Origin of the sequence: Photobacterium frigidiphilum (genome assembly GCF_003025615.1) — a bacterium.
In the GTDB taxonomy this organism is placed as follows: Bacteria; Pseudomonadota; Gammaproteobacteria; order Enterobacterales; family Vibrionaceae; genus Photobacterium; species Photobacterium frigidiphilum.
In genome coordinates this window covers 1-106,026 of the sequence record NZ_PYMJ01000020.1, presented here as the reverse complement: position 1 = coordinate 106,026, position 106,026 = coordinate 1, and the positions used below count along the sequence as shown (strand labels likewise).

Below are 106,026 nucleotides of genomic sequence, written 5' to 3'. Positions count from 1 at the left end.
TTGATAAGGCTTTGACTTTAAAACCAGACGCAAAGTTGATCATGTAAGTGAGAATATCTTTATCTTCATCATCGAAGACCTCTTCAATCACATCATCACACGCACAATTATAGGCTTTGGCCCACATCGCACAGGCATCGATGAACTCACGTGCCATGTCTTTGGTCGAGCCGACATAGAACACGTCTTCACCACCTTCAGAGGTAGACTTTGACGCGGTTAATGAAGAGTCAGCAGCTTCCGCCCAGGTTAGACCCGTTCGACGGGACTTCTCGCCAATCTTGAGCTGTGAGTCATCCGCTATCCATCGACGCTGATAAGGTAACAACACTTCTGATGGATCAAATTCACTGCTCAAGATGGCAGTGGCACTTTGATTATTCAGTAACTGATGTTCTTGAGTGGCTAACATTATTTAACCCCCAATTGCGATCTTACCGCGCAATCTTTTGCTTCCAGCAATTTACGTAAGCAAACCGAACGCTCTTCATTGTCTGGTAATGTGTCCACTACGTGATTCGCGGTATCACAGAAAGGCTTACTGACCACCTGTAAGTGTTTAGGTAAATGATCATATGCAAAAAAAGTGAGCATCTTCATTATGCAATCCCCAAAATCTGACGTTTGATATCGGCAGCAGTGGCTGCGGTGATACCTGCTTGTTTAACAATCTTCTCGGTTTGAGTGGCGGCTTCTTCTGCAAAGGCTTTGCGGATTTCCTTTTCAACCTTCTGGCTCACCATGGCGGCTTGCTCGATACGTTGAATGACCAGCGCCAACTGCCCAAGAGCTTTGGGTGGGATTGGTTTTTCTGTTTTTTCAGCTTCATCCATCAAGTGCATGGATGTTTCAAACGCCATGGTGCGCACAAACTCTTGAAGCAACTTGCCGACATCAGACACCGGAGCATCACCGAGCTTGGTTGTCCAAACCTCAGCAACTTCCCGTGCCTGGCGAACGCGGGAGCCGATATTTTCCATGCGTCGGTGGTAGCGATTCATACTGGTATAGCTGACCGTTGCATCATCCGGCAGGCCCGCTTCTTTTATCTTGGCATTTAATGCATCAAGTAATTCTGTTTGCTGCATTTCACCCGAGCGAATAACGGCATTAATCCACTGCTTGATTTCAGGGGGGAGAAGCTCGATTTTAGACTTGCGAGACTTCGCTTTATTGTTTGCCATGGCGATATTCCTATTGTGCGCGAGGGCGCTTAACACCAGGCACAACTGCCTGACCCGTAGAAACATCTTCGCCGCGACCTGTTAGGGTAGCGATTTTGCAGCCGCTCAGTTCACGCAAAGAAATGAGCGCCATTTCTTCTAACCAACTTAAATGCACACGTACCGCATCACGGCTTATCTTGTGGCCATACGCATCTAGACAGCAGTCAATAATGGATTCATTGGCTTCATAACCTGGCATCTCCTGCAGAGAACGCAGAATCACTAAGCGCTGGTCTTCTTTTACAAGCTCTTTAAAGCCCATATACCTCCCGTTTACTTTTCAACACTCAACTGCTGCTCTAGCAGCAACTGCGCTAAATGATCGACTGGCTTTAATGCCGCCCGTAATTCTTTCATCTCGCCCCGCATTTCTGTTATTTCTACTTTCAATGCATGGAGCTCTTTATCTGTCGGGAGGGATTTAACGTCCTCCCTCAACTTACTGACGTCTTGCTTTACTTCATCCAACTCTTCACGACGGACATACGTCTTAGAGAGCAAGGTCAGTAATATTTGTGCGACAGTAATAACGCCAGCCCACACCATGGGCCACCATGTTTTAACCAGCTCTTCCATGTTATGTGTGTTCCTTACCTGCTTGACACGGCACGCAGCGAACGGCATTGGGCGCAGCTTCAAGACGGTCTAGTGGGATAGTTAACCCGCACGATAGGCAATAACGACCATGCTCATCTTCATCGGGCTGTTCTATGCAGCGTGTACGTTGATGAGCAATGGCTTTTTCCCTGAATGTTTGCTCAAACTCTTGAGCCTTATCGAGCTGGTCGGTCATTAGTACCCCCTCGGTCTTGGTGGAATAGGGTTACCACTTCGGTCTAGAGGACTTAGGCTTTTAAGTGTCGTCATTGCATCACCCACCATCGAGCCTGTACCTTTCGTCATGCCGCGCTTATCAGCAGTGCGCCAACCTAGGTAGGTAAGGAACGGCATCATCAAACCAGCCGCTATTTCCCAATTCGCACCTGTACCTTTATCCCAAGCATCAAGACCATCAAACAGGAAGATATAAGCAATGGCAGAATACAAACTCAAACGACACCCCCAAGGGCGGGTGTGGCGAACGTATTCATCTTCAGCCTTATCACCTTCACGAATCGTAACTTGGGTTTCATGGTGTTCGGCTTGCTTATCACTAAGCGTTAACTCATGACGACGAGTTGTTTCTTTTTCCAGTTCGACCTTAATCTTTTCAAGTTCAATCAAAGATTCTGGTGGAAGGTTTTGCAGCTCACGAGTAACAGCCAGCTCTTTTTGTTGCTTACTAGCACCGAACATTGAATCGGCTTTCTCTACTGCATCGGCAACTTTATCTGCTGTATCGCTGCCGCCAAACAAACTTGATATTCCGCGAATTGCAGTTGGCCCGTATTCCATGGCAAGTGCAGCCACACCCGCAATTACTGAAAGTGACATTGGCGTAAACTCCTGAGTGTGGATAGACGGTTACTGGATAAGGCGATGGACTTTTTAGGGTGGCAATGCTGTTGAATGTCGATTGCAGAAACGCCATTCCACGATTGATTATAAAAATGCTGCATGGTGCCGTCGTGGCTATGAAGTGGTGGGCTACTGGGCACAGACTCGCCACCTTGAAAGGCGGTGAGTTCTGCATTTAGCCGATCGTCTCGACCTTTGGTTTTTGAGAAATCCCAATTTCTACCCATTACGCAGCCAACTCCCAAGCAGCATCGGTTAAATCAGCAAGGCGGTTATGCCACCCTTCGATATAACGCGTTTGTGAGTAGTTGTTCTTTAGAATGCGGGCGTAGTAGCGAGCACGGCGCAAACCGTAACGTGAGACCAACCATTCAGCATCTGAGCCATGAACGGCGGTGCGGGTGTTAGGGCCCATTTTGCCATCGGCTTTTGTACCTGCAATTTCTTGCAGCAATTTAATGGCTGTGATTGCCCCGTGCTGAACGGCAGAATCCATTTGATACAGCGCAACGTTGCCTGCAAACTCGTGGCAATATGCCGCTTTCCAATAGTTGGTGTAATAAATCCGTACCGCACGGTCGATATCTAATGTGGCAATATCGACACCAAGGAAGGCGCGTTTGCTGATGCCGTATTTGGTTTCGCCGCCAGGGTCTTTGGGGTCGTTAACGTAACCACCATCAGCACGCAACCCACCTTCTTTTTCAAGAATGAAGTGTACGGCATGGCAGAATTGGGGCGTGTAGCCCTTAGTGGAGAATGGATATTTGAAAGGCATTTGGCACAACCGAATGATTTAGTGGGTTTATTCGATTGTGCTATTTATTTAGATAGGGTGAGATTAACGCGGATTATCTATTATTTTTCCATAAATCTTCATTTTTTTGTTTTTCATCAATACTAGCTTGCGTATCGTTATCATCGCTTCTTTTTTTGTACAAAAAAACACAGAGTACGCATAACAACAATCCCCCTACAATCACTCCGATATCTTTAAGGTAAATGCCTTTACTATCAAGATATCCGATCCCAAGCGCAAGTATAATCACTGGAGCAAAAAAACCAACAAGTCTAAATAATATCAATGCAACTAAAATTGCTAAAACCAACACAATAAATTCCATTCCGCCTACTCCTATTAAGCTCACCATTCGTTAAAAATATTTTAAAACAATTCTGGTTGATGTTTTTTAATTTCACGTTTGCGCATTTTAGCAACCACTCGGTAAATATGCTGCATGCTTACGTCATATTTTCTAGACAACTGCACAACATTATCACCTGTAAAATCATTCCATATATTTAAATGGATGAGCATAACTTCAAGATGATGCCCACGAGGCAAGTAAAATTGCATTCCACCAAACGTTTTACAGATTTCACTGAGTAACTTTATGGCGATGGCTGGGTCTGCGCCTTCACTCTCTAATTGACGCTTTAGTAGATCGTGCATGTCTCGCATCGCTTCCGGCCATCGGTTACTGTCTTGCTCTTCTGTTAACTGCTCAATATCAGATAAAGAGACGCCTTCAAAACCAAACATATCAACGGTGGCGTCATTATTATTAATTTGCTTGTCCATGGTTAATCCTCTCGCATTCAATCAATTACGAAAACTGTAACCGATTAAAGCGGTGATGTATCAAGATTACCTTTGGATTATTTTTTATTTGTTACCTCTTCATAGCATATTAAGACTGATGCATAACTTTTTGCAGCGCGAATTTGCAGTAACTTTTCGTGACCATTTTCCACCATCCATTCTCGCAACGCGCGGGTATGCCACTTTTTTAATGACTCTAAAACAGCATAGGCTTGATGGCTATCCATCCAACCAACATGATCAATGTCTTTATTTGTCATGCGTCTTACATAGGCATCTAATGCCGCTTCACTTCTATCTTGCACGATACCGTGTTGATACATGGTGATCCAAATCGCACGTATTTTATCAATCTCGGCATGCTTGGCTTTACCAGAACGCGGACTTAAACGGCGTTTAAAGCCTGTTTTACCGACCTTTGCTTGGCGTTTAAATCCTTTCGCTTCCATGTGGGCCACTACCAATTCAAGCTCTTTGATGCTCATCTTGGAGCATGACACTTTACTCGCCACTTCTTGTAGCATGGCGCGATACGTTTCATCATCTAAACCAAGCTCTCGCTTGCCGACGTGGATCAATTGAATTAGGCGATTGCGATTATTCATAACGACCTCTAAAAAAAATGGCGGCGCTTTCGCGACCGCCGGACGTATTAATACGAAGGCGACTTAGCAACCTTCAATCTCTCTATATCGCTTATTAATTAACGCAGAAGGCAACAATTCAAGCCCGCACACCCACCTCAGTACATATTGACGACCATCATCTTCTTCACTGCACGATACAAAAGCCGTCGGGTTTTCTAAAATGGATTCTATTTCTTCTAACTCTTCTACCAAGCTGGGGTGAGGATGCCTTGACGTTACTAACTCATTCAGCTGACTTTTAACGCCGACTTCAAATGAAGAAAGGGGAGCCGTGTTTTCTTGGGTGAATCCAATAAGATCATCCTTTCCCACCACGGCGCAAGCGACCTCTAATACCTCTTTCTTAATCAGCAAACCATCAGCTGCTTTTGTTGAAAGAAAGACAAGAACGCTGCTTGCCAACTCTAGCTTTTCCTCGGGAGTAATATCTCTAACCAACATATTGTGAATCCTTATTTATCGGCTGCTCATCAGTGCCTAGCCGCCATGCTAGGCAGACAAACAAGGGCTGGCCTTGTTTGTTTCGCTTAATTTACCGCGTCAAAAATGCGGCTTTGACTAACTCTAATCCCTCTAGTTTTTTAAACTGACGACACAGCACAGAGGCTTTTGAGAAGTACGGTAAATGATATTCATGGCGGTCATGCAAATGCGGGAACGCCTTTTTTGCGCGACGTTTACCAATTGTTCTTTCTAACTCTTTAACTTGTTTGAGTGAATACATTGCTTTGGTTTTTAGCTTCCATACGTCATGAAGAATTGTTGGCGCTGCATCTTCTTGGGTAGCATTTTCTTGAAGAGTTCTGCTAGTCCATACTCCTTTTATTGAACCGTCGATATAGACACCTAACTCTGTTTTGCCTTCACTAGAGCGGACACGGTTAATACTGACCAAATACCCGTTAAATTTAAATTCAACATTTACAAAATAACCTGCCATTTCTTCTTCAAGGCTTTTCCACTGCTCTTTCGTGATTACTGATTTTTCCGTTGTCATATCATTCGCCTTTTCTGATTGCTACCGATAACTTTCCATCTAATATCGAGCGGTATTCTTCTTCAACCGAAGAGGGCTCTTTCCCCATCATCCAGCGAAGGGCGGCGGCATAGCCATCTTCAAAAGAATCATATGGATAGGCTGTGCCGACTTCTTCCAATAAACCTTCTGCACAAAATATTTCATTCTCAATCGCGCTAATACTGTGTACGGCAATGAATGACTTATTACACATACGCTCACCTTTGTTGTTAATTAACTTACTCATGCGCCTTGCACACGCATGGTGAAAGCTAACTACACCAAAGGCTTAATTTCGTAATCACACACATAAGCGCCGTGCGCCAATTCATTACCGTCTTCATCGGTATGCCGTATATTCGTTTTGGTTGATACGCCATGAATGCGCCCAATCATTACGTTCTCTACACCTTCATCCCACACATCACCCAAGTAACATTGAATATCGTCATTCGAATGCAATCTTGCTTCTTCTTTCGTTTTGAAATAAAGAAATGAGTCACCCCCTGGGTCATGGGCAAACCACGGGTATTCTTGCGATGGTGAATGCTGATAATTCTTTTCAGAACCGTTTATATACCTAATGGTGTTATTGCTGATGACTGGCTGTGCAGGGGCAGTAAATGGCAATTCAATAACGCCATCCTCGACATTAAAACCAATGACATTGCCATCCATGTCCGTTATTACCAAGCCTTCAGATATCACCGCTAAGTGCGTAGCTAAAATGCTGGTTACATCGCTAACGTCTAGGCCGCAGTCTTCAATCGCTTTGATTAAGTTTTTGTTCATGTAGCTAACTCCTGCTGTTATTTAAAACACCACAATACAAACTCAACAACTGACCACTGAAAAACAAATGCAGCCATTACGAGCAAAGTAAAAATCAAACCCCATCCATAATCTTGTATTTTTTCCATATCGATAATTCCTTATAGAGCGGCAAGATCTAATGGGATATTGATTAGCTTTCCTTCGCCATTACGCTCACGAAAGTTCATGTAGGCTTTTGAACTCGTAACCATAATGGCATCGGCGATAGCATCCATTGCGCGAACCCAACGCTCGTCAGGGAATTTACCCTTGAATTTACGCAAGGTAAGAACACGGCCAGTATTGAGGTTGCCTTCTTTGTCTACTTCAAAGGCATCGTTAACCAATACCTTTAGGTAATCGTTCGCGCCAGAACTCCACTCATGCACGCATTCATCAATCAGGTCTTTTGCTATTTGCAGCTCAGGGCCAAGTACGATTCTGTCTTGCACTGTAATTTTAATTTGAAGTGCTCCGTCATAAGACGTGAACGAGAATCCGCCTTTTGAGCCACCTTTCTTTTTCTTACTTTCATAACGCTCAGCCAATAGCTCTTGAAATGCATAGCAATCATCAAAAACTTCTCGTTTAAAGGCACGAAGCAAGGTTTGGATTTCACGCGCTCTTTGGGTGTGCTTGATAACAAAATCATTAATTTCCATGTCGTAATCATCAACCATAGAAATAGGCACAAGGCGTTGTTTGCTATCACGCATATATCCCGAAGGCACTGTTGTGTCTTTATCTTTACTTTGCTCTGGTGTTTGCTTAGTGGATTGAGGCATTGTTTAAATCCTTTTTTGGTTCGAGGAAATCTTTAGCGGCAACCGCTACCGCTCTTGGGAGTTGCGTCGCAACATGGTTAGCTAGGCCATTCAATAGCTCTGACTTTCCCTTGGTTGATGTGCACGCAAATTCAAACTGACCATTCGCGTGTTCTTTAATGGTTATAATTACTTTTGCCTTGATTACTGGCTTCGCCATGACTCATTCCTTTTCCGTTATATTTAAGGTATCGGCATTGCGTTCGACACCCATTGAAATCAACATACTTTCTACGTCTTGAGTAACTTGTGAGGTGACAGCATCCACACCCGCATCACCCGTAAATTCTGCTAACCCTTTAAACCCAATACGCCCATCAGGTGTGCGACCAAACTCCAGCGTAATCTTTGCCATATCAAGCCCCTCCAATGGATGCGCAGCGCAGTAACTTGTGAAAGGCCCTTGATACTGCATCATCATAGTTATATTGCTGTGCGCGAGTATTCGCTGCGCGTTGTTTTTTGGGGATGGGCTCCTTCGCACCCTCAACCTTGCTAATCCATGCGCCTTTTAAGTTGCGGCAGTAATTGCACACGCCGCCAGTTAATACCCAACATGGCCGCACCCGACGGCACGCAGGACAGGGAATAAATAAACCAACCTCTGTCACTAAGGTGTACACGTAAGGTTTTCTGTTTGAGCGGGTGATAAACCCTCTAGCAATAAGCATTTGTAATCGACCGTGAACACCTCTTTTTGATGCACCACCAACACTAACGGTTAATTCAGTTCTAGTGGCTGGGTGGTCGCGCAACTGCTCAATAATCTTTTCAACAAGCACGTGATAATCCTTATCAAAAGTTTTTAGGCCATACCGAATTGGTGGTAGTACTGTACTCATTAAGATGGCTAACAAGCGCCTTACATTGCTCGGTCTGCGCTTCTGGTAATCCATCAGTCCAGCGGATAACGCAGCTATTAAAGCGTGCAACATAAATAGTGCGACTTTCTGCACCACCAACACGCTCTACAATGGCGACGGCTTTCTGTGAGAGGCGAACAGTTGGAAAGTTAATTTCAATGACTGGGCGTGAGTGCGAAAGATTAAAAGCAACAATTTCACTGCCTGCTTTACCTAACAGTGCTACGGCATTTCTCACTACGCGACGTTTTTCATTTAGATGCATCATTGCTTTCTCCTTACCCAACCATGGTTGGGTAAATTCCAGTTGGTTGCGGGCTTTCTTCATCCCACTTTGTTTTCGCTGCTTTTGCATGACAAGGACAGTAGTGATCGCAAGCCAATGTATTAACAAACCAATTGTCTAAATTAAAAACCGCATCTTCTGCATTGGCTGGGTCAAAACATTCGAGCTCTGCTTCTTTATTGCATCCATCGGCATCACAACGAACCATTGCTTTAAAAGTCATACCTCACCTCAATCGTTGGTTTCTAATTCAGCAAACGCTTTGCGCAGCACTTGCTCATTAATGGTCTGGCCTTTAGCAAACATCGCTGCCAGTTTGAGTGTTTTACTTAGCAATCTAAGCCCACCTGGACGCTCACTGATTTGCAGCATTAACCCGCGTTCAGACTCACCATTTACATTCCAGGCATCTGCAATAGCACGAACATCAGATTGCTTGGTTTTGTGGATGCCGCGCTTTTTCGCAATGCGAGAAAACAAGCGTGCAAAATCTTCATTACGACGACCACCAGTAAGCTGTGTGTAAACCTTGTTGTTACCCACCAACACCATGCCGATAGCCGTCTCTTCTTGAAGTATTCGTAGCTCTTCTAGCGTCGGGTAATCAAGGTGATCGGCTTCATCAATCACTACTAAACCTTCACTGCCAATCAGGCGGTTTCGGATAACGCGAGAAAGCGGTCCTTTTCGGCGTGGCGCATCATCTAAACCCAACTCCATTGCCAGTTCATATAAGCATTCAGTTAGGCTTGAACGGCTTGGGCTTGAAGTGATCATCCACACGTTATTATTGCTTCGTTTGTATTCGCGTAACGCCTCCGATTTACCCACACCAGACGCCCCAAAAATAACCACAATTGATTCGGTCACTTGGGCATACATCATGTCGTCAGTCAGCTGTTTAGCTGTTGGTGTCATAACAAAGCCAGGGTCTTTACTTGGGGTGGCATTGCGTTGTTCACGCATGCGTAACCACTGGTTAAGTTTTTCAATCATTTTGGTTGGATCAGCTTTATATGAACCATTCAATATTTGGCTTAGTGTGGCAGGTGATACGCTGATTTCTTTTGCGATCTGAGACGCTGAAACAACCTTCGATTCTGTTAATGCACGGATGCGCATTAATGCTTCGGTTTGCTTCGCTTCTGCGCTGCCTAGTTCAACCACGTTTGTGTTCATATCAATCTCCATTTATGGAAGGTTTAAATAGGGCCTAAAGTTTGTTTTTGTATTTCTGATCAAATAGGTTTGAAATGCTCTGGCTAAAGTTCTGGTCGTACTCGTCTTCAGCTTCTTCTAAGGGCATCGCCTTTACTGCGGCATTACCAATAGAAGTAGGACGGAAAGGCTCTACCACTTTATTTTCAGGAATGATTTCCTCTTCAAGCGGTTTCATCATTGCGGCCACCTCTAAAGCGGTCATGCGCTCAAGTGACTTGGTTGCCTCTTTCGTGGCTTTCGTATGGCGTTTTCTCTCTTTCTTAATTTCACGAGCCGCTTGAGTATCACCAAAAGCAGCATCCTCACGACATTCCGCCACACAGATATGCACACCATTTAATGTGTAAATTTCGATCGATTCATGAAGCTTTTGAGGGTCAAATCGAGCAACAAGCTTTTGCCCGATGTAATCCAACATCCGCTCATTGAAATAAAGATTACGACGCCCTTCTAAAATGCCGCCAGCGTGAAGCGCTATCTGACCATGCTTAGTTACCTGAACCGCTTCGGCTTGCAGCATCATCATATGCAGCTGGCTTGCGGTGGCTTTACGAATAGGGGCTGACTGGTAACTCGCATTAAAAGCCTGATCAAAACTCATATAGCCGCGACAGATTTCTGTTTTTCGGTTTTCTTTGGCGTTGTACATTTCCACGCCTTTGGCTATCACGTTTAAGAACGCTTCCACGTCAATATTATTACTGCCATAGTTATCGGGTTTAGCCATAGGGTTGTCACCCGTAAAGGCACCAACACAAGCTGGGTGTCGGTCTATGTACTCACCAAGCCCACCATTACCAAAGGCACGTTCGATTGGTTTTGCTTGACCATGACCTTTACCGTAAATCACGCTTGACCAGTGAAGCTTAATGCCAAGCATTGGGATGATGCCTTTAGGATCATCTTCTTTAACTTTGAATCGATAACGGCTCCGCACACCACCAGTCATCGGTTTGTTTGCAGCAGCACGGGTATTATCCAATGTCATTTCTTTTGGAATGCCGAACTTCTCGCACACGTCCATCAGTGAAAGGCGGATGCTGTCGGTGTTCTCACTTAAATCACAACGCCAACCAATAATTTTTCGGCTGTAGATATCCTGCCAGAACCATGTTTTAGGGCGAATAACATCACCGTTGAACCACTTAACAAACACGTTATGTTGATAGCCATCGCCATTAATCCACTCCATTGCATGTAAGTCTTCAACTGTGCGTCGTTGTGGTGGGTACATTTGATGTAATGCATGCTCACCTTCACGAAGTAGTACGCGTTGCTGATTCGATACCTCATGTTCTAAGCGGCGCGATAAGCTACTTAAACTAGGGATCACCCAACCATGCTCCTTTGCCGCATCCAGTAAGCGCTCATAACAAACCGTCATTGAAGGTTGTTCAAGTCGCAGGTAATCGCCCATGAAAAACGCCCATGCTTCTTGTGATACAGGAGCAAATTGGTTTTCTTTTTTAACCTGAGCCGCTGCAAAATGCTTCGGCAGCAAAGCAGGGGCCCAATCACACTCTTCAATACCTTTCACTCTTGAACATGCGCGGCGCAGCGTAGATAGGGTGCAGCCATACTCATCACAAACAGACTGGTAGGCGTCCATTTTTTTCACGCCATTCCCAACCAAGGCAAAGGTGGCTCGAACAAGAAGCAAAGCTTGTTGTGCTTTCTCTTTAGCGGTGTTGTTGGTTTTATCCCAACTAGACCAAAGAGCATCACGGCAGTAGCCAACAGAATCTTTGTTTTTCTTTGGCAGGTTAAGAACTTGACCGCCTACTTTTATTTTGTCTTGCTTACGATACAAAGCCGCTTGAGTGGTAGGAACAAATGATGAGATGTGGTATTCCTTTCCTCCACCACATCCTGACCTTGGTCTAGATAACCAATCTTCACTTTTAGCTTTATAATTAATACCTTGAACGGTTTTAGGGAGAACTGGTAACCCCACTAGTTCTGATGCTGAGTACCATTCCATAATCAACCTCGCTTAGCTTCTCGACGGGGGAACCGACTTGGCCAGATGGCATCAGCGGGCATACCTATGGCTGCCGCAATAATGTCTTCACCCTTAGGCCAGTTAGATCTAATTGCGTTCCTTAAAGTTGTTTTACCCAACCCATGAGCCTCCCCCAAAGTTGAGTATGTCCAACCACTTGACTTTAAAGCGGCCAAGATGAACTCATCTTTCAAGTCGCCATTATCTTTCCTGATTTGAAAGTGTGTTTGCTGATCCATAAAAAGCCTCTATACTCACTTGTTACTCAGTCAACTAACTCAATAGAGTTAATTCATGAGCTTAATATGAACGCTAAAGGGTTGAGTGTCAACTTTAAAAAGCGCATCACTTCACTCTTTAGAGTCCCGACTATCGACTCTAAAGGGTTTATTTAATAATAATCAGAGACTTAACTCGAGATGAAAGACAGTAAAAAAACTTTAAATCAACTTTCAAGTTATAAAGCAAAACTTGAAAGCGCAGATTCAATCCAAGATAGAATTCAGTTTTTAGTTGATTGTGTCGGAAACCCTAACTCATTTTCTAAGCTTGTCGGGATTTCTGTATCAGGATTAAAGCGATACCTTTCTGGTGGGGAGCCAACAGCAGCCAAAATATTACAAATAGCTGAAAAGTCTGGAGTTAGTGCAGGATGGATACTTACGGGGCGTGGTTCTATTCTTGAAGTTGAAGGGCATGGGTATATTGGTAATGAGCGCGCAATCGCCTTGTTAACAGGTGATGATGACATATTAGACGTTCTAAATAATAAAGGAGCAGAAGATACCAAAGACATTTCAGTTAGATATGCGTTAATAGAAAATGCATTTAACTCATACTCAGATTGTACAAAGAACTTTTTAACATCCAGTCTCCTGGTGAACTCTAAAGAGTTCGATATGGAGGTCTTTGAAACGATATTACATGAACTAAAAGGTTCATTCTCTGAAGAATTTTCTTTAATACCAGGGTATCGAGTGCAAGTTTCCGCTGGGCATGGTTCATTAAATCCAGATCAACTAGAACCAACACGCCATCTAGCATTTAGGCGAAAGTGGTTGAAGTACAGAGGGTTTAACGAGAAAGATTTAGCGATAGTGTGGGCGAAAGGCGACAGCATGGAACCAACGATCCATAACAACGATACGTTGGTTGTTCACCTTGGTAGAAACAAGCCGGCTGATGGGCACATATACATCTTCAGGAACGGCGATGAACTCTTTGTGAAGCGTTACCAGAGCATGCTAGGCTCATGGCGATTAATCAGTGATAACAGCTTCTACAGCGATTTAGATATACCAAAAGATGATCAGCACCAGTTTGATGTCGTAGGTCAGGTGATTCTCATCGCAAAAGACTTAGGTGATTAAGTTTAAATCTTTAAATATAATTTAAAGCCAGTTCCTACAAACCAACCCAGTGTTCATTTTAATAGCGTAAAAAGGCACGATTCAGATTTATTGTTCATTTCTAAATTTTCCAATCAAATCAAAAAGGGTTCAGCCAAATCAACCGAACCCTTGTATTCATTGGGCTAACCGCCTATATCCTAGAAATACCGCCTATAACACATATTGTTCATGTCTCTAGAGTGCATACAGCCGTCCATCTCAGGCATCATCCAATCACTGAGTACAAACTGTATATGGGCATTGACTTTCAACACTTCCAAAGCTTGCAAACCATCACTTGCTGTAATGACATTGAAACCACGCTTTGTCAGCATTTTTTCCATAAACATAAGCATTGTTCGATTGTCATCAACCAACAAAATGTCTCTCATAAATGTCGTACCTTCTTTTCATTCTTACTCTGCATGAAAAACGACTGCATTAGCTAAGATTAAATTCAATTTATCAGAAACATATGGCATATATAACAGAGTCTAGTAATCTTTATGACGTTAGCCAAAAAATTAGACAAAAAAATTACTTGATGATTAAGTTAGGTGTAACTTATTAATTATTAGTAAGTTCATATCACTCTATTGTATGTAAATTTAGCCACCATAAGCAGTGTATGCATAAAAGATTATATCTCTATTTATTTTGTTTACTATGCTCATCTATTGTGATGTCGAGTGAATATATGGCTGAAACGGCTAAACAAGCTCCCAAACCGATATCACCCAACCTCACAAAAGCCATTAGCTTAGATGAAGAGTCTGAGCCCGCTGAATCTAACTTAATTTGGAAAGGCGTATCCAGTTCTTTTGATTTGCCATTTGAAGAATGGGACAACGATGATGAAGAACGGACATGGTTAAACGGTTTAAGTGGTAATTTTGCGCTTGGTTATCCTTTGCTTCAAACATCTGCAGCTAACCTACCCGCCAATGCCACAACGGGGCCAACAAACAATAATGCGACCGCGACGTTATCGCTAAAGTACACAATTTTAGGCAATTGGTTTATCTCTAGCACGCTGTATTACTATATCGACGGTGATCAACAACAAGCTTGGAATCCCGATTTTACTTATGTTTTTGGCTACAGTGATTGGCGTCCTTATACCTTCAGCTTGATGTATGCCAACTACGGTGGTAATCGCTTTAAAGCAACAGAAGAGCAACCCGTCACGAACTTTGATCAAGGAACATGGTCTTTGGGTTGGAAGTTCCCTATCACTAAACCCTTTATTGATTGGCTTTCATTTACAGATGAAGGGGCGATAGGCTGTCAAACAGATTTTAACTTCACGCCTGAATACTTCGACCTTGCATCAACAACCTACAAAAAAGGTCATAAGACGCTGAGCTTAGGGTGTAAATATGCAATATTTGGAAATTGGTATGTAAATGCGACTGCATTTTATTATTTTGATAGCAGCCAAAAGCAGCCTTGGAATCCCGATTTTACCTATGGCTTTGGTTACTTCGATTGGCACCCCGGAACAATTACCATTCAATATAACAACTACTCAGGTAACCGCTGGCATCCATCAGACCGAGGTGAAGATACAGGGCGGTTTATAGATGGTGCTTTCACTATCGCCTACTCTTTTACCTTCTGATTTTTGCATTTTAAGAATGCGTTTAGACAGCCGTACTCATTACCTTACTTCGGCATTCTGGGCAGAAATAAGAGTTTTTATGAATATGGGCATGACACGAAGGGCATTCAATATGTTTACGATCTTTACTCATACACATCAAAATAAACCCTATGGGTCCTAAAACATAACCCAATAAAACACCTGCGATCAGGTTACCTTTACAATAGCCAATATACACAGAAGCAATAAAAAAGAACGCATAGAAACTTAACCAAAAGATCATTAGAAACACTCCTACCTTGCTCCATACTCTAACTTTATAATATGGAGTATAGGCACAAATGCCGAAATTTGAGACACCAAAGTAGGCTAAATTAGCTGAAATTGCTCACTAATTTCATGGCCAGCAGCTTGTTCTCTGTGGCTCTCTTTTATCACCCAATTTAGAGGGTGACGTACCCATGGTTGAGGGTCATCTTTGGGAAATAAATTAGAGCATCGTAAGCCTATAACGTCCCAACCTAACGATTTACACGTATCGATACAGCGCTGAGCATGCCACGCCTGTGCAACTATCATCACTTTTCGTTTTGGTGTAAGGGATAAAGCTGCTGCTGCAACATCTGTGGTTGTTTGATACGCTTCAGCCTTGATACTGTATATGTCACGACTAGTTAATATCACATCATCGGCGATTTCTTGCTGCAGGAATAATGGTAGTGAGGGCCTATACTTTCGACAGTCTAATGCAATTTGTTGTAAATGTTGGTTTACCGTTGGCGCATCGCCAAACGAAAATGCAAGCAATACATCTGCTTCTTCTAACGTTCCGAAAGGCTGTAGAAATAGTGTATTTTCATTTAAGTATGCTTTTAGTCGTAACGCCGATGAACGAGGTAGCAAATAAGAACGCGAAGTGAATACTTGATTAGAACGAGGTAAGTCAGCACGTTTAAAGCGCAAAGAATCGGCACCTATCTGTAATTTTAATGGGCGCGATTGGGTAAAAACAATCTTATTTGGTCTGGTCACTTTAAAAAATCTCACTCATTACCAATCGTTAGTCGAACCATCCCTAGCACAATAAATTGGACACTAATTTAATCATAACGAATCAAACTCAGTTCAAACAATCCCAAAGGTAACATTCCAACACTTTCTTTGTACCGTCTCAATTACGATACATTTTTATGATGATAACGAACGTGCGGAGAATATAAACTCACATATTTACTCACAACCTTACTAACATCACGCTATTAATCTTGAATAATCATATATTTACCATATATTGATTGTATCAAAGGATTGAGACTTCATTATGCTAAGCCATAAAACACAACTAACAATATGCCGAACTTATGCTACAAGCTTATTGTTTGTTATGAGTTTTTTCGCCTATAGCAATGAAGAGAGCAAAGAACCAGAGCAACCCAGTTTCTATGGCGGGCGAAGTGTATCTCAACAAAATAACCAACAACCACCAGAAAAAATCACGTTCCAAAGACGTGCTATTGCTCCAGCTATTCCTATCGATGACAACACTCAATTAAACATTCGCAGTAATCTTCTTCAACATAACTTAAACGCATCAACAGTAAATACTAAAATAGTATTGTCTCTCGACAACATATCACGGCAAGAATGGCTACTTGCTAAAAAAGCGAGTTACTATTTCGAACGAAATGAAAATAAACAAACGGGGTTAACTGATTCAGTCCAAGGCTACCATCATACCACCATGTGGGATATTGCCAGCGACATAGGTGCAACCCTTGCATTAGAAGCACTCGAACTGATCACCACCGTACAGGCAGATGCTAAACTGAACCGTATTTTAACCACCTTAACAACGATGCCGCTTTATAATGATCAATTACCTAACCGTGAATACAGCACAGAAACAGGGCTTCCATCGGGTAAACAGAATAATAGAAATGGCAACGGATGGTCTGCACTTGATATTGGTCGGCTACTTATCTGGCTTGAAATTACCATTCAACAAAAACCACATTTTCAAAAACAGGTAAATATAATAACCAAACGTTGGCTACTTTCTCGCGCTGTGCACGAAAAAACGCTTTATGGTACGCGGTATCAAAAGAATGCTGAGTTTTACCGTCAGGAAGGGCGATTAGGCTATTTACAATACGCAGCACAAGGTTATCAGTTAGCAGGGTTAGATATGACCAACAGCTTTATCCGCGATCACACTGCTATCGTAAACGTCGATAATATCCCACTATATATAGACACTCGTAATGTCCCTTTTTTCACCACTGATCCCTATGTATTACAAGCCATTGAACTCGGTGAAAATACAGCATGGTGGAATCAACTTGAATCTATTTATCAATTACATAAGCAACAATATAACCAATCAGACAAATTATGGATCTTCGCTGAAGATGCGATAAATAAAAGCCCATGGTTTTCTTATAACAATATCTATTTCTATGGAAAAAGCTGGTTAAGCACCTCATCGGGGGGGAAAACCATCGAAAACCCACAAGTATTTAGCAACAAAATCGCATTTGGTCTAAGTGTTATTTTTGAAGATGCATTTAGTGATGCTTTAAGACAAGCCGTTATTGAGAACAGTCGAAGTTCTCGTGTTATTCCTACTGGTATTTATAAAAATAACGCACCGAATACATCGTACAACATCAATACAAATTCTCTGATTTTAGTGTCACTTTGGTACAAATCGCGTGGCAATAAGGCTATTTTAACCCCCACTACCACTAACTAGTCTTCATTCTCAGATAAATACCATTAATGCTTTTTTGTCTTATGTTTGGCACACAGTGCAACCTTCATCTTTTAATCTTACTGCTACACTTTTGTACTTCACTCATTAAAAAGTATGACTCTATGACCACCTCTTCTTCATTTCGCACAATGCCTTTATTTATCGCTCTTTTAGTTGCTACACCGTCATTTTCAGCAACTAACTTTGATGATCCGCTAACGAATATGAATGATCAGTTATGGTGGCTAGCTGATGGCTGGAGTAATGGTTTTCCTTTTATTAATCGCTGGGAATCTGAAGCAGTTTCTTTTTCAACAAACGGAATGGCAATTACACTTTCTAATACGCCAGACTCAACAGATCCGCAAAATCTTACTTTTCAATCAGGGGAATTACGTAGCAATGATTTTTATAGCTACGGATGCTTTGAAGCAGAAATAAAGCCCGTTGCTGCAGATGGCGTGATTACGTCCTTTTTCTTATTTGCAGGGCCGTACGATAGAACGGAGACAAGCAATGGTAAACATAACGAAATCGATATTGAATTTTTAGGTGATAATACCGATCTGCTACAAATTAATTATTGGACAAACGATGATAATTACACCAGTGATCATGCACGGATCATCTTCTTAGATTTTGATGCTTCTGAAGATTTTCACCGTTATGGTATTAAATGGACTAAACGTGCTATTCAATGGTTTATTGATGGAAAACTTGTATTCAAAGTTAAAAATACATCATCAGATCCCATTCCAAAGAGTACAGATAGCCCACTGCGCATAATGGCGAATATATGGGCAACAGACAGTGAGATATCGGGATGGGCTGGCGAGTTTGATCAGAACAGAGTGCCTATCACCGCTGAATATCGCAATATTCGCTACATAAAAGGCGGCAGATGTAGCCTTAAAGGCTAAACAGATAGCCTTTATAGTTGGACAGTTCTTTTATAGCCACGGATTGTCTTACTTCGTACGGTGTATTGCCGCTAATAAAAAATCAACAAAAGCGCGTGTTTTTAACGGCAATGCTTTGCGCTTATATAACAGATGTACAGGCATTGGCTTGGGTGTATCGCTACTTAGAATTTCAACTAATTGCCCACTACTGAGTTCATCATTTAGCAGTAAACGGGGCTGGAGTAAGATACCCGCACCTTTTAACGCTGCCACCTTCAATGCTTGCCCACTGTTTGATGTAAGCCGTGTATGCTGCTTATCAAACGCTAACGTGTCTAGTCGCAAGGCAAGGTTAGCGTGAACGTCCCCATAGCTAAACCCTAAACACTGGTGCCTTAACAACTCATCGAGTGATGTTGGGGTTCCACATTCCGATAAATAGTCTGCTGATGCGCAAAACACCATTTCATACCGTGCTATTTCACGGGCAATTAATGATGAGCTCGCCAGTTCACCAATGCGAATCACAAGATCAAAAGGATCATGTAATGGGTCAATCAAACTATTGTCTAATGTAAAATCGATATTAATCTCAGGGTAGTCTTGTAGAAAATCAGCAACGATTGGTGCCAAAACAATATTGCCAAACGTAACTGGCGAATTAATACGTACCGTGCCTTTTGGCTTGTTTTCCAGTGTTTGTAAACTGTTCTCGGCCTCTGCGATATCATCTAATATTCGCTTACATTCCAAGTAGTAAATCTGCCCTGCTTCCGTTAAAGATTGCTTGCGAGTCGTTCGGTTTAATAGCTTAGTACCAAGGTGTACTTCCAGAAACTTGATGTGTTTACCTATCATGGTTGGGGTAACAGAGCAGTCAGCAGCAGCCCCTGAAAAACTGCCGTGTTGAACAACAGAAACAAATGCTTGCATACTTTTCAACCGATCCACATTAACAACCTATAGTTTATAAATAACAAACTAAATGATGGTTTATCAACTGTAGAGAGTCAATTAAATTAGCCTTATTACTTTTTGCATATTGCTACTTTTGATAGATTTGGAAAACGTTATGTTTAAGCAAGGCTTGTTCATTACTGCAGAACTACGCATTAAACCCGAGAGCGACCTCAATGTTGCTATCACGGCTATTCAAGATTTTTGTGACGGTATGAACAGCGAAGAAGGATGCTCAATGGCAATTCCCCTTCAAGATAAGAAAGACCCCCGTCGATTTATCTTTTGGGAGCGCTATGACAACCAAGAAGCTTTTGAGACACACTTTCATGCAGAGCACACCCAGCGTTTTATTCAGGCAGGGCTAACCGATCTCGTCCAAGCATTTGAAACCCAACTACTCACCGCGGACATAAAATAATGGAAAAGACACTTAATTGGGGCATTCTAGGCACAAGCTTTATTTCTGGTGTAATGGCAGACGCCATTGTAGAAGAAGGCAATACAACGCTGTATTCTGTAGCTGGACGTTCGCAAGCACCTTTAGCTGCCTTTGCAGAAAAGTACGGCATTACGCATATATACAATGATTACGATGCCCTGATTAACGACGATAATGTTGATATTATTTATATCGCCCTGCCCAACCACCTGCATCATGACTTTATTATTAAAGCGGCCAATGCGGGTAAAGCGATTCTTTGTGAGAAATCACTCTCTGTTGATATGGCTAAAACCGACGAAGCATTAGCCGCAGTCGCTAAAAATAATGTTTTCTTTGCTGAAGGTTTAATGTACCTCACGCACCCACTTGCAAAAAGAATCAGTGACGTGATTAATAGTGATGTCATTGGCGACATTCGCTCAATCAACGGTCAATATTGTGCCTCTATCGCCCAATTCGTTAATCCTGAAAGCAAAGGTGCACTGTATAATTTAGGTTGCTACCCTGCATCGCTTGCACATTTGATCATGCAGCAAGCGTTTGGCGATACTATTTTCGATAACTATACGGTTACTGCATCAGGGCGACGTGGTGAAGACGGTAACATTTGTGAATCGGCGGCAACTATTCAATTTGCAAACGGAACACTTTGTCAGCTTCATACCGCTGAAGATTATGGCTTGCATGCTGAGTTTACAGTACTGGGCAGTAAAGGCAGTTTACAGCTAATCTCTAACCCTTGGTTGCCAGAAGCAGAGGGCAATCAACTGGTGATCACCACTTACGAGCAACAAGGTGAAACAATTACCGTACCCGCACAAGGTAACGGGTTCTTGTATCAAGTAAGGTTGATTCGTGAAGCCTTAGAAAAGAAACAATCATCGCTTCAACGACCAGCAGCAACACCGAAAGATTCACGCCAGATAATGAAACTGCTTACAGATTGGGAAAACGCAACCAAGACACAATAAATATCTAATCGAAACCTAATCAAAAACAAGACTACTGCATTAACACACGTTGGTGCAGTGTTGCTTACCTAGTGCAATTTGATTCTAACCACTCGCATAGTTTCAATCTCGAAACCTGCAACGATATCGCAATCAACGTAATAGGTCATATTAACAAGCTTCCCTTTCAGGTTTTTGTATCTCTTTTTTCGCTTAAATTTAAACGGCGCATCGCACCCTTCAATCATCAACGTATGCAAAAACCAATTTTCATTATCTTCTCGATGAGTATGAGACGTTACTTTCATTGCATCGGTATGAATCAAATCTTGATGTTTGCCTAATAATTTATCGACAGGTGATTTCATAATACGTGTCTACTGTTTAATGGATCGGCTTAAATGATAACAACTTAAAATATATTTTTTGTTCATAAACATGAGAAAAAGCATCAACAAGGCACTATTCAGTCATGTTGTACACACTATAATATCATATTTGAGACACGGAGAAGAACCACTGTGACTAGTATTAGGTTGTCCTTAGGTCTTGCATAAAGAAAGTATTAAGCCCGCATTCAGTGCGGGCTTTCTTATGGCCAGAATAAAACATATACCCAGCCTCTTCCATTGTATTCATCAGATACACAAACAGAGAGCCTAAGCCCTCTGTTCATTCTATCGTATAGCGTTCTTGCAACATCTATTTAGACACGTACTGGATCATCTAAACATGTATTAAAACGATAAGAAGATACCCGCAACGGTTGCACTCATTAAGTTTGATAATGTAGCAGCAAAAATCGCTTTAATGCCTAAACGAGCAATATCAGGACGACGGCTTGGTACAACGCCACCTAGCCCACCCATTAGCATTGCAATCGAGGTTAAATTAGCAAAGCCACACAGTGCAAAAGTAACAATCGCTTGTGAATGAGTACTTAGCTGATCTTTAACTTCCATTAAGTCTGCAAAGGCTACAAATTCATTCACCGCAATTTTCTTACCAATCAAACTTGCAGCAACCATCGCTTCAGACCAAGGTACACCAATCAACCAAGCAACAGGGGCGAATAAGTAACCAAAAATAAGCTCAAGGCTGAAGTTATCAATGCCAACCCAGTTGCCAATGTGGCCTAAACCACCGTTGATTAATGCGATTAAACTAATAATTGCCAGTAAACTTGCACCTACCGCCGCAGCAATTTGCAAACCACTCAGGGCACCACGTGAAGCGGCATCGATGATATTAACAGGCTCATCATCGTCTTCATCTGCCATTTGTGATTCTTCAGTAATCACTTCAGTTTGTGGCACTAAAATCTTTGCCATCATCAAACCAGCAGGGGCAGACATGAAGCTTGCAGCAATCAAATAGCTAATATCAACACCTAAGCCAGCGTAGCCAACCATTGTGCCACCAGCAACAGAGGCTAAACCACCTACCATCACTGCAAATAATTCAGAGCGGCTCATTTTCAATAAATAGGGACGAACAACAAGAGGGGCTTCAACTGAACCTACAAAAATATTAGCAGTAGCAGACATTGACTCAGTGCGGCTTGTGCCAAGGAAACGCTGAAGTAACCCGCCTAAACCACTTATAACCCACCCCATTACACCTAAGTAATAAAGCACAGAGATAAGCGCAGAAAAGAACACAATAGTTGGCAGTACGTTAAAAGCGAAGATAAAGCCCAATTTAAACTGTGCTAGTTCACCAAATAGAAATTCAGTACCCACTCGACCGTAGCCGATAATACCCGATACCGCATCAGACACGCTGTTTAATACTTCACGGCCAACCGGTACATATAAGATGAAGCCTGCAAAAATGAGCTGGATGGAAAAAGCGCCACCGACAGTTCGTAAATTAATTGCTCGGCGATTTTCTGAAAATAATACGGCAACCGCAAATAGCGTAATGATACCTAATACACTGACCAAGTAATTCACGGGCATTCTCCACTGTTATTGTTTTAGTAAACGATTGCGGACGCATTCTATTGAAGTAACGAAGTGTGACAAGGGTCAAATTGTTATGCAAAATTACATGTAATTAACATTGACGGGGAAATTTGATGGCTATTTAAGCAAAGCAAACGAAATCGGCATGATTAGTTCTGTAGCGGGATACTATTATCTTCACTAGTGACAATCGAGGGCATTTTGAGAGGTTGATCACACAACCGTTCCTTTTAAAACGGTTATTTAAACAGCAATTAAAAGATGCTTCGATCCCAGTAAGCTGGCTTTCCAATGTGGCTTCGTATGAAATCGATGAATACTTGCACCTTTTGTGGCAGGTATTTATACCGAGGATAAACGGCATATAACGGCATATATTGGGTCAAATCCCAATCAGGCATAAGGCGTATTAATTGTCCTTTCTGCAATTCATCTTTTAGTAAATACGTGGCAAGGTAGCCAATGCCGTTACCCGTTAATGTTGCATCACGAATCGAATCTGCCGAGTCGACACGATAATTCCCTTTTACTTTGATCTGGAGGCTCTCTTCTTCTTTACGAAAGCTCCATACATTGTCTTTACGCTCTCGGCTAAAGTACGTAATGCAATTATGATCCTTCAGATCATTCGGATGATAAGGCACACCATGTTTAGCAAGGTAGGCAGGGCTCGCCGCTAATACAAAATTACAATCGATAAGATGACGCGCAACAAAACCTTCGGGCGGTGAATCCATAAAACCAATCCATAGGTCGAGCTGTTCTGCGATTAAATCGACACGGTAATCAAACAGACTCATTTCTAAATCGAGCTGTGGGTATAAATCATGAAATTCAGAAATAAAAGGGGCAATATGGTTAGAAGCAAAAGATTGAGCAATACCGACCCGTAATGCACCTTGCAAAGAATCCGTTTCAGACAGAAGCTCGCTTTCCGCTTCATTGATTTCACCCACCACATTGGCGCAATGAACAGCAAAAGACCGCCCTGCTTCTGTTAACGCAAATGAACGCGTAGTACGCTGAACAAGTTGCACCCCTAGCCTTTCTTCTAGTTGCTGGATCTGTTTACTCACCTGAGTACGTGAAATATCAAGTAATTGCGCAGCTCGCGTAAAACTTTGTTGTTTTGTTAATGCATTAAACACGACCATTTGTTGCGCTTTTTTTAGCATAAGGGCCCCATACGCTATTTATTTATGAAGATACGTTTTCATGTAAATGTTTATTCATGAAGATACGTTTTCATGAACAGATGTTTCATTAATAAAAAAGACCTGCATAAGCAGGCCTCTTTGTAGTAACTATATAGTTACTATTGTAAGTCAGATTATACCTATCTGGATAAGTTAATGATCATCAATTTATTCAGAAAAATGACCAAATACTCATTTACGATGGTATTACAGCTTGAAGAAAGAAAGCTGCTGTTTCTGTTTTTCAGCTAATTCAGATAACTCATGGCTTGCAGCTGCACTTTGACTAATGCCAGCTACGTTTTGATTCACGATTTCAGACATATTAGTAACGTTACGGTTAATGTCTTGCGTTACCTGTGACTGTTGCTCTGCCGCTGTCGCCACTTGCGTATTCATATCGCTAATCTGAATAACAGATTCAGTGATACCAACAAGTGCATCATTCGCTTGATGCGCAAAACGCTGGTTTCGTTCTAACATTTCCAAGCTTGATTGCATGCTTTCATTCGCATTGCTTGATTGTGATTGTAACTCTTCGATAATCACTTGAATTTCTTGTGTCGACGTTTGTGTACGTGCAGCAAGCATACGTACTTCATCAGCAACAACCGCAAAACCTCGACCAGATTCACCCGCACGCGCAGCTTCAATGGCTGCATTCAGTGCTAATAGGTTAGTTTGCTCTGAAATACTGCGAATCACTTCTACTACATTACTGATTTGCTCAGATTGCTCTTTTAAGCGCGTTACAACACCGGCAGCTTCCGACAAAGTTTGCGTCATTTGCTCACTCGCCGCATTGCTTTGCTCAAAGATGTTCATGCCTTCTTTGGCTAGTTCATCGGTTTTCTTTGCCGTTGCATCAGCTGCTGTCGCATTATCACTTACGTTATCTGCAGTACTTGATAGTTCATTAACTGCAGAAGCAACCTGATCGATCTCGTTCAACTCAAGCTGCGCATTGGCTTCAGACTGAGTCATTACAGCTGCAAGCTCTGTCGATGCAGAGGCAACATCTTCACTAATACGAATTAATGAATCGACTGTTGTATGAAGCTGAATAACCGTTTTATTGATATCGCCACTGAGTTCGGCAAGCTCATTAGTACCATCTTGTTCAGCACGAACCTGAAGGTTACCTTGAGCCACATTACGCATAATATCTTGCAGCTTTACAATCGGGTTAACAATTAAGCCTGATAACCACCATGCAACTATGGTCGCAAATACAAACGCCAACATAATCGCGATAGTTGCCGTATTCATCAGGCTTTTATTATTCTGAGCACTTTGTTCCATGCTCGCCGTTGCGTACACATTGACACGCTGAGACAAGGTATTGATCGTCGACACCATTTTGTTGCCAACAACGCGGTACTGTGCAACAAAATTCGATTTTTCTTGTTCAGTTACATTGCCTTTATCAAATTCATTGAAAAGCGTAATTGCACGGTTCGAGTAATTAATATAATCATTGATTGCCGATCTAACTGCATCAGAATCCGATTTAAACTCAGGTTGCTTATTAAGTGCTTGAAGACCATTAGTAATTTCTGTAGTAGCGGCACGTAATTCATTTTTGAAAACACTACGGCGCGACGCATCATAGATCGCATAAACAGCATCAATTCGTAGCGGATATACTTTGTCATCTACGTTTGCGAGTGCATCTTTGTACTCAACCAGTAAATTAGTATTAGCCATTATAGCTTTCTGTTCACCTTCAAGATTACTTTTCGTCACCCAAAGCGAGGTAAATAGAACAACAATGATTAAGAATACAGGCAATAAAACCTGATAACGGATAGATACATTTTTTAAGGAAAAAGACATTGGAACCTCAAAAGAACTTTTGCGTACCTATTCTTATAATCGGTACTTATAATAATGTGACGTGCATTATCGTTACATCATCGTCAAAAAGATAGACATTGATCACAAAAAAATACCATTATTTTATTGTATTTCAAAGATTAAACGTGAACTCATCGTCATTTTTTTGATTTTACCGCCATTTAATTGACACGGAGAGTGATTCCCCTTTTTATATCAAGTGCTTCCTTTCATTTAGCGACGTTGTCACCCCTTCTTCAACGGTATTTATGACAATGTCATATATGATTCAAACTTCTGAAACATAACTGTCATAAAGATCTCCTAATCTAGGCCTCGTTCATTCAAAACCTATTGGCAATTAAGCCAGCATGTAAAGGATTAGGAAAATGAAAACAAAGGTTATCGGTGCACTAGCTCTTGCAGGTTCAATGGCATTCAGTGTTGCTGCTGTTGCAAACGAAACTATCTCTGTTGTAGGTTCAAGTTCAGTTACACCATTAATGGAAGTGTTTGGTGAAACTTACAGCCAAACAAACTCTAATGTTTTTGTTGAAGTTCAAGGCCCAGGTTCATCAGCCGGTGTTCGTGCCGCAACCGATGGTTCTGCTGATTTAGGTATGAGTTCTCGTAATCTTAAAGATTCAGAGAAATCAGATGATTTAAAAGAAATTGTCGTTGCACGTGATGGTATCGCTGTTGTAGTTAACAACAAGAACCCAATCACTGATTTATCAAAAGAAGACGTAACGAAGATTTACAAAGGTGAAATCACTAACTGGAACCAAGTTGGCGGTGAAGATAAGCCAATCGTAGTGGTTACACGTGACACAGCATCTGGTACTCGCGGTGCTTTCGAAGACATCATGTCTTTGAAGAAAAAAATCAACGACATCAAAGTATCAGCTATCTCTCAGCGTGCTCAGGTTACAAGTGGTAACGGCCAGCTTAAAACAACTGTCGCTAACAACCCGTTTGCAATTGGTTATATCTCTCTTGGTACTGTCGATGATTCACTAAAAGCACTATCAATCGACGGTCACGTACCTTCAGTTGCTGCTATCAAGTCTGGTGAATACCAAGTTCAACGTCCTTTCCTTGTTCTTTACAAGGCAAGCAAAATTAACCCAACAACGCAGTCTTTCTTGGATTGGTCGCTAACCACTGAAGCACAGAAAATTGTTTCAGCTAAAGGCTACATTGCAGTTAACTAAACCACTTTAATAACGCTTGGTTATTGCCAAGCGTTATTTTCTACCACAACGATATAGGTTTTTCCCTTCAACTATTTTGCTTGCTGTTACTTATTAATGAGTTTTAGAAATAGTGACGTTGTTGGTATTTGGAGTTATGAAATTATGACCATCGCAAACAGTATTGAGAAGACAGTTAAAGCTTCATCACTAAAATCAAAAAAAGTGATTGATTGGCGCGAACTGTTCTTCAAAAACCTTTTTATGCTAAGTGCCGCTATCGGTATTTTGTCTTTAATCACTATTGGTTATTTTATTTTTAGAGAAGGTTATGCAGCATTTGCACATGCTGGTGTAACAAACATTGTTCTAGGTACAGATTGGTTACCACCAGCACTGTTCGGTATTGCCCCAATGATCGTTGCATCATTAGTCTCTACCGCTGGTGCTGTTATTTTGGGTGTGCCTGTTGGTGTATTAACAGCAATTTTCATTGCTGAAGTGGCACCTAAACGCCTTGCAAACATTGTTCGCCCTTTAATTGAATTACTTGCCGGTATTCCATCGGTTGTTTACGGCTTCTTTGGTTTGGTTATTATTGTTCCGCTTATCCAAAGTGTCTTTAATGTACCGGCGGGTAACACTGTTCTAGCGGGTATAATCGTACTAGCGGTAATGATTTTACCAACAGTGATCACCGTATCTGAAACCTCTATTCGAGCTGTACCCCGCGTATATAAAGAAGGTTCTTTAGCGCTTGGGGCATCTCATATGTTCACTATCTTCAAGCTTTTATTACCAGCAGCGCGTTCAGGTATTATGACTGGCGTGATTTTGGGTATAGCCCGTGCTTTAGGTGAAACGATGGCCATTATCATGGTTATGGGTAACTCACCAGCCATGCCTGAAGGTCTTCTCGATTCAGCGCGTACTCTTACAGCAAACATTGCGATTGAAATGTCTTACGCAACAGGCATTCACGCAAGTGCTTTATACGCGACAGGTATTGTTCTTCTTGTTTTCATCATGACGTTGAACGCCGCTTTACTGTACTTAAACCGTGAGCGTGCGAGGTAATTATTATGTCAGATACAATTAAACGCACTGTGTCTCTGAACACGAAAAACAAAGCGTCACAATTATTAAAAGATAAACTTTCACTCGGTGTTATTTGGTTATCTGCTGGTATTACCGTGGGTTTCCTTATGTGGGTTGTTTGGTACATTTTAAGCAATGGCTTAGCATTTGTAGACTGGTCATTTGTTTCAAGTAACTACACCACAATTGGTGACGAATCTGGCATTTGGCCAATGATTGTTGCCACGCTATACATGGTTGCAGCGTCGATTGCTGTTGCCGCACCACTGGGTATCATGACGGCGATTTACCTGACTGAATACGCAGCCGTGGGCAGCAAATGGGTTAAGGTTATTCGCTTTTGTACTGAATCATTAGCGGGTATTCCATCAATTATCTATGGCCTGTTCGGTATGACATTCTTTGTTGTCGTGCTTGGCTTTGGTTATTCGATTCTATCAGGGGCACTCACCCTTAGTATTTTGATTCTTCCTGTTATTATTCGTACAACAGAAGAAGCTTTAATGGCAGTACCGCAAACTTACCGTGAAGGTTCGTATGCACTAGGTTCATCTAAAATTTACACCATCTGGAGACTTATTCTACCTAGCGCTATGCCTGGTATCGTAACCTCTATCATCCTCAGCGTGGGTCGTGTTATCGGTGAATCAGCACCCGTATTCATGACCGCAGGTATGGTTGCACGTGTTCCCGAGAGTGTTTTTGACTCGGGCCGTACGTTAACAGTTCACTTGTATAAATTAACGCAAGAGCTATACACCATTCATGAATGGCAACAAGCCTATGCAACGGCAACCGTTCTTATTGTGATAGTTCTAATGATTAACATGCTAACGAAACTGATTGCTAGCCGCTTCAATACTGCGACTTACTAATTTTTGAGGAAGATGAAGATGAATAAATTTAATATTGATAACCTAAACCTATTCTACGGCGAAAATCAGGCGCTTAAGCAAATCTGTCTACCTATTCCAAACCGTCAGGTTACGGCATTAATTGGTCCATCAGGTTGTGGTAAATCTACCCTACTTCGTTGCCTTAACCGTATGAACGACCTTATTGAAGGCGTTAAAATCGACGGTTTATTGTCAATGGATGACGAAGATGTTTATGGCAACATCGACGTAGCGCAGCTTCGCATTAAAGTCGGAATGGTTTTCCAGAAGCCAAATCCATTCCCAATGAGCATCTACGAGAACGTGGCTTATGGTTTGCGTGCTCAAGGCATTAAAGATAAAAAAGTATTAGATGGCGTAGTGGAACAATCACTACGTGGTGCAGCACTGTGGGATGAAGTTAAAGATCGTCTTAAGTCGCATGCATTCGGTCTTTCTGGTGGTCAGCAGCAGCGTTTATGTATTGCCCGTACCATCGCAATGGAGCCAGAAGTTATCCTTATGGATGAACCAACATCAGCACTAGACCCTATTGCAACCAAGAAGATTGAAGATTTGATGGAATCTCTTAAGAAAGATTTCACCATTGTTATCGTTACGCACTCTATGCAGCAAGCACGTCGTATTTCAGACCGTACTGCATTCTTCCTAATGGGTGAATTGGTTGAACATGACGATACACACGCACTGTTTAGCAACCCACGCGACGATCGTACCCGTGGTTACGTAAACGGTGATTTCGGGTAAAGAATAATAAAAAGCGATGGTACTTATTGCCCCCTTCTTGCAAGGGGGCTTTTTTTCGTTTGTTGCCAATTAATTAAGATGAGTTCGAGAAGATAAAGAACGTATCTGCCCAAGGGGTGTTAGTGCCCTACTACGAGCTGAAGAACGGTGATTTTATCGATAAAGGTAAAATGTTCTTTGACCCACAGTTTTTGGAAGGAATGCCAGAAGCTGAGCACTTAATGCTGGTTCAGCATGATGGGCAAAAGCTATTTGTGGATACAAACAATACGAAGGTGATTAGTGGGAAGTATTTAGTTTCTTTTGATGGACTAAATACTGTGAATAATCTGCAGCGAATCCCAGGCGGAAAGGTCTTTATGGATCTCAGTGGCGAAAAAATTGAAATTCAAGAAAATAAGCTAATCGTTATTGGAATGGTAGTTGGATGAATATGAAATACCAGAGTTAGCCGTTGACTAACTCTGGTATCAATATAAAAAGAGGTGGTATATTACCCCCACACCTAGAACTAGAATTAGGAATAGAGTGTAAATTCCATTTCGAATTACACTAATTTAATAAATCAATCTTTATTAAATTATCTATTTCTCCATAACAGGTTCTTTAGCGTAATAATGGGATTGTATATTTAATGGTTTTTGTGTAAGCCCTGCTCTTTTGAATTTGTAACGGATATAGTTGCTAATTTTACTATCATGTGTCGATAATAATATTTGACGTTCAGAGAACTCACTACGCAACAAGTCACTTAAAGACGCTATATTAATATCATCCATACATTGAACCGGATCATCAATGAGTATATATGGCATTTTTGTATATACCATATTGAGTGATAAAAAGAATGATAAACTCAATGCTGATATTTGGCCACTGCTCATAGACAAAAGAGCATCATGTCCACTTGGTTCTGCAGTATAAAATCTTATTTTATTTCCATCTCCAGAATCAATAAAAAGCCCTAAACCTCTCTGATAGTTCTGAATTATTCTACCGCTATATATATGAAAAAGAACTTCTATATCACCAATCGTTTTTTCTGTGTGCTCTTTTTCAACAGTATTTAACTGACTTTTAATATCAGATAGTTTTTTCTTCAAAATTAATGCAGCATTAACAACCTTGCTTTCATCATCAAATAATTTTTCTTTACCTTTTAGGACCGAAGAACAATAAACTTGATAACTGTACCTTATATATTCTATTTTTTAGAAAAACTTTCCGCTTCAATAATTAAAAAATTATCAACACTATCCGATACAAAACGTATAGATTCTTCCCAATCTAATGGTAATGAATCAATTTCAGATTGTTGTTTATTTAAAATTTGATTTTTAATATCTTCAACTTTTAAATTCAAGTCATTATTGTCACTAACAAATCTCTTAGGTAGTAATATCCCTTTCGATTCTAAACCTCTACCAACATCATTTATGGTAGGTAATATCGATTTATTATCAATAAGTTCTTTATATAACTTTTCGTTGAACTTTTCTACAAGAATGTTAAGGCGAATTTTAGCTTCATCATGAAGAGGGGTGAAAATATCATTTATGTACTTTGAACACTCTTCGATTTGTACTTGGCTATTAGTTTTAAATTTATCATATAAGCCACTTGCTTGTTTGAAAGCTTTTGATAGCTTTTCATTTTCAACCCAATCATGCCCACATAATGGACAGTTTTTATCATTAATATTTTGCTTTCCAAAATTTGATATCAACGTATTTCTTGAGTCTTTGATGTTTAATAAAATTTTCGATAACGATGACAAACTATTTTCTGTATCTTTTATTGATGTTAAACGTTTTCTTATCTCGACTAAATCACTCTCAACAACGATTGCTTTAATAGTCAATAATGAATTTTCAGATAATTTATTTATATCAGAATTAAGAACATTAATATATCTTCGTTCTAAAATGATTTTTTTATTTATTTCATCTTGAATTTCAAAAGTGTCAAGTGAGTGGTAGAGATTAACGACACTCTTCAAATCTTTCCTATTAGCGTATTTAATTATTTTTTTGTTACTTTCCCTTTTTTTATTTCATCTTTATTCTCAGACATCACGATTAATTTTTTAATTAAAATGATCATCTCATTGAAGTCTTTCGTGTTATCTGAAACAACAGGCAATTTACTATCCCAAAGAGGTATGCTCTTTAAATCAGATATCCTGTTATAAACTAAATTATCATTACCATCTTCACTGGTTACATTTTTACTTTTAAGTGCTTTTATTTCTTCACTAAGTGACGCTATAAAATCTCTTTTTTCTTTTTTTAAATAACTACTATTGATTAAAGATATCATCCCCGTTATATTTGAAATATTGGTCTTAGTATAATCAACATTAAATAAGTGTGAGAGTTTTTCTTTTCTTGTTTTTGTATTATTTTCATATAAAAAATGGTTACTACCTTGCTCTAAATAATTTAAAACTCCATAGTTTTCCATATGATTTACATCTAAAAACGTCTCGAGATCTTTATCCTGAAAAATATCAGTAAACTCATCATCATCTAAACTCCTTAACCAACAAAGTTTAAATATTTTAAAGCTTTCTAAATTTGGTTTACAGTTATCTTTATTTTTCAGATCGGAAGATTTAGCGAACCGGCAAAAATAAATTTTTTCATTACTTTCGATATTCTCTAATTCGACTTTAATAGATAAATCACCTGCATGATGTTTATTCCATAACAAATGATCTTTAGGCTTAGATGTTTTTGAACCCTCGACTTTATCGTATGTATCTAAAACCCTCCTTATTCTTCCAGTAAAAAGTAGTTCTAAGGCATCAAAAATTGATGTTTTCCCAAACCCGTTAGGTCCGTCTAATGTTACAATATTAGAACCTTCGATTGATAAAGTTAGCGCTTTAAATACCTTGAAATTATTTATACTAAGCTTAGATATTTTCCATTTCATGCTTTACTAGCCCTTTAACAATGTCTTCAATATTGATGCTATCAAGCTTAGAGCTTGATTCCACTTTACCAAACAATTCAATCAATCCTTTATTTTCAATACGATCTAAAGCTCTCTTCTCTAACGGTATATACTCATGAGGATTATATGGTATTTTTAAAAAAGGAAGCTTAATATAAATCCTTGCGATAATTGAATATATTGAAGTAATTGACGCGTCTTTTTTATATTGATTAAACTCAACTTTATTTATCAAAGTCTCCTCCAACGATTTATTTACCAATAATGAAACATCATCATCAGTGTAATATAAAACATGTTTTTTGAAATATAGAGGGTCCTCTTCAATTTCAAATATCTGCCCTTCATGCTCGTTTATTAAATGCAAGCTACCTATATTGAACAATACAAGAACATCTGTATTTTTAGAACTTGCTGGGTCTAATCTTATTTCTTCAGGTCTATTCGATAACACTACATTGTTAATTTCTTTAGCATTTGGAAGAACATCAAATCTTACAACAGAGAAATATCTAATTTTATCTTTTTTGATACATTTAAAGAATAAAATATTTTCATTCGATGTCATTAATTCAAAATCATTAGTAACAAATAGGGAGCAAATTATATCAAGCATCATTTATTAAACTCTTTGCATTACTATAAGGGATAAGTTTCGTGTCCATGAAATTAACAATATGCCCAGATGTTTCATCACAATCGATATCATCGTGACTTACATTCAAAATGTCATTTTGTTGATTAACGATCATACTTTCGTTAAACCTTCCATCTAAACAATGAAACTCATGAAACACCTCAACCAAACTACTACTATTTTTTATACAGTAAGTAACATCTTGTATAAATGTATAAAGATCATCCTCATCTATACCATCGATTCCAGTTGGTAAATGGAACTCATCATTAGAGTCGATGAAACAAGGGAGGTTGAGATTGTTATTTAGAGGTTCTTTTTTTATATCTTTTAAAAAGAGTAGATAACGAGACAAAGCTTTAGGATCTAAACACCTGATATCTCCTACATTTAAAATTTCAGATATATTTGTAGGATTTAATGACAAACAAAATCTTTCAAGTTCTTGATCATTAAATTCACAGATTTTCATCAAACCTAATTTTATTGATTGTAAACTTGAATCGTCAATGTTTTTTCTATCAATGAAACGCTCTATGATATTTTCATACATACATATCAGTTCACACTTCATTTTATATATTATGATTTTTTTATCATCAGAATAAAATGCATCCGATTTTAAAGTTTTAACAATATCATCAAACTCGATCGTATTACAAAATGAAGCTTGATTTAAAATAATATTACCTTCTTGATTTTTAGCATGAATTTCTATTACTTTATTGCAAACTGATTCATTTAACGCATAAAACTTTATCTCAACACTCCTAGTTGAGTACTCTACACATAATTTATCCAGATACTTTACATATAGTCTCTTTGATTTTTCCATCTATTTCACTTAATTTACAATATTTATTATCGCCATATTCATATACACATACTTTATTTTTACCATCTTCATAGTCATCATCGTCATCTATATCAGCAGTGACATGTAAAAAACGTTCAGTATCCTGATTTACTATATTCAATAATGACTTATCAGATACTTTCTTAAATGCATCTAGATATGAGGTGCGATATTTAGACAATTTAGCCTTTACTTGATGAATAGAAATAGCAAAATCATTATTAATAATAGAAAAATCTTCAAGGCTGTCTAACTGTAATGAATATTTTAATGAATTATCTTGTTCTAACAATTTCAACGAGTGATATAGACCAACTTTCCCTTGATATACAAAACCACTCCATGTAGATGTAGCAGAACCTGCACTTTTTTTTAATTCCTCCTTATTCGGTATCTTTGAAATGTTTATTGTGTCAGTGGTGGTATCTTGCGTTTCATTTGTTACGGAATGGTTAATCATATTACCACTGTTAGTTTAAAGTAATGAGTATAATAAAAACCAATCAATCTTAATGCCTTCACCTTTGATCCTCATATACCTGTAGGGCTCATATCTTAAACACCTGTATATAATCATTCGGTTAATATCAACAAGACTTCATGACCTTCCCACACGAGAAAAAGTATAATATCGCGCAATGTATAGCAATAGATACATAAGCACCCAATATATCGGCACAGATACATGCATATATGAAATAAGTCACACTATTTGTGTGTATTTGAATAAACTTAGGGCGATATCAATTCTTTAAATTTAAGAGGGTATCTTGTAATCCAACAACAATATGCAACCAAGTGAGCAGTTGTGGCATAAGCCTCTTAGTCATACATTTCATTAATACAGTAAATACTCAGGAATGAGTTTATAACTAACTTTCCTGCAGGGTCAATCAGCCTATCTAGACTCGTCATCTTCTCAAGCACTTCCCGAGCTATCTGCTGATTTGTAACATTCTTATTTTGCCTACATGGAAATTGATACGATATTCTCCTCTGCCCTTCTAAACCATCTACAACCCCAAGAATATAGAGCATTGCGTACTGGAATCCTCTATCTCCTTGTTCACTTAGTGCGAGTAATTTCTCGGTTTTCATACCAGTCCAAGCAACTAATTGGGCGTTAGCTTGAAGAGGAAAAAAAAAGCATAAATAACAAAATCCATTTGTTCATTACTTTCCCTTTTATTATGCAAATAAAATAGCTTTACCGTCGATGCTAATCCATAAGAAACCATCTTCTTGAACTAACCACTCTGCACGCCGTGGAATGAACTTTGATAGTATTTTTTTCATTCTCCCTCCTAACACTTCTATCTATACAAGCATTTACCTGAATAAATTCCATGTAGAAATGATAAGATTGCGTGACATAGCACAATACTGCTGTTGATTTAAACACTTACCACAGATGACACTAGTGGCATATCAAGTTATTTGAGGGTGTTATGTTAGAGGTAAAATTCACTGCCGATGGAAGCCGTTGTACTACAGACCTATTCATAGCCAACCCCGATAAATACCAAGGTTTGCTTATATGTCTTGAGTGTGGAAAAAGAGCTTGGTTTACCAAATCCTACAAAACAAAAAATGGCGATCGAACAGCGTGTTTTAGTGCTCGTCATGAGGACGGCAGCTTAAAAGCAACGACGATTCTTGAAGCTGAAGATATGGAAGGTATCGATCAAGATGAAAATGGCGATGCTACCTCAGCAGACATTGTAATTAACCTTGATAAAACGAAACACGGTTCTATAGAAAAAAGTACCGATAGCGATAAAACAACAGCCCCACCCCACAACTGGGAGCCATCACCTAAGCCGCATGTTATTGGTGGTAAGTCAGGCTTTCCAATGGATAGATCGTTACGCCAAATACTAAGTTATCTAACTCGAAACCCTCTTTATGGCACAGGTAAATCCCTACATATCCAAGCCGAATCTGGTCGAACTGTTTTAGAAGGTATGCTCCGAGACTTACTCGTTGAGGTTCCTAACATCAAAGAAGATGACTATACGAAAATGAAAATTTTCTGGGGGGAAATAAATAACTACACTGAAAAACCAGATGGTTCGTTGTGGTTAAATTATGGCTCTTGGTCAGAGCCAAGTATTATTCTCAACAAAGACTTGAAACTTGATGTCATGGAAAAATACCGAATGAAAGATTTATCTCGCTTTCACGGCTCTCACTTCATCGTGGTTGGTGTTGTGGATAAATCAAAAAAAGGGAAACCGTTCATTACGTCTGGCTTCCCTAAATATATGAATTTCATTAACTACCGAGAACGAGAGAGATGATTATCTCTACTGCTTTTCTTTAAATTTCCCACGATGGAAGTCCATATATTCATGCTGTTTGGTTGTTATACTAAACAAGCTCAATTAAGAGTCTTAAAACCGACAATAAGGTGCGCCACGATATACTCACTAGCACACCAAACCACCATTATTGATCCTTGTATGCAATTACTAGCGTTCGTAAATCCAAACTTTACCTTCACCTATTTGATTAAGAGGTGTATTCCATGATTCAGATAACATGGCTCTACACTGTTGAGCAAATAGTAACGCTTTTGCATTAAAAATACTGTCATCACAAGAGATGTCTTCGTAATAAGAGCAAGTAGATGCTTCTTGCATAATATATTGCAAAGTTTCTAATGGCTTATCAGTCAGTAATAACCTCGCTTCACCAAATGTAACTTGATATAAATGGTCAATATACTTTCTTTCTACTTTCCCATTGTTTGAAATATCTAAGACAAACTTAGTAGCGTACTTAGTACCATCCTGACAAATTCTTAGTTGTTCATTCCAGTATTTTACTTTGAATTCTTTCTCTTTTGTTGCCTTGTATTGGTACACCGAGAAAAGAAAAGCAACTACAGCTCCTAATGAAATAATTCCTCTTAGTAAAATGTCGATTCTTCTATACTTATTTTCGTCCATTTTTCACCCAATAGTTGAAAATTAATAAACTATATAGCTCATGTAATAAGGTGTGCCACGAAAGCACACCAAACCGTCGAGTAAACGTGTCATCTTTATTGTTGTTAGGTGGCATTACCCTGCTCAAACCGAGAAGTATCAAAAACAATTCGCTGATAATATTGTTTTTGGCTGGACGCTAAATGTTCCGCTCGGTTAAGTTTTCCAAAGACTTCTAAAGCCATCCACGCATAAAAACCAAAGCACGGTACTGTAAAAAATAGTGGCAAAAAGATATCTACAAACTCTAAACCCAATGCTTTTGGTAAAATCACTGGTGAAATTGCAGTAAAGGCGAGTGCAAAGTATAAGGAGAAATATAACTTCTTTCTCCACCACCTAGAAAAAGATGACTGATATTTTTTCTTAAATACTAGATTAAAATCGCCTTCTGTTTCAAGTCGTTCAAATAGTTGTTTGGATAATATAAAGTCTTTTAAACACTGTATTGGGTTTTCCAAAGACAATATATATTCAATTTCTTTAGCATTAACTGCATCCGTGCCAGCAATAGCCTGATAACCTTTTCCAAGCGTAAATGGATGCAACTTACTTTTATCAGTATCATCTAGAAACTCTTTTGCAAATTTATACTCTTCCCTTAAATTTGACTTCTTCCCAATTCTAATATCGTATAAAACTTTTGCTGCTGTAAAAATCCCTACAATCGCCAACAGAATTCTTGCCACTAATCCCCAATCCATATTAATCCTCCATTATCTCGTCACCTTACATTGTATTCAATAATTGGTATTTCTATATATCACTAAAATATAAGGAATATTCTACGCCGCACTCATTGATCTACAAATGAAATATGGTGGATATCAGATTTCCATCAACTTCGTAGGAGGATTAGGTAAGATTATGTTCAATGTTTGTTTCTATTCCCTTTAATAAACATTGATTTACTGCATATCACCTATAAAATAACTGTATATACATACAGCTACCTTTTGATTATGGCAGTTAAAAAACAAACAGATAGATGCTGGCTTTGCGAATGCTACCCTCAGGGTCGCAATGGTAAGCGTGTGCGCAAGAAGTTTGCGACCAAAGGGGAAGCCCTCGCCTTTGAACTGCATATAATGAAAGAAGTGAATGACAAGCCTTGGCTTGGCGAAAAGCCTGATAATCGTCGGCTATCAGTATTGATTGATTTGTGGTTTGAATATCACGCTAAAATTACGTATATCAACACTGCTAAAAAATGTCCGAGTTAATAGCGCTTGTCATGTATTTTTTTCTGACAATTTCTGATACTTATCCATACCATGATCACCGACTCCATCAGGCGTTAAATTAAAAACATCATCATATCTACCTTCGAGGCGATCCCAAAATCTAGCCCACCAAGACAAACTTCCGTCACTATGAATTTTCCCGTCAACATCAAAATACATTAACTTCCCAACATGGCTATAACCAAATATTTGTGGGGGAACTCTAGTCACGACATCGTTGTTATTAACACACCTAAACGTACGCGTTTTAAGTATTTCGTTATAGTTTCTTGAAAATTTGTGATTCGCAATCCTAGGTTGGCCAAATGTATATACGCCATTTATACCAACGTGAGGTTGTTGAAGCTCAAATGTGGCAGCAGCCACCTAAGCTGTGCCCTGTTAACCATATTGTTTGGTTGTTTGTTCTAAGCGTATTTATCTCGTCAAACACATCATTCCAAATCGAACTTAAAGCACTATTGAAACCATTATGAACATCCCCTAGCGGATTTGCTTCAGTCCACGTTTCTTTAAATACTTTTATATCAGTAACCCAGTCTGCTATTTTCCCTTCTGTACCTCGAAACGAAATAATAATTTTTTTCGTATCACCAGCCACAAAAGCTTGTGTATGAGTATCACTATCAGAGAAAAAGAAGTTATCTCTTGAAGTATCAAAATTTAGATTCTTCAACTCTTTCGATATCTTTCCCTTATTCTCGTAGACTAGATTTGAACAATGCGACAAGTACGACAAATTTACCTTACTAAATGCTTTCGAGTTATGATTAAACTTCTTCATCCCCTTCCCCCTAAGAATGACATAATAAATTTACGGTTAAACTTTTAGCCCATATACAGAGATATACGATTGATGAGCCGTATATTTCAGGTCAAATTTATTAAATATTTTAGGCTGCAATTCTTGAATAGGATATGAGAGATGATGAATATGCGACTTACATCAAGTTCATAGGATTATTTTTAATTATGGCCGTTAGAAAACAAACAGATAGAAGCTGGATTACTGGTTGGCGCAAATGACTTTTCTACAAGTGATTATTAATAATAGCAGGTCATCATGATCTGCTTTTTTATGGCTGTCGATTCAATCAAGCTGATATTGTAAAACGACCGATTAAAGATTAAAAATCTTACAGTTAGCTCGAAAAATAACCCTACGCATCATGATATAGATCAATGAATGTGTAGGCCTTACCGAACATTAATGTACTACATTTAATACATTGAAGTTCACCATCAAACAATATATCCACTTCATAGCAAAAAGCGCTTAATTTATGTCTATTCGAGGGTATAGATCATGTCTAAAGTAATAATATGCATACACGGAAGAGCTAACAAACCGGAACCAACCACATTAAATCAATGGTGGAAACAATCTATAAAAGAAGGACTTAAAAAAAATACTATTACAGAATTAGAGCACATCGATATCCATATGGCCTACTACGCAAATATTTACTATGCGGACGTTGGTCCTGTTACTTACACAGAAAATAAAGAGGTTTATGTTGAAGCAAAACAAGGTGCCATAAAGCCATACAAAAAAGGAATGTTTGATCGATTAAGAAGTATATCTGAAAACTGGCTTGATACACCTATCGACGAACTTGAAAAACACAGTGATTTATTATCGAAACTTGCTCGCTCAGTATCTAAGAAAATTTTAGGTGATCTAGGTGAGTATTATTCAAATAGCAACAGACGTAACCAAACTAATGATAGGTTAAAAGACCTTCTTATCGAGCACCAACATGATGAGATTATATTAATATCTCACTCTATGGGTACGATAGTGGCATACGAAGTATTAAGAGAACTAGGTCGAGATAAAGAGCATCAAGGTTTTGTCTTAGATCATTTCATAACGATGGGCTCACCTCTTGGTTTAACCGCCGTAAAAGGAAATGCCATAGGGAACCATAAAAACTTAAGGACACCATCTTGCGTAAAAGGTAGCTGGACAAACTTTTCAGACCCGCAAGATTTTGTTTGCCTAGATTCCCATCTGGCTGATGATTACTCTGCTAATAGCTTCTCGATAAAAGTTAAAGATGTAATGGTATGCAATGATTACCCTAATAATGAGCACAAATCATATGGGTATCTGCGCACACCAGAATTTTCTAATCACCTAGCTTCATTGCTTTAATTGATAGAGAACTAGGGAATGTTGACGTTTCAAAATTCGGCCTGCTGAGAGCGCTTTTTTCAGATAACAAGGCAGAAATTGCAGTGACTAGTGGTTCTAATCATAAGATTTCTAACGTAGTTAGGTGGAAAAATAGCCTCAGCCCAAAGGGTGAAACCTGAAAAAGCTTTATACTGCGTTATTCAAGGTGCATTTAGTGGCCCTTTCCTATCTTTCAGAACCAGTTACTCAACTGGTAAACGCATTCGTAAAACGTTTTCGACCAAAGGGGAAGCCCTCGCCTTTGAACTGCATATAATGAAAGAAATGGACGATAAGCCTTTTGCTTCATAACTTACGGTAATAAGCAGGCCAATAGTACAATGTATTAATGACTATTCGTTAAGATTTTTTATTATTTACACGACAGATTAGATGATTTCCTCTCTCTTTTTACGCATTCCTGACATTCAGTATTTCTTATTTATCTAGACTGTTTACAATAGTAAAAAACACTGTTGTTATACATCGACAGTTATATCTAAATATATAGCCAAGTTTGTGAGGGAGACATCAGATATGCCGAAATCTAAAGAAATCACCCAAGTACAGGCTTGGATAAAGTTGTTGAATACACTTGAAACAACCCCACGGTTAATCGGTGTGCTCACGTCACCACGATCATTAACGAAATGTTTTATGGCGAAATTACAAAAAAATGATTTAATGTCGTTTACTCATACTTCTCACTTAGATATACAATTGTTAGCAGAAACGATCGCAGCTTCCGCCTGTGATACGCTTATATGCGATCGTAAAAATTACCCATTATTACAACCGATTTTGTTACTTCAACGCCAACCTATGACTATCATTCTAAACCAAGAGTGCTGGTCTCCGGATTGGTGCTGGCAATATCCGCAACATCACTTCTTATGCCAACAAGATTTGATGTAAGTTATATACCCAAGCCACTGCCTTCTACGACAGACCCTGCTCACATTTTAAAAATGCATCTTTTTACCCGTTAAAAATTATTACTAAAGTCGCTAATTTGGCGGCTATAGTTGTTTATAAGATAAAATAGGTTGTGGTTTGCAGGAGTATCATTGAAATGCGTGTATTGGCTTTCTTATGCGTTTTTATATCATCGTTCTGTTTCGCACAAGCCGAAACCCCGCAGTCTCAGATAGAAGTAGTATCGCCTCAAATAGAAAAACTCAATACATTAGATAACGAAATTTCTAAGCTGGCTACAGAAGCATCAACCATGACGGGCTCAGCCAGAGATGTCGTTAGCTTGCAGCTTTTAAATAAAAATAACGATCTTCGAGACGTTATAGAAAGCTTAATCTCAAATAGAACAGAAGAAACTCAACCACTTCTACTAAAACATGTTCATCAGCAGGTTACATTCATTGCTGACGCGTCGGCTTTCTTTTTAAAGAAAATCGAAGAAGGTGAAATAACCCTAGATAAAACCAGTAGTGAAGAAAAACTCATTGCACAAAAAAAACTTGATGAAGCTCGACGATTTTCAACCCGCTTATTAGGTGAGCAATGGGTTAACTATCAATGGTTAAAGCTACTGGGCGAAGAATCACCTGAAAAAGTGCAAGCATTAATCGATGATATCGATCATCGCCTAGAGTTTATGTCTGCATCTTTAACGTTCGATAGCCAACAAGAAGAAGTTTTAGCCAAGCAGTTAAAATCGGCATCTGAAGGTGAAAAATCTTCGGTACAATTATTACATTTACTCGCCCAACGAAAAGTAGCGAGTGATACCGATAGCTTGCAGTTTTTAGTTCAGCTAGCGGATAAAATGAAGCTTGATACTGCAAAATATAAGCAACAACTATTTGAATCTACAGGTAATCTAACCAATGATTTGTTGAATGCAAAAGTCATCATGTCGATTATAGCAACATGGACTAGCGGCATTACATTGTGGATTTATCAAAATGCACCACAGATATTATTTAAGATCCTTATTTTTGTCGCCATTATTTTTGTGTTCCGTTTACTAAAAAAACTCACCCGTAAAATGGTTAAACGTGCAGTATCGTCTCCCAATTTAAAATTATCTCAACTCATGCAAGAATTCTTTATCTCGATGTCTGGTAAAGGCGTGTTCTTCATTGGTTTACTTATTGCGTTATCTCAAGTTGGCTTGAACCTTGCCCCTATTCTGACTGGTTTCGGTGTTGCAGGTGTGATTATTGGTTTTGCATTGCAAGATACCCTATCAAATTTCGCGTCAGGCATGATGCTACTTATCTATCGTCCATTTGATGTCGGTGATTTTGTAGAAGCTGGTAGTGTATCGGGAAAGGTTAGCCATATGAGCCTGGTTAATACCACAATCAAAACCTTTGATAACCAAATTATTATTGTACCTAACAGCAAAATCTGGGGCGATATTATCAAGAACGTCACCCATGAGCGTGTTCGTCGGGTTGATATGGTTTTCGGTATTGGTTATAGCGACGATGTTGAGCTCGCAGAAAAGGTATTAAATGACATTATCGATGATCACCCGATGGTGCTACGTCAACCAGAGAAAACAATTAAGCTACATACGTTAAATACATCGTCTGTTGATTTTATTGTTCGCCCTTGGGTAAAAACAGAAGATTACTGGGACGTGTATTGGGATGTAACCCGCGAGGTGAAGATGCGTTTCGACCGTGAAGGCTTGTCGATTCCATTTCCACAACAAGATGTACATTTGCACATGGTCGACAAAAAAACGTAAAAAACAACAGTTCAAACAGAGGCGGATGTCACTATTCGCCCTTGTTGCATTTGACGTATGAATTAGTTAGATAGAACTATAACTATTTATTTGTTAATTATTATATTGTTCAAAACACACATATAGAAATAACACCATTTGTTTCTAATTCTGCACTTTTTATTAGGTTCTTATAAAAAAGCATTTAAGATATGACACCGTTCTAACACTGCTTATTATTTTCTTTGTGATAATAGTTTTAAGCATTAGGATTATACCCAACTTACCTTATTTTTGTTCTCGTTAGTGTATGTTCAGCATTTAGCCAATATAATGACGATAATTATTTCTAGGATACATACAATGAAAAAACGTTTACTAGCTGTTTTAGCACTACCTATCATTCTTGCAGCATGTGCAAACAATGACTCTGAGGCAACGAAAGTGGCATCTGAAGGTGATCTTGTTAATAACAACTGGGTGCTAACTCAAGTAGATAGTAAAGCACTTGATCTTCCTGAACCGTTCAAGGCACCAAACCTTGAATTAACTGATGGTTTAGGCGCTAACGGTCACTCTGGTTGTAATCGTTACTTCGGTCAAGCTGAGCTTAAAGATGGCAAACTACGCATCGAAAAGATGGGTATGACGATGATGGCATGTCCTGAACCAGCAATGGCGATGGAACAAACAATGACTAAAGCATTAAGTGACTGGAGCGACGTAAGCGTTTCTGGCAAGCTAATGACGTTAACGAATGCTAGCCACACGCTAACATTTGAACGTAACAGCATTAAGTAATTCTTTCGGATTCAATCGAAAGTACTAAGTACAGAATTGAAAAAAAAGACGAGTACTGCTTATTTATATTAAGCAGCCTCGTCTTTTTTATATCTGACATTTTCTATTTAAAAGCTAGAAATGTCTTTTCTGTCCCTTTCAATGTTTGGCTTTAAACCACTTTTTCCTGCCACTGTTCACGTAATTTCTTCGTCGCTTCTACCATGCTACGCAGTGCGGCTTCTGTTTCTTCCCAGTTACGTGTTTTTAGTCCGCAATCAGGGTTTATCCATAGGCGTTCAATTGGGATAAGTGTTTCAGCTTTTTCTACTAAGTGAACAATTTGCTCAATCGATGGAATGTTTGGCGAGTGAATATCGTAAACGCCGGGTCCAATTTCGTTCGGGTAATCAAATTCTTCAAAGGCTTTTAGCAATTCCATATCAGAACGTGATGTTTCGATAGTAATCACATCGGCATCCAATGCGGCGACTGATTTGATGATGTGATTAAATTCGCTGTAACACATGTGAGTATGAATTTGTGTTTGTGGTTCTGCACTTGCTGCCGAAATCTTGAATGCATTCACAGCCCAATCAAGGTACGCCTGCCACTGGCTTTCTTTTAGTGGTAAACCTTCACGAATTGCTGGCTCATCAATCTGAATAATCTTTATGCCTGCCGCTTGCAGATCCGACACTTCATCACGCAATGCCAAAGCAATTTGATTCGCGATACCTTCACGAGACAGATCTTCACGTGGGAATGTCCAACCCAGAATGGTGACAGGGCCTGTAAGCATACCTTTTACTAACTTGTCAGTTAACGATTGTGCGTATGTCGTCCACTCTATTGTCATTGGTTTTGCACGGTAAATATCAGAAACAATAACCGCAGGTTTAACACAACGAGAACCGTAGCTCTGTACCCAACCAAATCGAGTTACAGCAAAGCCTTCCAGCAATTCTGCAAAGTATTCCACCATGTCGTTACGTTCTGCTTCACCGTGTACAAACACATCGAGATCTAAATCTTCTTGGCGCTGAATGGCATCAGCGATGTGCCCTTTTAACGCAGTGTTGTAGTCAGCTTCAGTAAGATAACCCGCTTTGAAATCACGACGTTGGGTACGAATTTCATTGGTTTGAGGGAAAGAACCAATGGTCGTTGTCGGTAATAGCGGTAAATTAAGCGCTGCACGTTGCTGGCGAGTACGTTCTGCATACGGTGCTTTACGCTTGGCTAACGCGGCTGTTATTGCATTGGTGCGCTGGCGAACATCTGGATTATTAACTAATGCGCTGGTTGCACGTGCTTTGATCGGCGCACTGTATTTTGCACATTCTTGTATCGCGATATCATTACCGTCTAGCGCTTGTGCCACTAAAGAAATTTCACGGCATTTTTGCTTCGCAAAAGACAACCACTGACGCACTTCTGGTGATAAATCTGTTTCGAGGTCTAGATCGATTGGGCTATGAAGCAATGAACATGAACTACCAACCCATAATCGCTGCCCTAACTTCGCTTTCACTGGCTGCAATACGTCAAGAACATGCGATAAATCAGCACGCCACACGTTGCGTCCATTCACGACACCCGCCGATAACACCCAGTTTTCTGGCAGTGCATCTACCACTGCATTTAGCTGCTCTGGTGCTGCAGATAAATCAACATGCAAACCGTCGATGTTCAACTCTACAATCTTATCAAGGTGATGCGTTATATTATCGAAGTACGTGGTTAGCAATAGCTTGGTGTTACCATTCAGTACTTGGTAAGCCAACTTAAATGATTCAGCCCATGGCTTAGGCAATTCTAAAGCTAGTACGGGTTCATCAATCTGAACCCACTCCACCCCTAACGCTTCTAATTTACTTAAAATTTGCTGATAGGCTGCTAATAAACGCGGAAGAAGAGATAAACGGTCAAAGCCTTCTTCTTTTTCTTTACCTAGCCATAAGTAAGATACAGGGCCTAGAAGAACAGGCTTAACCTTGTGCCCTGCTTTTTTGGCTTCAGCAACTTCTTCAAACAGTTGCTGCCAACTGACATTGAACTGATCGTCTTCAGTGAACTCAGGAACAATGTAATGATAGTTAGTATTGAACCATTTAGTCATATCAGATGCTGCACACGAGCAACCTGTTGGCGCTTTACCACGAGCAATGCGAAATAATGTATCTAAATCAGGAAAGCCATTATCATGACGCTTAGGAATGTGACCTAACAGCATGCTGGTGTTGAGTACGTGATCGTACCAAGCAAAATCACCAACAGACACATAATCTAACCCTGCACCCACTTGATCGCCCCAGTGACGATGACGCAGTAAGCTACCCACTTCTTTTAATTCATTTTGCTCAATCTCACCGCGCCAATACTTTTCTTGTGCAAATTTTAATTCTCGTTGTGAGCCTACTCGTGGATAACCGAGGATGTGCGTTACTGTTTTGTTCTCTGTTGTTATTGTCATAGTCTTTCCCTGCTGAGTCTTTAGCGGTATGGATGGCTAAACAATGACGCAAGTAATCATTATGAACAACATCGAATTATTCAGAATGATTATGAAGAAAACTAATAATCAATACGTTAGCGGAATATTAGGTGTTTTTAAGCGTTGTTACAAATGAACCCAACACCTGAATAGACGTCTAGATGTTTACACATCCATATTTAACAGGTACATTAAATATATTCATGTAATACACAGGGACGTTAGTAAACTTCATGATAGAAATTAAGCATCTAAGAACCCTATCCGTTCTTCGCGATACCGGTTCGCTAACAGCGACTGCAAATACCTTGTGCCTTACACAATCTGCATTGTCACACCAATTAAAAGATTTAGAACAGCGGATCGGTGGTCAGCTTTTTCTTCGTAAAACGCGCCCTGTTAAATTCACATCTGAAGGTGAAATATTACTTCGGCTCGCCAATGATATATTACCGCGCTTGGCAAAAGCAGAGCATGAATTAGCCAGCCTTAAAGAAGATATAAATGGGCGTTTGCACATGGCGATTGAATGCCATTCTTGCTTTCAGTGGTTAATGCCGGCATTGAAGGAATATCAAATACATTGGCCTTCTGTGACGTTGGATTTTTCTTCTGGTTTTGGCTTTGAACCTATACCTGCGCTCGCTGCTGGTGAGTTAGATTTAGTTATCACATCTGATATTCAGCAACGCAACGAAATACATTACGAGCCTTTATTTGATTTTGAGATGCGTTTAGTCGTATCGCCCCAATCGCCACTGGCAGATAAAGCAGTGATTGAACCTGAAGACTTACTCGAACATACAATGTTGAGTTATCCGGTACAAAAGAATCGATTAGATGTGGTGAAGCACTTTCTACAGCCCGCGGGCATTGAACCCAAAGCTTGGAAGCAAGCCGATAACACATTAATGCTGGTGCAAATGGTCTCTGCCGGTTTAGGGGTGGCGGCGTTGCCTAATTGGGCTATTCATGACTTTGCTCGCCAAGGGTTAATTGTCAGTAAACCATTAGGAAAAGGGCTATGGCGGCGTTTATTTGCAGCGGTTCGCGCTTCCGAGCATGATCGCCATTATCTAAAAGCTTTTTTTGCCACAGCTAGGCAGCAATGCCAAACACACTTAGATGGCATTAAAGCCGCTTAAAGATACCCCAATAACTGGCTTCCTCATATAAAAAAACGACCTAATAATGGTCGTTTTTTGTGGTACTACCATTCTGGATAAGTAAATAGCATACCTTGCTAAGCAGCCTGATTATCGAAATTGATTAGAAAGCGGATCATACTGAAAACCATATTCATCCATTTTTTCGATAAGTTCGGCTTCATCTAATTCATAACGACTTACCAGCTCAGAAACACTGTCACACTCTAATCTAAGCCGTTCATTAATAATACTAAAAACAATATTTCCATCCATTCTTAGTAGGTTATTGATTTCCATACCGCCTCCAAACTCAGATACTTTTATTGTTCTCCTTTTACAATAATAGACCCCGCACTGCAGACTGATATAAAAAAAGCGCCTTTATAAAAAGAGGCGCTTTTAGCTCTATACCAATCTGGATAAGTAAATAATCATAAGTTTGCGTAGGGAAAATCGATAAGAACAAGACAGAAATTGAAATAACTAGTGGTTCTACTTATAAAATTTCTAACGCAGTTATTATCGATTTAACCAGCAAGTATCTGCTCATCAAAAGATAGTCAATTGCATCGAGCCAGATAACACCAATAATGCCGATGCACCCAGCAACTGCCAACGATTAACAGTGCGACTCAATAAAAGATGACCAGCCCACACTAACAACGCAACCAACATAAGTACTAAAGCGCCCACTATGCTTGTTGTTAATGTACTTACTGTCGCTTCATCAATACGTCCGACTTGCCAAAGCATGAACAGAATCGAGGCAATTGCACTGCCAAAACCCACAAAGGGTAAAATACGGTGGAACGCTTGAAGGCGAGTTCTCGCTTGAGTCAGTAATAAGTGCGCTAATAGGCTGCCAAACAACGCTATTGCCATAAAGCTCATGCCCACTTGAGGCAATGTCATCGTGGGTATCAACATTAACCAGCTAATTGCAGCCAACATATTCGAGGCCATCAGAATCTTAATAGGACCCGCATCACGCGTTTTACCTGTTTTCACTTTAAACGTGAAAAAAGCCAAAGTGAGCAACGGCAATACTGCTAACGGTTGAGTCACTACACATAAAAGCCAGCCAGCAAGAATGATCGGAAGTGTTTTATGCACTCGCCCACGCTGACCAGAGCAAATCTCACCTTTAGTCAACACCAGTGTCAGAATACATTGTGCCCCTAGTAAAGCAGGGATAAGAAACATTAAGTAGCCAGTGAACATGATCATTCTGTCTCAGAAAAATGGAGGTTGATTATACCAACTTGTATCCGTATGTGAATGCATCAATATTTTTATCCTTTAATCAAATTTCCTGAACTAAGATCACTGTTTCATATGCGTATTAATTGAATAATGACAACTCTATTGATACCTCAGTTAGTCCGCCTCTCTTCTTCAATGCTTTGAATTCAGTGACTAATAACTAATGAGTATGGTTAATGCGAGAAAATGCAGTCAAAAACATTATATTTAAGATGCCACATTTCTATGATCTATGGAGTTCTCGATTACACTCTTTAAGCTTTAAAAACACACGAAGTGATTACCTTCGCAGTCGTATAATTATACTTTCAACCGTGCTGGGCATACTGCTTATTCTATGGATTCCCTTTGATATTCTCTTTTTAACATCAGATCAAAGTATAAAAATCACGTTTGCTCGATTACTTCTGGGTAGCTTCTTTTTCTTTCTTGCCCTAAAAAAGCATCAATATAATTCGTTAAGGCAAATACAACTCTGTATTGCATTACTCACTCTTTCCTTGAATATTTTTTATCTCTATTGTTTAGCGGTATTGGATTTTCCCGATAGCAACCTGAAGTACGGGTATGTCTATACTCTACTGCCTATTATTCACGTTGCTGTACTCACCATTTTTCCTGTCACGTTTAAAGAAAGCCTATCTTTGCTTTCTATTACGGCCATTATTCAAATCTTAGTAAATTATTATACAGGTCATTTATTTAAACCTGAGTATTTAGCGATCTATTGGCTACAAAGTGTTTTAGCGTTAATGGTAGTTTGGTCGCAAGTATCAAAGTTACATATGCTGATGAGGTTGTACCGCCAAGCTATTTTGGACCCATTAACCGGTATTTATAATCGACGGATGCTCTTACGGCTCGGAAAAAAATCAATGATAGAGTGCAGTCAAAATAATAAGCCTTTTTCTGTATTACTTTTTGATATTGATAAATTCAAGCGTATTAACGATACTTGGGGGCATAGCGTTGGTGACAAAGTGCTAACGGGCTTTACCGCTTTCGTGCAAGGTAAAATTCGTAAAACGGATTTGTTTGGCCGTTACGGTGGTGAAGAATTTATTTTATTCTTACCCGATTGCCCCTCTGATACAGCAATAAAAATTTCAAATCGAATGCTAACGGCTATTCGTGAGCTAAAACTACCTATCGACATTGAAAATCAATCACTTAGCATTACTACGTGTATTGGCATTTCAACTTATTCTGAAAACGATACTTTAGCTTCAATGCTCGAACGGGCAGATCTTGCGCTTTATAAATGTAAAAACTTCGGACGAGATTGCAGCCACTTCTATCCTATTGATCTTCAATATGAAAATGATGAGCGTCTGAAAATAGCAGAAAAGATATCGATAAATTAATATGTTAAGCCTCATCATGTATTAAAAACTAAGGACCTAATGGTCCTTTTTTTGTTTTTATCGCTCAAAAATACGCATAACCACACATAAATGCGCGAACGAAAGCTCGATCACTCATTAGTGTGGTTCAGATCAATTAATAACCTTACATAAAGTGGCATATTTATGCCTATATGATAGGGAATCAAACAGATTCTGTATGAGCTGGTTAAAAACTATAAGCGAAAACGAACATGACTAGTTGGTTAGAAACAGACGTTGTTATTATTGGTGGTGGTGCAACCGGTACAGGCATAATGCGTGACTGTGCACTGCGAGGCATCAAATGTATCTTGGTCGAAAGAGATGATCTAGCATCGGGCACGACGGGTCGTAATCATGGATTACTGCACTCAGGTGCGCGTTATGCAGTAACAGATGAAGAATCTGCACGTGAGTGCATTCAAGAAAACCGTATACTTAAAAATATCGCTCGTCATTGTGTTGAAGATACTCAAGGTTTATTCATCTCCCTACCCGATGATGACCTTGATTTTCAAAAGTCGTTCCTTACAGCATGTGGCCGTGCAGACATTGATGTCGAGCAATTAAGCCCTGAAGAAGCCCTTCGCTTAGAGCCAAACTGTAACCCAAATTTAATTGGTGCGGTAAAAGTACCCGACGGTACTATCGACCCATTTCGTCTCGCATCTTCTAATGTATTAGATGCTGTTGAGCATGGTGCACGCTTATTTAATCACACACATGTCACCGGGCTTATTCGTGAAGGGCATGCTGTACGTGGTGTGCGCTGCTTGAACATGAAAACTGGTGAACATTTCGATATTCGCTCAAAGCAAGTAATCAATGCAGCAGGAATATGGGGACAACAAATCTGCGAATACGGTGATTTGAATATCAAAATGTTCCCTGCAAAAGGATCGCTACTGATCCTTGATTACCGTATCAATAATTTAGTGATTAACCGTTGCCGTAAACCCTCTGATGCCGACATTTTAGTACCGGGCGATACCATTTCACTGATAGGAACAACATCTGAACGCATTGATTACGACAAGATCGATGACTTACATGTTACCAGCCGCGAAATCGATGTTCTGCTAGAAGAAGGGGCAAAGCTCGCACCTATTATGGCAAATACTCGCGTATTACGTGCGTATGCTGGCGTTCGCCCTCTTGTTGCTGTTGATGGCGATACCAGTGGCCGAAACATTAGCCGTGGCATTGTGCTGTTAGATCATGCTGAACGCGATGGCATGGACGGCTTTATAACGATTACAGGCGGTAAGTTAATGACTTATCGCATGATGGCTGAATGGGCAACAGACTTAGTCGCCAAAAAGCTGGGTAACACACAACCTTGTATCACACACACCAAGCCTTTACCTGGTTCAGAACAAGCGCAGAAAAAAGTCAAACATACCGCAAGCCTTGCTAAGCCTATTTATCAATCTGCTTATTATCGCCATGGCGAACGTGCAGAAAAATTCTTAAAGAATGATAAGAAAAGCCAAGCCGTTATTTGCGAATGCGAAATGGTAACCAGTGGCGAAGTTGAATACGCCATTAAAGAATTAGATGTACATAACCTTGTCGATTTACGCCGCCGTACCCGCGTAGGTATGGGCCCTTGCCAAGGTGAGCTTTGTTCTTACCGCGCAGCAGGGTTGTTTTCAGAATACGGTCAGAGCTCAGGTACAGAAGCTAGCCATTTACTGAGTGATTTCTTAGAAGAACGCTGGAAAGGCATTAAGCCCGTTTTTTGGGGAGATGCATTACGAGAGGCGGAATTCACCTATTGGATTTATGAAGGTTTATTTGGTGTCAGTGATATACCAGATTCTGATCTGCCATTGTTACCAACATCGAATCTAGATACTGACAATTCAACCGCTACACAAACAAATGAGAACAAGAGTGAGGTCGCATCATGAAATTCGATAGCTTAATTATAGGTGGTGGTGTAGCAGGATTAAGTTGTGCGATTCGTTGTGCAGAAGCAGGCATGAAAACAGCAGTGATCGCTGCTGGCCAAAGTGCTCTTCACTTCTCATCAGGCTCTATTGATTTCTTAAGCCGACTTCCAAATGGACAGCCCGTTTATCACCCAATGGCTGCTTTCGATGAGTTACAGCAGCAGAGTCCAGAGCATCCCTACTGCAAGCTGGGCAAAAGAAAAGTACAAGAAGCATTAGACTGGTATCAAGAAATGATCAAAGCGCGTGGTATCTATCTTTCTTCACAAGAAGATGAAGCGAACCATCTACGCTTAACACCAATGGGAACCTTTCGTTCAACGTGGTTATCGCAGCAAACTGTGCATCAATTTCCACTGACCAACACGGCTGGTGAATTAAATCATATCGCATTGGTGACAATCGATGGCTTCCGTGATTTCCAGCCTAAATTAGCGGCTGATAATCTTTCAAAATTAGCGCAATTTAAAGATGTAAAAATTACCACGGCAGCAGTTGAATTACCTGACTTTGAAGAGATGCAGCGTAATCCTTGTGAATTCCGCTCTATTGATATTTCACGTGTATTACGTGATGAACGCAAATTACACGCTTTTGCTAAATCAATGATTCAAGCTGTTGGTAAAGCAGACCTTGTGGTATTGCCTGCGGTATTTGGCAACGGTGATGGTGCTGCAGTAATCAAATTGCTTGAAGGCTTAACAGGTTTTACAATTTGTGAACTGCCTACCATGCCACCCTCGTTGCTGGGTATTCGTTTAGAAGAAGCCATGAAGTCTCATTTCAAAATGCTGGGTGGAATCATTCTTGTTGGGGATGAAGTTCAACGTGGTGATATTGAAGATGGTGAGCTAAAACGTATATTTACTCGTAATCATCGTGATATGCCATTAGTCGCGGATAACTATTTAATCGCAACAGGCAGTTTCTTTAGCCGTGGTATGGCCGCACAACGTTTAAGTATTAGTGAGCCCATTTTTAACCTTGATACTGTTGCTATTCCAGATCGAGACCAGTGGTACCAACCTGAATTTTTCACATCAAAAGCGCATCCATTTTTGAAGATGGGCGTGATATGCAATGATCAACTACAGGCTTCTGCTAATAATCAAACCATTGATAATCTATTCTGCGCAGGCGCACTATTGGCACACTACGATCCCGTGTTCGAAGGGTGTGGAAGTGGCGTTGCAATCAGCACCGGGTTCAACGTTGCAGAACAAATGATCAGTAAACATACCGCACGCCAAAATCAGAATAAGAAAGAAAGGACTGTCGCATGAGCCTTCTACAGAAAGACACCAGCTTTGACCAATGTATTAAGTGTACTGTTTGTACCGTTTATTGCCCTGTTGCCAAAGCAAACCCTGAATACCCAGGCCCTAAACAATGCGGCCCTGATGGCGAACGTTTACGCATCAAAAGCCCTGAATTTTATGACGAAACTTTAAAACTGTGTACTAACTGTAAGCGCTGCGAAACGGCGTGTCCTTCAGGCGTGAAGATTGGCGACATGATTGCGGTTGCACGTGACGAACATGCAAAAATGCCGTTAAACATTAAAACCATTCGTGATTTTGTACTGAGTCATACTGATTTAATGGGATCGATTGCGACACCGTTCGCACCGATAGTAAACACGATCACCAGCATTAAACCAGTTAAAAAAATCATGCATAAAACCATTGGTGTGCATGACCATAAATCATTACCGAAATATTCACACGGCACATTCCGTCGCTGGTATAAGCAGAACTGTACCAGTCAGGCATTGTACCCTCAACAAGTGCACTACTTTCACGGGTGCTTTGTGAATTACAATCACCCACAACTGGGTAAAGATTTCGTAAAAGTAATGAACGCAATGAGTATTGGTGTCCAGTTATTGGATAAAGAAAAATGCTGTGGTGTGCCATTAATTGCGAACGGTTTTTTCGACAAAGCCAAGAAAAATGCCAAGCTAAATGTGCGTAATTTTGAAGCTGCAATTGAGAAGTATGATTCTTCTATTGTCTCAACGTCTTCAACCTGTTCTTTTACATTGCGTGAAGAATATCCGCATGTATTGAAAGTCGATAATGCCAATGTGGCCGATAAAATTGAATATGTGACCCGTTTTTTACTCAAACAATTCATGAACGGTAATACACCGAAGATGAAGCCGATTAACAAGAAAATTGTCTATCACACACCGTGTCACCTTGAACGTACTGGCGGTAATTTATACACCATTGAACTGTTAAAGATGATCCCAGGTTTAGAGGTTGTCGTGTTAGATAGCCAATGTTGTGGGCTGGCGGGTACCTATGGTTTCAAAACTGAAAACTACGATACCTCGATAGCAATAGGTGAAAGTCTATTTAAGCAAATTCGTCAATCAAATGCAGATTTTGCAATCACAGACTGTGAGACCTGTAAGTGGCAAATTGAAGAAAATACGCAGTTAGAAACCATTCACCCCATCACTTTGCTTGCGATGGCAATTCAATAGTAGCCCCCTCCCTTTGTACAACTAGGGCGCTTTCGTGCCCTAGTTCTTCTACTTCAGCGTTATATACTCAAGTTACCTCAAAATTCAGTGTTACCTCAACGAACATCTTGAGATAACTTGGGGATAATCATTTAATTAGCCAATTTTCGCACTCATATAAGCATTTCTCATAAATACGCCTATAGTTGAATATTACAGTTCATGAATAAACGTATCAAATCGATATCAAATATTCATGAACAACACAATAAGCATGGGAAATTCGAAATAATTGATTAGTTGAAATGAGTAGTAGCTAATGCGTTTATCTCTATAGCGTGTCATGAACAATATAGATATAAACGCCAGATCCCATCGCGTTCACACATCTCTGAGAGTATAAGTATGCATGATTCTGTTGCTATTGATAAAACAAAACACACAAAAACTCGCCGCTTATTCTCGTTTTTGTCAGTCAAAACAATTAAAGCAAAGCTCTACTTCATAACAAGCATATTAATCTTAGGCATGCTGCTATACGGCACACTTGAAACGATATCATTTCGAAAATTAGATAATCTACAGTTTGCCATGCAAGAAATCACTCGCAGCAGTACAAATTTATTGACACTTCGCCGCTATGAAAAAGATTTTCTTACGCGATTAGATACACAGTACATTGATCGTTTCAACAACGAAATAACCAATTTAAATCAAAGAATTAAAGGTATTCAATCCATTGTTGAACAATACCAGCCTGAACATGGTGATGATCTACGCATATTACTTACAGAACTTGAGCGATATGAAATACAATTTAATGTCATCGCCGACCAGAGCCAAATCATTGGGTTAACCGCCGATGAAGGATTAAGAGGCAATATCACGACATTTGCTAATTCTGCGGAAGAACAACTCTTAATATCGGGAAACGATCACCTCTACCGTATGCTGCTCACTTTACGGTTGAATGAAAAAGATTTTATGCTTTCAATGAATACCGACCATTTCACGACGTTTCAAAATAATATCGACTCTCTTATTGCCGCCATAAAAATTACCGACCTTAGTACGAAACAACAGAATAAATTAATTCGCAGTCTGAATCGTTATCACTTAGTGTTTGATGAACTTGTTGAAGGTTATAACGTCATTGGTCTTACACCGAATACTGGACTCTACGGTGATTTGCGAAACATTGTCCATAGTGTTGAAAGCCAGCTATTCGTGATTGAAACAGATTTATTAGCCGATATTAATACCATTCAAAAACAAGAAAAGTTAACACTCGCGATTATTGGTATAGCGACAACACTTATCATGGCAGCCTTGCTCATCACGATTAGCTTTCACATATCAAAACGGCTTGCCAGCGTTAATCAAGTAATGCGTGATATTGCCGAAGGAAATGGTGATTTGACCGTTCGTATGAATGATCATGGTCATGATGAATTAGCGCAACTTAGCGGCTCATTCGATCTCTTTATATCAAGGTTGCAGGCTATCATTTCTAATGTCAGCGATATTTCAACAAAGCTCTCTTCCATTTCAGCGCAATCAGAATCGGCAGTCAGCCACAGTTTAGAGAATGCTCAGCAGCAACAAGCAGAATCATCTTCTGTCGCCACAGCAGTCAACGAATTACTCGCAACCAGTAACGAAATAGCTACCAACATTAGTGATGCAGCACTCACCGCAGAAAAAGTTAAAGCCGATGCTCAAGAGAGCCTAAAAATCAATCAACAAGCGGAAAGTTCTATTAAAGGGCTCGTATCAGATATTTCACAGTCTCAAGTATTGATCGAAAAATTAGCGCAAGAAAGCGTTAGCATAAACAGCGTAGTATCAGTCATTCGCGATATTACCGGACAAACGAATCTATTGGCGTTGAATGCAGCCATAGAAGCAGCACGAGCAGGTGAGCATGGTAGAGGGTTCGCTGTTGTAGCAAATGAAGTACGTGAGTTAGCAGAAAAAACCCACAGCTCAACCAAAGAGATTGAACAAACGATTGAAGTATTGCATTCCGGTATCGAGCAAAGTGTTGCCATTATGCAAAAAAGCCAATCACAAACAGACAGTACCGTTCATCAAACCGAAGAAGCTATTGATGCAATGAACCGTATTGTGTCTTCAATTTCAGATATCTTTGATAAGAACCTACAGATTGCCACAGCCTCAGAACAGCAAGCGATGGTATCAGCCGAGATAGACCGAAATATTACCCGTATATCCGATCTTGCTATCGACACTGTCACCGCAGTTAATCAATCATCTCAGTCAAATCGTGAAGTGTCTTTAATGTCTGAACAACTCAACAAGGTTGTAGGACAATTTAAATATTAATTACCCACTCAGCTAAACCCAACTACACCGCAGTGTGCGTACCTTTTAGCACTGCGGCTGTATCTTCTTTTGATTGAGCACGACAATGTAAGCGCCAACATAACAGATAAATCAAACCATACAGCACCATGCCACCAGCAAGCACACCATGCCAGGCACCATATTGCCAACACGCAATTAAATAGAAGCCACCGACGCTGCCACCAACATAATAATGAACAAGGTATAATGCAGTTGCTGTCGCTTTTGCTGTTTTCGCTTTTTGACTGACCCATGCATACGCCAGTGAGTGTGTGAAAAATGCCCCAGAACTAATAAACAATAAACCAATAAGCATTGCGTACAGTGAATTATAAGCCGCAATCCACATACCGACGGCACTCACCGTTGTACCTAATACAATACCGCTTATCGGGCTATTGACTTGGCTCCAGCGGCCACTAAGCTTTGCCGTAATAGTACCGCTGAGATAACAGAGAAAAATCATCGACGCTAAACTGATGGGCAATGAGTACGGGGGGGCAACAAGGCGAAAACCCATTACTGTATAAAGGTTAACAAACAACGCAAAGTTCAATCCGCCAATGAGCATAGTCAACCATAATTCTCGCTGTCTTAAATGACCAATTACACTGCGATTATGCGCATGGAGCTGCCCTTTCTGTGGGGTAAAATATTGCTGTTCCGGTAATAGCCGATTAACCGCTAATGCGCCCAAGAGACTAAAAATAGCCATACCAATCACTGCCACTTCCCATCCCCAATATTCAGTGACGAAACCGCCGTATAAACGCCCAGTGATCCCCCCTAATGAATTCGCACTAATATAGCCACCGACTGCTAGCATTAATGCTTTTGGGGTAAATTCTTCAGCCATATAAGCCACAGCGACAGCAGCAAAACCCGCCAAGGATATACCCATAGCACCGCGTGCTAACGTTAGCATTAATAGGGAATCAGCTAACAGCATTGCCATACCAACAAACGGTAATAAGAAAAGACTCAGCATCATCACTTTACGACGCCCAATGATCTCTGAACCCACCGCCCATGGCACAAGAGTAAGCGCTAACGTCAGTGTGCCTGCCGCCAATAACCAATTAACCTGAATAGCACTCGCGTTAAACTTGTCAGCCATTAATGGCAACATAGGTTGAAAAAGGTACAAGTTACAAAATACGATAAAAGAGCCTAATGCTAACGCAAAACTCGCACGCCGGTAGGCAGATGTTTTTATTTCAATCATGGCAATAGCACTCAGAATATGACGATAGATAACATATCTACCTATCAATAATGGTATTAACCAAACAGTAGCAATATACTCATAATAATGAAAATATATAAAAACTATCAGCTCGATAATCAAAGGTTATAGCTATGAACACTCGCCTGCTCACTTACTTTGTCACACTTGCAGAAACAGAGAACTTCACCCGTGCTGCGAAACGGTTACACATCGCACAGCCAGCATTAAGTGTTGCCATCAAAAAATTAGAGCAGCAATTAGAATTTCCTTTGTTTCATCGAAATGAACGTAAAATATCACTCACGCATGAAGGCGAGGTTTTACTCAAACATGCTCGACTTATTTTGCAACAAATTAACGATGCAAATATTGCAATGGCTGAATTGAAAGGGCTCGAAAAAGGCGAAGTAAAGTTAGGGGTGCCTAGTATGTTGGGCTCATACTTTTTCCCTGAAATATTAATGGGCTTTAAAAGTCAGTATCCCAACCTAAAACTCACCATCATTGAAGCTGGCACCCAATCAATTCGTCAAATGCTGTTAGACGGGGAATTAGACCTTGGGGTTATTCATAACGAAGATGTACCAGAACGCCTTGAAACTGAACATTTAATCACATCTCAAATGGTTGCAGTGGTCAGTGAAGGCCATCATCTTGCATCCCAACAAGATATCGGCTTTGAAGACTTCTTTAAGGAAGAGTTGGTCATGTTTAAGCCGGGATATTTTCATCGTGAATTTATTGATGAAGTGTGCCAAAGCCATCATTTCATTCCAAAAATCTCTTTTGAAACAAACTTGCTTCCTATGATTCTGAATATAGTTCGACATAACTTTGCAATATCAGCTTTGCTTGAGCTTGTTACAGAACATGAAAAAGGCGTTATTCCTATCCCATTTAAACAACCTGTCTACCTTAACATTGCAATGGCTTGGCGAAAAAATGGGTATCTATCACTGGCTGATAGAGCGTTTATCGACTTTGTTAAAAAACAGTGTAAATAAATCATATAATTTACATATCGTCACAGTTGTTCATAATAGATCAATAACAGTTCCCTTAGTTTATAACGGCTTAATGAGCATTCGCACACTTAACAACCACTCTCCACAATTAATCATTTCATTACAGTAAGATAGGCATATCTTTTCATATCTATAGCACAAAATTAACACTCTTATTTAAACCCTGCTGTAGATCATAACTTATGATGTTAACTGTCGTCTCTCTCCCCCTTTTTAGGTAAATTACTCACAAACAATATGTAAGAGAATGTTTTTATAAATATACATTTTTTGTTTTTATTTGTGATTGAAATGAACGTTTCCATGTTGTTATTTCATTGTGGCTTGTCTGTCTGGTCTACACATCATTATACAGGCGCTACAACGATTAAATATTCAACACGATCTCGGTTCTAAAAGCGCAAGCACATCGACAAATTCCCTTTTAGCTTAATCACTAAAAGTCTGTGTGCTTATTGCTAACACAGCATTGATTTAAAGGATTGAATCAACAACTCACAAGACAGCTAACTTACATACCAAAATTTGATTCATCCATTTTTAAAATTTCATTTTAGTTAGAGAGAAAAGCTATGTTAGAACTATTGATTGGCCTGGTGGTTACCATCGCAGTAGGCTATTTCATTGTAAAAAACTATAAACCTGCTGGCGTATTATTAACCGCGGGTTTAGTGCTTCTTATTACTGCAGGTGCTATAGGCCATACTGTACTACCATCATCTATTGCATCAACAGGTAACATACTGACAGATTCACTTGAATTCGTGAAATACATGCTTAAGTACCGTGGCGGCGGCTTAGGTATGCAAATCATGCTTTTATGTGGCTTCGCTTCTTACATGACACACATTGGCGCAAACAATGTTGTGGTTAAACAGTTTTCTAAGCCCCTTTCGTTCATCAAATCGCCTTATATTCTTTTAGTCGCAGCTTATATCGTAGCTTGTCTAATGTCTTTAGCTGTTAGCTCAGCGACTGGCCTTGGTGTACTACTAATGGCAACACTATTCCCAATGATGACGGCAATGGGTATTTCCCGCCCTGCCGCAGTGGCAGTGTGTGCGTCACCAGCAGCAATCATTCTTTCACCAACATCTGGTGACGTTGTTGTTGCGGCTGAAAAAGCGGGTATGCCATTACACGTATTTGCTGTTGAAACAGTTCTTCCTGTATCAATTTGTGCAATCATCGTAATGGCTGCCGCGGCTTACTTCTGGAATAAATACCTAGATAAAAAAGAAAATACGCCAATGGAAAAGGTCAACATTTCTGAAATGGAAGTGAATGCACCTGCGTATTACGCAATCTTGCCTTTCTTACCTATCGTGGGTGTTTTCTTATTTAATGGCGAAACAATCAAAGGCCTATCATTAGACATTTACACCATTGTTGTTGCTTCTATCTTCTTAGGTGCAATGGTTGATTTCGTTGCCAAGCGTTTCAAAGGTAAAGAAACACTGGAAGATCTAGAATCTTGTTATGCAGGTATGGCTGATGCATTCAAAGGCGTGGTAATGCTATTGGTTGCCGCTGGGGTATTCGCTCAAGGTCTTATGTCTATCGGTGCTATCGATAATCTAATTGGCCTTGCAGAAGCTGCTGGTGCGGGTGGTTTCGCATTGATGGTTCTTCTAACAGGTCTAACTGTTGCTGCCGCTATTGCGACAGGTTCTGGTAATGCACCTTTTTACGCATTCGTAGAACTAGCGCCAACACTAGCTGGTAAAATGGGTTTAAACCCTGCATTCTTGATTATCCCGATGCTACAGGCTTCTAACCTTGGTCGTACTATTTCACCGGTTTCTGGTGTTATCGTTGCAACATCTGGTATGGGTAAAATCAGCCCATTCGAAGTTGTTAAACGTACGTCGGTTCCTGTTATTTGTGGCTTAATTACCGTTATTATTGGCACCATGGTTCTTGTACCAATGTACGCATAAGCAATAACCAAAGTAACAATCTAAGCCCACATTCTTGTGGGCTTTTTTATTCCTCTCGATTCACTTTAATAAACGTACCGCGATTACAAAAAAGGTTACTGTGAATCATCTTTATTTGGGGCTTCTAGACCAATATCATCTTCAGAGTACGCCTTATGGCTTCCATCACAATATGGTTGATTACCGCTTTGCTTACACTGGCATAGCCAACGTTGTTCTGTTTTTTCTGCCGTAAAATATATCGGTTCAAATTCAGTACCTAAATGTGAATCGTCACAAAATGGCTGTGTGTGCGAATAACCACAAACACAAAATTGGTATGTTTTACCTTTCTCTAATTGGACAAGCACTGGCTGATTATCCGCAATAATATTATTCGACATACTCCTCCCCTTTACGATAAAGATAGAATATCAATGCTACCAATTACTCCGATAACCATTTAATTTTATTATACAAAACCAGGCACTTGAAAATCCTTAATGCAGCATCTCCTCACTAAATCGTGCATGCTTCGCATTTGCCATAATGCTTTTAAAAGCCTCGTGATCTACCTGCAATAGCGTCTGATGATCCCCAGCTTCAATATAGACACCGTCTAAGGTATCAAGAAGGTCATCACACACAACCGTTATATTAAATGCACCGCCAACGGGGGGAATTGCACCTTCGTCACAATCAGCAAACAAATTATATATATCCTTCTCTTTAATCAGTTGATAAGACGCATTAAATTTTTCATTCAATGTGGATATACATATCTTTTTATCTGCGGGTAATACAGCCATGACTTTGTGCCCATCATGATCGACAAGCAAGACGGCTTTTGCGATATTCTTAGGGTGAATGCTTGATGCCACAGCAGTGCTTATTGAACCTGTGCTATGAAAGTGAGGAACAGTTTTATACGCAATATTATTTTTGTCTAAGTACTCATTCAATCTAGTAGAAATAGTCATAATGACCTCCAACATTACTCATACACAATAACGTCAATTTAATGTGTAGTAGTAAGGTAAGAATCATGGTTATCTTTTATATCACTACGACACAAAATATATCTGCCAGTCCGTCCTAGTAGAGTATAGTTCTGCGTCTATTGTTTAACGGACTAAGTGCCTTCCTTTACGCATTTACCATGTATGCAGAGATTGAGCTAAAACAGAAGCCCTAAAACATCATTCAAGATGCACATTTTTGTACACTCAACTATTGCGCAATAAAACACCATCCATTATGCTTATTCATTATTATTATCAATGAATAACACAAAAGCGCACAATAAAACGCATATATGGAATGTAAACATGAAGAAGAACACGCTAATTGTATTGCTTGTCGGCCTATTTCCAATGCTCAGCATGGCGGAATGCGTCCCAAGTGGAGTGATGGAAAACACCGTATGCGTCGATTCTAACGGGACGGTTCGTACAACATACCAACATGATGATGAATTCCGTTCGCGTAACAATCTTGACCAACCACGAAAAAATGACCCTCGTGGTAACCCATTAGGCCAGTCAGGTGATAGTGTCGGTTTTACATTTTGGACGGATGAGCCAGAGAACGAATTTGAACTGAATCTTACACCTAAGCATCAAGAAATAACCACTAAAGCGAATGACCCAACACGATCAGTGATGTTATCTGCTGAAACGTGTGATGAATATGCATGCTCTTACCCGTGATGCCACGCACTATTTATTGATAATGAAGCATTTCAAAGAATGATTTTTCCAAAGCCTAACTCACACAGTTAGGCTTTTTTCTTATTAAGAAATAGCCTTGATATACGTATACTTCTTAATATTCGCGCAATATACGAACAACTGAACCTTCAACCCAGTAAGATACAATCATTGATACTTCTAGAATAATGAGTAAACGACCTCGAATACCTTTTCTTTGTACACCCATCAAAGGGGGCTTGAGTAAGTTTTCGGCTTTGTCTTTATGCCATTAACTGAGCCAACCGCTTAGCCTATCCATCATCACGAAACTGTTTTCAAGGATCCATAAAATTAACTGTTCACCTACACCGTAAAGCTGCAGGTGAAGCCTTCAAATTTTAATTATTTAGGAAGATCGTCCCATTTAGATATATTGTGCTTACTTCTTAAATAGGAGAAGTAAACAGCATTCCCAAGAGAAGACACTATCAATGCAATACCCCCAGAAACAAATGATAAACTAATAATATTTAACCAGAAGTCAAATATTAACTTTAATATAAGATAAGCACATAATGCAGAAAATGTAAGGTGAATGAAATTTTCAATGAAGTTATTATAATAATAAGGTTTAAATCTCAGCCCAATACGATCTAATTTTTTAGTCACATAAGAATTATAAGTCACCTCTTTAAATCCTTTTCTATTTAATTCTTCATAGGCTGCACTTATTCTTTTTTTTGATATCATCAATAACCTTTACTTTATCGGCGTTAAATTTGGCTCGAGGTCAAAATGTGAAGATCCTAGAAGAAAGAGCCTTTGCAGTCTTAAAGGCAATCAAATCTTCATCACTAATTTTAAAGAAACTTCCGTTATTTCCAATCACGTCAGAATTAGCATGTGAAAAGTACGTAAAGAAAAACAAAAACGCCTACATAGCATCAATCTCAATCAGGAAAACATAACCTTAACCTATGTGATAATGATTGTCATTACGATTTGTATGTTTAAGTGTAATTTTTGATCACTGAGACCGCTCGCTTTCCCTCTCCGCAAGCACTTGTAAAGTCAGACTTTGACCAAAGAACGGACTTTCATGCAGAAGTACAAGGTAAGCTGTCCGATTACCGCCATGGCGATTGTGCCGAACAATGGCTTGGGATTCATAATTGATGGCCGTAATGCGTCTTTGGGTATAACTATCAGTCATTTCATGGTTATTCTTGGAATCTAAGCTTCGTATCGGTATCTTACTGCTTCTAAGCCATCACACTGGATTAACACGGTTTATTTAAAGTAAAAAATGTTTTATTCCCTCCATTTATTTACGACTATGCTTAACCACATAAAAATCATGCGTAATAATGCCAAAAAGTCAGTAAATATAAGGGCTAGCCAGCCATTTACTGAACGGCTATAATTCCCGCCTCCAAAGATTGAGGTCAACACATGCACACGAAAGCAACACCAATAAATAGCTATCCAAAGTACTGGGCAGAGTGCTACGGAATTGCACCCTTCTTACCTACCACGCGTAAAGAAATGGATGCACTCGGCTGGGATAGCTGCGACATTATTATCGTGACTGGTGATGCGTACGTAGACCACCCAAGTTTCGGCATGGCGGTTATCGGTCGCTTGCTCGAATCTCAGGGCTTTCGTGTCGGTATTATCTCTCAGCCTAAATGGGATAATAAAGATGCCTTCATGGAACTTGGTCAACCGAATCTATTCTTTGGTCTGACTGCTGGTAACATGGATTCCATGATCAACCGTTACACGGCAGATCGTAAATTACGTCATGATGACGCCTACACACCGAACAACGAAGGCGGTAAACGCCCTGATCGTGCGGTTCTTGTGTATTCTCAGCGTTGTCGTGAAGCATATAAAGAAACACCTATTGTTCTTGGTGGTATTGAAGCGAGCCTACGTCGCTTAACGCACTACGACTATTGGTCTGATAAAGTGCGCCGCTCTGTTATTGTCGATGCAAAAGCTGACATTCTTCTTTTTGGTAATGCTGAACGCGCCTTGGTAGAAGTCGCTCACCGTATTGCTAAAGGCGAACAACTAGAAGATATGAAAAATATCGCTGGTACCGCCGTTATCATTAAAGAAATTCCTGAACGCTTCAGAGAAATTGATTCTTCTCGTATAGAGAAACCAGGCAAAGCAATGCCTATGATCAACCCTTACGCGACAGAAGAAGAATGTAAAACCAAGCAAGAAGATGAAGTAAAAGTAGAACCCGTTGCTAAGCCTGTTGTAGTAACGGCTTCTCGCCATGATCCAAAAAATACTTATATCCGCTTACCTTCGTATGAAAAGTTATGTAACGACCGTATTCTGTATGCACACGCAAGTCGTGTAATGCACTTAGAAGCCAACCCGTATTCATCACGCGCATTGGCTCAAAAGCACGGTGATCGCGAGTTATGGGTTAATACACCCCCTATTCCACTAACCACTGAAGAAATGGACTTTGTGTTTGGCTTGCCTTTCGCACGAGTACCTCACCCTTCATACGGTAAAGCGAAAATTCCAGCTTACGACATGATCAAGACGTCAGTGAATATCATGCGTGGTTGTTTTGGTGGTTGTAGCTTCTGTTCAATTACCGAACACGAAGGGCGCATTATTCAAAACCGCTCTCAAGAATCGATTATTGATGAACTAAAAGACATACGCGATAAAGTGCCAGGTTTTACCGGTACTATTTCAGATCTTGGTGGTCCAACTGCAAACATGTACCGCTTAGGCTGCTCTGATCCTAAAGCTGAAATTAACTGTCGTCGTCCATCTTGTATCTTCCCTAAGATCTGTGAAAAGCTAAATACTGATCATAAACATACCATCGATCTTTATCGTGAAGCTCGCAAAGTTGATGGCATTAAAAAGGTATTGATTGCATCGGGTGTGCGTTACGACTTAGCGGTTGAATCGCCTGAGTACGTGCGTGAACTTGTGACTCACCACGTAGGTGGTTACTTAAAGATTGCGCCTGAGCACACAGAAAAAGGCACCCTCGACCTGATGATGAAACCAGGTATGGGCACATACGATCGTTTTAAGAATATGTTCGAGAAATACAGTAAAGATGCAGGTAAGAAACAATACCTAATCCCTTACTTTATTTCAGCGCACCCAGGTTCAACTAACGAAGATATGTTGAACTTAGCATTGTGGCTAAAGAAATATGAATATGAGTGCGATCAGGTTCAGAACTTCTATCCGTCACCGATGTGTAATGCAACCTCTATGTATCACTCTGAAACTAACCCGCTAAAACGTGTTAAGTATAAGAAACGTGAAGAATTATTTGTTGCAAAAGGTGAACGTGAACGTCGTGTGCATAAAGCCCTATTACGTTACCACGATCCACTTAACTGGCCGCTTATTCGTGAAACGCTGATTTCAATGGGTAAGAAGTACCTTATTGGTGATCGCGCCAATTGTTTAGTACCTGAAGAAGGTTCTGATCAAGAATCACAGCTAACGCCAGCACAACGTCGTCAATCAGGTCGTCATGGTGCAAAACGCTTTGCAACCAAGCACCCGAATCAACCAGATATTCGTAAAGATGGTAAACGCCCATCAGGCAACCGCCCTACCACGGGTAACCGTCCAAATGGTAATACCTCGTCGAACGGTAAACCTGCAGGCAAAGCTGGCACTAAACCAGGAAGTAAGCCAGGTTCAAGAAGCCAAGGAAGTGATGTAGGTAATTACTCTGCATCTGCGAATGGTAAACCTTCGGGCAACCGCCCAAGCAGACCAGGTAAGCCAACCTCGACTCGTCAAGGTCAAGGTCAAGGTGGAAATCCTAATCGAAGCAGAGCCAAAGCAAAATAATTGATTAAATAGGCGCTGAATATTCAGCGCCTTTTTTTGTGTTTTTTTGTAAGCTTTCGTTTTTACTAATTAATTTGACATTATTCGAACAGCACTTAGCTCATAGATATATTAAGGTGCTATAAACACAGGCTAACAGCACTCTATTTTGGTTGTTAGTTCAATAACATAGAAAGGACTCTCGGTGACTCACAACTACACATTATGCTTGCTAAGCCTTCTTATTACCGTCTCTTTCAAGGCATTTGCAGAGCAGCCTATCAGTTACAATGACTGCCTACTCAATGCTGTAAAATATCACGATTATGAGTTAACACTGGGTGAAGTAAGAGCAAAATGTAAAACCGATGCAGAGCTCGCTAAAAACGAACAAGATTTACTGTCTGAACGGATGGCAAATGAGCGTAGAAACGCATTCAACCCTTATGTGATTACACCGCATAGAATGAATTACATCTTACCCGTAACATATACCAACGATGTAAACAAAGACGCTTATGCAGCAACAGGTTGGGAAGACAGTCTTAAAGATGTCGAAGCTAAATTTCAGATCAGCTTTAAAGTACCATTGAATTACGACAGCATGTTTATCGAAGGCGACGGGGTGTTTTTTGGCATTACATTAAAATCTTGGTGGCAGGTATACGCCGATGACATTTCTAGCCCATTCAGAGAAACAAACTATCGACCTGAAATGTTCTATTTTGCACCAACGCCATGGACACCATTAGAAGGTAATACATGGGTAGCATTCGGTATTGAACATGAATCTAATGGACGTAGCCAAGAGTTATCGCGTAGTTGGAACCGTATTTACACCGATTTTATTTTTGAAAAGAATAATTTTGCTTTATCTTTGCGCCCTTGGTGGCGTTTACCTGAAGATGAAAAAGAAACGCCAGAAAGTGCAGATGGTGATGATAACCCTGATCTTGAAGATTATATGGGACACTTTGAACTATCCTCAGCCTACCGCTGGGATGATTACGAATTCACCTTCTTAGGCCGTCAGAATTTCAGTGAACACAAGGGCTATGCTGAGCTCGGTTTAACATTTCCATTATGGGGACGTTTACGTGGGTATGCACAATACACAACGGGGTATGGTGAAAGTCTAATAGACTATAACCACAACCAACAACGCATTGGTGTGGGCATTGCGTTAACCGATATGTTATAAGCACAAACGCAATAACACAGCGTTATTGACAGTGTCTCGTCCTAAAATACGTTGACGATTTTAATGAAAGGCTAAGCAATCTCGAGATACCATTTTACGAAAGTGACGAGGTGCTTAGCTTTATAATTCGAATCAAATCACCGGGCTGGAAACCGTGTACCCTGCTTTGTAAGTAATATACAAATATTATCGGAACAGCTCTGCACCCATGAATAAAACAATCGCACCAGCTGCAATAGCAGCTAACCCAATAAAGATTTTTTTCTGAATCTTTTCATCAAGATACTTAGTCGCTAACAGAGCTAGAGCAAGTAACCCAATGATCACTCCGACTTTCAACATACTATCAGCCTCTTAAAACGAATAAGTCATCTTAGCACAGTGCTAACTTATTCATTTAAAAGTCTATTTATTATGAGCGACAAAGCAGATAAATTAAATCTCAAACATCTGATAATCTTTCAGTTCAGGAATAGCTTTATGCAGTTCTTGCTCTTCTTGAGCCAGCCCTTTAATCGAATTACACAGGTCATCAGCTTTCACTGCCACTTCACCTGATCTTGCTTTTACACGCTCTTCAATACGTTGTTTTAGATCTGAGAATTTCGTTTGAAGCTCAGTAAAGTTGATCTCGCCATCTTTCATCTCTTCAGATAACGCGGCAAATAAGCTCGACATTGATTCAACACTCACGTGCTTCATCGCTTCATCAAACTCTGTTTTCCAACTTTCATCTACATCTGCAAACATATCTGCTGGCATCACAAATTCATCGTTTTTGTAGAATTTATCTTGTGCTTTTTGCCCATATTCATCAATCAATGCTTCAACATTGGCAAATGATTCTTTTGAATCAAAACTCGATGAAACTTCATCAAGAACATCAGTGGCGATACTTGCACCATCACTGGCAATATCAGCCATTTTCGGAAGGTATTCTTTAACGCCATTACTGTAGGCTTCCAAAGCCTGACGTTGCATCGCATTTAAATCCAGTTGCTTGCCATTGATAAATACATTGTTATCTTCATCTATCATGACTTTCGGTTGGCCGCTCTGATAAACAGATACTTCACCATTGTTGATGTGAATTTCATTGGTTACATCGACAGGACAGCTTTGCGCAAATACGGCCGTTGAGCTCAATAACAACCCACCAATCAAAATATTTTTCATGATTCTTCTCTCTTATTATCTCTGCCGCTTAAGACAATCAAATACAAACTTATACCCACTCTATTTTATCTTGAGCATGAATATATAAAAATAAACATTCTCTGGCGAGTTTTCAGCACTATTCAGCAACGGTTTACATAAACAAGGCTACTATACATACAATCATATTATTCACCATGGTAATACAAACGTGCTCAAAAAATTATTACTCATTGCTTTTACTCTACTACCTATATCATACGCTCAAGCTGATGTTTCAATCTCAGGAGATGGTTTTGAATTGAGTAAAGATTGCCTAAAACTGGAATCGGACAATATTAAAATTAACTCTGAAGATTGTTCTGATGGGAAAGGAAAAAGCAAGGGTGACAAGAAAAATAGCAGTGTCCACGGTGATAACAACCCAGGGAAAGGCAATAAAGACAAAAAAGAAAAGAAGTAATCATAGTCGCAAGCTAACTCTTGAAACCTTATGTAGCAGAGCAGCTAAGAGTTAACTTGAATTTTTATGTAATTCAAGTCACCATGGTAAAGCATATTCTTAATTAACCTAAGATAAGGATTATTGTGGAAAAAGTTGCCATTTTCGTTGATGTTCAAAACATCTATTACACCGTAAAAGACAAGTATAAGTGTAATTTTGATTACAATGCCTTTTGGGCTGAAGCGACACAAGGTCGTGAAGTGGTTGCAGCTTATGCTTATGCTATTCATCGTGGTGATGAAAAGCAGGGTCAATTCCAAAATATTCTTCGTGGTATCGGTTTTGAAGTAAAACTTAAACCCTTTATTCAGCGCAGCGATGGCTCAGCTAAAGGCGATTGGGATGTTGGTATCACACTTGATGTGATTGAGCATGCTGGCGATGTTGACCGCGTTATTTTACTTTCTGGCGACGGCGATTTTGATCTACTCGTTGATAAAGTACAAACCAAGTATGGTGTTGATGTTGAAGTTTACGGCGTACCTGGGCTTACCGCGACGTCACTGATTAACACTGCACATTATTACCGTGAAATCGAAAAGACGCTACTACTAGGTCGCTAATTTTCGTTCAATGTGCATTGGCATTCAAAACAAGTGTTAAACTGATGATTCAACCGTATTTTTTGGTTGAATCATCACTATTTAATAACCAGCTAACCTCATAACCCACTCATTTACTTATCATGTTCTGGCTGATCCAACTGAAGCATCGTGATTATTGCCATCTGACACTAGTTGTTATCTGAGGCTAGCTGTTGATCTGAGACTAACTGTTGAATAGCTTCATAAGTCATTTTCAATGGCACAATAATAAAATATATAGAAACAATAATAACCATTACTGGATCGGCATACACTGCATACGATTGATATTCCGTTAGCGATAAAATCTTAGCCAAAACAAAACCAATCATGACTGCGATACTTATCACGGTGTCCATTAACCACTGCTTTGCTTCTGCATCCACTAAACCTGAATTCGCACGCTTACCCTTTTTGACCATTAGCCAATAAGCACCAATACAACCTAGAACATTAATAACACCAAAAATAAGTGCCACACCAGTATTCACATCGCGACCACCATTCAATATTGCTTCAATGGCTGATGCAAAAGAAATACAGCACATTAGCGTGATCACTAACCCTTTGAAAGCGATAACCATTGGCTCTACTTTGGTAATATTGATAGCTGAAGGATGCTTTCTCGGCTTATGTATATAAGATGCCGCAGCAACCGATACTAAGGTAAGAAAAAGACTAACCAACGAGTAAGCCCCATCGAATACGATGACTAAAGAGCCAATCCATGCCCCTAAACTGATTCCCATAACCGCAAATAACAGCGCAAAAAGAGTCGAAAAGTGAAGAAGATTACGTTCAAGCTGAATGTTACGGGTCATAAATCCTCCTTTATCGACAATTTTTTCGTCGATAAAGTGTTTTTTTAGAATGTATTCATAGTATCTGGTTGAAGTAGAATGTAATAATCCCTCAGCGACAGCTTTTTCGTCGCTACAGGTAATACCATTCTGGATAAGTAATCGGTTAAATGACATTTGTTTGTCAGCAGGAGCATTAAATTGAAAATAGCTCAGATTGAAATATTTCTTCATGCCAGTAAAACAGGATCGATAACAGAAGCGGCGCGTAAATTAAATAAGAGCCGAACAACAGTGAGTGCTTCTCTCAGCGCACTTGAAGATGATCTCGGCGTCAAATTACTCGCACGAACAGGGAATCGCATTCAGTTAACTGATATTGGTGAAAGCATTGCCAATGATTGTACTCGCCTCTTACAAATTGCTAACGATATTAAACGAAAATGCACTCTGCATATTGATGGTGTTGAATCTGTTGTTCGTATCGCCCGTGATGATGCTTTACCTGAAACATTTTGGCGTGACACACTCAACCGCTTGAAGGAAAAATTCCCAAATACCAGCATCTCTATCTATGCTGCTACACCACCAGAATTAGAAAATTTAGTAGAACAAGATGCCGTAGATGTAGCTTATGGCTTATTGCCAACTGAACATCGTATTCCACGTTTGCTTCATTTCGACTTAGGGCAAATTCGCATGATGTCTGTTGCTCATAAAGACCACCCTCTTAGTCAATTACGAAAAGTAACCAGTGAAGATTTCGCTCGCTATACAGAAATCATTCTGGCTTACATTGAAGGTGACAATTTAAAGACGGATATACCCAATTCGACCAACTACATCGCCCTAGCTTTTTATGAATACCTAAGCCATGCGGTTTTAGATGGTACGGGGTGGTCTAATGTTCCTGCGCTACTAATTAACGAACATTTACGTCAAGGCACAATCAAGGTCATTAAACACAATAAAGCGATGAGCTGGCAGCCTTACGGTGAAATAGTAGAAAGTGAATCACGACGCGGATTAGTTATTCAGTGGTTATCTGATCAATTAGAAGACTATTTACTTGATGTGACAGATTAGGTCGTGTCGACGTTTCAAATGTCTAGCCTGTGAAGCCTTAAAACGTCAACACGCCCTAATAAAAGCTTAAAAACAATCTGAATAAAAAACATTGTGTAGGTATGCCTTTTAAAATTACGTAGCTACACTTTTTACATCGTAACTTATCAAGTGGTTAAGAATGTTGAATAGTTTTGAATCTTAGATTAATCATTATCCAACTAATAAATAGAGATCAAATACTATAAATTGACATAAAAGATACTGTGCCCCTCTAGTTAATTTATGTCAGTTATCACACCATATCTTATTAAATTTTCGTTATACAAAATTGTGGACAGGAAGACTAATGATGATAAAAAAACTTGTTGCTGAATTCATTGGCACATTTTGGTTAGTATTAGGTGGTTGTGGTAGCGCTGTGTTAGCAGCAGCTTTTCCTGACGTAGGAATTGGCCTACTTGGTGTTGCACTTGCCTTTGGTTTAACCGTGGTAACGATGGCTTACGCTATTGGTCATATTTCAGGTTGCCACCTAAACCCTGCTGTAACTGTTGGTTTATGGTCTGGCGGTCGCTTTCCAGCAAATGAAATTATCCCTTATATTGTCTTCCAAGTTTTAGGTGCGATTGCTGGCGCATTTGTACTGTACATTATCGCAAGTGGTCAAGCAGGGTTTGATCTTGCTGGCGGACTAGCATCCAACGGATATGGCGAGCATTCTCCTGGCGGTTACACCATGTTATCGGGCTTTGTAACCGAGTTTGTAATGACCTTTATGTTCTTGTTCATCATTCTTGGTGTTACACACAAATTAGCCAACCCAGGTATGGCAGGGTTAGCCATTGGTTTAGCGTTAACGTTAATCCACTTAATCAGTATTCCTGTTACTAATACATCTGTTAACCCTGCACGTAGTACAGGCCCAGCTATTTTCGTGGGTGATTGGGCGATGTCTCAATTATGGCTATTCTGGGTTGCACCTATACTCGGTGCTATCGTCGCGGGTATTATCTATCGCTGGTTATGCCCAAACGAAGATTAATCTGATTCGAAGACATTACCAACGTAAATTTATCGATAAAAAAAGCGAGCATAAATTGCTCGCTTTTTCATTACTAAATTATTCCGCCCTGAGACAAATTGAATATCACTTAGGCACTAACTACGACAGTAATTGCAACAACGCCTGAACGGGGTGTTTCATTTTGATGTGTTCAAACCGTTTCACCTGACTACGGCATGAGTAACCTGTCACCAAACAACGCTCGGGATCCAACAGATCAATGTTTGGCTTCCAACTCAGATTGTAAACACCCTTCGAAATTTCAAGTTTGTCTTTCTCATGCCCAAACGTACCAGCCATGCCACAACAACCGACAGCAACAGGCTTTAGCCCTGCTCCGAATTGATTGAAGATTGCCATCCATTCTTTTTCTACATTAGGCATTTTGGTTTTTTCAGTACAGTGTGCAAACAAGTACCAATCGTCGTTGATATTTGCTGTATCACGTAATGCATCCTTCGGCTGCTCAGCCAGAAGTGGTGTTAACCATTCATGGGCCATTAGTACATGAAAATCACCACGCGTTTCTTTCAGCACCTCTTCGTACTCATCGCGATAACACAGTACAAGTGCGGGATCGACACCGACTAACGGAATACCCAAAGACGCCAGTTGATTCAAGAAATCAGCCGTATTACGTGCTGTTTTTGCAAATTGACGTAAAAAGCCTTTCACATGCTGTGCTTTACCGTTGGGTTTAAACGGAACCAACATGGGTTTTTTACCTAATTTTTCAATTAAGTATACAAAATCACGGATCACTTCCGCATCGTAATAGCTGGTAAACGGGTCTTGAACAATAAGTACGTACTGACTACGCTCCGTTTTCGACAGCGCTTGTAACCACGATAGATCAAAATGGGTAGCATGATGACCGTCTAAGTCTTCCATTAATGTTGGCACCGACAAGGCTGGCATATCAACATAACCGATCGCTTTTTCTGTCAGTTTCTTCGACCATGCTGGTCGCATTATCGCATTAAACGTAACAGGCGCTTTGGCCATAATCGGCAGATAATTTTCAACATACGCCACCAAATAATCTTTGGCCGGACGTTGATAGCGACTGTAGTAGATATTCATGAAACGAGAACGAAAACTCGGTACATCCACTTTAATCGGACATTGGCTTGCACACGCTTTACATGCAAGGCAACCGTTCATTGCTTCCATCACTTCGTGAGAATAATCGTACTCATTCTTACGTGGGCCATAGGTGTTTTTCAGGCGATCTATAATCTGCTTTACCGTGGGTGTCGTGGTGAGCAGCTTCTGCTCCAACTCATCGGCGTTAATACCTTGTTCGGCTAACTGGCGTAACCATTCACGTACTAGCCCCGCACGACCTTTTGGCGAATGACGGCGATCTGCAGTGATTTTCATCGACGGACACATAGGAGAGCTTGTGTCGTAATTAAAACACAAACCGTTACCGTTGCATTCCATCGCTTGTTTAAAGCTATCACGCGTTGTTACTGGAATCTGACGATCGTAGAAACCCCGTTTAACACCATCAACTTTGACTAACTCATCGCTGCTACCTAACGGCGTACAAATTTTACCTGGATTCATGCGATTATCAGGGTCAAATGCCGCTTTAATCCTACGTAATTCAGTAAATAGCTCGTCGCCAAAAAATGCAGGGCCATACTCAGAGCGGAAACCTTTACCGTGTTCCCCCCACATTAAGCCGCCATATTTCGCGACTAAAGCAACAACTTGGTCTGAAATTTCTTTCATGGTGCGTTCTTGCTCAGGATCGCACATATCTAATGCTGGTCGAACGTGTAACACACCAGCATCAACGTGACCAAACATGCCATAATCAAGTTTTTTATCGTCTAGAAGTTGACGAAATTCAACAATAAAATCGGCTAAATTTTCAGGTGGCACGCAAGTATCTTCTGCGAAAGCAATCGGCTTTTTATTGCCTTGTACTGCACCTAATAAACCCACCGCTTTTTTACGCATGGTGTAAATTTTTTGAATGCTTGCCAGTTCATCACATACTTGATAGCCAATTAAGCCATCTTTCTGCTGATCGATAAGAATATCTAGCTTTGCGCATAAATCGGTAACTTGGCGTTGGTTTTCTTCAGGGTCATTATTGGCAAATTCCACCATATTAATACCCAACATTTCTTTGCCCGGTACATCGGTGAGTAAATCGCTGACGGTATTCCAAACAATATCTTGTTTAGCAAAATTCAAAACACGTGAATCGACAGTCTCTACCGATAGCGCTTGAGCTTCAACCATCATCGGGGCGCTACGCAATGCAGAATCGAAGCTATCGTACTTAATGTTGACTAAGGTACGAGACTTAGGAATAGGGGTAATATTGAGTTTTGCTTCAGCAACAAAGGCTAACGACCCTTCAGCACCGCATAAAAGACGGGCAATATCGAATGTTTCAACGTTTTCATCAAATACGTTTTTAAGATCATAACCCGTTAAAAAACGATTTAGCGAGGGGAATTTATCGACAATCTGCTGGCGCTTTTCGCGACATACCGTAGATGAAGTACTAATCGCATTACCGACAAAGCTGGCTTCATTCGCATAACGAGCCACTGCTTTACTGTCTAGCGGCTCGGTATCTAATATTGAACCATCGACCAATACGGCTTTCAGTGCTAATACATGATCCGATGTTTTACCGTACTTTAACGACCCCTGCCCTGATGCATCGGTACTGATCATACCGCCAATGGTGGCACGATTACTGGTTGATAAATCAGGAGAGAAAAAGAAGCCGTAAGGACGTAGAGCATCATTCAATTGGTCTTTAATTGTACCGGTTTGAACTCTTACCCATCCTTCTTCAGCATTCACTTCAAGGATTTGGTTCATATGCCGAGATAAATCAACAATGATACCTGGTGTTAATGATTGGCCATTGGTACCTGTACCCCCACCGCGCGGTGAAAACGTTACTTTTTTATACGCCTCTTTTTGACCAATCTGACCTATTAGGGATAAGTCATTCACTGAACGAGGAAGCACAACGGCTTGTGGTAATAGTTGATAAACACTATTGTCGGTAGCGACGGCAAGACGGCTCGCGTAACTTTTTTCAATATCGCCGGTGAAACCAGCAGATTCTAACTCAGTCAGATAAGACAGTACGACGTCGTCGATACTATTCTGATATGTTAATACAGGTAACATTGCTCTCCCTCTCCAGTGTCTTTATCGTATCCTACGAAGACTGGCTTGTTATATTTTCAAAATAGAAATAAACCACTTTACCTCACTCTTTATCTTAAAAAAAGTGTGACCAAGCTCAATGTGAAATCACTAAGACCATCGTTAATCGAATTTGGCTTTTAAAGAACACGCTTTATTTGCCAACTTTTTATACAATAGAGAGGGAACGATCACCGTCCAGCCCACTGCCACAAAAGACCCGATAGAATTTATCGCCACAACAATCAAGCTAACCGTAGAGCTATGTGCAAGAGAGGAAACAAAGTAACCAATCACAACAATACCAATCAACGTTATTAACGCAGTTACACAACGGTTAAACACAGATAATGTAAGCGAGTATTTAGGCACAAATTCAATGCTTAAGAAAATGGCTAATAGTGCAGAGAATAAATAAACATGATCTGGTAGTTGAGTAACGCTAGCAATCACACCAACAAAGATCGTTGCACCCAACCAAAACCATTTACTGGCAATACTATGTTTTAATGGTATTTCCTTTGAGTGGCGCCATTTACTCCATAGAATGACAATCACAATACCCAGAGTAATACTGGCGATCGTATCACTTATATAATGTACGCCATACCACACTCTAGCAACGGCTTGGCCTACGATCATCAGTACAATAAAGAGTGAAAATAATGAAATATTCTTCGATGTTTTGGCTTCACAATTCTTCTCGCGTATAAGGCACCACAACATACCCCATAACACAGTCGCCATTAATGTATGGCCACTAGGAAAGCTAAAGCCATAAGCATTTGTTTGTTGTAATTCTGGCATGATATAAAAAGGTCTTGGTGAGGCAACACCATGCTTTAGTAAAGAAGATATGAATATAACGCCAATTAACATCACGAATAACTGCAATAATGCCATTGGTCCATAAAAAGCAATAACCACCATTGCAACGAATAAAAGGAAATACGCTTCACCGGGTAAATTAACGACTGTCATGGTTACATCAAAAATTGATTTAACGGTGTTCGACTGTGATTTAACCCATTGCTGAAAGTCATTCATTAACGTTAATTCAAAACGGTGTAAAGCATTCACTTTATCACTCAAATCAGAATAGACTGTTATCTCACTATTTGGCGTATTCTTAATCCACTTAGCCAATAGCTTTGTATCATCAGGGTATCGATACTCATCACTATTCACTTTGTCTGGGTCGATCAAATAAACCCGTCTTACTTCTTTGCCAAAGTCCTCTGCAAACCACGATGCCACAACCGTATAATTTCGATGATCAACCTGTGAAGACACTAAAATAGGCGTATCAGCTACACAACTGTATATAGCGGCACGTCCACGGTATTGCAGTAATTTATCAATGGAAACCACCAGCCCAGTTTCTTCAAGCGCTTCACGAACAGCGGCTTCTTCTGCCGTATTTCCAGGGTCAATATATCCGCCAGGTAATGATAGCTTTTTGGTAATAACTTCCGACAACATCACAATTTTATCGTCATGACGAATAACACAAACTGAACCCACGATCCCTTCAGGTATTATGTCTTTTTGTGCAAGATCTGCATGTAGCAAACCTTCATATACAGAATTTTCCGACAGGGCTTTATTATCCAGTGGAATACTGTCATTGCTTACTGATACTGCATAACTAGAAGAAGAAAACAAAAAAAGAAAACTGAGTAGCCATACAACGTAAATAGAAGTCTTGGTGCTATAAAACACGAAATAGCCTTATCGATAAGTCATTGATCTTATGCCATCTTACCTATCTTTATAGTAATCGTCATTCAGATAGCCGCAATTACACACTCCAGCACCTTATAAATTGTTTACTCAATCACATTCTTAAAAAAGTCAGCACTACAATCAACGACATTGATTCCAAAGAATAAACCCATCAGGAACTATTGATAATATTTATAGGTAACCTGTTAAACATACCAATAACAACAAGTCTAACTCCACTTCCCTTATGTAGATTCTATTTATTAATAAGGCATACCAATAATGACAATAACGTTAGGAACATCCTTTGCACGCGCCTCTGTGCTTACCACCGCAATCATAGGTAGCAGTTTCTTTGCCACTTCAGTGCAAGCCGATACCATTTTGCATGCATTTAACTGGTCATACAGCGACATTACACTACAAGCCAAGAGCATCGCACAGGCTGGCTATAAAAAAGTGCTTATTTCACCACCGCTGAAATCATCTGGCGATGAATGGTGGGCACGTTACCAGCCGCAAGACATTCGCTTAATCGACTCACCTGTCGGTAACAAAGAAGACTTACAAAAACTGATTGCCGCCCTTAAAACTGAAGGTGTTGAAGTCTATGCCGACATCGTGCTCAATCACATGGCGAATGAAAGCTGGAAACGTAACGACCTTAATTACCCTGGCAGTGATCTGTTGACGCAATACAGCCAAAACATGGATTACATGAACAAACAGAAATTATTTGGGGATCTGACCCAAGGCAATTTCTCTGCCAATGACTTCCACCCTGCTGGATGTATTACCGACTGGGGCAATCCGGGACATGTACAGTATTGGCGCTTATGCGGCGGTAACGGTGACACTGGTTTACCAGATTTAGCCCCTAATAATTGGGTGGTGAGCCAACAGCGTTTATACCTGCAAGCATTGAAAACCATGGGCATTAAAGGATTTCGTGTCGATGCAGTAAAACACATGAGCGAATACCAAATAAATCAAGTGTTCACTCCTGAAATCACAGCCGGCATGCATGTATTTGGTGAGGTGATCACCAGCGGTGGAAAAGGCACTAACGATTACGATGTTTTCTTACAGCCTTATCTGAATAATACAGATCATGGCGCTTATGATTTCCCGCTATTTTCTTCTATTCGAAATGCTTTTTCTTACAATGGCAGCATGAGCCAATTGCATGACCCGCAGGCATACGGGCAAGCGCTAGCAAATGATCGTGCTATCACTTTTACCATTACCCACGATATTCCGACTAATGACGGCTTCCGATACCAGATAATGGATAAGACTAACGAAAAACTCGCTTACGCCTATATTCTGGGTAAAAACGGCGGTACCCCTCTCATCTATAGTGACAAGCTTAAACCTGAAGAAGATAAAGACAATGGTCGTTGGCGCGATGTGTGGAATAACGCTGATATGGTAAGCATGATTCGCTTTCACAACGGGATGCAAGGCAAAACGATGGAGACCGTGTACAGCGATAAATGCCTGCTGATCTTTAAACGAGATAAAGCAGGGTTAGTAGCCATCAACAAATGTAGCGAAGCTCGCAGTTACACAGTCGACACTTATCGCTACGAGTTTAACTGGTATCAACCCTACATTGATGTGCTCAGTGGCAGCAGTGAAACCATTACTTCACAGAACCACAACTTAACCATCCCAGCGCAAACTGCTCGGATGTGGATGCAATAACCGATATTAGCCTATTTGATACAAATAAAAAGCTCTCCGCTTACTCATAATAATGCGCGAGAGCTTTGTTTCGTTAGCATCATTACAATAATACAAATCTAGACAAACAACGCCAACACAGAACGTAACATACTGATATAAAATATATTTACTCAACTATACAGCACCCCCTTCATACATCCCCTCTCTTAAAATTACCTGTAAATTTTAGGTTTCTTTTGGGCTCAAGGTCTATGATTTAACTATTGAACCTTATTTGGGTTTAGCTATGAATAAAACAAGAAAGATAATAACAATCCGATACGGATTAAAAGCAGGGGCAATGACTGCATATATCGATGCAGGTAATATCGCAGAAGTCGATCCATTTGTACTGTGGGATCATTTTGCAGCCAAAAATAAAGTGAAGCCTGTTGGGCTAAATTTTCATGGGCACTCTGGCGTCGATACGATAAGTTACTCTGTTGTAGGCAAAGTAAAACATGTCGATTCTTCTGGCTGTCATGCGACGCTAGAAGGAGGTGACGTGCATGTGATGACCGCGGGAAGCGGTATCGTACACAAAGATACATTAACCCCAGCAAATGGAGTGGTGGAAACATTTCAGCTATGGACGGCCTTACCCGCAGGCAATGTGGAAATGGAAACAGCCTCTAGCACCAATTACAAAACCGCAATACTTCCCCTTGTCGAAGAAGCCGACTCAACCACCAAAATACTTGTTGGAAGTTACAAAGGAATAAATAGTCCCGTTAGCTATAGTATTGATATTGTTTACCTTGATATTATTATTTCCCCTTATGGTACGTGGACATTCCAACCTAAGAGTAACCTTACTGCTGGCTTTATCTATTTGCGTTCAGGTAAAGCTTATATTAGTGGTAATCAGCTACAACCTAATCAAATGGCAATATTAGATTTGAGTTCACACGCCTTAGAAATAAAAACAAGTGATATTGGCACACGTTTATTTGTTGTGCTTGGAGAACCGCTAAATCAACCACTCATTAGTTCTGGTGCCTCTATCCATTCATCGCATAAGAATCTAAAAAGCGGAGGGAAAAAAATCGAAGAACTAATGGGAAATATAGAGATATGAAAATATGAACAAAGCAGACTTCAGATTATTACGAATAGTAATCTAAAGTCTGCTTATAAATACGATATAGCGAATACTAGATAGAAGCTATCTACTCTCGAAGGCCTGATTTAAACGTACCATTCGAGTTGAACCATAGTACTTGTTTTTTCTTACGACCAATTAGCATAGGGCCGTCATCAAAGAATAAAAAATTCTTCCAATTACGTTTCAACACGCCCCATTTGGTCTCTATCACATTGTATTTTTCATAACAGAAGAAGACCGTTGTATTATCTTCCCAGTCGATGAACTCTAACACTCCGTTTGGCAAAGTGGCGTCATCACTATCCCACTCAGTTTGCCAATCAGTATCTTCACTCCAGATTTTGTCATTCGAGGCCCAATCACCTTTTTCGAAGTGATCAGCATCAGGGCTGTGTTTACTGATATGCTCCGACCAAATTTGTGAAGAGCGCGCTTGGGTAAACGGCTTAATTTCTTCCAAATCATCAGCTGCGACTGGCATAGATGCGTGGGTGAAAATCCACTTGCGAGAATACTTATCTAACTCTACGTAGTTCATTCATCGACCTAACAAAACATTGACGGAAGCAATTTACATCAGTCACCGGTATTCTGCCAGTTCTCTGTGAGAAAACGCTTATATAATGACAATCTAGTTTCGTCATCATTGCGAATACTAATAAGGGCGTTTAACGTATACCGCTATCGCCCCTATCTCTACATAGCCAACCAGATACATTGAATGATTTTATTTTAAATCCCACGCATTACTGATCCAGCCACCAACATCCTCATCAAAATGACTTCCGCTATACTGAGGAACGTCTTTGACTACTTCATCATGTGCATGAGAATCTAGCAACTGAGAGATATGATTAGCCATAGGATCATTTTGTTCAGTAAGCCGTCGCCGTGTCATTACTTCTTTTATTACCTGTAAACGATACGACGAGTTCATTCTTTTCATTTTTTGATTCCTCCTCTCAGTTAAACCTCAATAAAAATAGAACCCTCAACCTAAATCGTCAAATTTGTGACTTTAAAATGTCACATCTATTTAGTAAGGAGATATTTTATTTTTCACGTAAAAAACAAACGCTTACTGACAAAAACACACGCTAACACAAAAGAGATATAAAACATTAGAATGTAAGCTAATGATTTATCTATGTTAATTAATTAATTAATTTTTTATTTCATCATAAGAAATGACATTATACCTACAGTAAATACAACTACACTCATAGGCATTACTGTCCACCTTTTCATACAGCCTCTCTACGCCTTCACCTTAAAAAGGATTTTTAAATGCCCTTATTTTTTACACTTTGGTATTTTTTTATGCACAAAGAATTACAAAGATCGTAAAATAAAATCATACCCAAATAATACGCTTGCTTACTCGTTAACATTTGCGCTTATCAAAACTGTTTAATGCCACATGATTAGACGAAAAGCAGCTTCATAAAAAAAGATAAACATAATCATGTATAACTTAGCGACTAATTTAGAGCGTAATGCGAGCTTTTGCCCTACAAACACTGCGTTGATTTTTCAAAAACATAAAATTAACTACCAAGAACTTAATCGTATGGTTAACCAAGTGGCTAATCAGCTCGTTAAGTTAGGCATCAAACCTGATGATAAAGTGGCGCTATCTTGCCCAAACATGCCAGCTTTTGTCATTAGTTATTATGCAATTCAGAAAGTAGGTGCCGTAGCTGTGCCTTTGAATATTATGCTGAAGGGAGCTGAGGTTGCTTACCACCTTGATGATTCAGATGCTATCGCGCTGATTTGTTACCAAGGAAATAGTGCGTTACCAACAGGTCAATTTGGTCATGCAGGGTTCCTGCAAGCTAACAGCTGTAAACATTTCATCATGATTGAAGCAGAAAATAATCAAGAAGCCTTGCCTGAAGGCACTCATGCTTTTAACGCGTGGTTAGCATCATCAGAGATCCATTTTGATGCTGTGTACCGTAAAGCAGAAGATAGCTGTGTCATCTTATACACCTCAGGTACAACAGGCCATGCTAAAGGGGCTGAATTAAGCCAAAGTAACATGCTGTGTAATGCGCAAGCCTGCCAAGCGTTAACCAACCAAAAAGGCACCGATGTGAGTATTGCGGTTCTCCCTCTGTTTCATACATTTGGTCAATCTCTAATACTTAATACCTCAGTGCTTGCAGGCAGTGCCTTAGTGTTAATTCCACGCTTTGTGCCTAAAACGGTCATGCAGCAGATGTACGCGCATAAAGTAACGCATTTTGCTGGTGTACCAACTATGTATATCGGCTTACTCGCGTTTACTGAGAAGCATGGCAGTGAATACATCAGTGAAATTGCAAAGAATATGAAAGTTGCTATTTCGGGTGGTGCATCAATGCCAGTTGAAATATTAAAGCGCTTCGAGGAAATATTAAATGTTCCAGTTATTGAAGGTTATGGTTTATCAGAATCATCACCTGTTGCTGCATTCAACTTACTTGAATATAAACGTAAACCCGGAAGCATCGGACAGCCATTGCCAGGCGTAACTATGAAGGCGGTTGGTAAAGATGGCATAGAGGTTGCGCAAGGTAAAGAAGGTGAACTTCTTATTCGCGGACATAACGTAATGAAAGGCTATTATAAGAAGCCTAAAGAAACGGCTAAAACCATTGTGAATGGTTGGCTTCATACAGGTGACATTGTACGTATTGATGATGAAGGTTACGTATTTGTTGTCGATCGCTTAAAAGAGGTCATTATACGTGGTGGGTTCAATATCTATCCTCGCGATATTGAAGAAACCTTCATGACACATCCAGATGTACACCTGATTGCCGTTATTGGTGTACCACATAAAACATACGGTGAAGAAGTTAAAGCATTCGTGGTGCTAAAAGAGGATAGAAAAGTAACACCTAAAGAATTGGTTAACTGGGGTAAAGAACGTTTAGCTGATTATAAGTACCCCCGTCAGGTTGAAATATTAGAATCGTTGCCAATGACTGCAACAGGAAAAATCCTTAAGCGAATGCTGAAATAAATAAGCATAATAACGGCTCACTTTATGGGCCGTTGTTTTATCTCTACGCACTACGCACTACGCACTATTTCTGACTATTCACTAACAATACGCTATGGGATTCTTTATCAGCGAGTATAACGACGTTTTATACCCAAGTTGATTTTGCGATAACCGACACTAAATGCTAACGTTTTACTATGATGGGTTATTCTTATTTAGGATATCAGCAGAAACAAGAGGCAGTATGAAAAGTGTTTACTTATCTATAACAGCTATACTGATGGGCTTTTCATCATCACTATCTGCTACGGAACTGCCTAAAAAATATCACCAATGTAAGAAAATACTTTTGTATAACGTTTTTTTTCATGGTGCCAGAATCGGTACGTTTGAACGACAAATCAATTGGCAAAATAACAACGTCAATGTTTATACCTATAGCAATATAGATGTATTAGTAACAAAGTCATCTCTAAAACAGCATTCATCTTACAAATGGTCTTCAGACAAAAATAGCTTTATTTCTCAATCATTTGATCGTGACGTAAAAGGCCTTATTTCCGGAAAGTTTACGGCTAAATTTAGCGATAATGCCAGTAAATCATCCGTAGATTCTAACGGCGTAACAATGACATTTTCAGATGATTCAATGCCACTACTGGATGCTGATGCACTGGCTAGTCAAATGCGTTTAAATGTTATCAATGGCAAGAAGAAATTTGATTTTTTATTACAAGATGCCGATGAAGTAAATCATTATTATTTTGAAGTAAAAGGACAAGAAACGATTAATACGAACTTTGGCAAACTGAAGGCAATTCGGGTTGAGCAAACAAGAAAAAGTGACCGAAAACTATACTTATGGTTTGCACCAGATTTAGATTATCAACTGGTACTCGGTACATATAAGCGCAAAATTCTCAACTTAAAAACGACATTAAATTCTAAGAAAGTAGTCTGCCCACCAGTGACGGTTGTCTCTAAGCCGTTCATACCACAAACACAGTAAGCCTCTAAAATTCGATCTCACAGTGCACAACATAAAATTGCCCTATTAGAACCAATTTCACTCCGCTAACCGTTATTTGGCGGTTACTTTACCACCAATAATTTTATATGCCGGAGTTCCTCGTACTAAAGTATCACGGGCAAATTGCACCTTACAGCTAGGGCAAACACACGGTTCATTTGTAAAGTCTTTCGTTATTCGTTCTTTAAAACATTTCACTAATGCGCCTTTCCCGCCTTTACGGTATTTAAATAATTGTGTTTTACAGCCAGCACACAATACATCGACGGTTTTGGTTGGACCTTTTTTGTTCGGCTTTGCCATTTACTCTCTACACTATTTCTACATTAAAAAATTGCGACGTTCTACTTTAACGGCAGTCTAACTTGTTCAATCAATCTGTCTATGGTGTATAAATGCTCATCAAGCACGCCTGCTAAATTGCCGTATTTAGGGTTATGGCGATCGTTTTCCAACGGATGATGCCAGCCATGAGTTGTTTCCACAAATGTTTTAGCAAACGACTCCGAAATCGATAAGCAGCCAGCCAATACTGTATCAACATAAGTCTGTACAATCGGTTGATGCTTGCAAGGCACTTCAGTCTTGTCTTTAACGTACACCCAAACGGTTTCACCTTCTTCCAAGATACATTCATCACTAACACATACAATGCTATCAAGGTTTACACGCACACGGTGATAGCCTTTTTCTCTACGATCAAATTCTTGCAAAGTAATGTCATCAACAGCAACTAACACGCCATTACAGTGCCCTTCGCCAATTCTTGCCACTAGCGGCGCTATTTTATAGCTACCATCAACTTTTCCCCAATAACGCTGTAAACCCTGTATCACCGCAGGAATCGCTTTACCCGTTTGACCCGTTAATTGACGTGAATGATTGTTAATCAAACTGCCATAACCAAAAATATACATAATGCTCATGTCCTAATGTTATATACCCAAGTAGACTCTAATACGGTAATCCAAAGAAGTGTGAAAACTGTATCCATTCTTGTTGCAGTTCTTCTATATTTCCACGTAAAAAGCGTACCTCTTTACCGGGAGCGGCTTGGGCAATCTTGGCCATATCAGTCCGTGCAACACAGCCCAATTTAGGGTATCCGCCCAATGTCTGACGATCATTGAACAAAATAATAGGCAGCCCATTCGGTGGAATTTGTATTGCGCCATACGCAATGCCTTCAGAAATAATGCCATCGACTGCCGTATTCAAACTTGATCCATCAAGGCGACATCCCATACGATCGCACTGTGGGCTCACTCGATAGGTATTAGAATAAAACATTGCCTTATAGTGTTCAGAAAACAATGCATGTTGATACGATTCAATCACTCTTAGCGTTAATGGTGCTTCATAATCCGGAATAAAACGCGGCGCTACGTATAACGTTTTGTGCGCATACTTAACATGAGATTCACTTTTAAAAGATGGAAGAACAATTGGCAGCTTATCACCCACAAGTAATGCTCGACCACCATCAATCCCCCCCACTTTATTTCGAACAACAGTAGAAACACTGCCCATTAACGGTTTACATTGAAAACCTCCCTCTATTGCTAAATACGTGCGCAGCCCTTTTCTAGGGTAATTAAACGCTAACAACGATCCTTTAGGTAAACAAAACGTTTGCCAAAGTTTAACAGGGATGCCATCAACAGTGGCAGCGGCATCAGCCCCAGTGATCGCGCATACAATATCGTGATCTGATTTAAAACTGGCTTGCCCTAACGTCATTTCCAGTTGCGAGCATGACATATCATTACCCAATAAATAGTTAGCCCAGCAATACGCATGCATGTCTAATGCGCCGCCTTGGCTTAAACCTAACTGCGCAACACCTAATCTTCCCGAATCTTGCAGTAGAGTTAACGTACCAGCACGTACTACTTCCAATGCGGCCATATTACTCCTCCAAGATCTAAGAATGTTTGACGGTCTATCGCTTCGAAGGTCACTTTATCCCCCACTTCAAACGGTGAAATAGGGTCAGTATTTGGTGAGAATAATTGCTGAGGGCAGTTACCTATGATTTGCCAGCCTCCGGGAGAATCATCTGGGTACACTGCTGTCTGTTGATCGGCAATGCCAACACTACCTGCGGGTATTTTTAAACGAGGTTCTGCATGCCGAGGAGTGGCTATCGAACTGTCTACAGATGCAAGAAAAGCAAAACCAGGGGCAAAACCAATGGCGCATACTGTGTATGTTTTCTGCTGATGTAAGGTAATGACTTGTTCTATCGACAGGTTTTTTTCTTTGGCTAACGACGCTAAATCAGGGCCTACGCTTACATCATAATACACGGGAAGCGTAATGGTTTTGCCACGACTAATTGTGTATTGATCGTCATTATTTAACTTACGATCTTTTTTCGACTCAAGCTCTTTATTTGCCCAAGCCAATACGCTTACTTGGATTGATTTAAAGTTGATCTTTAAAGGGTGGTATTGGATTAAAATGGACGTATAGGAAGGCGTTACATCAACCAACTGTTCTGAAAAGTGCAGTTCTAGATAATGGGTTAATTGTGCGATCACCTGCGTTAACTGCAGATCAATTTGATCACCTAAGTAAATGATCAGGCTGGTTTCAGATACTGGCTCAATTTTAATCATGGATTAAGCACCTGATTTAATTCCGCAATACTCGCAATTGATATTTCATTATCACCATGTACACACACTGTATCGGCATTAAGCGCTAAACGCGTTCCATCTACCGTTACAACATACCCTTGTGATAATTGAATCACTTGCAGTTTAATTCTTTCTGGGTTGTGGTGAACCGCACCAATTTGTGTACGTGAGACCAAAGATCCATCTGAATTATATGCACGATCAGCAAAGGCTTCTTCCAAGAGTTCAACGTGATATTGCTTAGCTATTTCTTGATATATTGAGTTATCGGTTCGCGCTAAAATCATTAATTTAAGTGCGTTAGACGGTGCACCTTTGATTCGATCAACATTCAAACCGGAGATAGCTTTTACTATCGATTCGAAAATATCACGGTTTGCCATCATGTCATTATATAAAGCACCATGAGGCTTAACATAAGACACCTTGGTATTATGCAATCGACAAATTCCATCTAAAGCACCCACCTGATAGGCGATTAAATGGGTTATTGATGATGGTGCATGGGGAATGCTACGTCGTCCAAAACCAAGCTTGTCATCGTAACCGGGGTGAGCGCCTATTTGTACTTGATGGGTGGTTGCCCATTCAACGGTTTGCGCCATAATATCAGGATCGGAAGCGTGAAAACCGCAGGCAATATTTGCCATTTCGATAAACGGCATAACCCTTTGGTCATTACCCATTTGCCACGGACCGTAACTTTCACCCATATCGCAGTTCAATTTCATCGCGAATCCTTGCTTATAAAATTAACAACACAGCGTATAAAAACATCGAAACACTGGCAACACGTTATAACAATAGATTAAAAGCACAATTTTCTAAAATGGCTTCACAACAAGTCTATTGTTAATCAAGTCATATAATAAAAAACACTTTTATCTACATTAATAATTTATCATTTGAATACACAAATAATCAATGAGACGCTCATACCCAAGTCACCTCAAGGTGCAGGATTCAGAGTGATCTCAACGTGTTTAATTCAAGGAAAATATGTGTAGGAATGGCACTCCCTTTCAAACATATTTGACACAGAAGTAGACACGTTGAATCACTCCCGAAGGGCGAGTTTTATTGGACTCTATACGGCGTTGCTCATTTTCAACGTAGAACCACTATGTCTATAAATGAGCGCCTTGCCTAGAGCCCAATAAATTCTCGCTGAAACGAGTACCTTGAGGTAACTTGGGTATACAGGTAAGTTTCTACTAATGAATTGAAGGGAAAACGATGAAAAAATTTCTAGTACTAATGACAGCTGTTTTTCTGTTATCTGCTTGTGCGCCGGAAGTAGGCAGCGAAGATTGGTGTAAAGAAATGAAAGACAAACCAAAAGGTGACTGGACGGCAAACGAAGCGACTGAGTATGCAAAAAGCTGCTTCATGAAATAATCGCCTTCAAATTCGTAAAACGAGGGTTTGTTGGGCTCTAAGCAAGGTCGAATCTTCAAGATCTACACGGCTCAAATTGCAGATAAATAAAAAGCCCCGACATTTCTGTCGGGGCTTCGTATTTGGAGCGACACACGAGGCTCCCGATCTTCAAGGCTTAGGCGTGACCTCAACCTTGGCACGGCTGCAATCGACCTGCTGAGCTAATGATTGTTGAGATAACGCGTCGAGACTCATTTTAATATGCTACAAACGTCAAAAAGCCCAATCATTTCTGATTGGGCTTTTCAATTTGGAGCGACACACGAGGCTCGAACTCGTGACCTCAACCTTGGCAAGGTTGCGCTCTACCAGCTGAGCTAGTGTCGCATGCTATATCTTTCGATATAGACTTTAATAGATGGTGCCCCGGGCCGGACTTGAACCGGCACAGCGCGAACGCCGAGGGATTTTAAATCCCTTGTGTCTACCAATTCCACCACCAGGGCACGCAATTCTTTATTGCGATGCTCCAACCAATGTGCTTTATAAAAAGCGGTTAGACACCATCTTAATAACGGTCTGCCAATGTAACGTGACCGTTAGTACAAAATTTGGAGCGACACACGAGGCTCGAACTCGTGACCTCAACCTTGGCAAGGTTGCGCTCTACCAGCTGAGCTAGTGTCGCATATTATTCTCAAGGAATAATGGAGGCGCGTCCCGGAGTCGAACCGAGGTACACGGATTTGCAATCCGCTGCATAGCCACTCTGCCAACGCGCCATATTCTTTAATGCCAAAACATCTTAAAGAATTAAGCAATCTTTCAATCACTAACCGTTAATGGGTTGCCCCGTTGCGGTATGGGCTGCATTCTACGGATTGCTCAGTATGAGTCAACATCAAAATCATATTATTTTGATTGTTTGATTACTTTATATCCAAAACGCAATAAATAACAATGAACCGCCTATTAATCAAACAGTAGCTGGTTCACACATGGTTCTTTTTAATAAACCTAAACACATATAGAAATCGAAAAGCTTAATCTCTTGTTTACAAATAGTTGTTTAAAAATAGCTTTTAGCCTTACAAACACAATGACGCCAATGCTGCTAGTGTTGCAACAAAGTCGTTTACGGCCGTCATGGTAAATATGGCATGGGTATTGCTTAAAACACCCCGGTGGCAATGAATGGCCACATACGAAAGGTTTTTGGTATGATGTTTTTAAGAAAGATTTGCGGTGTAATGAGTAAAGAAGAAAAACAATTTAAAAAACAAAAAGCTTTAAAAGAAAAATTATTATTTGCTATGTCACAATCAATTGAACGAATTGTCTAATAATACCTTGCTATACCAGAGATCCAAAAGGCTACCAGTTGGCATTGCATCATATCTATGTTGGGCTTTGGAATAACGGGCACATGCTGAGTCTAATTGAAATCCTTTCAATCAAATATCTGAATAATATCGTCGGAGAAAGCGAGTACTGAAAATGCGGCACTCGCTTTTTATAGTGATTAATGAGGTCGTTGTGATGATCGCCCTCTTTCTTCTGTTAATTACAACTATCTTATTTTTTTGGTTTCCACGCTTTGAGGTCAATATCTAGATCAGGGAAATCTTTGGGGTCGAACTGTGGGTGTTCGATACCTGCTTTAAGTTGCTTCTTATAGTCTTTCAAAATACGGATGAGCGTAGGAAACAGCATTATAAGTGCTAACAAGTTAACGATAGCAAGGATACCCATCATCGGATCTGAGAAGAAAAACACTGACGTTGCTCCTGGAGCAACTGCGCCCAAAAAGATAATCCCGATCACAACAAAGCGAAGAATGTGTACAGACAGTTTGTTCTTTGACATGAATGTGAGGGCGTTTTCTCCCAGGTAGTAGTTGTAGATGATAGAACTAATAGAAAAGAGCAAAATCGCCCCAGTCAGAAAGTACTGAGACCAAGCCCCTATATGTGAAACCAGTGACTGCTGAGTCAAAACGACACCATCAATGCCTTCTGCGCCAGGGACATAAACGTCACCCAGTAAGATAACAAATGCCGTACAGCTACAGATTAAGATTGTATCAATAAATACCGATAAAGACTGTGTGATGCCCTGGCTGATTGGGTGAGCGACATCGGCCGTGGCGGCGACATTGGGCGCCGAACCCAGGCCAGCTTCGTTTGAGAACAGGCCACGGCGCAAACCTTGTGCCATCGCAGTTCCCATACCGCCACCAACAGCTTCCTCCCAACCAAATGCGTTAGATACGATACTACCAATGACCGCTGGGATCTCAGTGATGTTGATTAGGATGACTAGAAGCGCCATTGCGACATACCCGATAGCCATAATAGGTACGATAACATCCGCCGTTTTAGCGATACGTTTAATACCACCGTAAATAATGAAACCAGTAATAATAGCTAACAGGCCACCAGTCCACATGCGGTCAATACCCAGGCTATCCTGCGCAGCCCCTGCAACTGTATTACCTTGAAAGGCATTAAAACCAATCGCAAAGGAAGCAATCAAACAAACAGCATACAGGTAAGCAAGCCACCGATAGTCTTCACCAAGACCATGAATTATTGAACGTGCAGCACCTCCACGAAATGCATCACCTTCTTTACGCTTATAAAGCTGAGCGAGTGAACATTCCACCAGGCTTGTTGCCATACCAACCAGGGCAATTGCCCACATCCAAAATACAGCACCAGGGCCGCCAAGAGAAATTGCAACAGCAACACCTGCAATGTTACCGCCACCAACACGACCACCAACAGATAATAAAAGCGCTTCACGACCTGAAATTGCGTTTTTGTCAGCTGTTTGGTTTTTGTTTAATAAGACACTGAACATACGTCCAAAGAAAGTAAATTGAACAAATCCGGTAACGAAAGTAAAGAATAGACCCAATACGACCAGGAATGGTATAAGTGCCCATCCCCAAGTGAGATCTCCAATTACACCAAAAAGGCCTTCTAACAATTCCATCTCGACTCCTAAAATATCATCCCGGAATAGAGGAACGAGATACCCGGGATCCAGCTTTAACCGTGTACGCCTTAGATACCGTATAAGTTCGTTCCTCACTTTACGGAATGATTAAGGGTTAAGTGTAGTGACTGAACTCGTCAAAACTTCTGTTATGTGCCACCAGTCCTGAATGATAGTTGAGGGAAGTATAGTCGGTCACAAGATCTTTAGTCGGAAACCTCTGAGACGTTTTGGTTATTTCAATGCCAAAAGCGCTTGTGTACCTAAAGGTACGGCTTACTCAATGTTGTTGATTTGGATAACAGGAATGACTTTAAACGCTTTTAATTATTCAATGAATTACTGATACATTAACTTTTGTTCCTTACAAGGTATCTTTCATTGCGTCGAGCGGAATAATCGCTCCTGAGTATTGAATAACTGTCGAGGCCAAGCGATGACCGAGCACTGCTGATGACGACGCTGACTCACCATTGAGTCGCGCAGCTAAGTACCCTGCTGCAAAGGAATCACCTGCGGCACAAGTATTAACAACATTCGCAACCCTATTCGCTGCCACGTAGCTTGTTTCTGTTGCGTCTGATTGTAAATTGGTGACAATTTTACAAGGCTCACAGCCGCGTTTTATAACGACTTCATTACAACCATATTGCTTACAACGCTCAACAATATTGGTTTTACCCCATACTCGCTGATCGTCGTCTTCAGTAATTAATGCGATATCGACAAAAGGGAGTACTTGCGTATACCAGTATTGGGCTTGTTTTTCTGTCCATAACTGTGGGCGGTAATTATTGTCGAACAACACTTTACCCCCAGCCGCTTTGTGCTTTTCTAACAAGGTAATTAATACCGCTTTGGCATCTTCAGCTAAAATCGCAAGGCTGATACCACTGATATATAGTGCATCAAATAGATGCGAGTCAATCGCCTGCTCTAGTGGCGACAACTGTTCAGAAAAATAAAACTTTGCTGCACTGTCATTACGCCAATAGTGAAAATGGCGTTCACCATTCGGTTCCGTTTCAACCAAATACAAGCCAGGAAGTTTGTCTTCAATTTTACGAACTAAATCCGTTCCTATGTTTTCTTCTTGCCAAGACACCAACATATCCTGACTAATTTTATCAACGCCTAAGGCTGTCGCATAGCTAACAGAATGATGGCGAGAAGCACCCAACCTAGAAAGATAAAGTGCTGTATTTAAGGTATCACCACCAAAGGTACGCTGCAGAGGCTGACCACTTAACTCAACCATACATTCGCCAAAAAATGCAATTCTCACACTATTACCTTTATTTTTATTTGAGTGGTACTAAAAGAGTAATTTATATTGCGGATCTCGGCTCATCACAAAGACCCGCATTTCATCTAGTTTTAGTCAATTATTTTGCCATTACAGGCTTTGCCGATACTGTTTCCGCCGCATCTTGTTCCATTGCTTGGCGTTCCACATCTAGAATGGCTTTCACTTCTGCTTTAGTCACTGTATTTGCTGGCGTTGCAAGGCTTACAGCAACACTCGCAGCTAATGCTGTTAGCACTGAAGGAAGAATAGGATTACCCCAGAAAGTGGTCCAATCTGCATTAAACATGTTACTCAAGTGTCGCAGCTAGGGCTTGAGCTCATTAAACAAATTGAAACAGGGAAGCCATAAAGCCCTCCAGATCTCATCCCACCGCTCTACCGTTGCACCCAACTATTTAATGTGTATTATCGATGCCACTCAACATAATAGACGTGCCACAAAACCCATAAAAAATATAGGGTTAACAATCAGGTACGCATTAGTAAATTGCCAGAAAGGAAAAATAGCCATGGAACTTATCGATTTTTTGCAAGCCGGATTATTCAGCATTGGCGTACTGCTTTTTGCACTGGCAGGCGGCTGTTTATTCATGATGCTTACGGTGGAAAAAGAACACGTTAAATGCGTTGTAGAAAAGCGTATCGAATTTGGTTTTTTCGGTGGTGCTTGCTTAACATTTTTAGGATTGATTACTTACGTATTGGCATAGAGTCTAATTCAAATAAAATTCAAACACTTCACTATACTTAAAACTTGAGGTTTAACTTGAGGATAAAAAGTAATGAAAAAGACTATATTTCAAATGGTTAAATGCAATTGTTTGCGTGCCATCATATTAAGTTCTATTGTCTCCATTACCTTTATGCCTCAAACAGCGTTCGCGAATGAAGGGCGATTTGCAGATAAAAAAGGAGCATATAAATCACAAGAAAAGAGTCGCCCTCTTCATAGACAAGATTCGGCACGGGTGAATAAGAACATACAAAACAACGTTAAAAGCAATGACATAAAGATTAAAAATAAAGATATTAATAACGTAAATAAAAACAACAATGTCGTCATCAACAATAATCGACATAATACTGTTGTTGTTCCCTCTAACCGACACCGTACTTATCGCAATGTTGTTGTCGTTCGCCCACATGGTCATACCTATTATGGTTATGGTAATTACTATAACGATAACGATGCTTGGAAATGGTTAGCATTCACCGCGATAACCTTAAAACTGCTTGATAACCTCAATGAACAACAAGAAAGAGAACACGAAGCCGCGCAGGTAAAAGCCACCACCGCCCCAATTAACGAACAAATTAACTGGAGTGATGGCGGCGCATCAGGTTCGGTAACGGCGACACGTGAAGGAACAACAACCAGTGGTCGTTATTGTCGGGAGTTCCAGCAAAAAATCACCGTTGGTGGGAAAAATGAAAATGCTTACGGTACGGCTTGTCAAAATCAAGATGGGTCGTGGGAAATAGTATCGACGGGTAGTTAACTATCCACAGCTAAGTGACGCTTTATTGGACATATTAAAAAGGAGGCATAATTAATATAATGCCTCCTTTTTAATTTTTAATTTAATGTCTAACGTTCCGTTTACCACCAGCAGTAGCTAATGGTTTAACTTATACGTTAGGCACAGCAACGTTATTCTGTAATCGTTACTTTTTCAACAATGATAGCTTCACACGGTACATCATCATGGCCGTATTTAGAGGTTGTTTTCGCTTTCGCTATCGCATTAACAACATCCATACCCGCGCTAACCTTTCCAAATACCGCATAGCCCCATCCAGCATTGGACGTGGCTGTGTAATCAAGAAAGTCGTTATCATCTAGGTTAATAAAAAATTGCCCAGTCGCCGAGTGTGGTGCATCTGTTCGCGCCATTGCTAGGCTACCAACAACATTTTTAAGCCCACGATTAGCTTCATTCACAATAGCATCACGTGTCGGCTTCTCTTGCATGTCGACAGTAAAGCCACCACCTTGGATCATGAAACCTTTTATAACTCGGTGGAAAATAGTACCGTCATAAAAACCATCTTGGCAATACTTCAAAAAGTTTCTTGAACTGACAGGTGTTTGCTTCATATCGAGTTCAATCTCAATATCGCCAAAATTGGTGGTAAAAATAATCATACTAGCTGCACTATATTGGTATAAATTCAGTCTTGTCAGTATACGCAATCACAGTCTGCAACTGTAGTGTCTAATTAGAGTCAATGCGTTTACTTTAACGCCATGCTTAAATGGATAAGGTGTGATGATAAAGCCTATACCTATAGACGGGTCAATAAATAAAGGGAGGCGTTATTGCTTCTCTTTCTAGTTAAAAACATATAACGACTCCCCTATTAAAAGTATCAGAAAATCATTTAACAGATAGTCATTTAACTGCTGGCATTAACCCCCATCAGTTACAGCTAATGGTTCTTGCTCAAATGCATTACGTTCTATTTTCTTACTCTCACCTTTTTTCGTTCCCGGCATTAACTCAAAGTCAGGCGTAAACTGAGTCATCATTGTTTTGAGCTGATCAATCGGCTTACGATCTCCCTCTAGCTTCGCTTTACCAGCATCAATCTGCTCATCCATGCTTATAGCCCCCATCATCACTTGTTCTAAATCTGAACGATTAATCGTTAGTGTTAGATCAGGCTTATCGGCAAGGTAGCCTTTGATATTCGTTAATGTAGCGTTGTTTAGTTCTACCGCATACTTTTCATCGTTATCGGGCGTGACTAAATTGATGGTGAAATGCATACCATCTGCTTTTTCACTGTCTAAGCGAATAGCCAAGAAGTCGAGCCATAGGCTTGTCGACATTGCGCGAATAACATCAGGTCCCGATGTTTTAGGCGAAGCGCCTGTTGGAATCCCCGAGCGCAATTCAAAAGCAGCGGCCAAGAAGCTATTTCGTACACTTGGGCTTTCTTGCTGATAGCCTATTTGCTCAAATGCATCGGCTAATAAATCCTTACCCTTTTGGTTTTCAGGCTCACCGTAAACCAATTTATTTAGAATTTCAGATACTTGAAGGTATTCACCTTTGTCATATAATTCTTGCCCTTTCTTAAGGATCTTATCAGCTCCGCCCATCATTTCGACATATAGCGGACCTGTCTCACGCGGCGACAAAGGGATCAAAGTGGCTGGGTTACCATCCCAATAGCCTAAATAACGGTTAACAACCGCACGGCTATTATGTTGTTCAGAGCCATGGTAACTGTGTGCCGACCATTGTTCTTGCAAGCTTTCCGGTGGCTTATATTGATTATGTATTTCATTAATGGTGACACCTTGGTTGGCAAGGTGAAGCACTTCATTATTTAAGTTTGCGTATATATCACGTTGAGAACGCATAATTTCTTGAATACGTTCGTTCCCCCAACGCGGCCAGCTGTGTGAGGCAAACATGACTTCAGCCTCTTGACCAAATTTATACAGCGCAATATTGATTTGTTTAGACCATTCCAGTGCATCTCGAATCAATGCCCCACGAAGAGTATAAATATTGTGAACAGTACCGGTAATATTCTCTGCTGCCCAAAATGTTTTTAAATCAGGGAAGTAGGTATTCATTTCAGCTGGTGCTTCAGTACCTGGGGTATTTTGGAAAATCATTTTCACGCCATCGACGGTCATCTCTTCGATGTCATTTTTAATGTAAACCGTAGGGGGAACTAACCCAGTTGTACCTGCTGCCGTATTTTTACCAATGGACTGATCAACATGCCCAAAAGGGCTACGCGGTAATAGCACACCATATTGAAAGAACATTCGACGATTCATTGCGTTACCAGCGTACACGTTCTCTGATACGGCGTGCTCCATAAAGCCTTCTGGGGCAATAATCTGCACTTTTCCGGCTTTAATCTCTTCATCAGTAACCACCCCACGCGCACCACCAAAGTGGTCGGCATGTGAATGGGAATAAACAACGGCGACTACAGGTCGTTCCCCTAATTGTTCATTAACAAACTTGAGCGCTGCTGCGGCAGTTTCTTTCGCAGTAAGTGGGTCGAAAATAATCCAGCCGGTATCACCTTTAATAAAACTGATATTGGCTAAATCAAAGCCGCGTACCTGATAAATTTTATCTGGTACCACTTCATATAAACCATAAGCCATGTTTAATACGGCTTGGCGTTGTAATGAAGGGTGAATACTGTCGAATTCTTTATCTTGAAGTAGCCATTCGTAGCTCGCCATGTCCCATGCTACGTTGCCAGCTTCTGCTTGAATTTGTTTGTAATCTGGGGCTGCGATAAAACCTTTTTTGGCTTCATCAAAATCGCGGGTATCCGATAATGGAAGAGATTTACGAAGGGCTTGCTGTATTTCGATAGTAAAGCTGGATGGTAATTTTCCTTTGGGATCGAAATGCTTCCCTTCTGCGGCACCAGGATCCGAAAGAACTGCACCGCCACCGCTAGCAAAAACATTTCCCGCAGAAGCAACAATAAGGCTAACACTTATTGAAAAAGCTAAAATTCCTTTATTTTTCATTTAACTATCCTGTTTATTCGAGGAATAACCATACGGATAACTAATGCATTGTGAATACTACACACCAAACAAACAGTACACCGCATGCTCTTTCGTTTTGAATCAATATCAATGATCTAACGAAATCAGTGTAGGCAAAGAACCGTGGTGTATACAAATATGAACGGCTCAATTTTCATACAAGCGGGGTAATGATAAAATGATAATTAAGTAAAGTTATATATCGTTAAAGCTTATCTTCTCGTCTATTCGAGCGAATAGATCGGATACCTAATAGGCCAAATAAAAGTAAGATAAAAAAAGGCGCAAGCCATAACACATACGTTTGAGGCGTAAACTTGGGTTGATACAAAACAAAATCACCAAAGCGGCTTGTCATAAATTCAATGACTTCTTGATCGGTGCTGCCAGCATTGATCATTTGATACACTTTTAAGCGTAAATCTTTGGCGACTGGCGAGTTTGATTCAATCAGGTTTTGATTCTGACATTGTGGGCAGCGTAAGGTTTTGGCTAATTCTAATGCTCTTTTATGTTCAAGCGGCGAACGAAATTGAAAGGTTTCAACCGATTCAACTAACTGGCTATCAGCGGCAATAAAAATTTGTTCCCCGCTAGCTTGAACAGGTGATAACACGCTTAATATCACGATTATAAAACCAAAGATCAAAGCTAAATAAGGCGCTTTAGACAGATTCAAATGTGGCTCCTTTAAATGCAACGGCTTCAAATAAAGACGTATCATACTCATTCCTTTAATTGGGCAACTAGCGGTGCAAATTGCTGCTCCCAAATAGTCGGGGTTAAGGCCCCTACATAACGATGTCGAATAATACCGTTTTTATCAATCAGGTATGTTTCTGGTGTACCGTAAACTCCAAGATCTAATGCTAACGACCCTTTCGGATCATAAATCACTTTCTTATAAGGGTTACCTGTTTGGGCTAATTCATTTAATGCCGCTTTGCGTTCATCACGATAATTTAATCCAATAATGCTTAAAGACTGCTCTGCTACCAATTGCTGTAAATAGGCATGTTCAGACTTACAAATACTGCACCACGACGCCCAAACATTCAGCAGTTGTACGTCCCCTTTCAAGCTGGCTTGAGTAATGCTGCCCAATTCTTGTTGCAAACTAGGCAGAGCAAAATCAGGGACAGGACGATCCGCTAAAGGAGACACCGTAGGAACAGATTTACTGTTCATTCCTATTACTAACAAGATGCCAGCCAATGAAGCAAGTACCAATGGAATAAATCGTGTCTTTTTCATCACAGTTACTCTACTTCCACATAATAATTGTTGATGTGAGTTTTGCCTCTTGGCATTGACGCTGCAGCTTCTTAGTCATTACCATGATTCTAATACGAGCAAGCACTGCCATAGCACCACCTAACATCATCAACAAGCTACCGATCCATAACCAACGAACATAAGGCTTATATTGAATACGTACGGCATAATCTGTCTTATTGATTTTGTCACCCAGCGTTATATAAATATCACCTTTCCAAAACCAATGAATACCCGGCTCACTCATGTTCATTGTTCGCACCGTGTAATGCCGACGCTGTGGCTTAATAAAACCTATATTTTCAGCATCATCATCAACACCATTAATCCGCGTTACTGCAATATTGGCTTGTTCAGCCGTGTAATTAGGGCCAATTAATAACTCCGTTTCTTGGTAATCAAACTGGTAATCACCCAGAACTAATTGGCTACCCGGTCCCATTCTATTATTAGTTTCTTCGACGTAATAACTCACTAATGTTGCCCCGACAAGCGCAACAGCCACACCAATATGCGCGGTCACCATCGCGAACTGGCGGCAAAATTGACTATCAAACCGCCAATTTTTACGCGACTTTTGATCGAAATAAAGCGCCTGTAAGGACGTTAGCGTAACCCACAATGCCATGATAAAGGCAACGCAGACTACAAGGTTAATGCCTCGTTCAAACATCACCGAGAGTGCAACACCAATGACCACAGAAGCAGAAAAAGGGGCAATAATACGCATGATGAAATTATCTGATGTCGCATTCTTCCATTTAATCAGTGGTGCTAAGCCCATGACTGCAAAAATCACGAAACTTAATGGCACGAACAAGCTATTAAAATACGGGGCTCCTACTGAAATATTTCCCAACCCAAATGCTTGGAATATCATTGGATAAAACGTGCCAAGTAAAATAGTAAGCGTCGCAACAGTAAACAAACTGTTACCCGCCAAAAATGCCGCTTCACGCGATAAGAAGCCAAACCGTACAGGCTTAATATATTGACCGCCCTTTAAAGCAAAAAGCGCCAAAGAACTCAATAGCACCACGCCAAGAATACTTAGTAATGCCACGCCACGGGTTGGATCAACAGCAAACGCGTGCACAGAAGTTAGTACGCCTGAACGAACGATAAATGTGCCGAGTAAGCTTAACGAGAAGGTAAAGATCGACAGCAGTAACGTCCAACTAGTTAGTGCATTTCGCTTTTCAGTCATTATCAAAGAATGCAGTAAAGCGGTACCCGTTAACCAAGGCATTAGAGAAGCATTTTCGACAGGATCCCAAAACCACCAGCCCCCCCAACCCAATTCATAGTATGCCCACCAAGAACCCAAGGAAATACCACCAGTTAGAAACACCCACGCCGCTAATGCCCAAGGACGACTCCAGCCCGCCCAAGGCAGTTCAGATGATGCCGACGTTGTTAACGCAGCAATGGCAAATGCAAAACTCACCGCAAATCCGACATAACCGAGATACAACATAGGAGGATGAAAAATTAACCCTACATCTTGCAACATTGGGTTTAAATCTCGCCCTTCCATTGGTATTGGCAATAAACGTAAAAAAGGATTTGAAGTAAATAGCGTAAACAAACTAAATGCGGCAATTAACAGAGAAAGAACAACCAACACCCGCCCGATAAAAGCTTCATGCTGCACTTGTTTTTCTGGTTGATTCACGCCTGAAGGGGCTTTGTACTGATAGACAAATGCAACAGCAGCGCTCCAACCTGCAAGTGAAAATAGCCAAAATAGAAATGACCCTTCATGTCCGCCCCATACGGCGGCAATTTTAAACACTTGAGGAAGTTGCGAATTAGAATGCTGCGCGATATACGTAACCGAAAAGTCATCAACAGCAAAGCTGTAGCCAAGTAATACGATAGAAGATGAGATAGCAAAAAAAGCACCATAGCTTAACGGCCACGCATAGCGGATAAGATATGAGTCTTTCTTAATAAGACCATACAAAGGGATTGTCCCGCCTAGTACCGCAAAGACACACCCAAGTATTAATGCATAATGTCCAACTTCTGGGATCATTAAATTTCCTTTTTATGCTCAAGAAGTAGTAGGAATATTTATTCACCATCTTCTAGTAACACACTGTCGCCCGCATTGCATTTGATCAATAACTGCGGAATTTAAACGAAAAATCGCCACAAATTATGTGGCGATTTAGACTTCGTAATGCCTGATATTAAACCAGTGTCATTTGTCCAGCGTATAAAATAAAGGTACGTAACATCAATACACCGATAAGGCTGAGAGTGGTCACTAGCATGATGAAGGCTTTATTGTGTTTAACACCGTCTGAACTAACGGCATTCAAACCCAACGGCACCAACATGCCTAACCCTATTACCCCATACCAAAACCACGATGCCCAAAAGCCTCCGCCAATCGCTGCCATAACCGCCACTTCTCTTTGTCCACCACCGAAGTAAAGACCAGAAAAGAATGCAAAAAGAACAAACAATTCGAACACTACAACCGGGCGTTCAAACTTGTGAATCCATTTTACACTGGCGCTATGCGCTGATTCTTTGAAACCAACGATACCAAATAGCAAACAAGCAGCCGCTCCCGACGATAAACTCGAGAACAAAAAGAGTATTGGCAATACAGGGTTGTTCAACAATGGGTAGGTTTTTAGTGCTGATAATAAGAAGCCAGTATAAGCCGCTAACATTACCGCTAAGAAGCCTAAGAATAGCTCAATACTATTTTCATATTTGCTAATGATCCCCACTACTTTATTAACAATCGGTAAACGACCGTTCAACAGTTTGAGTAAATCATCTTTAAAAATAATGGCTATCCACGCAAACAACACCACCATGTAAATTTGGAACAGCATTACCCCCATCGACATGACTGACGATGTGTTATAGAAAATCATGATTTTCCAAAATGACCATGGTTTAGTCAGGTGGAAAATTAGAATTACTAAACCAGCAATAATACCAAATGGTGCAAGAATAGCTGTCGCTTTAATGATGCCATTAGTGCTTGGGTGGCCTTGAATAACTTTACGTTTCAAGTATATCGAAATCATTACAGCCCCAGCAGACATGCCCGCTAGAAACAAATAGATTGCGATAATCCAATCCCACACTAAGGAATCAAAATAAAAGGCATCGGCAAAAGTAGTCATCATCCTTTTATCTCCCCTTTTCCATAAGGCACTTTATATAACTTCGGTGATGTGCCTAGTTCCACCTTTTGTCGATAAACGGTTTTTTGCTCTAATAACTTCGACACTTCACTGTTTGGATCATTCAGATCACCAAACGTCAGTGACTTAGTTGGGCAAGATTCAACACAGGCTGGCAGTTTGCCTTCCTTCAGGTTGGTCTTACGACAAAAATCACATTTATCTGCAGATTTTGTTTCTGGATTAAAGAAACGAACCTTATACGGACACGCAGCAAGGCAATAACCACAACCTACGCATTTGAAAGGATCAACATCGACAATCCCAGTATCAGGGTCTTTGAAAGAAGCCCCTGTCGGGCAAACATGCACACAAGGTGCATTATCACAATGCTGACAAGAAATCCGAGTGAACTGATAGCTCACATCTGGGTATTCTCCCTGAGGCTCACTGCGCACTATTTCTAGTCGAGAAACACCTTCAGGTACTTTGTTTACTTCACGACAAGCATCAGTACACGCAGTACAGCCAATACACAATGTTTCATCATGCACCATGCCATAGCGTTTAACACCGTCGTCCATGGTCGCGACTAACGATTGGCGACCAAGTACACCGCTACCAGCGCTAACTCCGGTGGTAAAAATCACCGCACCAGCACCCGCTAAAAAATTTCGTCTTGAACACGTCATACCATCATCTCCTACTTCTCTTTTTTCTGGTCTGAGTGGCAGTCGACGCACATCTTAATCTTCGACTTTCGATCAATACCTTTCATCGGATCAGTATCTGGGTGCACGGTATGGCAAGAAGCACACGATAGATCCAGCGCATGCACATCATGCGTCCAGTTCACTTCACGTAAATCTTTCGGCTCGTGACAGTTTATACATGTATTGTTTTGCTGTTTAATCCACGCGACATCAGCAGCAGGTTTATCAGAACCAGCAACCGATTGAGCTGGCGCGAATTTTGTCACTACTTTTGCACCATCACGGTGGTTTTCACCCACATTACTGTGGCAATCAACACACGTTATATCTCGACCCGTCAGTGCATGAATGGCATCACCATGCGCACCTTTTAGTACATCTTTTTCATCTTTATGACACTGCGTACAAGCGTAATCCCTGTCCCTTATAAATTTGACAACATGTTGACCTGACTCTTGATTAATCACGGCAGGGGTCGCGGTTGTGGCGTCCTGTGTGTTCGAGTCCGCGGCAACGTTTATAGAAAAACCAAAAATACACATGGCTACAAAAAATGTAATCATTGTATTCATGGCAACTTTATAATTGCCCATTATTCACCTTTTCTTCTCCATAATTGCTACTCACATACGAATAACAATCGGTGCTTAAATGTAATTTCTGTTTAAACTCTTGATTAAAATTCTGCAAAACGTTTTTCTTTATTATTTTTCGAGTCACTGCTGCTACGAAATAAACACTTGTAAATAAGTGCAATAAAAAGAAATAAAAACCATTTGCAATTGACATCCATTCTCATTAATCTGATACTATTAGCCACAACGCTTAACATGTTTATTAAATAATATTTTTAAATGTAATAAATTGCGTCAGCCTGCAAATACCCCTTAAGTAGCATCAGAAATGACCTTTTAATGATTAAGATCAAGAAAAATAACGCCCAACATGCTGATTTTAAAGATTTAAAAACAAAAATAACCTCCCATTAATCACTGGAAAGTAAATACCCAATAAGGGGTATATACCTGTTTTTACTGGTTAGATCCCACCAACAAATAAACACATTTGATCCAAAACAAATATCCATTCATTTCCATTAATAACCTTTAATAATTTGCTACTATTAGTTTGAACTCCATCTTTTGTTATTTGAGTTAGCCGCATTCACAACGCTTGGCCTTATTTAATAATTAGAAAACTGGAGTGACACATCGTGAGTAAGAAATGGACGCGAAATACTGCCGCCATGGCAGCTATATTGTCAGCGTTATGCTTATCGACTAATGCGCTGGCAACTTCTGAACAAGCAGTGGCTGATGAAAATCAGACAACTACTCAACAAGAAGGGATGCGCTTTGAGCCTCGCAACAAAAAGTTTGCTGAAGCTCACGCTGAGCAATATAAAAGCTGGAAAGCAACACAAGAGAGCGAAGAGATAGAAGATGCCTTAGTAGGCGATCCTAACATGGTCGTTCTATGGGCAGGATATGGCTTCTCTAAAGACTATAACAAAGCGCGTGGACACTTTTACGCGATTACCGATGTACGTGAAACATTACGTACTGGCGGACCAACAGATGACAAGTCTGGTCCAATGCCAATGGCATGTTGGAGCTGTAAAAGCCCTGATGTGGCACGTGTAATCGATGATCGTGGTGAAGATGGCTACTTTGAAGGTAAATGGGCTCGTTTAGGCGCTGAAATCAACAACGCGATTGGTTGTTCAGATTGTCATAATACGGGCAGCGAAGAGTTTGCCAAGGGCGGCCCTGCATTGCAGATGTCACGTCCATACGCTGAACGCGCAATGGAAACCATCGGCAAGAAGTTTGAAGATCAATCTCGCTTTGATCAACAAGCGCAAGTCTGTGGTCAATGTCACGTTGAATACTACTTCACAGGTCCAAACAAATCAGTCAAATTCCCTTGGGATAAAGGCACATCAGTTGACGACATGGAAGTGTACTACGACGAGATTGGCTTTAAAGATTGGACGCATGGCGTTTCAAAAGCACCGATGCTAAAAGCACAGCATCCTGGCTATGAAACATGGCGTGAAGGTATTCACGGCAAAAACAATGTGACCTGTATTGATTGTCACATGCCTAAAGTACAAAACGAAGACGGCACAGTATATACCGACCACAAAGTGGGTAACCCATTTGACCGCTTCGAAGATACTTGTGCCCAGTGTCATACGCAAACTAAGGCAGCACTTAAAAGTGTAGTAGCAACGCGTAAGGCTAGCGTACTTGAAATGAAGTTACGTGCTGAGAAGCAAATCATTGCTGCACACTTCGAAGCGAAAGCTGCGTGGGATGCAGGCGCAACTGAAGCAGAGATGGAACCTATCCTAATGGATATCCGTCATGCACAGTGGCGTTGGGATTACGCAATCGCGTCTCATGGTGTGCATATGCACGCACCAGAAGTTGCATTACGTATTCTAGGTACTGCACTTGATAAAGCTGGTGATGCTCGCGCTAAAGTTATTCGCTTATTAGCAACCAAAGGTATTACTGAAGAAATTCAGATTCCTGATATCTCAACCAAAGTGAAGGCACAACAAGCACTTGGTATGGATATGGATAAGATGAATGCTGAGAAAGATGAGTTCTTAAAGACCATCGCGCCAGAGTGGGACAAACAAGCAGAAGCACGTGAAGCAAAGTACTAATCGTTACTAACCTATCGAGAGATAGCTAAAACGTTTTGCTAATCACATTGTCACGTCCTAAAATACGTTGACGGTTTATTGATCGGCCAGTAGCGCTAGCTGCTGGCCTTTTTCATGCACTTCATTTGGCGTTTGCATACCCAAACTCAGATGCGGTCTCATATTATTGTAGATA

The 106,026-nt window shown here is 40.2% G+C and carries 114 protein-coding genes, 4 tRNA genes, 1 other RNA gene and 4 pseudogenes; 43 read left to right on the top strand and 80 right to left on the bottom strand.

Annotation, left to right across the window (positions count from 1 at the left end; all coding sequences use genetic code 11):
* From C9J12_RS18315 to C9J12_RS18190, 26 genes and pseudogenes are all read right to left on the bottom strand, one after another.
* Nucleotides 1–412 (bottom strand): annotated as a pseudogene (locus tag C9J12_RS18315) (hypothetical protein); the annotation flags it as partial.
* Nucleotides 412–600 carry a hypothetical protein gene (locus C9J12_RS18310; RefSeq protein WP_107244016.1) on the bottom strand — a complete coding sequence of 63 codons (189 nt, stop codon included), beginning with the start codon at nucleotides 598–600 and terminating at the stop codon, nucleotides 412–414. The gene C9J12_RS18310 and the pseudogene C9J12_RS18315, both read right to left, overlap by 1 nt.
* Nucleotides 600–1,184 (bottom strand): DUF3486 family protein, encoded by a 585-nt coding sequence (locus C9J12_RS18305; RefSeq protein WP_107242262.1) that lies wholly within the window; start codon nucleotides 1,182–1,184, stop codon nucleotides 600–602. Before C9J12_RS18305 ends, C9J12_RS18310 begins: the two co-directional genes overlap by 1 nt.
* 10 nt (nucleotides 1,185–1,194) lie before the next feature.
* Complete coding sequence (locus C9J12_RS18300; RefSeq protein WP_107244015.1) at nucleotides 1,195–1,488, bottom strand: VpaChn25_0724 family phage protein; 294 nt, start codon at nucleotides 1,486–1,488, stop codon at nucleotides 1,195–1,197.
* A gap of 11 nt (nucleotides 1,489–1,499) precedes the next feature.
* Nucleotides 1,500–1,802, bottom strand: coding sequence for a DUF2730 family protein (locus C9J12_RS18295; RefSeq protein WP_107242260.1), 303 nt, complete (start codon nucleotides 1,800–1,802; stop codon nucleotides 1,500–1,502).
* Nucleotide 1,803: 1 nt separating this feature from the next.
* Nucleotides 1,804–2,019 (bottom strand): TraR/DksA C4-type zinc finger protein, encoded by a 216-nt coding sequence (locus C9J12_RS18290; RefSeq protein ID WP_107244014.1) that lies wholly within the window; start codon nucleotides 2,017–2,019, stop codon nucleotides 1,804–1,806.
* Entirely contained in the window at nucleotides 2,019–2,660 is a 642-nt protein-coding gene (locus C9J12_RS18285; protein ID WP_107244013.1) for a hypothetical protein, read from the bottom strand. The genes C9J12_RS18290 and C9J12_RS18285 overlap by 1 nt, the downstream gene beginning before the upstream one ends.
* Nucleotides 2,645–2,911, bottom strand: a complete 267-nt coding sequence (locus C9J12_RS18280) for a hypothetical protein (RefSeq protein WP_107244012.1) — start codon at nucleotides 2,909–2,911, stop codon at nucleotides 2,645–2,647. Before C9J12_RS18280 ends, C9J12_RS18285 begins: the two co-directional genes overlap by 16 nt.
* Nucleotides 2,911–3,462, bottom strand: coding sequence for a glycoside hydrolase family 108 protein (locus tag C9J12_RS18275; RefSeq protein ID WP_107244011.1), 552 nt, complete (start codon nucleotides 3,460–3,462; stop codon nucleotides 2,911–2,913). Before C9J12_RS18275 ends, C9J12_RS18280 begins: the two co-directional genes overlap by 1 nt.
* Nucleotides 3,463–3,535: 73 nt before the next feature.
* Complete coding sequence (locus C9J12_RS18270) at nucleotides 3,536–3,808, bottom strand: hypothetical protein (RefSeq protein ID WP_107244010.1); 273 nt, start codon at nucleotides 3,806–3,808, stop codon at nucleotides 3,536–3,538.
* A gap of 41 nt (nucleotides 3,809–3,849) precedes the next feature.
* Nucleotides 3,850–4,266, bottom strand: a complete 417-nt coding sequence (locus tag C9J12_RS18265; RefSeq protein WP_107244009.1) for a Mor transcription activator family protein — start codon at nucleotides 4,264–4,266, stop codon at nucleotides 3,850–3,852.
* Nucleotides 4,267–4,343: 77 nt separating this feature from the next.
* Entirely contained in the window at nucleotides 4,344–4,892 is a 549-nt protein-coding gene (locus tag C9J12_RS18260; RefSeq protein WP_107244008.1) for a gp16 family protein, read from the bottom strand.
* Between the two features lie 63 nt (nucleotides 4,893–4,955).
* The gene (locus C9J12_RS18255) at nucleotides 4,956–5,375 is read right to left on the bottom strand and encodes a hypothetical protein (protein WP_107244007.1); all 420 of its coding nucleotides are present in this window, start codon (nucleotides 5,373–5,375) and stop codon (nucleotides 4,956–4,958) included.
* Between the two features lie 16 nt (nucleotides 5,376–5,391).
* Nucleotides 5,392–5,463: hammerhead ribozyme type II (locus C9J12_RS18250), an RNA gene on the bottom strand.
* A 3-nt stretch (nucleotides 5,464–5,466) separates the two neighbouring features.
* The gene (locus tag C9J12_RS18245) at nucleotides 5,467–5,931 is read right to left on the bottom strand and encodes a hypothetical protein (protein WP_107244006.1); all 465 of its coding nucleotides are present in this window, start codon (nucleotides 5,929–5,931) and stop codon (nucleotides 5,467–5,469) included.
* 1 nt (nucleotide 5,932) lies between these two features.
* Nucleotides 5,933–6,199 (bottom strand): SPFH domain-containing protein, encoded by a 267-nt coding sequence (locus C9J12_RS18240; RefSeq protein WP_227876401.1) that lies wholly within the window; start codon nucleotides 6,197–6,199, stop codon nucleotides 5,933–5,935.
* Nucleotides 6,200–6,228: 29 nt separating this feature from the next.
* Entirely contained in the window at nucleotides 6,229–6,744 is a 516-nt protein-coding gene (locus C9J12_RS18235; RefSeq protein ID WP_107244005.1) for a hypothetical protein, read from the bottom strand.
* Nucleotides 6,745–6,884: 140 nt separating this feature from the next.
* On the bottom strand, nucleotides 6,885–7,550 hold the full coding sequence (locus C9J12_RS18230) for a DUF3164 family protein (protein ID WP_227876400.1): 666 nt from the start codon (nucleotides 7,548–7,550) through the stop codon (nucleotides 6,885–6,887).
* Nucleotides 7,534–7,749, bottom strand: a complete 216-nt coding sequence (locus C9J12_RS18225; RefSeq protein WP_107244004.1) for a hypothetical protein — start codon at nucleotides 7,747–7,749, stop codon at nucleotides 7,534–7,536. The genes C9J12_RS18230 and C9J12_RS18225 overlap by 17 nt, the downstream gene beginning before the upstream one ends.
* 3 nt (nucleotides 7,750–7,752) lie before the next feature.
* Nucleotides 7,753–7,944, bottom strand: coding sequence for a hypothetical protein (locus C9J12_RS18220; RefSeq protein WP_107244003.1), 192 nt, complete (start codon nucleotides 7,942–7,944; stop codon nucleotides 7,753–7,755).
* A 1-nt stretch (nucleotide 7,945) separates the two neighbouring features.
* The gene (locus C9J12_RS18215; protein WP_107244002.1) at nucleotides 7,946–8,371 is read right to left on the bottom strand and encodes a hypothetical protein; all 426 of its coding nucleotides are present in this window, start codon (nucleotides 8,369–8,371) and stop codon (nucleotides 7,946–7,948) included.
* 13 nt (nucleotides 8,372–8,384) lie between these two features.
* Complete coding sequence (locus C9J12_RS18210) at nucleotides 8,385–8,720, bottom strand: hypothetical protein (protein WP_107244001.1); 336 nt, start codon at nucleotides 8,718–8,720, stop codon at nucleotides 8,385–8,387.
* Between the two features lie 10 nt (nucleotides 8,721–8,730).
* Nucleotides 8,731–8,961, bottom strand: coding sequence for a hypothetical protein (locus C9J12_RS18205; RefSeq protein ID WP_107244000.1), 231 nt, complete (start codon nucleotides 8,959–8,961; stop codon nucleotides 8,731–8,733).
* 8 nt (nucleotides 8,962–8,969) lie between these two features.
* The gene (locus C9J12_RS18200; RefSeq protein WP_107243999.1) at nucleotides 8,970–9,917 is read right to left on the bottom strand and encodes an AAA family ATPase; all 948 of its coding nucleotides are present in this window, start codon (nucleotides 9,915–9,917) and stop codon (nucleotides 8,970–8,972) included.
* Nucleotides 9,918–9,951: 34 nt separating this feature from the next.
* Nucleotides 9,952–11,940, bottom strand: coding sequence for a transposase domain-containing protein (locus C9J12_RS18195; protein ID WP_107243998.1), 1,989 nt, complete (start codon nucleotides 11,938–11,940; stop codon nucleotides 9,952–9,954).
* A gap of 2 nt (nucleotides 11,941–11,942) precedes the next feature.
* On the bottom strand, nucleotides 11,943–12,200 hold the full coding sequence (locus C9J12_RS18190) for a helix-turn-helix domain-containing protein (RefSeq protein ID WP_107243997.1): 258 nt from the start codon (nucleotides 12,198–12,200) through the stop codon (nucleotides 11,943–11,945).
* 180 nt (nucleotides 12,201–12,380) lie between these two features.
* Here C9J12_RS18190 and C9J12_RS31170 point away from each other — a divergent pair, with 180 nt between their 5' ends.
* Nucleotides 12,381–13,331 (top strand): S24 family peptidase, encoded by a 951-nt coding sequence (locus C9J12_RS31170; RefSeq protein ID WP_227876399.1) that lies wholly within the window; start codon nucleotides 12,381–12,383, stop codon nucleotides 13,329–13,331.
* Between the two features lie 179 nt (nucleotides 13,332–13,510).
* Here the strand turns inward: C9J12_RS31170 and C9J12_RS18180 are convergent, their stop codons facing one another.
* Nucleotides 13,511–13,744 (bottom strand): response regulator, encoded by a 234-nt coding sequence (locus C9J12_RS18180; RefSeq protein ID WP_107243996.1) that lies wholly within the window; start codon nucleotides 13,742–13,744, stop codon nucleotides 13,511–13,513.
* Nucleotides 13,745–13,980: 236 nt separating this feature from the next.
* On the opposite strand from C9J12_RS18180, the gene C9J12_RS18175 reads away from it, so the two are divergent.
* Entirely contained in the window at nucleotides 13,981–14,973 is a 993-nt protein-coding gene (locus tag C9J12_RS18175; protein ID WP_107243995.1) for a hypothetical protein, read from the top strand.
* 22 nt (nucleotides 14,974–14,995) lie between these two features.
* Here the strand turns inward: C9J12_RS18175 and C9J12_RS18170 are convergent, their stop codons facing one another.
* Together C9J12_RS18170 and C9J12_RS18165 are read right to left on the bottom strand one after the other, a co-directional pair.
* Nucleotides 14,996–15,238, bottom strand: coding sequence for a hypothetical protein (locus tag C9J12_RS18170; RefSeq protein ID WP_107243994.1), 243 nt, complete (start codon nucleotides 15,236–15,238; stop codon nucleotides 14,996–14,998).
* An 86-nt stretch (nucleotides 15,239–15,324) separates the two neighbouring features.
* A complete protein-coding gene (locus C9J12_RS18165; RefSeq protein WP_107243993.1) occupies nucleotides 15,325–15,987 on the bottom strand; it encodes a hypothetical protein in 663 nt (220 codons plus the stop codon).
* A gap of 352 nt (nucleotides 15,988–16,339) precedes the next feature.
* Here C9J12_RS18165 and C9J12_RS18160 point away from each other — a divergent pair, with 352 nt between their 5' ends.
* Nucleotides 16,340–17,707 carry a DUF3131 domain-containing protein gene (locus C9J12_RS18160; RefSeq protein WP_227876398.1) on the top strand — a complete coding sequence of 456 codons (1,368 nt, stop codon included), beginning with the start codon at nucleotides 16,340–16,342 and terminating at the stop codon, nucleotides 17,705–17,707.
* Between the two features lie 122 nt (nucleotides 17,708–17,829).
* On the top strand, nucleotides 17,830–18,627 hold the full coding sequence (locus tag C9J12_RS18155) for a glycoside hydrolase family 16 protein (protein ID WP_107243991.1): 798 nt from the start codon (nucleotides 17,830–17,832) through the stop codon (nucleotides 18,625–18,627).
* Nucleotides 18,628–18,675: 48 nt separating this feature from the next.
* Here C9J12_RS18155 and C9J12_RS18150 read toward each other — a convergent pair whose 3' ends face one another.
* Nucleotides 18,676–19,560, bottom strand: a complete 885-nt coding sequence (locus tag C9J12_RS18150) for a LysR family transcriptional regulator (protein ID WP_227876397.1) — start codon at nucleotides 19,558–19,560, stop codon at nucleotides 18,676–18,678.
* Between the two features lie 121 nt (nucleotides 19,561–19,681).
* Between C9J12_RS18150 and C9J12_RS18145 the strand changes: the two genes are divergently transcribed.
* Both C9J12_RS18145 and C9J12_RS18140 read left to right on the top strand, forming a co-directional pair.
* Nucleotides 19,682–19,987 carry a putative quinol monooxygenase gene (locus C9J12_RS18145; RefSeq protein WP_011218134.1) on the top strand — a complete coding sequence of 102 codons (306 nt, stop codon included), beginning with the start codon at nucleotides 19,682–19,684 and terminating at the stop codon, nucleotides 19,985–19,987.
* Nucleotides 19,987–20,982: a Gfo/Idh/MocA family protein gene (locus C9J12_RS18140; protein ID WP_107243989.1), complete on the top strand. Its 996-nt coding sequence runs from the start codon at nucleotides 19,987–19,989 to the stop codon at nucleotides 20,980–20,982. The genes C9J12_RS18145 and C9J12_RS18140 overlap by 1 nt, the downstream gene beginning before the upstream one ends.
* Nucleotides 20,983–21,050: 68 nt before the next feature.
* On the opposite strand, the gene C9J12_RS18135 is transcribed toward C9J12_RS18140, so the two are convergent.
* The 4 genes from C9J12_RS18135 to C9J12_RS18120 all read right to left on the bottom strand — a co-directional run bounded on the left by C9J12_RS18135 (nucleotide 21,051) and on the right by C9J12_RS18120 (nucleotide 25,960).
* Entirely contained in the window at nucleotides 21,051–21,329 is a 279-nt protein-coding gene (locus C9J12_RS18135; protein WP_107243988.1) for a hypothetical protein, read from the bottom strand.
* Between the two features lie 369 nt (nucleotides 21,330–21,698).
* Complete coding sequence (locus C9J12_RS18130; RefSeq protein WP_107243987.1) at nucleotides 21,699–22,916, bottom strand: NupC/NupG family nucleoside CNT transporter; 1,218 nt, start codon at nucleotides 22,914–22,916, stop codon at nucleotides 21,699–21,701.
* Nucleotides 22,917–23,182: 266 nt separating this feature from the next.
* A complete protein-coding gene (locus tag C9J12_RS18125; protein ID WP_107243986.1) occupies nucleotides 23,183–24,103 on the bottom strand; it encodes a LysR family transcriptional regulator in 921 nt (306 codons plus the stop codon).
* Nucleotides 24,104–24,331: 228 nt separating this feature from the next.
* Nucleotides 24,332–25,960 (bottom strand): methyl-accepting chemotaxis protein, encoded by a 1,629-nt coding sequence (locus C9J12_RS18120; protein WP_107243985.1) that lies wholly within the window; start codon nucleotides 25,958–25,960, stop codon nucleotides 24,332–24,334.
* Between the two features lie 389 nt (nucleotides 25,961–26,349).
* Here C9J12_RS18120 and C9J12_RS18115 point away from each other — a divergent pair, with 389 nt between their 5' ends.
* The 5 genes from C9J12_RS18115 to C9J12_RS18095 all read left to right on the top strand — a co-directional run bounded on the left by C9J12_RS18115 (nucleotide 26,350) and on the right by C9J12_RS18095 (nucleotide 30,325).
* Nucleotides 26,350–27,174 carry a phosphate ABC transporter substrate-binding protein gene (locus C9J12_RS18115; protein ID WP_107243984.1) on the top strand — a complete coding sequence of 275 codons (825 nt, stop codon included), beginning with the start codon at nucleotides 26,350–26,352 and terminating at the stop codon, nucleotides 27,172–27,174.
* Nucleotides 27,175–27,318: 144 nt separating this feature from the next.
* The gene (gene pstC, locus C9J12_RS18110; RefSeq protein ID WP_036803347.1) at nucleotides 27,319–28,230 is read left to right on the top strand and encodes a phosphate ABC transporter permease subunit PstC; all 912 of its coding nucleotides are present in this window, start codon (nucleotides 27,319–27,321) and stop codon (nucleotides 28,228–28,230) included.
* A gap of 5 nt (nucleotides 28,231–28,235) precedes the next feature.
* Nucleotides 28,236–29,126 carry a phosphate ABC transporter permease PstA gene (gene pstA, locus C9J12_RS18105; RefSeq protein ID WP_107243983.1) on the top strand — a complete coding sequence of 297 codons (891 nt, stop codon included), beginning with the start codon at nucleotides 28,236–28,238 and terminating at the stop codon, nucleotides 29,124–29,126.
* An 18-nt stretch (nucleotides 29,127–29,144) separates the two neighbouring features.
* The gene (gene pstB, locus C9J12_RS18100; RefSeq protein WP_107243982.1) at nucleotides 29,145–29,894 is read left to right on the top strand and encodes a phosphate ABC transporter ATP-binding protein PstB; all 750 of its coding nucleotides are present in this window, start codon (nucleotides 29,145–29,147) and stop codon (nucleotides 29,892–29,894) included.
* A 122-nt stretch (nucleotides 29,895–30,016) separates the two neighbouring features.
* A complete protein-coding gene (locus tag C9J12_RS18095; protein ID WP_170111814.1) occupies nucleotides 30,017–30,325 on the top strand; it encodes a S24/S26 family peptidase in 309 nt (102 codons plus the stop codon).
* A gap of 153 nt (nucleotides 30,326–30,478) precedes the next feature.
* Here the strand turns inward: C9J12_RS18095 and C9J12_RS18090 are convergent, their stop codons facing one another.
* From C9J12_RS18090 to C9J12_RS18060, 7 genes are all read right to left on the bottom strand, one after another.
* A complete protein-coding gene (locus C9J12_RS18090; RefSeq protein WP_107243980.1) occupies nucleotides 30,479–30,997 on the bottom strand; it encodes a P-loop NTPase family protein in 519 nt (172 codons plus the stop codon).
* Between the two features lie 101 nt (nucleotides 30,998–31,098).
* Nucleotides 31,099–31,893 (bottom strand): hypothetical protein, encoded by a 795-nt coding sequence (locus C9J12_RS18085; protein WP_107243979.1) that lies wholly within the window; start codon nucleotides 31,891–31,893, stop codon nucleotides 31,099–31,101.
* Between the two features lie 23 nt (nucleotides 31,894–31,916).
* A complete protein-coding gene (locus C9J12_RS18080; protein WP_107243978.1) occupies nucleotides 31,917–32,831 on the bottom strand; it encodes an AAA family ATPase in 915 nt (304 codons plus the stop codon).
* Nucleotides 32,812–33,471, bottom strand: coding sequence for an ABC-three component system middle component 1 (locus C9J12_RS18075; protein WP_107243977.1), 660 nt, complete (start codon nucleotides 33,469–33,471; stop codon nucleotides 32,812–32,814). Before C9J12_RS18075 ends, C9J12_RS18080 begins: the two co-directional genes overlap by 20 nt.
* The gene (locus C9J12_RS18070; protein WP_107243976.1) at nucleotides 33,461–34,324 is read right to left on the bottom strand and encodes an ABC-three component system protein; all 864 of its coding nucleotides are present in this window, start codon (nucleotides 34,322–34,324) and stop codon (nucleotides 33,461–33,463) included. The genes C9J12_RS18075 and C9J12_RS18070 overlap by 11 nt, the downstream gene beginning before the upstream one ends.
* Nucleotides 34,284–34,805: a hypothetical protein gene (locus C9J12_RS18065; protein ID WP_107243975.1), complete on the bottom strand. Its 522-nt coding sequence runs from the start codon at nucleotides 34,803–34,805 to the stop codon at nucleotides 34,284–34,286. The genes C9J12_RS18070 and C9J12_RS18065 overlap by 41 nt, the downstream gene beginning before the upstream one ends.
* A 362-nt stretch (nucleotides 34,806–35,167) precedes the next feature.
* Nucleotides 35,168–35,443, bottom strand: a complete 276-nt coding sequence (locus C9J12_RS18060; RefSeq protein WP_107243974.1) for a hypothetical protein — start codon at nucleotides 35,441–35,443, stop codon at nucleotides 35,168–35,170.
* 350 nt (nucleotides 35,444–35,793) lie between these two features.
* Between C9J12_RS18060 and C9J12_RS18055 the strand changes: the two genes are divergently transcribed.
* Complete coding sequence (locus C9J12_RS18055) at nucleotides 35,794–36,645, top strand: hypothetical protein (protein WP_107243973.1); 852 nt, start codon at nucleotides 35,794–35,796, stop codon at nucleotides 36,643–36,645.
* A gap of 171 nt (nucleotides 36,646–36,816) precedes the next feature.
* Here C9J12_RS18055 and C9J12_RS18050 read toward each other — a convergent pair whose 3' ends face one another.
* Both C9J12_RS18050 and C9J12_RS18045 read right to left on the bottom strand, forming a co-directional pair.
* The gene (locus C9J12_RS18050) at nucleotides 36,817–37,296 is read right to left on the bottom strand and encodes a hypothetical protein (protein ID WP_107243972.1); all 480 of its coding nucleotides are present in this window, start codon (nucleotides 37,294–37,296) and stop codon (nucleotides 36,817–36,819) included.
* A 104-nt stretch (nucleotides 37,297–37,400) separates the two neighbouring features.
* On the bottom strand, nucleotides 37,401–38,039 hold the full coding sequence (locus C9J12_RS18045; protein ID WP_107243971.1) for a hypothetical protein: 639 nt from the start codon (nucleotides 38,037–38,039) through the stop codon (nucleotides 37,401–37,403).
* A gap of 258 nt (nucleotides 38,040–38,297) precedes the next feature.
* Here C9J12_RS18045 and C9J12_RS18040 point away from each other — a divergent pair.
* Nucleotides 38,298–38,513: pseudogene (locus C9J12_RS18040) on the top strand (site-specific integrase); the annotation flags it as partial.
* 54 nt (nucleotides 38,514–38,567) lie between these two features.
* Here the strand turns inward: C9J12_RS18040 and C9J12_RS31445 are convergent.
* Nucleotides 38,568–38,945 (bottom strand): lipase family protein, encoded by a 378-nt coding sequence (locus tag C9J12_RS31445; protein ID WP_265416156.1) that lies wholly within the window; start codon nucleotides 38,943–38,945, stop codon nucleotides 38,568–38,570.
* Nucleotides 38,926–39,363 (bottom strand): lipase family protein, encoded by a 438-nt coding sequence (locus C9J12_RS31440; RefSeq protein WP_265416155.1) that lies wholly within the window; start codon nucleotides 39,361–39,363, stop codon nucleotides 38,926–38,928. Before C9J12_RS31440 ends, C9J12_RS31445 begins: the two co-directional genes overlap by 20 nt.
* Before the next feature lie 522 nt (nucleotides 39,364–39,885).
* On the opposite strand from C9J12_RS31440, the gene C9J12_RS18030 reads away from it, so the two are divergent.
* The 5 genes from C9J12_RS18030 (at nucleotide 39,886) to C9J12_RS18010 (ending at nucleotide 44,254) form a co-directional block, all read left to right on the top strand.
* Nucleotides 39,886–40,737, top strand: a complete 852-nt coding sequence (locus C9J12_RS18030; protein WP_107243970.1) for an esterase/lipase family protein — start codon at nucleotides 39,886–39,888, stop codon at nucleotides 40,735–40,737.
* Between the two features lie 150 nt (nucleotides 40,738–40,887).
* Nucleotides 40,888–41,070 carry a hypothetical protein gene (locus tag C9J12_RS18025; protein ID WP_107243969.1) on the top strand — a complete coding sequence of 61 codons (183 nt, stop codon included), beginning with the start codon at nucleotides 40,888–40,890 and terminating at the stop codon, nucleotides 41,068–41,070.
* Between the two features lie 225 nt (nucleotides 41,071–41,295).
* On the top strand, nucleotides 41,296–41,673 hold the full coding sequence (locus C9J12_RS18020) for a hypothetical protein (RefSeq protein ID WP_107243968.1): 378 nt from the start codon (nucleotides 41,296–41,298) through the stop codon (nucleotides 41,671–41,673).
* Between the two features lie 157 nt (nucleotides 41,674–41,830).
* On the top strand, nucleotides 41,831–43,474 hold the full coding sequence (locus C9J12_RS18015; protein ID WP_107243967.1) for a mechanosensitive ion channel family protein: 1,644 nt from the start codon (nucleotides 41,831–41,833) through the stop codon (nucleotides 43,472–43,474).
* Nucleotides 43,475–43,816: 342 nt separating this feature from the next.
* Nucleotides 43,817–44,254: an META domain-containing protein gene (locus C9J12_RS18010; protein ID WP_107243966.1), complete on the top strand. Its 438-nt coding sequence runs from the start codon at nucleotides 43,817–43,819 to the stop codon at nucleotides 44,252–44,254.
* A 151-nt stretch (nucleotides 44,255–44,405) separates the two neighbouring features.
* Here C9J12_RS18010 and metE read toward each other — a convergent pair whose 3' ends face one another.
* Nucleotides 44,406–46,709: a 5-methyltetrahydropteroyltriglutamate--homocysteine S-methyltransferase gene (metE, locus tag C9J12_RS18005; RefSeq protein ID WP_107243965.1), complete on the bottom strand. Its 2,304-nt coding sequence runs from the start codon at nucleotides 46,707–46,709 to the stop codon at nucleotides 44,406–44,408.
* A gap of 254 nt (nucleotides 46,710–46,963) precedes the next feature.
* Between metE and metR the strand changes: the two genes are divergently transcribed.
* A complete protein-coding gene (gene metR / locus C9J12_RS18000; RefSeq protein WP_107243964.1) occupies nucleotides 46,964–47,875 on the top strand; it encodes an HTH-type transcriptional regulator MetR in 912 nt (303 codons plus the stop codon).
* A gap of 111 nt (nucleotides 47,876–47,986) precedes the next feature.
* Here the strand turns inward: metR and C9J12_RS17995 are convergent, their stop codons facing one another.
* Both C9J12_RS17995 and C9J12_RS17990 read right to left on the bottom strand, forming a co-directional pair.
* Nucleotides 47,987–48,175 carry a DUF4250 domain-containing protein gene (locus C9J12_RS17995; RefSeq protein WP_107243963.1) on the bottom strand — a complete coding sequence of 63 codons (189 nt, stop codon included), beginning with the start codon at nucleotides 48,173–48,175 and terminating at the stop codon, nucleotides 47,987–47,989.
* Between the two features lie 252 nt (nucleotides 48,176–48,427).
* Nucleotides 48,428–49,105, bottom strand: coding sequence for a hypothetical protein (locus tag C9J12_RS17990; RefSeq protein ID WP_227876396.1), 678 nt, complete (start codon nucleotides 49,103–49,105; stop codon nucleotides 48,428–48,430).
* A 212-nt stretch (nucleotides 49,106–49,317) separates the two neighbouring features.
* Between C9J12_RS17990 and C9J12_RS17985 the strand changes: the two genes are divergently transcribed.
* The 5 genes from C9J12_RS17985 (at nucleotide 49,318) to C9J12_RS17965 (ending at nucleotide 57,297) form a co-directional block, all read left to right on the top strand.
* A complete protein-coding gene (locus tag C9J12_RS17985) occupies nucleotides 49,318–50,505 on the top strand; it encodes a GGDEF domain-containing protein (protein WP_107243962.1) in 1,188 nt (395 codons plus the stop codon).
* Between the two features lie 233 nt (nucleotides 50,506–50,738).
* Nucleotides 50,739–52,439: an anaerobic glycerol-3-phosphate dehydrogenase subunit A gene (gene glpA / locus C9J12_RS17980; RefSeq protein WP_107243961.1), complete on the top strand. Its 1,701-nt coding sequence runs from the start codon at nucleotides 50,739–50,741 to the stop codon at nucleotides 52,437–52,439.
* Nucleotides 52,436–53,764, top strand: a complete 1,329-nt coding sequence (gene glpB, locus C9J12_RS17975; RefSeq protein WP_107243960.1) for a glycerol-3-phosphate dehydrogenase subunit GlpB — start codon at nucleotides 52,436–52,438, stop codon at nucleotides 53,762–53,764. The genes glpA and glpB overlap by 4 nt, the downstream gene beginning before the upstream one ends.
* Entirely contained in the window at nucleotides 53,761–54,972 is a 1,212-nt protein-coding gene (gene glpC, locus C9J12_RS17970) for an anaerobic glycerol-3-phosphate dehydrogenase subunit GlpC (RefSeq protein ID WP_107243959.1), read from the top strand. The genes glpB and glpC overlap by 4 nt, the downstream gene beginning before the upstream one ends.
* 384 nt (nucleotides 54,973–55,356) lie before the next feature.
* Nucleotides 55,357–57,297, top strand: a complete 1,941-nt coding sequence (locus tag C9J12_RS17965) for a methyl-accepting chemotaxis protein (protein ID WP_107243958.1) — start codon at nucleotides 55,357–55,359, stop codon at nucleotides 57,295–57,297.
* Between the two features lie 22 nt (nucleotides 57,298–57,319).
* On the opposite strand, the gene C9J12_RS17960 is transcribed toward C9J12_RS17965, so the two are convergent.
* Complete coding sequence (locus tag C9J12_RS17960; RefSeq protein ID WP_107243957.1) at nucleotides 57,320–58,543, bottom strand: MFS transporter; 1,224 nt, start codon at nucleotides 58,541–58,543, stop codon at nucleotides 57,320–57,322.
* A gap of 134 nt (nucleotides 58,544–58,677) precedes the next feature.
* Here C9J12_RS17960 and C9J12_RS17955 point away from each other — a divergent pair, with 134 nt between their 5' ends.
* Together C9J12_RS17955 and dcuC are read left to right on the top strand one after the other, a co-directional pair.
* On the top strand, nucleotides 58,678–59,550 hold the full coding sequence (locus tag C9J12_RS17955; RefSeq protein ID WP_107243956.1) for a LysR family transcriptional regulator: 873 nt from the start codon (nucleotides 58,678–58,680) through the stop codon (nucleotides 59,548–59,550).
* A gap of 593 nt (nucleotides 59,551–60,143) precedes the next feature.
* On the top strand, nucleotides 60,144–61,511 hold the full coding sequence (dcuC, locus tag C9J12_RS17950) for an anaerobic C4-dicarboxylate transporter DcuC (protein WP_107243955.1): 1,368 nt from the start codon (nucleotides 60,144–60,146) through the stop codon (nucleotides 61,509–61,511).
* 95 nt (nucleotides 61,512–61,606) lie between these two features.
* Here dcuC and C9J12_RS17945 read toward each other — a convergent pair whose 3' ends face one another.
* Complete coding sequence (locus C9J12_RS17945) at nucleotides 61,607–61,894, bottom strand: CDGSH iron-sulfur domain-containing protein (RefSeq protein WP_107243954.1); 288 nt, start codon at nucleotides 61,892–61,894, stop codon at nucleotides 61,607–61,609.
* Nucleotides 61,895–61,990: 96 nt separating this feature from the next.
* Nucleotides 61,991–62,470, bottom strand: coding sequence for an aminoacyl-tRNA deacylase (locus C9J12_RS17940; RefSeq protein WP_107243953.1), 480 nt, complete (start codon nucleotides 62,468–62,470; stop codon nucleotides 61,991–61,993).
* A gap of 348 nt (nucleotides 62,471–62,818) precedes the next feature.
* Between C9J12_RS17940 and C9J12_RS17935 the strand changes: the two genes are divergently transcribed.
* Nucleotides 62,819–63,199, top strand: coding sequence for a hypothetical protein (locus C9J12_RS17935; RefSeq protein WP_107243952.1), 381 nt, complete (start codon nucleotides 62,819–62,821; stop codon nucleotides 63,197–63,199).
* Nucleotides 63,200–63,314: 115 nt separating this feature from the next.
* On the opposite strand, the pseudogene C9J12_RS17930 reads toward C9J12_RS17935, so the two are convergent.
* Together C9J12_RS17930 and C9J12_RS17925 are read right to left on the bottom strand one after the other, a co-directional pair.
* A pseudogene (locus C9J12_RS17930) lies at nucleotides 63,315–63,458 on the bottom strand (type II toxin-antitoxin system mRNA interferase toxin, RelE/StbE family); the annotation flags it as partial.
* A 125-nt stretch (nucleotides 63,459–63,583) separates the two neighbouring features.
* On the bottom strand, nucleotides 63,584–63,931 hold the full coding sequence (locus C9J12_RS17925) for a DUF6404 family protein (RefSeq protein ID WP_041394042.1): 348 nt from the start codon (nucleotides 63,929–63,931) through the stop codon (nucleotides 63,584–63,586).
* Nucleotides 63,932–64,204: 273 nt separating this feature from the next.
* Here C9J12_RS17925 and C9J12_RS30740 point away from each other — a divergent pair, with 273 nt between their 5' ends.
* The 3 genes from C9J12_RS30740 (at nucleotide 64,205) to C9J12_RS17915 (ending at nucleotide 68,219) form a co-directional block, all read left to right on the top strand.
* Entirely contained in the window at nucleotides 64,205–64,357 is a 153-nt protein-coding gene (locus C9J12_RS30740) for a hypothetical protein (RefSeq protein ID WP_170111813.1), read from the top strand.
* 276 nt (nucleotides 64,358–64,633) lie between these two features.
* Nucleotides 64,634–67,039 carry a YgiQ family radical SAM protein gene (locus C9J12_RS17920; protein WP_107243951.1) on the top strand — a complete coding sequence of 802 codons (2,406 nt, stop codon included), beginning with the start codon at nucleotides 64,634–64,636 and terminating at the stop codon, nucleotides 67,037–67,039.
* A gap of 184 nt (nucleotides 67,040–67,223) precedes the next feature.
* Nucleotides 67,224–68,219, top strand: coding sequence for a phospholipase A (locus C9J12_RS17915; protein ID WP_107243950.1), 996 nt, complete (start codon nucleotides 67,224–67,226; stop codon nucleotides 68,217–68,219).
* 186 nt (nucleotides 68,220–68,405) lie between these two features.
* Here C9J12_RS17915 and C9J12_RS30735 read toward each other — a convergent pair whose 3' ends face one another.
* Both C9J12_RS30735 and C9J12_RS17910 read right to left on the bottom strand, forming a co-directional pair.
* On the bottom strand, nucleotides 68,406–68,561 hold the full coding sequence (locus C9J12_RS30735) for a hypothetical protein (protein ID WP_170111812.1): 156 nt from the start codon (nucleotides 68,559–68,561) through the stop codon (nucleotides 68,406–68,408).
* A gap of 93 nt (nucleotides 68,562–68,654) precedes the next feature.
* Nucleotides 68,655–69,395 (bottom strand): YggN family protein, encoded by a 741-nt coding sequence (locus C9J12_RS17910; RefSeq protein ID WP_107243949.1) that lies wholly within the window; start codon nucleotides 69,393–69,395, stop codon nucleotides 68,655–68,657.
* Nucleotides 69,396–69,585: 190 nt separating this feature from the next.
* Between C9J12_RS17910 and C9J12_RS17905 the strand changes: the two genes are divergently transcribed.
* Complete coding sequence (locus C9J12_RS17905) at nucleotides 69,586–69,837, top strand: hypothetical protein (RefSeq protein ID WP_011218039.1); 252 nt, start codon at nucleotides 69,586–69,588, stop codon at nucleotides 69,835–69,837.
* A 125-nt stretch (nucleotides 69,838–69,962) separates the two neighbouring features.
* Entirely contained in the window at nucleotides 69,963–70,442 is a 480-nt protein-coding gene (locus tag C9J12_RS17900) for a LabA-like NYN domain-containing protein (RefSeq protein ID WP_107243948.1), read from the top strand.
* A 170-nt stretch (nucleotides 70,443–70,612) separates the two neighbouring features.
* On the opposite strand, the gene C9J12_RS17895 is transcribed toward C9J12_RS17900, so the two are convergent.
* Nucleotides 70,613–71,284 (bottom strand): cation transporter, encoded by a 672-nt coding sequence (locus C9J12_RS17895; protein WP_107243947.1) that lies wholly within the window; start codon nucleotides 71,282–71,284, stop codon nucleotides 70,613–70,615.
* 180 nt (nucleotides 71,285–71,464) lie between these two features.
* On the opposite strand from C9J12_RS17895, the gene C9J12_RS17890 reads away from it, so the two are divergent.
* Both C9J12_RS17890 and aqpZ read left to right on the top strand, forming a co-directional pair.
* Entirely contained in the window at nucleotides 71,465–72,349 is an 885-nt protein-coding gene (locus C9J12_RS17890) for a LysR family transcriptional regulator (RefSeq protein ID WP_107243946.1), read from the top strand.
* Nucleotides 72,350–72,680: 331 nt separating this feature from the next.
* Nucleotides 72,681–73,373, top strand: coding sequence for an aquaporin Z (gene aqpZ / locus C9J12_RS17885; protein ID WP_107244021.1), 693 nt, complete (start codon nucleotides 72,681–72,683; stop codon nucleotides 73,371–73,373).
* Nucleotides 73,374–73,493: 120 nt separating this feature from the next.
* Here aqpZ and ydiJ read toward each other — a convergent pair whose 3' ends face one another.
* Nucleotides 73,494–76,565 (bottom strand): D-2-hydroxyglutarate dehydrogenase YdiJ, encoded by a 3,072-nt coding sequence (gene ydiJ, locus C9J12_RS17880; protein ID WP_107243945.1) that lies wholly within the window; start codon nucleotides 76,563–76,565, stop codon nucleotides 73,494–73,496.
* Nucleotides 76,566–76,706: 141 nt separating this feature from the next.
* The gene (locus C9J12_RS31520; protein WP_107243944.1) at nucleotides 76,707–78,305 is read right to left on the bottom strand and encodes a bifunctional NUDIX hydrolase/phosphatase PAP2 family protein; all 1,599 of its coding nucleotides are present in this window, start codon (nucleotides 78,303–78,305) and stop codon (nucleotides 76,707–76,709) included.
* A 285-nt stretch (nucleotides 78,306–78,590) separates the two neighbouring features.
* Between C9J12_RS31520 and C9J12_RS17870 the strand changes: the two genes are divergently transcribed.
* Both C9J12_RS17870 and C9J12_RS17865 read left to right on the top strand, forming a co-directional pair.
* Nucleotides 78,591–80,015, top strand: a complete 1,425-nt coding sequence (locus C9J12_RS17870; protein ID WP_107243943.1) for an alpha-amylase family protein — start codon at nucleotides 78,591–78,593, stop codon at nucleotides 80,013–80,015.
* Between the two features lie 268 nt (nucleotides 80,016–80,283).
* Complete coding sequence (locus tag C9J12_RS17865; protein ID WP_227876395.1) at nucleotides 80,284–81,114, top strand: pirin family protein; 831 nt, start codon at nucleotides 80,284–80,286, stop codon at nucleotides 81,112–81,114.
* A gap of 91 nt (nucleotides 81,115–81,205) precedes the next feature.
* Here the strand turns inward: C9J12_RS17865 and C9J12_RS17860 are convergent, their stop codons facing one another.
* The gene (locus C9J12_RS17860; RefSeq protein WP_107243941.1) at nucleotides 81,206–81,679 is read right to left on the bottom strand and encodes a DUF2947 domain-containing protein; all 474 of its coding nucleotides are present in this window, start codon (nucleotides 81,677–81,679) and stop codon (nucleotides 81,206–81,208) included.
* Nucleotides 81,680–81,868: 189 nt separating this feature from the next.
* Nucleotides 81,869–82,087, bottom strand: a complete 219-nt coding sequence (locus C9J12_RS17855; RefSeq protein WP_006231372.1) for a hypothetical protein — start codon at nucleotides 82,085–82,087, stop codon at nucleotides 81,869–81,871.
* Between the two features lie 519 nt (nucleotides 82,088–82,606).
* Here C9J12_RS17855 and C9J12_RS17850 point away from each other — a divergent pair.
* A complete protein-coding gene (locus tag C9J12_RS17850; RefSeq protein WP_107243940.1) occupies nucleotides 82,607–84,154 on the top strand; it encodes a long-chain-fatty-acid--CoA ligase in 1,548 nt (515 codons plus the stop codon).
* Nucleotides 84,155–84,380: 226 nt separating this feature from the next.
* Nucleotides 84,381–85,145: a DUF3108 domain-containing protein gene (locus C9J12_RS17845; RefSeq protein ID WP_107243939.1), complete on the top strand. Its 765-nt coding sequence runs from the start codon at nucleotides 84,381–84,383 to the stop codon at nucleotides 85,143–85,145.
* A 72-nt stretch (nucleotides 85,146–85,217) separates the two neighbouring features.
* Here the strand turns inward: C9J12_RS17845 and C9J12_RS17840 are convergent, their stop codons facing one another.
* From C9J12_RS17840 to C9J12_RS17820, 5 genes are read right to left on the bottom strand one after another with little or no spacing between them, the layout of a single operon-like run.
* Complete coding sequence (locus C9J12_RS17840) at nucleotides 85,218–85,469, bottom strand: hypothetical protein (protein WP_107243938.1); 252 nt, start codon at nucleotides 85,467–85,469, stop codon at nucleotides 85,218–85,220.
* A gap of 41 nt (nucleotides 85,470–85,510) precedes the next feature.
* Nucleotides 85,511–86,083 carry a gamma-glutamylcyclotransferase family protein gene (locus C9J12_RS17835; protein ID WP_107243937.1) on the bottom strand — a complete coding sequence of 191 codons (573 nt, stop codon included), beginning with the start codon at nucleotides 86,081–86,083 and terminating at the stop codon, nucleotides 85,511–85,513.
* A 37-nt stretch (nucleotides 86,084–86,120) separates the two neighbouring features.
* Nucleotides 86,121–87,074, bottom strand: a complete 954-nt coding sequence (locus C9J12_RS17830) for a 5-oxoprolinase subunit C family protein (protein ID WP_107243936.1) — start codon at nucleotides 87,072–87,074, stop codon at nucleotides 86,121–86,123.
* Nucleotides 87,056–87,787 carry a 5-oxoprolinase subunit PxpB gene (gene pxpB / locus C9J12_RS17825; protein ID WP_107243935.1) on the bottom strand — a complete coding sequence of 244 codons (732 nt, stop codon included), beginning with the start codon at nucleotides 87,785–87,787 and terminating at the stop codon, nucleotides 87,056–87,058. Before pxpB ends, C9J12_RS17830 begins: the two co-directional genes overlap by 19 nt.
* Nucleotides 87,784–88,539 carry a 5-oxoprolinase subunit PxpA gene (locus C9J12_RS17820; protein ID WP_107243934.1) on the bottom strand — a complete coding sequence of 252 codons (756 nt, stop codon included), beginning with the start codon at nucleotides 88,537–88,539 and terminating at the stop codon, nucleotides 87,784–87,786. Before C9J12_RS17820 ends, pxpB begins: the two co-directional genes overlap by 4 nt.
* A gap of 505 nt (nucleotides 88,540–89,044) precedes the next feature.
* Here C9J12_RS17820 and C9J12_RS17815 point away from each other — a divergent pair.
* Nucleotides 89,045–89,206: a DUF3012 domain-containing protein gene (locus C9J12_RS17815; protein WP_107243933.1), complete on the top strand. Its 162-nt coding sequence runs from the start codon at nucleotides 89,045–89,047 to the stop codon at nucleotides 89,204–89,206.
* Between the two features lie 293 nt (nucleotides 89,207–89,499).
* Here the strand turns inward: C9J12_RS17815 and C9J12_RS17810 are convergent.
* From C9J12_RS17810 to C9J12_RS17795, 4 genes are all read right to left on the bottom strand, one after another.
* Nucleotides 89,500–89,575 (bottom strand) — tRNA-Gly (locus C9J12_RS17810).
* Nucleotides 89,576–89,607: 32 nt separating this feature from the next.
* Nucleotides 89,608–89,694: transfer RNA gene (locus C9J12_RS17805), tRNA-Leu, on the bottom strand.
* 106 nt (nucleotides 89,695–89,800) lie between these two features.
* Nucleotides 89,801–89,876 (bottom strand) — tRNA-Gly (locus tag C9J12_RS17800).
* Nucleotides 89,877–89,896: 20 nt separating this feature from the next.
* Nucleotides 89,897–89,970: transfer RNA gene (locus C9J12_RS17795), tRNA-Cys, on the bottom strand.
* A 438-nt stretch (nucleotides 89,971–90,408) separates the two neighbouring features.
* Here C9J12_RS17795 and C9J12_RS31435 point away from each other — a divergent pair.
* Nucleotides 90,409–90,531, top strand: coding sequence for a hypothetical protein (locus tag C9J12_RS31435; RefSeq protein ID WP_265416154.1), 123 nt, complete (start codon nucleotides 90,409–90,411; stop codon nucleotides 90,529–90,531).
* A gap of 232 nt (nucleotides 90,532–90,763) precedes the next feature.
* Here C9J12_RS31435 and C9J12_RS17790 read toward each other — a convergent pair whose 3' ends face one another.
* The 3 genes and pseudogenes from C9J12_RS17790 to C9J12_RS17780 form a co-directional block, all read right to left on the bottom strand.
* A complete protein-coding gene (locus tag C9J12_RS17790; RefSeq protein ID WP_107243932.1) occupies nucleotides 90,764–92,185 on the bottom strand; it encodes an alanine/glycine:cation symporter family protein in 1,422 nt (473 codons plus the stop codon).
* Nucleotides 92,186–92,552: 367 nt separating this feature from the next.
* A complete protein-coding gene (locus tag C9J12_RS17785; RefSeq protein WP_193944688.1) occupies nucleotides 92,553–93,446 on the bottom strand; it encodes a sugar kinase in 894 nt (297 codons plus the stop codon).
* A gap of 127 nt (nucleotides 93,447–93,573) precedes the next feature.
* A pseudogene (locus tag C9J12_RS17780) lies at nucleotides 93,574–93,783 on the bottom strand (sodium:solute symporter family protein); the annotation flags it as partial.
* A 223-nt stretch (nucleotides 93,784–94,006) separates the two neighbouring features.
* On the opposite strand from C9J12_RS17780, the gene C9J12_RS17775 reads away from it, so the two are divergent.
* Both C9J12_RS17775 and C9J12_RS17770 read left to right on the top strand, forming a co-directional pair.
* On the top strand, nucleotides 94,007–94,207 hold the full coding sequence (locus C9J12_RS17775) for a hypothetical protein (protein ID WP_107243930.1): 201 nt from the start codon (nucleotides 94,007–94,009) through the stop codon (nucleotides 94,205–94,207).
* A 72-nt stretch (nucleotides 94,208–94,279) separates the two neighbouring features.
* The gene (locus C9J12_RS17770) at nucleotides 94,280–94,996 is read left to right on the top strand and encodes an RT0821/Lpp0805 family surface protein (RefSeq protein ID WP_227876393.1); all 717 of its coding nucleotides are present in this window, start codon (nucleotides 94,280–94,282) and stop codon (nucleotides 94,994–94,996) included.
* A gap of 152 nt (nucleotides 94,997–95,148) precedes the next feature.
* Here C9J12_RS17770 and C9J12_RS17765 read toward each other — a convergent pair whose 3' ends face one another.
* The 8 genes from C9J12_RS17765 to nrfB form a co-directional block, all read right to left on the bottom strand.
* A complete protein-coding gene (locus C9J12_RS17765; protein ID WP_107243929.1) occupies nucleotides 95,149–95,643 on the bottom strand; it encodes a peptidylprolyl isomerase in 495 nt (164 codons plus the stop codon).
* A gap of 264 nt (nucleotides 95,644–95,907) precedes the next feature.
* Complete coding sequence (locus C9J12_RS17760) at nucleotides 95,908–98,013, bottom strand: alkyl/aryl-sulfatase (protein WP_193944687.1); 2,106 nt, start codon at nucleotides 98,011–98,013, stop codon at nucleotides 95,908–95,910.
* A 226-nt stretch (nucleotides 98,014–98,239) separates the two neighbouring features.
* Nucleotides 98,240–98,758 (bottom strand): heme lyase NrfEFG subunit NrfF, encoded by a 519-nt coding sequence (gene nrfF / locus C9J12_RS17755; RefSeq protein WP_107243928.1) that lies wholly within the window; start codon nucleotides 98,756–98,758, stop codon nucleotides 98,240–98,242.
* Nucleotides 98,759–98,760: 2 nt separating this feature from the next.
* Nucleotides 98,761–99,288 carry a DsbE family thiol:disulfide interchange protein gene (locus C9J12_RS17750; RefSeq protein WP_107243927.1) on the bottom strand — a complete coding sequence of 176 codons (528 nt, stop codon included), beginning with the start codon at nucleotides 99,286–99,288 and terminating at the stop codon, nucleotides 98,761–98,763.
* A gap of 10 nt (nucleotides 99,289–99,298) precedes the next feature.
* The gene (nrfE, locus tag C9J12_RS17745) at nucleotides 99,299–101,347 is read right to left on the bottom strand and encodes a heme lyase NrfEFG subunit NrfE (protein ID WP_107243926.1); all 2,049 of its coding nucleotides are present in this window, start codon (nucleotides 101,345–101,347) and stop codon (nucleotides 99,299–99,301) included.
* A gap of 157 nt (nucleotides 101,348–101,504) precedes the next feature.
* A complete protein-coding gene (gene nrfD / locus C9J12_RS17740) occupies nucleotides 101,505–102,461 on the bottom strand; it encodes a cytochrome c nitrite reductase subunit NrfD (RefSeq protein WP_107244018.1) in 957 nt (318 codons plus the stop codon).
* Nucleotides 102,461–103,153, bottom strand: coding sequence for a cytochrome c nitrite reductase Fe-S protein (gene nrfC / locus C9J12_RS17735; RefSeq protein WP_011218001.1), 693 nt, complete (start codon nucleotides 103,151–103,153; stop codon nucleotides 102,461–102,463). The genes nrfD and nrfC overlap by 1 nt, the downstream gene beginning before the upstream one ends.
* Nucleotides 103,154–103,164: 11 nt before the next feature.
* Entirely contained in the window at nucleotides 103,165–103,767 is a 603-nt protein-coding gene (gene nrfB, locus C9J12_RS17730; RefSeq protein WP_107243925.1) for a cytochrome c nitrite reductase pentaheme subunit, read from the bottom strand.
* A 620-nt stretch (nucleotides 103,768–104,387) separates the two neighbouring features.
* Between nrfB and nrfA the strand changes: the two genes are divergently transcribed.
* The gene (nrfA, locus tag C9J12_RS17720) at nucleotides 104,388–105,851 is read left to right on the top strand and encodes an ammonia-forming nitrite reductase cytochrome c552 subunit (protein WP_170111811.1); all 1,464 of its coding nucleotides are present in this window, start codon (nucleotides 104,388–104,390) and stop codon (nucleotides 105,849–105,851) included.
* The last annotated feature ends 175 nt before the right edge of the window (nucleotides 105,852–106,026 follow it).

Coding starts and splice junctions, on each gene's coding strand:
- pstA (WP_107243983.1), top strand. CDS start 28,236: ATGTCAGATACAATTAAACGCACTGTGTCTCTGAACACGAAAAACAAA.
- C9J12_RS17840 (WP_107243938.1), bottom strand. CDS start 85,469: ATGGCAAAGCCGAACAAAAAAGGTCCAACCAAAACCGTCGATGTATTG.
- C9J12_RS18200 (WP_107243999.1), bottom strand. CDS start 9,917: ATGAACACAAACGTGGTTGAACTAGGCAGCGCAGAAGCGAAGCAAACC.
- C9J12_RS18305 (WP_107242262.1), bottom strand. CDS start 1,184: ATGGCAAACAATAAAGCGAAGTCTCGCAAGTCTAAAATCGAGCTTCTC.
- dcuC (WP_107243955.1), top strand. CDS start 60,144: ATGTTAGAACTATTGATTGGCCTGGTGGTTACCATCGCAGTAGGCTAT.
- C9J12_RS17765 (WP_107243929.1), bottom strand. CDS start 95,643: ATGATTATTTTTACCACCAATTTTGGCGATATTGAGATTGAACTCGAT.
- nrfB (WP_107243925.1), bottom strand. CDS start 103,767: ATGGGCAATTATAAAGTTGCCATGAATACAATGATTACATTTTTTGTA.
- C9J12_RS18140 (WP_107243989.1), top strand. CDS start 19,987: ATGGAAAAGACACTTAATTGGGGCATTCTAGGCACAAGCTTTATTTCT.
- C9J12_RS18175 (WP_107243995.1), top strand. CDS start 13,981: ATGCATAAAAGATTATATCTCTATTTATTTTGTTTACTATGCTCATCT.
- C9J12_RS31440 (WP_265416155.1), bottom strand. CDS start 39,363: ATGAAGAAGTTTAATCATAACTCGAAAGCATTTAGTAAGGTAAATTTG.
- C9J12_RS18285 (WP_107244013.1), bottom strand. CDS start 2,660: ATGTCACTTTCAGTAATTGCGGGTGTGGCTGCACTTGCCATGGAATAC.
- C9J12_RS17790 (WP_107243932.1), bottom strand. CDS start 92,185: ATGGAATTGTTAGAAGGCCTTTTTGGTGTAATTGGAGATCTCACTTGG.
- C9J12_RS17860 (WP_107243941.1), bottom strand. CDS start 81,679: ATGAACTACGTAGAGTTAGATAAGTATTCTCGCAAGTGGATTTTCACC.
- C9J12_RS18270 (WP_107244010.1), bottom strand. CDS start 3,808: ATGGAATTTATTGTGTTGGTTTTAGCAATTTTAGTTGCATTGATATTA.
- C9J12_RS17830 (WP_107243936.1), bottom strand. CDS start 87,074: ATGGCCGCATTGGAAGTAGTACGTGCTGGTACGTTAACTCTACTGCAA.
- C9J12_RS17760 (WP_193944687.1), bottom strand. CDS start 98,013: ATGAAAAATAAAGGAATTTTAGCTTTTTCAATAAGTGTTAGCCTTATT.
- C9J12_RS18180 (WP_107243996.1), bottom strand. CDS start 13,744: ATGAGAGACATTTTGTTGGTTGATGACAATCGAACAATGCTTATGTTT.
- C9J12_RS18255 (WP_107244007.1), bottom strand. CDS start 5,375: ATGTTGGTTAGAGATATTACTCCCGAGGAAAAGCTAGAGTTGGCAAGC.
- C9J12_RS17935 (WP_107243952.1), top strand. CDS start 62,819: ATGAAGAAGAACACGCTAATTGTATTGCTTGTCGGCCTATTTCCAATG.
- pstB (WP_107243982.1), top strand. CDS start 29,145: ATGAATAAATTTAATATTGATAACCTAAACCTATTCTACGGCGAAAAT.
- C9J12_RS17955 (WP_107243956.1), top strand. CDS start 58,678: ATGAACACTCGCCTGCTCACTTACTTTGTCACACTTGCAGAAACAGAG.
- glpC (WP_107243959.1), top strand. CDS start 53,761: ATGAGCCTTCTACAGAAAGACACCAGCTTTGACCAATGTATTAAGTGT.
- C9J12_RS17835 (WP_107243937.1), bottom strand. CDS start 86,083: ATGTATATTTTTGGTTATGGCAGTTTGATTAACAATCATTCACGTCAA.
- C9J12_RS18170 (WP_107243994.1), bottom strand. CDS start 15,238: ATGATCTTTTGGTTAAGTTTCTATGCGTTCTTTTTTATTGCTTCTGTG.
- C9J12_RS18120 (WP_107243985.1), bottom strand. CDS start 25,960: ATGTCTTTTTCCTTAAAAAATGTATCTATCCGTTATCAGGTTTTATTG.
- C9J12_RS18300 (WP_107244015.1), bottom strand. CDS start 1,488: ATGGGCTTTAAAGAGCTTGTAAAAGAAGACCAGCGCTTAGTGATTCTG.
- C9J12_RS17985 (WP_107243962.1), top strand. CDS start 49,318: ATGCGAGAAAATGCAGTCAAAAACATTATATTTAAGATGCCACATTTC.
- C9J12_RS17990 (WP_227876396.1), bottom strand. CDS start 49,105: ATGATCATGTTCACTGGCTACTTAATGTTTCTTATCCCTGCTTTACTA.
- C9J12_RS18135 (WP_107243988.1), bottom strand. CDS start 21,329: ATGAAATCACCTGTCGATAAATTATTAGGCAAACATCAAGATTTGATT.
- C9J12_RS18115 (WP_107243984.1), top strand. CDS start 26,350: ATGAAAACAAAGGTTATCGGTGCACTAGCTCTTGCAGGTTCAATGGCA.
- C9J12_RS18295 (WP_107242260.1), bottom strand. CDS start 1,802: ATGGAAGAGCTGGTTAAAACATGGTGGCCCATGGTGTGGGCTGGCGTT.
- C9J12_RS18260 (WP_107244008.1), bottom strand. CDS start 4,892: ATGAATAATCGCAATCGCCTAATTCAATTGATCCACGTCGGCAAGCGA.
- nrfE (WP_107243926.1), bottom strand. CDS start 101,347: ATGATCCCAGAAGTTGGACATTATGCATTAATACTTGGGTGTGTCTTT.
- C9J12_RS17815 (WP_107243933.1), top strand. CDS start 89,045: ATGAAAAAATTTCTAGTACTAATGACAGCTGTTTTTCTGTTATCTGCT.
- C9J12_RS18160 (WP_227876398.1), top strand. CDS start 16,340: ATGAGTTTTTTCGCCTATAGCAATGAAGAGAGCAAAGAACCAGAGCAA.
- C9J12_RS17925 (WP_041394042.1), bottom strand. CDS start 63,931: ATGATATCAAAAAAAAGAATAAGTGCAGCCTATGAAGAATTAAATAGA.
- metE (WP_107243965.1), bottom strand. CDS start 46,709: ATGACAATAACAACAGAGAACAAAACAGTAACGCACATCCTCGGTTAT.
- C9J12_RS18075 (WP_107243977.1), bottom strand. CDS start 33,471: ATGATGCTTGATATAATTTGCTCCCTATTTGTTACTAATGATTTTGAA.
- C9J12_RS31170 (WP_227876399.1), top strand. CDS start 12,381: ATGAAAGACAGTAAAAAAACTTTAAATCAACTTTCAAGTTATAAAGCA.
- C9J12_RS17920 (WP_107243951.1), top strand. CDS start 64,634: ATGCACACGAAAGCAACACCAATAAATAGCTATCCAAAGTACTGGGCA.
- C9J12_RS18055 (WP_107243973.1), top strand. CDS start 35,794: ATGTTAGAGGTAAAATTCACTGCCGATGGAAGCCGTTGTACTACAGAC.
- C9J12_RS17940 (WP_107243953.1), bottom strand. CDS start 62,470: ATGACTATTTCTACTAGATTGAATGAGTACTTAGACAAAAATAATATT.
- C9J12_RS17775 (WP_107243930.1), top strand. CDS start 94,007: ATGGAACTTATCGATTTTTTGCAAGCCGGATTATTCAGCATTGGCGTA.
- C9J12_RS17785 (WP_193944688.1), bottom strand. CDS start 93,446: ATGGTTGAGTTAAGTGGTCAGCCTCTGCAGCGTACCTTTGGTGGTGAT.
- C9J12_RS17865 (WP_227876395.1), top strand. CDS start 80,284: ATGAATAAAACAAGAAAGATAATAACAATCCGATACGGATTAAAAGCA.
- C9J12_RS18230 (WP_227876400.1), bottom strand. CDS start 7,550: ATGCCTCAATCCACTAAGCAAACACCAGAGCAAAGTAAAGATAAAGAC.
- C9J12_RS17965 (WP_107243958.1), top strand. CDS start 55,357: ATGCATGATTCTGTTGCTATTGATAAAACAAAACACACAAAAACTCGC.
- C9J12_RS17770 (WP_227876393.1), top strand. CDS start 94,280: ATGAAAAAGACTATATTTCAAATGGTTAAATGCAATTGTTTGCGTGCC.
- C9J12_RS18045 (WP_107243971.1), bottom strand. CDS start 38,039: ATGGATTGGGGATTAGTGGCAAGAATTCTGTTGGCGATTGTAGGGATT.
- nrfC (WP_011218001.1), bottom strand. CDS start 103,153: ATGACGTGTTCAAGACGAAATTTTTTAGCGGGTGCTGGTGCGGTGATT.
- C9J12_RS18205 (WP_107244000.1), bottom strand. CDS start 8,961: ATGACTTTTAAAGCAATGGTTCGTTGTGATGCCGATGGATGCAATAAA.
- aqpZ (WP_107244021.1), top strand. CDS start 72,681: ATGATAAAAAAACTTGTTGCTGAATTCATTGGCACATTTTGGTTAGTA.
- C9J12_RS18125 (WP_107243986.1), bottom strand. CDS start 24,103: ATGCTAAAAAAAGCGCAACAAATGGTCGTGTTTAATGCATTAACAAAA.
- C9J12_RS17870 (WP_107243943.1), top strand. CDS start 78,591: ATGACAATAACGTTAGGAACATCCTTTGCACGCGCCTCTGTGCTTACC.
- ydiJ (WP_107243945.1), bottom strand. CDS start 76,565: ATGTTACCTGTATTAACATATCAGAATAGTATCGACGACGTCGTACTG.
- C9J12_RS18225 (WP_107244004.1), bottom strand. CDS start 7,749: ATGGCGAAGCCAGTAATCAAGGCAAAAGTAATTATAACCATTAAAGAA.
- C9J12_RS17845 (WP_107243939.1), top strand. CDS start 84,381: ATGAAAAGTGTTTACTTATCTATAACAGCTATACTGATGGGCTTTTCA.
- C9J12_RS17855 (WP_006231372.1), bottom strand. CDS start 82,087: ATGAAAAGAATGAACTCGTCGTATCGTTTACAGGTAATAAAAGAAGTA.
- C9J12_RS17820 (WP_107243934.1), bottom strand. CDS start 88,539: ATGAAATTGAACTGCGATATGGGTGAAAGTTACGGTCCGTGGCAAATG.
- C9J12_RS17750 (WP_107243927.1), bottom strand. CDS start 99,288: ATGAAAAAGACACGATTTATTCCATTGGTACTTGCTTCATTGGCTGGC.
- C9J12_RS18280 (WP_107244012.1), bottom strand. CDS start 2,911: ATGGGTAGAAATTGGGATTTCTCAAAAACCAAAGGTCGAGACGATCGG.
- C9J12_RS17995 (WP_107243963.1), bottom strand. CDS start 48,175: ATGGAAATCAATAACCTACTAAGAATGGATGGAAATATTGTTTTTAGT.
- C9J12_RS18010 (WP_107243966.1), top strand. CDS start 43,817: ATGAAAAAACGTTTACTAGCTGTTTTAGCACTACCTATCATTCTTGCA.
- C9J12_RS18195 (WP_107243998.1), bottom strand. CDS start 11,940: ATGGAATGGTACTCAGCATCAGAACTAGTGGGGTTACCAGTTCTCCCT.
- C9J12_RS18070 (WP_107243976.1), bottom strand. CDS start 34,324: ATGGAAAAATCAAAGAGACTATATGTAAAGTATCTGGATAAATTATGT.
- C9J12_RS18290 (WP_107244014.1), bottom strand. CDS start 2,019: ATGACCGACCAGCTCGATAAGGCTCAAGAGTTTGAGCAAACATTCAGG.
- C9J12_RS18080 (WP_107243978.1), bottom strand. CDS start 32,831: ATGAAATGGAAAATATCTAAGCTTAGTATAAATAATTTCAAGGTATTT.
- pxpB (WP_107243935.1), bottom strand. CDS start 87,787: ATGATTAAAATTGAGCCAGTATCTGAAACCAGCCTGATCATTTACTTA.
- C9J12_RS18210 (WP_107244001.1), bottom strand. CDS start 8,720: ATGATGCATCTAAATGAAAAACGTCGCGTAGTGAGAAATGCCGTAGCA.
- C9J12_RS18265 (WP_107244009.1), bottom strand. CDS start 4,266: ATGGACAAGCAAATTAATAATAATGACGCCACCGTTGATATGTTTGGT.
- C9J12_RS17895 (WP_107243947.1), bottom strand. CDS start 71,284: ATGACCCGTAACATTCAGCTTGAACGTAATCTTCTTCACTTTTCGACT.
- C9J12_RS17850 (WP_107243940.1), top strand. CDS start 82,607: ATGTATAACTTAGCGACTAATTTAGAGCGTAATGCGAGCTTTTGCCCT.
- C9J12_RS18145 (WP_011218134.1), top strand. CDS start 19,682: ATGTTTAAGCAAGGCTTGTTCATTACTGCAGAACTACGCATTAAACCC.
- glpB (WP_107243960.1), top strand. CDS start 52,436: ATGAAATTCGATAGCTTAATTATAGGTGGTGGTGTAGCAGGATTAAGT.
- metR (WP_107243964.1), top strand. CDS start 46,964: ATGATAGAAATTAAGCATCTAAGAACCCTATCCGTTCTTCGCGATACC.
- glpA (WP_107243961.1), top strand. CDS start 50,739: ATGACTAGTTGGTTAGAAACAGACGTTGTTATTATTGGTGGTGGTGCA.
- C9J12_RS18245 (WP_107244006.1), bottom strand. CDS start 5,931: ATGACAACGGAAAAATCAGTAATCACGAAAGAGCAGTGGAAAAGCCTT.
- C9J12_RS18060 (WP_107243974.1), bottom strand. CDS start 35,443: ATGAAAACCGAGAAATTACTCGCACTAAGTGAACAAGGAGATAGAGGA.
- C9J12_RS31435 (WP_265416154.1), top strand. CDS start 90,409: ATGATGTTTTTAAGAAAGATTTGCGGTGTAATGAGTAAAGAAGAAAAA.
- C9J12_RS18030 (WP_107243970.1), top strand. CDS start 39,886: ATGTCTAAAGTAATAATATGCATACACGGAAGAGCTAACAAACCGGAA.
- C9J12_RS18240 (WP_227876401.1), bottom strand. CDS start 6,199: ATGAGTAAGTTAATTAACAACAAAGGTGAGCGTATGTGTAATAAGTCA.
- C9J12_RS18020 (WP_107243968.1), top strand. CDS start 41,296: ATGCCGAAATCTAAAGAAATCACCCAAGTACAGGCTTGGATAAAGTTG.
- C9J12_RS30735 (WP_170111812.1), bottom strand. CDS start 68,561: ATGTTGAAAGTCGGAGTGATCATTGGGTTACTTGCTCTAGCTCTGTTA.
- C9J12_RS17960 (WP_107243957.1), bottom strand. CDS start 58,543: ATGATTGAAATAAAAACATCTGCCTACCGGCGTGCGAGTTTTGCGTTA.
- C9J12_RS18155 (WP_107243991.1), top strand. CDS start 17,830: ATGACCACCTCTTCTTCATTTCGCACAATGCCTTTATTTATCGCTCTT.
- C9J12_RS18050 (WP_107243972.1), bottom strand. CDS start 37,296: ATGGACGAAAATAAGTATAGAAGAATCGACATTTTACTAAGAGGAATT.
- C9J12_RS18235 (WP_107244005.1), bottom strand. CDS start 6,744: ATGAACAAAAACTTAATCAAAGCGATTGAAGACTGCGGCCTAGACGTT.
- C9J12_RS17945 (WP_107243954.1), bottom strand. CDS start 61,894: ATGTCGAATAATATTATTGCGGATAATCAGCCAGTGCTTGTCCAATTA.
- C9J12_RS18310 (WP_107244016.1), bottom strand. CDS start 600: ATGAAGATGCTCACTTTTTTTGCATATGATCATTTACCTAAACACTTA.
- C9J12_RS17910 (WP_107243949.1), bottom strand. CDS start 69,395: ATGAAAAATATTTTGATTGGTGGGTTGTTATTGAGCTCAACGGCCGTA.
- C9J12_RS18220 (WP_107244003.1), bottom strand. CDS start 7,944: ATGGCAAAGATTACGCTGGAGTTTGGTCGCACACCTGATGGGCGTATT.
- C9J12_RS18190 (WP_107243997.1), bottom strand. CDS start 12,200: ATGGATCAGCAAACACACTTTCAAATCAGGAAAGATAATGGCGACTTG.
- pstC (WP_036803347.1), top strand. CDS start 27,319: ATGACCATCGCAAACAGTATTGAGAAGACAGTTAAAGCTTCATCACTA.
- C9J12_RS18065 (WP_107243975.1), bottom strand. CDS start 34,805: ATGATTAACCATTCCGTAACAAATGAAACGCAAGATACCACCACTGAC.
- nrfF (WP_107243928.1), bottom strand. CDS start 98,758: ATGATACGTCTTTATTTGAAGCCGTTGCATTTAAAGGAGCCACATTTG.
- C9J12_RS18275 (WP_107244011.1), bottom strand. CDS start 3,462: ATGCCTTTCAAATATCCATTCTCCACTAAGGGCTACACGCCCCAATTC.
- nrfD (WP_107244018.1), bottom strand. CDS start 102,461: ATGACTACTTTTGCCGATGCCTTTTATTTTGATTCCTTAGTGTGGGAT.
- C9J12_RS18015 (WP_107243967.1), top strand. CDS start 41,831: ATGCGTGTATTGGCTTTCTTATGCGTTTTTATATCATCGTTCTGTTTC.